Origin of the sequence: Pseudomonas helleri (genome assembly GCF_001043025.1) — a bacterium.
Classification (GTDB): Bacteria; Pseudomonadota; Gammaproteobacteria; order Pseudomonadales; family Pseudomonadaceae; genus Aquipseudomonas; species Aquipseudomonas helleri.
Map to the genome: position 1 here is coordinate 461,373 of NZ_JYLD01000001.1, position 114,278 is coordinate 575,650.

A 114,278-nucleotide genomic window follows, 5' to 3' on the forward strand; every position below is an offset into this window, starting at 1 on the left:
CCCAGGCCAGCGGCGTGGCCATTCTTGAAGACAACGTGCTGCACCGTTATGGCCAGTGCCCCAAGCCCGAGCAGATTCGTGAGCTGTACCAGTGGTTCAAGCAAAACGATGCGCCCGTGTTCTCCACCCATAACCTGTCCACGCTGTTCGCCCCGGCAGCAGACTACAAGGACATTGCCAGCGGCCTGTTGGCCATGAGCCTGCCCAAGCCCGTGGACAATGGCGTGCTGTGGTTTCGCACCGAGGTCAAAGAGAGCATTCCCTGGAGCGGCGACCCGAGAAAGCCGCTCAACCTGGAGTCGAGCGAGACCGGTTTGCGCCTGAGCCCGCGGACTTCGTTCGAGCTGTGGAAAGTCGAAATGGACGGCATTTCGACCAAATGGAGCCATGGCGACCTGTTCGCCGCCAATGACCTGAGGCGCTCGGCGCTGGAAAACGACCTGGCCCGCCAGGTGCGTCGCGAGCAACAGGCGGTGCGGGCACGGGACGAGCTGGTGGCCGTGGTGTCCCACGACTTGCGCAACCCCATGACGATCATTTCGATGCTCTGCGGGATGATGCAAAAGACCTTCAGCAGCGACGGCTCGCACGCGTCCAGGCGCATCACCACGGCCATCGACACCATGCAGCAGGCCAGCAGCCGCATGAACATCCTGCTGGAAGACTTGCTCGACACCTCCAAGATCGAGGCGGGCCGCTACACGATCTCGGCGCAGTCTCTGGACGTGACGCAGATATTTGAAGAGGCCCTGTCGCTGCTGATGCCGCTGGCGAGCGAGAAGCAGGTAGAGCTGACCTTTCACGCCGAGCCCGACCTGCAGATTCACGCCGACCCTGAGCGCTTGTTCCAGGTGTTGTCCAACCTGATCAGCAACGCGATCAAGTTCACCCCGGCCGACGGCAAAATCGTGGTGGCGGCCATGTCCAACGGCGACGACATCGTGTTCAGCGTGCGTGACTCCGGCAAAGGCATCCCCGCCGAACAACTGCCGCATATCTTCGACCGTTACTGGACGGCCAAAGAAGGCAACGCCACGGGCACAGGCCTTGGGCTGTACATCTCACAGGGCATCATCAAGGCCCACGGTGGCCAGTTGCTGGCCGAGAGTACGCCGGGCGAAGGCAGCGAGTTCCGCTTTACGGTGCCTAAAATCAGCTGACCGCACACGGTTGTAACGCCCACAAAAAAGGCCGCCATCGAGAACGATGGCGGCCTTTTTCTGGACTCAACGTTGAGGGCCGTCCTGGCCTCAGTTAAGTACCGATGCCCCCGCTTTCTCTGCACTGCGACGACGTGTGACCAACAGGCCCGCCGCCACCACCAAAATGCTCAACAGGCCAGTGGCCATGATTTCAGCCTGATGCTCTGGCTGGAACAGCATGATGGTCAAAATGGCCACGATAAACACGATCACCGCCCAGGTCAGGCCCGGGAACAGCCACATTTTGAACTCGATTTTCTCGCCCTTTTCGGTGCGCTTTTTGCGCATGCGCAGTTGCGATACCGCGATCACCAAGTACACCAGCAACGCGATGGCGCCGGAGCTGGCGAGCAGGAATTCAAACACCGCAGCAGGCGCCACGTAGTTGGCAAACACGGCCACGAAGGCTGCGCCGGTGGACATCATGACGGCCCAGTAAGGTGTGCCGCTGGCGTTGGTGCGCTTGGCCGCGGCCGGTGCATCACCGCGTTTGCTCAGGGAGAAGAGCATGCGCGAAGCGGTGTAGAGCGCCGAGTTCAGGCAGCTGGTGACCGCGATCAGAACCACGATATCAACGATCAGCTTGGCATTCGGGATGCCCATGCTGACCAGCGCAGTCTGATAAGAGCCAACGCTGGCCAGGCTTGGGTCGTTCCATGGCACCAGGGCCACAACGATGAAGATCGACACCAGGTAGAACAAGCCAATCCGCCAGATCACCGAGTTGGTGGCCTTGGTGATTTGCTTGCTCGGGTCTTTGGATTCCGCCGCCGCGATGGTGACGATTTCGGTGCCCATGAACGAGAACATGGTGGTCAGCATGGCGGCCAATACAGCGCCCATGCCGTTAGGCATAAAGCCGATGGTGTCGACCAGGTGCGACACACCGCTGACGCCGCTGGTGGGCAGCAGGCCGAAGATGGCCGCAAGGCCCAAGCCGATGAAGCCCACGATCGCCAGCACTTTGACCAGCGCAAACCAGAACTCGAACTCGCCGTAGTTCTTGACGCTGAACAGGTTGGTGATGGTCAGCAACAAGGTGATGACCAGTGTAAACACCCAGATCTCCACGCCCGGGAACCAGGCATGCAGGATGGTGCCGGCCGCCACCGCTTCCAGCGGGATAACCAACACCCAGAACCACCAGTACAGCCAGCCGATGGTGAAACCGGCCCAGTGCCCGATTGCACGGTCGGCGTAGGTGGAGAATGAACCGGTGTCCGGCGAGGCGACGGCCATTTCGGCCAGCATGCGCATCACCAACACCACTAACGTGCCTGCTGCGGCGTAGGCCAGCAGCACGGCAGGGCCCGCCTGGGCAATCGCGTGTCCGGAGCCGACGAACAAGCCGGCACCGATGACCCCCGCGATAGACAGCATGGTCACATGCCGTGGCTTGAGCCCTTGCTCCAGGCCGTTAGAGGTTTGTGTATTGCTCATTGGGACTACCTTTGCAGTGAAAGCCATTCCGAGCGCCGCGCTTGATTACCTTCTCGTAAAAAGTAACCAACGGAGCGTTTAGAATTATTTACGCAATAAATGAGCCAAAATGTGACAGGTGCACGGTTTGTGCGGCCTGTAAGGCATTTGCGATGTGTTTGTAACCTGTTGAGCGTAATGGCTTTTTGCCTATTTGTTACCGTAACACTCAGTTACAGGGAAACTCGCGCACCAAAAAAAAGCAAATCTACCCATCTGGCCCTAAACCGGTGCGCATCTTTGACCTTTAGTAGGTTCGTGCTTCCAACACAGGGCCAAAACTGGCAACATCGCGACCTTTTTTACGCGACACCTCTCTGGCCGAACGGCAAAATACGGGGCTTGGTTGTTGTCGGCGCGACAGTCTTCTATCGCGATGCGACAAACGACCACACTCGTGCCTTTTGGGCTGGTGGTGCGGCTGGTTGCCTTGGCGACCCTATGCTAGCTTGGCCCTCGCCAGGAAGGCCGCCCAATAGCAGGATCGCACCCGAACACAATGAGGACCGCACATGGCTTTGGCCACGCCCGCGCTTGAAATCCGCAATTTGCATAAACGCTACGGCGAGCTTGAGGTACTTAAAGGTATCTCGCTGACCGCACGCGACGGCGACGTGATCTCGATCCTGGGTTCTTCCGGTTCCGGCAAGTCCACTCTGCTGCGCTGTATCAACCTGTTGGAAAACCCGCACGAGGGCCAGATCCTCGTTGCCGGTGAAGAGCTCAAACTCAAAAAAGCCAAATCGGGCGAGCTGGTTGCTGCCGATGGCAAACAAATCAACCGCATGCGCAGCGAACTGGGTTTTGTGTTTCAAAACTTTAACCTGTGGCCGCACATGACCATCCTCGACAACATCATCGAGGCGCCACGCCGCGTGCTGGGCCAGAGCAAGGCCGAAGCCATCGAAGTGGCCGAAGCGCTGCTGGCCAAGGTAGGCATCGCTGATAAACGCCATGCCTACCCGTCGGAACTGTCCGGTGGTCAGCAGCAACGTGCCGCTATCGCTCGCACGCTGGCCATGCAACCTAAAGTGATCCTGTTCGATGAGCCCACATCAGCCCTTGACCCGGAAATGGTCCAGGAAGTACTTAGTGTGATCCGCGCGCTCGCCGAAGAAGGTCGCACTATGCTCATGGTCACCCACGAAATGGGCTTTGCCCGTCAGGTGTCCAGCGAAGTCGTGTTTTTGCACCAAGGCCTGATCGAAGAGCAAGGATCGCCTGACCAGGTGTTTGATAACCCGGTCTCAGCGCGCTGCAAACAATTCATGTCCAGCAATCGCTAACGGAGCAATACGAATGCAGAACTATAAAAAACTTCTCCTGGCTGCTGCCGCCACCTTGGTGTTCAGTGCTAATGCCTTGGCTGTTGATAAGTACAAAGTCGGTATCGAGGGCGCTTACCCTCCGTTCAACAACAAGAACGCCAGTGGTGAGGTGGTGGGTTTTGACCCGGACATCGCCATGGCACTGTGCGCAAAAATGAAAGCCGAGTGCGAGATCGTCACGTCCGATTGGGACGGCATCATCCCGGCGCTAAATGCCAAAAAGTACGATTTCATCGTGTCGTCTCTGTCGATCACTGACGAGCGCAAGCAAGCGGTCGATTTCACCGACCCGTACTACTCCAACAAACAGCAGTTCATTGCTCCAAAAAAAGTTGATTTCAAAACCGACATCGCTTCACTCAAGGGCAAAGCACTAGGCACCCAGCGTTCTACCCAGGCCGCAACCTGGCTCGATGAAAAAGTGGGTTCAGATGCGACAATTTCTTTGTATGACACCCAGGAAAACGCCTACCTTGACCTGACCTCGGGCCGTGTCGATGCATTGCTGGCTGACAAATACGCTAACTACGACTGGCTCAAAAGCGAGGCAGGCCAGGCTTATGAGTTCAAGGGTGAGCCGGTCAATGAAGACGACAAGGTTGGCATTGCTCTGCGCAAAGGCGACAACGAACTGCGCGCCAAGCTGAACCTCGCCCTCAAGGAAATCGTTGAAGACGGCACCTACAAGAAAATCAACGACAAGTACTTCCCGTTCAGCATCTACTGACCTGCCTGACCGGTGCTGCCTTGCGCAGCACCGGTCCCTAGCAAAGCCTGCCTAACCCATGACTATCGATTTATACGGATTCGGCCCGGCGCTTGCCGCTGGCGCACTGATGACCGTCAAACTGGCACTCACTGCGCTGTGTCTGGGCCTGGTGCTCGGTCTGCTCGGTGCATTGGCCAAAACTTCGCCGTACAAGCCGCTTAAATGGCTCGGTGGCACTTATTCAACGCTGGTTCGCGGCGTGCCGGAACTGCTCTGGGTGTTGCTGATTTACTTCGGCAGCGTCAATGCGGTACGCGGCCTCGGCGAACTGATCGGCATGCCCGACCTCACCCTCAGCGCCTTCGCTGCCGGTGTTATCGCGCTGGGCCTGTGCTTTGGCGCGTATGCGACCGAAGTGTTTCGTGGCGCCATTTTGGCCATCCCCAAAGGCCACCGCGAAGCGGGCATGGCATTGGGTCTGTCCAAGCCGCGCATTTTCACCAAACTGGTGCTGCCACAAATGTGGCGTATCGCCCTGCCCGGCCTGGGCAACCTGTTCATGATCCTGATGAAAGACACCGCGCTGGTCTCGGTCATCGGCCTGGAAGAAATCATGCGTCAGGCGCAAAACGCCGTGACCTTCGCCAAACACCCCTTCACCTTCTACATGGTGGCTGCCGTGATGTACCTGGGCCTGACCATCTTGGCCATGGGCACCCTGCACGTGCTTGAGAAACGCGCCGCACGCGGCTTCGTGAGGAGAACGTAATGCAGGTGTGGGAACTCTTCATCAAATGGCTGCCCAAGCTGATCCAGGGCGCGACCCTGACGCTGGAGCTGACGGCACTGTCGGTCATCGCCGGTTTGATCGTGGCCATTCCGCTGGGCATCGCCCGCTCCTCCAAGCTGTGGTACGTGCGCTCGCTACCGTACGGCTATATCTTTTTCTTTCGCGGCACACCGCTGCTGATCCAGCTGTTTCTGGTGTATTACGGGCTGGGGCAATTTGAAGCGGTGCGTGAAAGCGTGTTGTGGCCATACCTGCGCGACCCGTTCTGGTGTGCGGTACTCACCATGACCCTGCACACGGCCGCCTACATCGCCGAGATTCTGCGCGGTGCGATCCAGGCCATCCCGCCGGGTGAAATCGAAGCGGCCCGTGCCCTGGGCATGTCACGCGGTAAAACCCTGCTGCACATCGTGCTGCCGCGTGCTGCACGCATCGGCCTGCCGGCGTACAGCAACGAGGTGATCCTGATGCTCAAGGCCAGTTCGCTGGCGAGTACCGTGACCTTGCTGGAACTGACCGGCATGACCCGTACCATCATTGCCCGCAACTACCAGACGGTGGACATGTTCCTGATCGCCGGGGTGATCTACCTGGTCATGTCGTTCGTACTGATCCAGGGCTTCAAACTGCTGGAGCGCTGGTTGCGCGTCGATGCCTGCCAAGGCCGTTAACCTTGAGGGCGAGCAACTGCTCGCCCGCTTTGAGGCGCTGGACGCGTTTTTACGTGAGCACCAGTCGCTGTGGCGCCCACGGCCATTCACGCAGCTGAATATGCCGTGGGAAGCCCACCATCCTGAACTGTCCCGGTGGTTACGCCAGCGCTCGTTGCACGACGCTGAAGCCAGCCATAACCAGCCTCATCAGCTAGGCGCCCCCGCCCCGTTCGCGACACTGGCAGCCACCGCCCTTGCACTGAGCAGCCTTGAGCGTTTACCCGTTCAGGCCCTGGCGCCAGCCGCGCCGCGCTTGCAAGTAGATGTGCCGGGGCGCAAATGGCAGCAAATCGAAGCCTTCGCACAAAGCCTGACCTTTAAGAAAACCCCCACGCATTGGCTGGACTGGTGCTCAGGCAAAGGCCATTTGGGCCGGCGCTTGATAACCGCAGAGCAACAACTGACGTGCCTGGAATACGACCCGGCGCTGGTCGAGGCCGGTTTGGCGCTCAGCCAGCGGCATGGGCTCAATGCCCGGCATGTGCAACAGGACGTGATGGCGACGCTTGAACTGCAACCCGGCATGACCCCCGTGGCCCTGCATGCCTGTGGTGATTTGCACGTGCGCCTGCTGCAACTGGCCAGCGCGGCGGGCTGTGCACAACTTGCCCTTTCGCCGTGCTGCTACAACCGCATCAGCGCGCCGCACTACACGGCGTTATCCACAGCCGCCAAGGCATCGGCTTTGCAGTTATCGCTGGAAGACCTGAGCTTGCCGATGAGCGAAACCGTGACCGCCGGCAGCCGCGTGCGGCGTCAGCGCGATGAGTCAATGGCACGGCGTTTGGGGTTTGATGGGTTGCAACGCCAATTGCGCCAGTGCGATGAATACTTATCCACACCCTCGCTGCCCAGCGCCTGGTTGAACAAGCCGTTCGCCCAGTACTGCGAAGATCTCGCGGCGTTGAAAAACTTATCCACAACCGGGACAGAAGACTGGGCAGCGCTTGAAGCGGCGGGTTGGAAGCGGTTGGCGCACGAGCTCAATCTGGAGTTGGTACGCGGCCTGTTCCGTCGCCCGCTGGAACTGTGGCTGGTACTGGATCGGGCGTTGTACCTGCAAGAGCACGGCTATGACGTGCACGTGGGCGAGTTTTGCGACAGCAGCCTGACGCCGCGCAATATGATGGTGATTGCGCAGCGCACACAGCCTCTGTAGGAGCGAGCTTGCCTCGCGATCTTTTAAAAAGATCAAAAGATCGCGAGGCAAGCTCGCTCCTACAGGGTTAGTCACTGAACCTACGACCCGCGATACGTCGAGAAGCCGTAAGGGCTGAGCAGCAGCGGGATGTGGTAATGCTGGTCGGCGTTTTTCACTTCGAAGATCACCGGGATCTCCGGGAAGAAGGTGTCACGCCCGGCCTTTTTGAAGTATTCGCCGGTTTTGAACACCACGCGGTATTCGCCCGCTTTAAGCGTCTGCTGGGCCGGGAACAATTCGCCAATGCGACCTTGTTCGTTAGTCACACCTTGGCTCAGCATCTGCCAGTTCTGCCCCACCTGCTGCTCCAGAGTGACGTGAACGCCCGGGGACGGTAAGCCGTTTTCCAGGTTCAGTACGTGCACGCTCAGCGGGTTGCCCGCCGCCCATGCGACGCTCGAAACAGCGCTCAGGCCCAAGGCCGCCAAAGTGATTTTCAACCGTTTCATGTGTGATCCTCCGGGTTAATTGCGTTGTGTGGTCAAGCCGATCTGTTGGGCAGCGCTCACCGCGCAGGCTTCGTCCTGCTCGGCGCCGCCCGCCCCGGCCACGCCCATGGCGCCGACCAGTTCACTGCCGGCAAACAGCGGCACGCCACCGCCTAACAACAGCAGTTCAGGGATGGAGTTGAGGTTGGCGGCTTCCGGGTTGTTGCGTGCACGTTCGGCAAACAGCCGGGTTGGCGTTTTGGTCGACAGCGCGGTGTAGGCTTTGCGCTGGCTGGCCAGCAGGTTGTGCGGCCCGATGTCCTCGGGGCGCAGCGCCAGCAACACGTTGCCACCGCGGTCCAGCACGTTCAGCGCCCCGCTGCAGTGCTTGAGCGCAGCAGCGGCCAGTTGCTGGGCCGTGGCCAGATCGAGGTCGGCATTGCGCGGCAAATCCGGCGCAGCCTGGGCGGCGCCAGCGGTGCCCAAGGCAGCCCACAACAGCACATTTTTCAGCTTCATCAGCAAGCTCCTGTTCGAATGGCGCCACCTTAACCAGCGCCCCCCGTCAGAACCCCGTCAGTTGGATTACAAGTTTGTAATAGGCAATACCGGCGAACACGCCTAGCCTGTTCAGACGATTGATCGAGGTGTGCGATGCGCTTGTTAGTGGTGGAAGACGAAGCCAAGACAGCTGAGTTCCTGGCCAAGGGCCTTAAGGAGTCAGGTTTTGTCGTGGATGTGGCCTTGAACGGGCTGGACGGGCGCTACCTGATTGAGCAGCAGGAATACGACCTGGTCATTCTGGACGTGATGCTGCCGGGGCTTAATGGCTGGCAACTGCTGCAGTTGATTCGCCAACGCGGCGCCACGCCGGTGCTGTTTTTAACCGCCAAAGACGCCATCGAAGACCGCGTGCGCGGCCTTGAACTGGGCGCGGACGACTACCTGCTCAAGCCGTTTGCCTTTGCCGAACTGCTGGCCCGGGTGCGCACGCTGCTGCGTCGTGGCCCGATGCGTGAAGCCGAGTCGTACAGCATTGCTGACCTTGAGATCGACGTACTGCGCCGCCGCGTCAGCCGGGGCGGTCAGCGCATCAACCTGACCAACAAGGAGTTCGCGCTGTTGCAGTTGCTGGCCAGCCGTCAGGGCGAAGTGTTGTCGCGCACCTTGATTGCCTCGCAGGTGTGGAACCTGAACTTCGACAGCGACACCAACATGGTCGAGGTCGCCGTGCGCCGGTTGCGCGCCAAGGTCGACGATCCGTACATGCCAAAACTTATCCACACCGTGCGCGGCGTCGGCTATCAGCTGGAAGCGCCCGATGAATAGATCCATCGCCTGGCGACTGGCCCTGGCCATTGCCTTGACCTGCGCGCTGGTGCTCAGCGTGATCGGTGTGTTCCTATATCGCTCACTGGCCTCGGAGCTGAGCTTTCGCGATGACATGGCGCTGCTCGGTCGCCTTGAGCGCATGCGCGCCCTGCTGCACGACAGCGACAGCCTCGAAGCCCTGCAAGAGCGCCCCCGGCTGTATCAAAACATGCTGGGCAATCGTGACAGCCTGCTGCTGGTGACCCACAGCGACGGCCGCCCGGTGATCACGATCAACCCGCATCAGCAAGCGCTGCCGCCTGTGCAGCCCCTCCCACAGGAGCGCATGCCACAGCGCAGCGATATCCAGACAGTGGACAACCTCGTCTTATTGAGCGGCGTGGCCGACGGCCCGGCGGACGAGCGCTTGAACGTGACCGTGGGCATGCATCTGCAAGAGCGTGAGCAGATGCTCGCCAGTTACCGGCTACGTCTGTACATGGCGGTCGGGCTGGGCGCCCTGCTCGCGTTTGGCCTGGGCTTGCTGCTGTTGCGCCGTGGCCTGAAACCGCTGCGCGAACTGGCCCAGGCCATGCGCGGCATTAACCCGCGCAGCCTTGACCAACGCATGCCGGTCGACCACGTCCCCACAGAATTGAAAGAACCGGTGCTGGCGCTCAACGCCATGCTCGCGCGCCTTGAGGACAACTTTGCGCGGCTGTCGCAGTTCTCGGCGGATCTGGCCCATGAAATCCGCACGCCGCTGCACAACCTGCTGGGCAGCAACAGCCTGGCCCTGAACCAGACGCGCAGCCCGGCGGAGTATCAGGACGTGCTGGCGTCCAACATTGAAGAGTACGAACGCCTGAACCGCATGGCCGAGAACCTGATGTTCCTGGCCCGCGCCGAGCACGGGCAACGGCCGTTGCACCTGCAAAACGAGGACCTGCGCGCGGTGGGCGACGAGCTGTGTGATTACTTTGACGCGCTGGCTGAAGACCGTGGCGTGCGCTTGGGCAATTCGCTCAGCGGCACGCTGACCGCAGACCTGCATCTGTTGCAGCGGGCCCTGAGCAACCTGCTGGCCAATGCCGTGCGGCATGCCGAGCCCGATTCGGTGATCAGGCTGGTGCAGCGTGAAGACGCCGAGTATTGCTGGATCGGCGTGCACAACATCGGCCCCGCCATCGAGCCGCAGCATGTGGGCAAAGTGTTCGATCGTTTTTACCGGGTTGACCCTTCGCGCTCGCAGCCTGGTGATTCAGGCGGGCTGGGCTTGGCGATTGTGGGGTCGATCATGCAACTGCATGGCGGCGAAGTGCGCGTGCAAAGCGACGACAGCGGGACGCTGTTTGAGCTGGGGTTCCACCACAGATAGTTAATCGAAAACGGCCTGTTGTAGGAGCGAGCTTGTCTCGCGATCTTTTGATCTTTTAAAAGATCGCGAGGCAAGCTCGCTCCTACAGTGGGTGTGTGCAGCGTTTGAGGGTTAGAGCTGGCCTTCAAGCTCAGCAATGCGGTCCAGCAGCGCTTGGCGTTCGGCGCGTTCCTGGGTGATGTCGTCGATCACGCTGATCAAGTGCTCGGGGCTGTCGTCCTGGGAGTTGCGCTGCAATGAGGTGCGCACGTGGGCCCAGATGTAATGGCCGTCTTTGCACAGCAGGCGTTTTTCGAGGTCGTAGTTGCTGATTTCGCCATCCAGCAGGCGCTGCAACTGCTCAAGGTTGATTTGCAGGTCGTCGGGGTGGGTGATGGCCTGAAAGGTCAGCGCCCGCAGCTCTTGTTCGCTGTAACCCAACAACTGGCACAAGCTGTCGTTAACCCGCCGCCAGCGGCCGTCGAGGTCGACGTAAGCCATGGCGCCGCACGCCAGTTCAAACAAGGCCCGAAAGGCTTCTTCGCTTTTACGCAGCGATTGCTCGGCAGTTTTGCGGGCGGTGTTGTCCATGCTGATGCCGATCATTTTCACCGGGCGCCCGGCGCTGTCGTTCAGCGGCATGGCCCGCGATGAGATCCAGCGCATCTCGCCATCCGGGCGGAAGATGCGGAAGTCATATTCGTACGGGGTGTTGTTGGCGAAGCATTCGCGGTACAGCTCGTTCATCACCACTTCGTCTTCGGGCAGTACGTGCGGCCAGAAGTCTTCGTTGCGGTTGACCTGCCAGCCGTAGACCCGCTCGACGTTGGCCGAATAAAACACCTCGTCGGTGATGAGGTTCCATTCCCAGGTCACGATCCCGGCGTTTTCCTGGGCCAGGGTCATGCGCGCTTCACTTTCCATGATGTCGGCAATGTACTTGCGCCGCACATCGGTCATCGGCAGTTCAACCGACGTGGTGCCCTGAAGGTCTTGCACCGCCTGTTCGCCATAGCGCAGCCACACCCAGTTGACCTTGAGCAGGTCCGCCAGTTTGCGCAAATTGCTGTAGTCGATTTCGCCACCACGGGTCCACTTGTGCACCGCCGTGCGGGAAATACCCAAGGCCGTACCGACCGCTTGCAGGGTCATTTTGTGGTGTTCGAGCAGCTCCTTCAGACGAAAGGCAAAGCTATCTTCGGTCATGACATATCCGTGATCACGTGAGGCGCAGGGCGCTGCGATTATACACACACGCCTGCGGCCCTCGACCCGATCACGGAAGTGAGGCTTATAAGTCCAGTACCAGGCGTTCGCCACGGGCCCGCGACACGCAAATCATCATGGTCTGCTGGGCGGCTTTTTCGTCGTCGCTCAGGTATTGGTCGTTGTGCTCGGCTTGCCCCTCAAGGATGCGCGTCTCGCAGGTGCCGCACACGCCTTCGCGGCACAGGCATTCGACGTCGACATTGGCTTTTTCAATGGCCTTGAGGATGCTCATGCCTTCTTCGACGCGCAATTCCTGACCGGATTTGGCCAGCACCAGGGTGAACGCACCGCCGGTGATCGGCGCGGCGGCGAACTGTTCCCAATGCACGCGCTCGTCAGCCAGGCCCAGTTGTTTGCCGGTGGCGATCACCGCATCGATCAGCGGTTTAGGGCCGCACACATACACGTGCGCGTCGCTGTCCAGGTTGCCCATCAGCTCGGCCAGATTCAGCGATTGGCCCAGGCTGTCGGCGTAGGTGCGCGTGCGTTCGGCATGCGGACCCGCGCTGAGCTCGTCGTGAAACGCGCCGTGTTCCGGGCTGCGGAAGGCGTAATGCAGTTGGTAATCGGCGCCCGCGTCACGCAGTTCGTGCACTTGCGAGAGGAACGGGGTGATGCCGATCCCGCCCGCGATGAGGATGTGTTTGCCCGCCTTCGGGTCGATGGCGAACAGGTTGTTGGGGGTCGAAATCATCAGCTCGGTGCCGACCTCGACCTGTTGGTGCATAAACGCCGAGCCGCCTTTGGATTGCTCCTCAAGACGCACGCCAATCTGGTAGCTGGCGGTCTGGCGCGGGTCGCTCATCAACGAATAGGCGTTGCTGTGCTGACGGCCGTCGGCGTCTTTCATCTGCACGATGATGTGGCTACCGCCGGTGAAGTCGGGCAGCGGCTGGCCGTCCTGGCGTACCAGGGTAAAACGTTTGATCAGCGGCGTTACCTGCTCGACACCGATCACACGGGCGGCAAGCATTTGATAAGAGTTGGCCATCGCAAAACCTCTACTGCGGTAAAGGGCGGCACGCGCGTGCCGCCTGATTTAAAACCCGGTGCTGACGGCTCAGACCGCCAGGCACAGGTATTTCAGTTGCAGGTAATCGTCTATCCCGTACTTGGAACCTTCGCGCCCCAGGCCGGATTGCTTGACCCCGCCAAACGGCGCCACTTCGTTGGAGATCAGCCCGGTGTTGATGCCGACCATGCCGTACTCCAGTTGCTCGGCGATGTGCCACACGTGGCCGATATCGCGGCTGTAGAAGTACGCCGCGAGGCCGTACAACGTGTCGTTGGCCAGGGCCAGCACTTCGGCGTCGGAGTGGAAGCGCACCAGCGGCGCAACCGGGCCGAAGATTTCTTCGTCCAGCAGCAACATGCCTTTCTTGATGTCACCCAGCACGGTCGGCTCGAAGAACTGCTCACCCAGCGCATGCACCTGGCCGCCCAGCAGCAAGGTCGCGCCTTTGCTGACGGCGTCGTCGATCAGGGCGCGGACTTTGTCCACCGCCTTAACGGTGATCAGCGGGCCGATCTGGGTGTCTGCCGCGTTGCCATGGCCGACCTTCAGTTCAGCCACCTTGGCGGCGAACTTACTGGCGAACTGGTCATACACCGCGTCGTGCACGTAGAAGCGGTTAACGCAGACGCAGGTCTGGCCCGCGTTGCGGTATTTGGCCGCGATGGCGCCTTCGACGGCGGCATCAATGTCGGCGTCGGCAAACACAATAAACGGCGCGTTGCCGCCCAGTTCCAGCGAGACTTTTTTGATGGTTTCGGCGCACTGGCTCATCAGCAAACGGCCGATGGGGGTCGAGCCGGTGAAGCTGAATTTGCGCACCAGCGGGTGGCCGGTGAGTTGCGCGCCAATGGCCGGAGCGTCGCCGGTGACGATGTTCAACACGCCCGCCGGGATGCCTGCACGCTGCGCCAGTTCCGCCAGGGCCAGCGCCGAAAACGGCGTTTCGTTGGCCGGTTTGACCACGATGGTGCACCCGGCGGCCAGCGCAGGCGCGACCTTGCGGGTGATCATTGCGGCGGGGAAGTTCCACGGCGTGATCGCCGCGCACACGCCGATGCCTTGCTTGACCACAATCAGGCGTTTGTCGCTGGACGGGGAAGGGATCACGTCGCCATAAACGCGTTTGCCTTCCTCGGCAAACCACTCGATAAACGAGGCCGCGTAACGGATTTCACCCACCGCTTCGTGCAGTGGCTTGCCCTGTTCCAGGGTCATGATCCGGGCCAGATCGTCTTCGTGTTGCAGGATCAGTTCAAACCAGCGACGCAGGATCTGCGCGCGGTCTTTGGCCGTGCGTTCACGCCAGGCCGGCAGCGCGGCGTCGGCAGCCTGGATGGCGCGGATCGCTTCGGCGCCGCCCATCAACGGCACATTGCCCAGCAGCTGGCCTTGGGCCGGGTTGGTCACGTCGACCGTCTGACGGCTGTCGGCATCTGCCCAGGCGCCATCTATAAACGCCTGTTGACGAAACAATTGGGGGTCTTTGAGCTGCACGCAGGACACTCCTCTAAATAGGGCCAGGGCGCCGCAGCATGGCTGCGGCGCCCGGCAGATCAGTCGTCCAGGTGGGCCACGGCGATCAGGTTGTGGAAGTGCGCGATGCCGTGTTCGCTCATGCCGCTGCGCTGACGGTCAGCCATGATCCGGCCTTGGCCGCGATAGCCGCGCGATTGCAGGCCGCGTTGCACGCTTTCGACCAGACGCAGGTCTTCTGGGCGGAACACGTCGCGGTACCACTCGATCAGCGATTGCTGCTCGGGGGTGATCTCTTTGTTGAGGAAGTAGATGTCGTAGTGCTGCATGGTCACGCCCGCACTGACCGGGAACTCGTAGATCACGGTCATGAAGTTGCCGCCGGGTGGCGCATTGAACATGGTGCACGGCCAGGCCCAGAAGCCGCTGAAGGACGGGTCTTTGAGCGATTCGTCGAACTTGAAGGACTTCTCTGACGACTTGGCATGGCCAAACTGCAACGACCAGTTGCCGTGCAGGGTGTGCCAGTACTCGTCCACGCTCACCGAATCGGCGAAGCCCGGGTGAGCCGGGGCGCAGTGGTAGCACTCCAGGTAGTTGTCGACGATGGACTTCCAGTTGGCCGGGGTGTCGCTGACAAAACGCGCCGCCAGATGCAGGTCATCGACCACCGGGCAGGCTTCGCGCAGGCGCGCTTCCAGGCCCGGCAGTTGTTCTTCAACGGTGCCCGCTTCGTTATTCATGTTGATGTAGATGAAACCGGCGTATTCCTCGACGCGCAGCGACACCAGGCTGGAGTTTTCTTTGTCGAAGTTGACCACGTTGTCGCAGTTGCGCGCGTGTGCCAGTTCGCCGTCGAGCTTGAAGGTCCAGGCGTGGTACGGGCAGGTGATGACGTTTTTGGCTTTGCCGCTGCCGCTGAGCAATTGGTGACCACGGTGCGGGCACACGTTGTAGAACGCACGCAGCACGTTGTCACGACCGCGTACGACGATGATGCTTTCGCCGATGACTTCACGGGTGATGTAGTCGTTGCTGTTGGCCACTTCGCTACGGTGACCGACACAGATCCAGGTATTGGCGAAAATCTTCTCTTTTTCGACCTCGAACACGTCCTGGTTGGTGTAGTACGACGCCGGAATAGTGTGTGCTACGTCAGCATTGGTGCAGAAGTCAGCAGGCAATTTCACGATTGTGTTCATTCTTTTTCTCTCTCAAGCGCTTAAGAGGGTTGTGCTCGACACCCTGTTTCGGGTTGTTTTTGTGTAACCCATGAATAACAAGAAACCCATGGTTAACACGACACGCAAAAAAAATCGCTCAGGTCCCGGCACCGTGGTGCCGGAGCCTGCGCGTGGTTCAGTCAGCAACACTTAACTCAGGGCTGCGGGTACCGCCTTGGCTTTGGTTGCAGCACCCGGTGCGGGCGTCACGTTTTCAAACGGGGCGACGTAATCCAGGTTCTGCTCGCGCTCCACCGACTCTTCCTCGATCAAGTAAGCCGGCATCGCGCCGTAGTCCTTGAACATCCAGGTAAGGAAGCCGTAGATCTTGGTCATCAGGATCACCAGGAACGGAATCGCCGTCAGCACCACCGCGGTTTTCATGGTCGACAACGACACCTTGGCAAACAACATCGCCAGCGGGATCAGGGTCAAGGCGATGCACCAGAACAGACGGTGCGTCGGCGATGGGTCCTGGCCTTCCTGCATATTGCGGGTGCTGGTGGCTGCTACGGCGTAGGCCGCTGCGTCCATGTGCGAGGCACAGAACACCGCCATGATGAACAGGTAAACCCCGAGGAAGATCTGACCGAACGGCAAGGCGTTCAGCAACATCTCGACCGCTGTTTCACCGCCCTGCTCCGTGAGGATGCGCGGTACGTCGATAGCGCCGGTGATGAACTGATGCATGCTGTAGCTTTCGAGCGTGCCGAAGAAGAACCAGCAGCCAAAACTGCCGCCCATCAACATCGCCGCGACCACTTCTTTCATCTTGCGGCCCTTGGACACACGGGTCACAAACATCGCAACACCCGGCGCGTAGGACACCCACCACAACCAGTAGAAAACCGTCCAGTTGCGGGTGAAGGCACCGTCACCTTGCGGGTCGGTAAACAGGCTCATGTGCACGTAGTTCTGCATCATCAGACCAATGGAGTTGGCCGTGTTGTTGATGATGAACTGCGTTGGGCCCACGACCAGTACCACGGCCGCAAACACCAGCGCACCGATGCACACCATCTTCGACAGACGCTGCATGCCACTGGCAATACCGATGTAGGAGCTGAGCGAGAACACCACCGCCACCACACCAATGACTGACAACTGCGTGACGAAGGTGTCCGGCATGCCGGTGAGTGCCGACAGGCCACGGGTCAAGGTGGACGCGGTGAGCACCAGCGATACGGTCAAGGCGCCGAACATGGTCAACAGGAACACCAGATCGACGAGCCGACCCACTGGGCCGTGCGCTTTGAAGCCGGTCACTGCCTCGACGATCGAAGACAGGCTCAGGCCGCTCTTCTTACGCACGTGGAAGTGATAAGCCATCGCCAACGACGACAAGGCATACAGCGACCAGGCACTGATACCCCAATGGAAGAACGAGTAGCTGACGCTGTAATCCAGCGCTTCACGCGAACCTGCGGCAATGTTCAGACCAGGCGTCTGGTAGTAATACGCCCACTCCATCACGCCCCAGTAAAGCGTCGACGAGCCCATACCGGCGCAAATGAACATGAACACCCACGTCACGGTCGGGTATTCAGCTTTACCATTGCCCAGGCGAATGTTGCCGTACTTGCTGAACGCGATGTACAGCACCACCAGGGCGCAGCAGAACACAAACACTTGCACCGAGGTGCCAAACGTCCGAGACGACAGCTCAAACAGCATATTGGCGGTGACTTCGGCTTGTTGCGGATAAACGGCAAGACCTACAACGGTAATCAGTACAGCAATCAGGCTAGTTGATATCAAAAAGACATCTTTTTTATTGTTATTGGACATTTAAGTCTCCAGATAGAGAGTTTTTCTCTTACTGCGTGGCTCTAGATCAGCGTTTACAGCTGTTAGGGACTCCTTCCATATCGTTGAACCCTGAGCGTTAACCACTGGTTAACGCATACCTTTCGGTTAACAATATGCCCCGAGATTTAAGCTTTTGCAACTGGAATTGTTGAAATTTCACACGTCTAAAACGGCTGTTTCAACACGCCAAAGAGCCCGCGAAAGTCCCCGTATCTCGGGGGGTTTCGCAGGCTTGTGAAGCGTCTATTTCGCGGCGCTGATCAGCGCCGTTTGGTCAACTCACGCCAGGGCGGCGGCGATGGCTGCACCGACTTCTTGAGTCGAGGCCTTGCCACCCAGATCCGGGGTTTTCGGACCACTGGCAATCACGTCCTCGATGGCGCGCAAAATGCCATCGTGTGCCGCCTGATAACGCTCATCGCCTTTGCCCAAAAATTCCAGCATCAGCGCGCCCGACCAGATCATCGCAATTGGGTTGGAAATGTTTTGCCCGTAGATATCCGGCGCTGAGCCATGAACCGGTTCGAACAGCGACGGGAAATTACGCTCGGGGTTGAGGTTGGCCGACGGCGCGATGCCGATGGTGCCGGCGCAGGCAGGGCCGAGGTCGGACAGAATGTCGCCAAACAGGTTGGACGCCACCACCACGTCAAAACGGTTGGGTTGCAGCACGAAGCGCGCACACAGAATGTCGATGTGCTGCTTGTCCCACGTCACCTGCGGGTAGTTCGCCGCCATGGCTTCGGTGCGCTCGTCCCAGTACGGCATGCTGATGGAGATACCGTTGGACTTGGTCGCCGAGGTCACGTGTTTGCGCGGACGCTCTTTGGCCACGTCGAAGGCGTACTTCAGAATGCGGTCCACACCGCGTCGGGTGAATACCGACTCTTGCAGGACAAATTCGTTTTCGGTGCCTTCAAACATGCGCCCGCCCACCGAGGAATATTCACCTTCGGTGTTTTCGCGGATCACCACAAAGTCGATATCGCCCGGCTCGCGGCCTGCCAACGGGCACGGCACACCCGGGAACAGACGCACAGGGCGGATGTTCACGTACTGGTCAAAGTCGCGGCGGAACTTGAGCAGCGAACCCCACAGCGAGATGTGATCCGGCACCTTGTCCGGCCAGCCCACAGCGCCGAAATAGATCGCGTCAAAGCCCTTGAGCGTCTCAAACCAGTCGTCCGGCATCATCTGCCCGTGGCGCTCGTAGTAGTCGCAGCTGGCCCACTCGATGACCTCGATCGACAGATCAAGGTTCCACTTTTTAGCCGCCGCCTCCACAACGCGCAGGCCTTCTGGCAGTACTTCGTTACCAATACCGTCACCGGCGATGGCGGCAATTTTGAATGTCTTGCTCATGGGGGGCACTCTTGAAAATGGACAGTGGGCCCATGGTATAAAGCGCCAAAAGAAAGATAATCAGGCGAAGTGAAGATGGATAAGACACGGTTCGTGAATAATCTGCCCAACCTCGAAGACCTGCGCGTGTTCGTGATCGTGGCCCGCCGCTCCAGCTTTGCCGCCGCCGCCAGCGAATTGGGCGTGTCGCCGGCGTATGTCAGCAAGCGCATCCAGTTGCTGGAGCACAACATCGGCGTGCGCCTGCTGCACCGCACCACCCGGCGCGTGGCCGTGACCGATGACGGCGAACGCGTCTACCGCTGGGCGCTGCATATATTTGATGCAGTCGAACAGATGAGCGACGAAGTCTCGGCCCTGCACCAAGAGCCGCGCGGCCAGTTGCAAATCATCAGCAGCTTCGGCCTGGGCCGTCGCCACGTTGGCCCCGCACTCTCCGAACTGTCCCAGCGCTACCCGGCCCTGGACATCCGCTTTGACATGTTCGACCGCCTGGTGGACCTGATCGAAGAAGGCTTCGACCTCGACATCCGCATTGGTGACAACATCGCCCCCAACCTCATCGCCAAACTGCTGGCCAACAACGCCCGCGTTTTATGCGCCAGCCCCGAGTACCTGCAACGCCACGGCGAACCGCGCACCCTGGCCGAACTGGCGGGCCACGAATGTTTGGTGATCAAAGAGCGCGACCACCCGTTCGGCCTGTGGCGCCTGCAAGGCCCGGAAGGCGAAGAAAGCGTCAAAGTCACCGGCGCCCTGTCCGCCAACCACGGCGAAGTCGTCCACCAATGGGCGATAGATGGACGAGGCATCCTGCTGCGCTCCCACTGGGACGTGCGCGAGAGCCTCGAAAGCGGCAAATTGGTGCACATCCTCCAGGACTACCGACAACAAGCCAACATCTGGGCCGTCTACACCGCCCCCCTCGCCAACTCCGCCAAAATCCGCGTCACCGTCGAGTTTCTGCGCCAGTACTTCAGCGAACGCCACCCCGCCACACCCCAGCGGCAAAAAGAATCGTGAAAATAGTCTGTAATCAGGGGTTTACAAGCCACGCCATCCGCGTATACTCCTCGCCCATAACGCCGGTATAGCTCAGTTGGTAGAGCAACTGACTTGTAATCAGTAGGTCCCGAGTTCGACTCTTGGTGCCGGCACCATACGCAATACCGAAAAAGGCTCACCGCAAGGTGGGCCTTTTTTGTTTCTGGGGTTTAAGTCTTGGTTGGCGGCGGTTATGTTGTCGGTACGGCCTGTATCTAAGCAACATCACGATGTAACGCGGGTTTTTATCTCGGGGAAATTATGCTGAAGCAGCTAGACATCAAAGAATTCACGGTATTTGAAGAAGCGAACCTACGCTTCGGCAAACAACTCAACGTGATTGTTGGTGAAAACGGTGCAGGCAAAACGCATCTGCTGAAGCTGGCTTACTCGGGCCTCGCGACATGCTGGGAAGAAGGCAGTAAGCCCCACTTGGCATCTTCCCAACCGACAAAAACCATCCTGCAGAAAAGTCTCGCTGATAAATTAATAGGCGTTTTTCGCCCTGAGACCCTGGGTCGATTGGTTAGGCGCAGACCTGGCCGCGGGCGCTGCGATATCAAACTCACCTTTACTGACTCGGCTTACGACTTGGCATTTGGCTTTGCAACCAACAGCAAAACCGAAGTTGGCATCGAGCAGTTGCCCGAGCAATGGCTGAAAACAGCCCCAGCCTATTTGCCTACACGCGAACTGCTTACCATCTATCCAAACTTCTTGGCCGTGTATGAAAACCACTACCTGGAATTTGAAGAGACATGGCGCGACACCTGCCGCCTGCTCGGCGGGCTGATGCGTAAAGGGCCAAAATTACAGCGTATTCGTGAGCTACTGGCTCCACTCGAAGACGCTATGCAAGGCAGCATCGAACTCGATAAAAGCGGGCGCTTTTACCTGCGCAACGCCAACGGCTTGATGGAAATGCCATTGGTTGCAGAAGGCTTGCGCAAACTGGGCATGCTCGCACGCCTGATCAGCACCGGCGCTTTGTTGGATCAAGGCTACTTATTCTGGGATGAGCCCGAGGCCAACCTTAATCCTCACCTGATCAAACAAGTGGCCAAGACCATCGTTGAACTGAGCAACAGCGGCATCCAGGTATTCATCGCCACTCACAGCCTGTTTCTGCTGCGCGAACTGGAAATCTTGCTGGCACAGAAAAAACTCGACACCGCCTTCTTTGGTCTTCAAGCCACCGACAACGGCATCACCGTTCAACAAGGGCCCAGTCTGTACGACATTGGTGACATCACCGCTCTTGAGGAAAGTCTTCAGCAGTCAGATCGTTATTTAGCGCTGGAGGATTGAGCATGGCGGCGCTCGATGTCGATGGCCTGATATTCACCTTCCCAGACACGTGGCAAGCCAGCAAATTTGATGAGTGGTCCTTTTACAGGCGTCACTTCATGACATTGCGCAACAACCTGCAAGCAGTCGACATTCTGGTGTTGTCACCTGAAAAAGTAGCCTTCTTGGTTGAAGTCAAAGACTATCGACACCCCGATGCCGGAAAGCCCTCAGAGCTGGCAGAAACCATCGTAAACAAAGTGCTGTGCACTTTGGCTGCGTTACTGCCAGCCCGTCTTCATGCCAGCACTCCGCTTGACGAGAAAACCCTCAGCAAAGCGGTACTCGGTTGCGAAAGGCTTCAAGTCATCGTGCATATTGAACAACCCGCCACCCACCAGCCCCGCGTCGATTTGGCAGACCTGAAACAGAAACTCAAATCCAAACTGCGGGCGATCGATGCACATCCGAAGATAGTCAGCATGGCCAAGCCGCTGGGGATGGGGTGGGTTGTTAGTAACCCGTGAAGTGGGCTGCCCGGCGGCAATACTTGGCTGAACGCTGATCGCTCTCAACCTGATTCAGTACGGGAGATGGGGCTAGTTTTGGAGCGTTTATCGCCTGCATCAGGCCTACCTACCCCTCTTAACTGCGTCCATGCCTGAGGTATTCCTCCTCGTGAAAATCGAGTGACTGGCACCGAAGTCACCAGTAGCAGGGATGTAGATGATTGTGCCGCAGCGCAGGGGGGAATGAACTGTGCCTGACTGACAGGCATGCCCCGGTTATCGTATTGCTGCTTTAACCCGGTTCAAGATCTCGGAGCATTGGTCTCGTTAGACAATGCAACCTCTATCCGCCTGCCTCCTCTGAAGTGCTCAAGAGACCGGAGCATCAGATGCCCAAGCTCCCGGCGCTAAAGAGCCATCAATCCTGCGTTAGTGGACATCCCCCATGGATCGCAGGGCCTTGTTCCCTGATAACACTCAGCATTCTTGGCGGAATGACAAGGGGAAAGTTTCAAAGATTTGGCTTCGACAGGAGTTTGATCATGGCATTGGTAGGTAGACGGGATGGGCGGAATTTTGGATATGGACGGCAACTGAGTTATGCCGGGCCCCAGGCGTTGCGCGATCTGTTTGGCGGGGGCATTACGGTACGGTCAACGCGCACAATGAACGCTGGCAGGCGTTTGTTCGTTGGTGTCCGGAGGATGGGCCGGGGTTTAACGAAGCGCGGCAGATTAAATGGCAGACCTTACTGGAATACGCCGAATATCTGCGTCAGCAAGTTGAACAAAGCGCTGTAGGCATCGCCACCGCGCAAAACCGATTGTCCAGCGTGAACCGGACTATGGCTGCGCTTCGCGGTGATCAGCCCGTGAAAGTACCGAGCCAAGCAAGGCGTTGAGAATGCAGAGGGCCAGTGTTCGTCACTCAGTGCCGCAAGGCCAAGACCGCGAACAGGTGAGGCGAATCGTCGAAGTGCTCTGCGAACACGAAATGCCACGTGTCGCGGCCATCGCGCAGTTGGCGCCAGCCACCGGCAGGCGCTTACGCGAGGCTATTTTGGCCCACCTACCGCGTTTAAACATGAGGCAGAGCAATACGGCAAGATCAAAATCCAGGAAGGCACCAAAGGTTGCCGATCTGGTTCCTCGCAGGATTAAGGCAGATGATCATATTCGTGACGCACTTAGGTTTGCCGAACAGATCTCACCCGACGTTAGCCACAACCTGCTTGCACCGGGTTTAATGGTGGACTCCCATCACAGCAAGATACGCAAGCGACCTCTTAAGTAAAAGAGAGCTCTCTCCTCAGCTCCGTAAACAAAGTCACAGAAGTGGCGTATCGCCATCAAAAATGACTTAGTATAGATCGTGCGTAAGGAGACGCGGTCAGGAATGAATTCGATACCCAGCTCCTTACGGTGGCTTCAACCATAAGTCTAAGCTGGAGTTTTCTGATGGCTCATGATGCATCTCCATCGTGGAGCGGGTTTAATTATCAGGGGAAAGTTGCCCTTTACTACGCTCTGCGTTTAATAAATGAAAAGGCCGCAGACTTTGATTTTACTGACTATAGTCTAGTTTTAGAAAACACCGAAGATTTCGAAGTAAGATTAAAAAATACTCCTATATCGCTTCACCAAGTTAAAGCTTACCAAAATTCCAGCTTCAGCTCCTATAGCAAGGCACTCGTAGGAATAACTCTCGAGCTTTATAACAAAAAAAGTGCACAAGGGTACATACACACATGGAATCCAATTAACCCTAAAAAGAATAAAACCTTCACGGAATCTATCGCCAGCGATTTTAGCGATATTGTAAACGAATATAGTAACTGCCAAAAAAAAGATGGGAGCACTATAATTGAACAGGCTGCTAGCACCAAAGTTTCTATAAAAAAATTAGCAGCAATAATACGACTAGCGCTTCCAAGTACAAACGAAAAAAACTTGGTTACATTGCTAGAGAGCATTGGAAACATAACTGATGATGCCGTAAAAAGAATTCAACCCTACGGATACCCTGACGGAAAAAATTTCTGCGACCTTGATGATATAAATAAAAAAGTTGAAGAAGAACTCTCCTTAAGCTTTTCCAATCGCGGTATAACCAACACACCGCAACAGCTTAAAAATGCTTTTCACTACTTGCTTGGGTATACGGACAAACACATCATAGAGCGACACAAAAACACTGGCGGCTCTCCGATTCCGATATCATTTAATGAAATATTATCGATTCTGAGCCATGACTTCGAAGATGTCAGTTCTGAATACCTTGCCTACGAATTCAAAAATCAATTTTTAAGTAAATTTGACGAATTCATGACATACCCTGAGCTTTACATTGAGCCAGAGCTCGATAACGGTGCTGTATGCAACTTGAGATCTATTTACACTTTACTTTCCAATCTGAGCGCAATTGATCTCTGGGACTACCACAGAAATTTTTCGCCCCACGAATATATTGACACATCAAACAATTTATCAAATGCATTCAACACCGATCTCCAAGGTGTCTTTCTGGTTCTTATAAAAATATTCAACGAGATTGACTACGAAAAGTCTAAACACGACAAAGCTAGTAAAAAAATAACTTACAGCACAACATTAAAGCCTACTGAGTACTACTTACCAACCACGATTCAGTCAGGATTTCCAGCGAGCATTATTGCTCGAAAAGTGATTAACAACCCAAACATGATAGAAACGTTGTTTGAGATAAGCACGCTAATCTATGATGGAGCACTTATAACAAAACTTCCATCCCAACTCGGAAGTCACACAACAGCTCCAGATCAAGTTGGTGCTGACATGCGTCAGCGAAGAGAAAGCATCCTTGAGAATATACGACTCATACCCATTCAGATGGCTAAGGATGAGCTAAATGTTAAGTGAGCATATCTATAATATTTTTTTAAACAATGGTTACTGCAAAGTCCCTAACAACCATAGCCTTGATGGATATATACACTCCCTATTTGAACCAAAAGAGGCGCCTCACAGAGAAGAGTATTTTGTTGTTATTGAAGCAATAACACAGTCTGCGCAAGCGACAGAGTATCTGCTTAATGAAGGTGCCGACCTACTTTTCAACAAATTTTGCTCCATGGAAAACCTTAAAAAATCATTTGCCAAAAACTGCACAATGATTATTTGCTGTGAAGCCGCGAATACAACACGCAAGCTAACGTTTCAACTTGAGGAGGATCATTACAACTTCAAGAAAAACGTTATCATCTACACCAAAGGTGAAATTACCGGTCTAGAACAGTTCTGCGGCAGCGACCACTCCTTTCAAAAACTTTCAAATGAACTTATAAACACCATAATAAACTCCGACTCAGGAAATGAGTTTCGCGCATTCAAAGAACAAACCAAGAACCGCAATAATCACTATTCGCTGCTCATAAAAATAATCATGAAACTACCGTTTATTTCTTATCAACCAAAAGCAAAAAGCCTTATCGATTTAGAAATCAGCATCGAAAAAGCACTAACACTTGAACAGCGAACCATTTACAACAAACTGCTACTGTTAGACTTGAATGCATCTGAAGAAGACACTGAGAAACTGATCTTTGAAGCATGGAATAACATATCATGATTAAACTAAAAGGAATTACATTCAAAAACTTCAAGGTATTTGGCCCGATCCCATACAGAATAAACTTTGAAGACAACAAACTTATTCTTATGGATGGCCCAAATGGATATGGAAAAACCTCAGTATTCGACGCCATTGAACTAGCATTAACAGGCAACATTTCGCGCCTAATCGCATTAGAAAACCGTCAAAATCCGACAGATATTGTGGTCGCTCACGATGGAGCACAAGAAGTCGAGGTAATTCTTGAGTTCAAGGATGACAACTCAAAAGAGCATGCAATACTTAGAAAACTTAAAGACCCTATCCCCAGAGACGCCAGAAAAATTTCAAAATTTCAGGAGCTCTGGCAAAGTTATGAAATGATTGACGAACAGTGGCAAGCGGTTGACTCGACACAAATCGGAAACTACCTTGACAGCAAAAACTTCACTCGAGATTTCAGTTTATTCCATTATATACAACAGGAAGAAACTGCTATTTTTCTTAAATCCAAAAACGAAGCACAACGTGCGGAGGAGCTATCTCAGCTTTTCGGTGACACAAAGAAGGCTGAAGACAAGCTATCCCACTTAAATTCCATACAGAAAAAAATTGACGCATTAAAAAAAGGCACCTGGCAAAAAATATCGCACATAAAATCAACATACAATATTTCAAACATTACCGACTTAACCAACACCTCAAAGTCCCTGCATTTTTTTTTACTACCTCACCTTGTAGAAAAAAAATCGACACCTGAATGGGATAAGGCAGACCTAGGGATTTTATCTCAAGAAAAGCTGAGTCATTTCCTTGAGGAAGTTAGCCATATAAAATATTTTATAAATCATAAAGCTGATTATTTAAGACTGAGATCTTACTCAAGAGCATCACAACGAATAGAGCCGATACGATATTTTATACAATCATTCAATTTTTTGAGCAAAATAACCGACCTTCAAAAACTTGGTGCAAGAAACAGCTTTCTTCGTCAGACTTTAAGTACATTGAACTCCGGCAACCTCCAACGGATAAAAGACATATCAACGACTGAAGATCTTTTTGGAGTTCTACAATCTGCACCTCCTTTAGAATTCAACAAAAAACTTGACGAACTGATCCTAGAGGAACAAAAGAGTTCAGGTTTAGACAAACTCTATAGCGACATAATAAAACATCATAATTACCTTAGCGGGGCTCTATCCGTCTTACCTGATGAGAGAAACTGTCTATTATGTGGGCATCCATATGAAACCCACAATCTACTAACTGCAGCAGTCTCTGATCATGAAAATCTAATTAAAACTCTTCTTAATGATCAGGCGACGTTATTAGTAACAATGAGGGAATATTTTTACAAGAAACACTTAGCGCCTCTGATAGAGAAAATAAAAAGCCTTCTAGAGAAAGCTCCCTCTCCTTCTGAAAACGACCTAAATAATCTAGCCCGAGCAAGAGACAATCAAGATACACTAAAAAAACTACACGCATGGCTGCTACGTGAAAACATAGAATTTGAAGATCTTTTAACTGTAGACCTTCCATCACTTCGAACTGATGCCGATATTCAGCACGCTGTCGGCGAGTTATCAGAACGTATTCGAAATGCTTCTGGCGCACCAGCAGAAAATTATCACGATGCAAACAGTGGCAATGTATTTGATAGGATTTTTCGAGACTATTTTTCTAGCGACCCCAAAAATATATTGAGCGAAATCGCAGAATGGGCCGATCAGAAGACGCAGTATATCCAAGAAAATTATTTCAACTCACTCCAAAATATTGTAATAGAACTTACTGCGCTCGACAAAAAATTTTTAACCCTAAAGCAATTAGGGGAAGAACTAACTGAAATAATGATAACTCTACGCACTCAAATTAGACAATACAGGAAAAAACTTATAACCGACATCGAAATACCATTTTATATTTACTCCGGAAAAATACTTCAAGCCCATCAGGCAGGATTAGGCCTAGGTGTTCTTATTAAAGACCCAACTGGAGGAGATGAGCTAAAAAATGTTCGACTTGTTTCTAATTGGAGAAGTGACCATGACATCCTAAACACTATGAGTTCCGGACAAATATCAGCCGTTGTGATATCCCTAGCTCTTGCGCTGAACAAAGTTTATGCAAAATCTTTTTCCACCATTCTTATTGACGACCCAGTGCAGACGATGGATGACATAAATATGTCTTCCCTAGTCGAGCTACTCAGAAATGAATTCTCAGAAAAACAAATAATTCTTTCTACGCACGAAGAGAAAGTCTCTAGGTATTTCGTCTACAAATTCTTAAAACATGGACACTCGGTCAAAAAAGTAAACCTCATGGAAAGAAAAGAATACACCCCGAACAACAATTATATTTACTAAACTCATCGCGCAAAATCTTGCACTGCTCTAGTTTTCTGACTTAATAAATAACACAAATAAAAAGTCAGAAAACTATTTGCACCATCCGATCCTACTTTAAATTACCCCATATATCCTAGATGCATCCGTTTGACTACTTTTTGGCCGATTACTACTAATTACCCATGGAAATAATAGTCTGCAACATTCATCCTTAGCAGGTTTCCTGGGCCATATGCCACTGCACAGGATGATTTACGTGCGGGCCAACAGCACACTAATGCCTTAAAAATCCCAGATTCGATTCCACCGAACTCCAGAACCGTAGAAAACCTAGCCCCGCCGACAGCTACCGTTCGTCTGATCCCTCCCCCTACAAAAAAACCCGCCTCCAAGCGGGTTTTCTCGTCTTCACCTTCTAAACCACCCTCCCCAACACACTGCCCTCTCCCCCTCTAAAAGTTGTAACTAACCTCCAACCGGTTCTGGAAGAAGCGGGTGTCTCGTGCCGGGGAGGTTTGCACGCCTACCCATTCGGCCACGCTCAGGCCTTTGAGGGCGCCTGCGAAGTTATAGATCCCGTAGAGCAGGTATTCAGACTGGTTGAGGCTGGCAGTACCGGCGACGGCGGTCAGGTCCATGAATGAATAGCGGGCGCCCAGGAACAGGTTTTGAACGGCGCCTGTGCTGACGTCCAGCGAGTAGGCATTACCAGCTCCCAGGTCTTGGGTGCTGGTGAAGTAGGGCTGGGCAAAGTAAGGGCCGGATGACATGTTGTGGGCATAGGGCGTTACCAGGCTTCCGTTGTTGTACGCACCCGGGGCCGCTTTGATGTGGTCGTAGCCGAGGGCTACTTTGTAGGCTTTGTAATCGAACCCCGCCTGGAACCCCAAGGTTGTGTTGTCGACTGTGCCTGCCAGTTCACGTCCGTCGCCCGTGCCGCGTATGTATTGAAGACCGGCATTGGGTCGAAAATCGCCTGACACCGCTGAAACGTGGCCTTCGCCGTAGCTCACGTTGGTGTAGTCGTAATAATGCTGGCGCCATAATTGGCCGGAGTATTTAAGGCCGTTGACTGTCACTGAGCGGCCACCGCCCAAGCTCCACATTCCGGCTGTTTTTTCATCCGTTGAGTACATGCTGTTTCGGGAAAAGCCGTCATCGGCCCAGCCTTTCCAGCGGTACAAGCGCGCCAGTGAGAGGAAGTCATCGTCGTTGCCATAGTGCACATTAATGCCCTGGAACAGGACGGGCACTACGCGCCAGTCGTAGTCACTGGTCCACGGCAGTTGAACGCGCTGATTACCGGCCGTTATCTTGAACGCGTCATGCTCCCAACTAACGTAGGCCTCGCCGATGTTGGTGACGTTGGTGCCGATATCGGGAATTACGCTGCCCTTGTCGTCAGGCCGGTTGAAGGTTCTTTGGTAGATCAGGCTGCCGCCCAACTTAAAGCCATTCAGCGCGGCGGTTTCATATTTGACGAAGCCGCCATAGCCAGCTGTGTCTTGATTCAGGTCTTTGACGAAGTAAGCGTTCTTGTCGGTGTAGTAACGCATTCTCAGCGATCCGGACACTGTGCCCTCGGACAGCATGTCCACCACACTTTCAGCTTCAGGGGCGGTGCCAGCCACGTCGGCCATTGCGGTGTTACCCATGACACTGAGCAGCACCAGGCCACTCATACCCAACACTTTATTTACAGCCGAAAAACTGCGAGGCGCCATTATCGTGCTCCTGACTATTAAAATTTTTTAAAGCGCCTGCTCAAGCAAGCATTTGAATCGGCAGTTTTGCGGTGCTTATTAAAAAGATTTACGCGCTACGCTCTTCAGTTGTTTCCAGATGACAGCCACCTGCGCACGCCCACTTTCCAATCGTTGAAAAGTGGCCTGTCAAAGTGCAATTAATCCAGAAGTTACCTTGGCTTTATTATTTAACCGCTGTGACGCTTTCAGCGGGTTTCTGAATTACTGAGGACGCGTGGGCGTCGTCACATCAGCTTTTTTCTTGTAGTTCAAAATAATATTCAGCAATAAGGCGGCAAAGGCTGCGCTGCCCAGGCCATCCAGTTCAAAGCCTCCAAAGTGCAGCGTGAACTGCCCGGTGCCCAAAATGAGCGGGATGGAAGCAATCATCAGGTTGCGGTTGTCACTAAAGTCGACGTTGTTTTCAACCCAGATCTTCGCCCCTGAGACGGCGATGAGGCCGAACACGACAATGGTCATCCCGCCCATCACCGAGGTGGGAATGGTCTGCACGAGCGCACCAAATTTAGGGGACAAGCCCAGCAGTATGGCCATCAACCCGGCCACGACGAACAAGGCGGTGGAATACACTTTGGTGGCGGCCATTACGCCGATGTTCTGTGCATAGGTGGTGACACCTGTGCCGCCCACACCGGCGCTTATCACGGTGGCGATCCCGTCCCCAATAAACGCTCGGCCAAAATGCTTCTCCATCGGGCTGTTGCTGATGGAGCCGATGGCTTTTAAATGGCCAACGTTTTCAGCAATCAGAATGATGACGACCGGCGCGATCAGCAGGCAGGCGTTTGACGAAAACGCGGGTGCCGTGAAGGTGGGCAAGCCAAACCAGGCCGCCTGTTGAATAAGGCTGAAGTCGATCGGCGTGCTTAGCCCAAAGAGGTTGGTCAGCACGTAGTAAATGGCTGTGGACGCAATCAAGCTGGTCAACAGCAGCATCCTTTTGATCATGCCTTTGGTGAAGACCGCAATCAGCGCGACACAGGTGAACGTGATCACTTGCATCCAAATATCAAAATGATTGGCCGCCATGGTTTTGATGGGGATCGCCGCCAGGTTTAAACCAATGACCGCGACGACGGTTCCGGTGACAATGGGCGGCGTCAGTTTTTCGATCCATTGATACCCGATCGCCTGTACCGCGAGCCCGGCCAATATGTACAGGATGCCGCAGACAATAATGCCGCCCAGCGCCAGGTCGATATGGGTATTGGGCCCTGAGCCGGTATAGCCGGTGACGGCTGCCGTCACACCGATAAAGGCGAAGCTTGATCCCAGATAGCTGGGAACCTTGCCTTTGGTAATGACAAAAAACACTAACGTCCCGAACCCGCTCATGAGCACGGTCACGTTCGGATCGAACCCCATGAGCAACGGCGCCAGCACTGTCGCGCCAAACATGGCGAAGACATGCTGCAGCCCCATCAATAACGTTTGAGACCAGGGGAGCCGCTCATTCGGAGCGACCACTTCACCGCCATCCAGCTTTACCGTCCACTTGAAGAGGTTTCTCATTGCATTGCATCTCATATCGGGTGGGGGCAGGTGTGCAAAAGTTATAGACGGGCCGCTGTAGCCGCAGGCCTCGTGATAGAGGGCGCATGCAGGTGGCATGCGCATGGGGGCGTCTTTAGCCCATCACACTCACATGGGCCGATACCACCCGCCAGCCTTGGTCTGTGCGTAACCACGTCTGGCTCTGACGGCCTATGGACGTAGAGCCGGTGCGTTGAAACTCGATGTTGGTGGTCGCCATGTCATGACCGTAAGTCGTGACTTCTGTTCTAAGCACTTTACGGGCCAGACCTATAGACGGCCGGTTCGCCCGGAATGCCTTGATCGCCTCGTAGCCATAGAGGTTTTCAGTGGCGCCATACCTCAATGTGAAGGGCGAATTAAAAAACAGTTCGTCGAGCACACTGACGTCATTACTGACGAGGGCGGCTTCATAGGCTTCGAACGCAATCATGACGTCTGCATGGACGTGCGGAAGGTTGATGTCCAGACCTGAGATATTCATTTCACAGTTGTCCTGCGTAATGGGCTTTAACGGTGGCATACCCGCTGTCTTCAAGGACGGCGGCGGCCCTGAGTGCAAGATCCTCACGCCAGGGTGCGGCGATAATCTGTACGCCCAGAGGCAGCCCCCCGGTGTTGTCGGGCCACATAGGCGCCGCGACCACCGGGCAGCCCGCGAAAGAAATCGGCTGGGTCAACAAGCCCAATGCAGGCCGACACGGATGGCGCAGACCATTGATATCAATCCACTCGGCGCCGATCTGGGGCGCGGGCACGGGGGTCGCGGGGGCGATCAATACATCCCAATTGGCAAACAGTTCATTGACCTGGTCGCGGTACATTCTTCTGAAACGCTGGGCCTGGACGTACCACGTAGCCGGTTGCATAAGACCGGACAAAAAGCGATCGACCGAGACGGGCTCGAAGTCCTGAGGGCGAGTCTTCAAGTTGTGCGCATGCAGGTTACTGCCCTCGCTGGCCGTGATGATGAAAGCAGCGGCTCGCGCTTGGGCAGGGCTCGGCCAGTGGACTTCATCCGTCGCCCCCAGCAGTTTGGCAGCCAACTGGGCCGCCGCACGCGCAGGCGGGCTGGCATAGGTGTCAAAGTAATCGGTGAGAATACCGACCCGTAACCCGGCGACGCCTTGCTGCAGGCTTGGCAGGCAGGGCTGGACGCGTAATGCGTGGCAGGCCGGATCGTGTGGGTCCGGGCTTTGCAAAGCGTCATACGTGTACGCGAGGGATAACACGTCACTCGCAAACGGCCCAAGGTGGTCAATGCTGTGGACAAAGGGGTAGGAGCCTCTGCGAGAGAGCCGTCCAAAGGTTGGCTTGAGCCCCCACACCCCGCACAGGGATGACGGCACCCGAATCGACCCGTTGGTATCTGAGCCCAATGCAACCGGTACCTGGTCCGCAGCCACAGCGGCGCCGCTCCCCCCTGATGAGCCGCCCGCCGAGCGCGCGGTGTCGTGGGGGTTGCGTGCAGGCCCGTAGTGCGAGTTTTCAGTGGTAAACCCGTAGGCGTACTCGTCCATGTTGAGGGCCCCCAACAGGACGCCGCCAGCAGCTTTCATGCGCTCTACAAGAAACGCATCAGCGGCTGCCGGGGCATTGTCACGATTGATTTTGGAGCCTGCGAGCGTGACCACGCCTTCTATATCGAACAGATTTTTTACCGCATAAGGCACGCCAGCCAGGGGCGGCAATGGCTCCCCGGCTTTACGCAGCGCGTCAATGCTCTTGGCCTCAGCCAAAGCCCGGTCTCGCGTGACCTCAGTGAACGCATTGAACGACGCGTTTGTGCTCTGGATATGATCCAGTTTGTCTTGCACCACTTCCAAGGCACTCAACTCGCCTTTTACGATGGCGTCACGGATGTTCATGGCGGTGACAGTCATGACGGATTGGCCTCAGATGGAAAGGGGCAAGGCTGGTAGAGTTCGGCAGGTTCATCCCATGGGGTCATGGGCACAGCGCCCAACAACCCGGCCAACTGCTTCGTCCTGGCAAAGTGCTCGGCCACGCGCTCAAGCTGCTCCTCGCTGAGGTTGAGGTCCAACAGGACGGACATGGCCGTGACGTAGTTTTTTTCAGGGCTCATTCGCCACCTCCCGCACCCGACGACACATAAGGGCGCCAGCCGCCGTATGAGCTGATGTCCAGCGCCCCCTCCAGCGCGAATGGCTCACACACAAACCCCTGCACCGACCTGCCATCCTCGAGCGTGATCGTCCCTATCCCTAAGGGGCCAGGAATCATCGCAACAAACGATCCATAGTCCGAAATGGGCATCTGCCACACTTCTACTTCGATAGAGCTGCCCTTCCCGGGGGCCACCCGGATCATTCCAGGCTTGCGAGGCGAGGTATTGGCAAGCGCGTAGAGCTGGTAATCGGCGGCTGTGCGGGTGGTGGACACGAGCGTCGCATTGCGTTCTGTAAGCTGGTAATTGAGCGGCATACCACTGAGGTGCGCGCCCACCACCGCGACCAGCACCGACGACTGGGCTGACGATTTCAGAATGCGATCCAGCGCAGGAAGAGGCTGCCTGGTGGCACCTTGAGTCAAGCCGGTCGCATGGTGAAAACACTGCGCCAGTTCAGCCAATTGCAGGTCGCTACCGCTTGGCGCGATGAACGTGACACCAAAAGGCTGACCATCAGAACGAAAACTACTGGGCACTGAGATGGCCGCGTAGTCCAGCAAATTCACGAAGTTGGTGTAGGTGCCCAGGTTTCGATTGAGGACTACCGGATTGTCTTGCATCTCGCGCAGGGTGTAGCTCGTGGGGGCCGTAGGCACCAGCAATACATCGATGTCACGCCACATCACGGCCGCTATCTGGCCCAGGCGTCGCAGCTCGGTTTGTGCTTCGAGCAAATCCGCGGCGCTGTATTGCTTGCCTTGAGCAATGATGCTTCGAACGGGTTCGATCACCGCGTGCGATGTGGTGTCGAAAAAGTCTCGAATGGCCTCATATCGCTCAGCCACAAGTGCACTTTCGTAAAGCAAAGCGGCAGCTTGTTTAAGCGGTGCATAACTGATGATCCGTTTTTTACCGCCCAACGCTTCAAGCTGATCAATACTTTGCTTGAAAGCCTCCTCGCTAAGGGTGTCACCAAAGAATTCAAGCTCATCAGGCACGCCAAAGACAAAGCGGTTGCCAAAGGGTTCGGTGTTCAAGTGAAGGTCTTTTGAATAGGGGTCGAGCGGATCATGACCCGCGGCCACTAACAGGACCTGAACAGCCGTCGATACCGTACGGGCGAAGATCGAAACGCAATCCGCGCTGCGGGCAGCAGGTACCACCCCCCGATTGCTGAGAAGCCCCTTTGAAGGCTTCAACCCCACGATGTTGTTCAACCCTGCGGGCACTCGGCCAGACCCGGCGGTGTCTGTGCCCAGAGCAAAATCGACCTGCCCGGTTGCCACCACATACGCCGACCCTGCACTCGATCCCCCACAAATCATGTCTGGGTTGATGGCATTTGGAACAGCGCCGTATGGGGATCGGGTGCCATTGAGGCCGCACGCGAACTGATCCAGATTGGTTTTGCCTTCCAGTGATGCACCGGCGCCGAGAATTCGCTCGACCACACCGGCATGGGTATCGGCCATATAAGCAAACGCCGGGCACCCTGCGGTGGTGGGTACGCCTGCAACATCAATGTTGTCTTTAACCGCAAAGGTAAGGCCGCTCAGGGGGCCGATGATTTTGTCGTGTGGCTGCTGGCTCAGGCGATACAGCCACTCAACGGCGGCGCCGGTTGAATCAGGGTTCGAACGGTTCAGAGTCATGATGGTGTCCGGCTTGTTTTCTGGAGTGCCCTCAGCACATTCTCTGGCTCAGGGCAGGTGCAAGAGCCCGCAGTAAGCGTTTTAGCTGACCGTCATGGGCGTTTGAGGCGCGCGATCGCCGCCACCGGGCCACCGCCATCCGGCCCCTGATGCTCGGCGCCACCCGAAACGAAGAGCCGGGTGTCACCCACCATGGCAGCCAGAACGCCACCCACCAGCGCTCTGGCATGGCGGGTCGCCGGGATATCACTGTCGTCCAGCATGGTGTGTCGAGCCCCTCTGATGGTGCCGGTCTGAGACGGCTCGGCCTTGGCCAGCACCGCAATCAAGCGGTCACGGTCATCCGCTGAGAGTTGCTTGCTTGACTCGAAGCCAAGGTCGCCAAGGACCCCTTGCACCGCATCCAGATCAATCGCGTCCTTCATGACGCGGTGTCCGATGACCAGATCACCGCCCCACGCCCTGGAGTTACCTAACACCAGAATTTCATGGTGCATGAGCTCCACCCCGGCCGAAGTGCTGGCGCGGCTGGAATACAGGTCGAAGTCCTGGCAGATGCCCGGGCCAAGCTCGCCCGGTGTTTTGCCGTCCAGCTCATCAAGGGCGACGCCAACCCCCAGCGCAGAGGCGGCGCGAGAATAGGACATCGACTTGTAGGTATCGGTGGTCGAGGTGCTGGCCCCTCTGGCGTTTGCTTCGGCGATACGCTGGCGGGTCAGCAGCGGGCATTTGACCTGCACGTAATGCACGTCATCGGCACTGTCGATGCTCGCCATTTTCATCGCGGCCCTGACGGCATCCGCCACCAGTTGAATTTGCACTGAAGTACCGATTTCTTCTGGCATCAGAGCCCGGGTGACGGCTTGGGCCATGGCCAACCGAGGTTCTGTCTGCTCAGGCGCGTCATCCGGGAGTTTTTCAAAGACGATCCAATGGGGAGAAAGGCAACCCTCGGTGCCACCCGACATGACCACCACCGCCCGTTCCTCAGCCGGGGCATCGTGCGCAGCCCCATGACGCTCAAGGCACTGGATAACCGACTCGGTCGCGTAGCCACGCGTGAAGTCATTGACGCAGCCATTCCCTTCGGTTTTACCCAACACCCCAATAACCCGCTTGGCATCCAGCAGGCCCGTGGCTGCGGCCTGGTCGACAGCGGACAAATCGCTCGGCGACTGGGCTTCAAATCTTTGAACTCTGGCTTTCCAACGCATTTGATCGCACCCCAAACAGATAGTGATCAAAGTGTAGGAATCGATGGAGTGAGCCGGGAAGCGGTGTTTTTCTCTCGCTGTGAGCTAAAAAAAGCAGCACTCAAATTGCCGGTCAAAGGCAGCGAACGCCAGAAGGCCTGTGCGGTGCGAGTACGCTCGCCGCGTCTGTGGCTTACTGCTACCATCGCAGAGCTCGCAGCCGTATCCCAAGCGGCGAGTCTTTACCTGTATCCAGCAGGACTCAGCCATGCGTTTCAGGCATTCAGGTGGTCCCACGTCATGAAGCACGTAAAGCTCCTGAGCTACTTTGTCGCTGTCGCTCACCATCGTTCCATCAGAGAAGCTGCCAACTTTCTTCACCTGACTTCGTCGGCATTAAACCGGCACATTCTCGATCTTGAAGAAGAGTTGAGCGCCCCGCTGTTCGAGCGCCACGCACGGGGTGTGCGTTTAAGCGCTGCGGGTGAGACCTACCTTGCCTACGCCAAAAAAGCCTTGTGCGACGCTGAGGACGCTCATTCAAGCATTAGAGAGCTTGAAGGGCTCAAGCGCGGTCACATCAAAATCGCTGCAGTGGCGGCGATTGCAGATGTTCATTTGATTGACCTGATTGCAACGTTCCAGACCCAGTATCCGAAGGTCAGCTTTGCTGTGAAGGTCGCCGGCGCAGATAAAGTGGTCGATGCCGTCGTCGACAATGACTGCGACCTGGGGTTGGCTTTCAACCCCTCGCAGAATGCTGATTTTCATGAACTTGCCCAGGCCCCCTACTCCATCCACGCGCTGGTGAAACGCGATCACGTCCTGGCGAGCGCTGAGTCCATTTCGATTTCATCAACAGCAGACTATCCATTGGCGCTGGCCGACACCTCCTGGGGTGGCAGACGCCTGTTGGATGAATACCTGAAACGTAATGGCACCCGCATTTACCCACAAATGGAGTCGAATTCCTTTCAGGTTCTAACGGACTTTGTCAGGCGTACCGGGGGGATTTGTTTCCAGGTCAGGAAAGAGGGAGGTGAACGCCTTGTGGACGACGACCTTGTCGCCCTCCCTGTATCAGAATTGAGGAGGTACCAGCGCAGGATGATACTGGGCGTGCTTCGAGGCCGCGTGCTGCCCGTTGCGGCTGCGCGATTTAGCGAATTGCTCAAAAAGTCGCTATTCAGTGAACTGAACGACAACTCACCAGGGGTATAAGTCAGGCCCCGTGGGCCACTCCTGCCTCGGGAACGTGACGCGAAACAATCCTCGGGTATGTGTGTGCATTCTTTAGGCTGGGTATGTAGTGATTTGTGAGCAACCCGAAGCGAGACCATTGCAGCCGATTCCGCTGGCTACGTCGCATGAATGGGCATGATCCGTATGCTTATCTCAAAGATGTGCTGACGCGACTGCCGACGCAGCGAGCGAGATTGACCAACTGCTGCCGCATCAGTGGGTATCTGCCGGGATCATGCAAGGTGACTTTGGCAGACGCTTACGATGCGGGTCCCCAGCGCCACCTCAAGGCGACTACCGTTTCATGCTGCGCTCGTAAGCGGCCAGGACAGTTCGCTCGGATTGCACCAGGTAGGCATCCAGCATGGTCGTAGCGTCGCCTGCTCGGCCCTCTTCAACGCAGGTCAGTATCGATGCGTTCATATCGAGGAACGGCAAGTGCAGAAATTGGGGGTCGTTGAGTACCCCGAAAGCGAGCCGCAACTCAGCCGAGATCTGCCCGTAAAACACCTGCAGACGCGGGCTATCCGCCAGTTCGACAATTGATTTGTGAAACATCATGTTGGCAGTGCCGACCGCTACCCAGTCTTTCGATTCCCGCGCTCGCTCGCCTAATTCAACCGCCTCACGCATGTGCAGGGTGCCTGGGTGCTGGGGGTAGGCCTGGGCGATGGCCTTGCACTCGATGAAGCGGCGCACTCGGTAGATGTCGATGATCGAGGCCATGTCAGGTTCTGCAACCGTAACGCCGCGGTTGGGTTCGTGTTTGAGCAGGCCCTCGCGCGTCAGAACCCGGAATGCCTCTCTCAATGTGTTGCGCGAAATATCGAGGTTTTCTGCCAGTGCGGCTTCTGAAAGACGTTGGCCGGGCACGAGCTCACCCTCGACCAGCATTCTGCGTATTTCTTGAGTGATGGTTTCTCCCAGGGTTCGGGGAAGGATGGGAGAGGCGTCGTTCATAAGAGGTCCAGGATGAGGAAAACCGCAGGGTTATTCCATCAGAGCTTAATGCACGGCACAAGGATGAAGCGTGCACCGTGCTTCATTAAGTAGCACTGCAAGCGTTTAAGGTAACAATTTTGTGCTTTTGCATCAGCCATCAATTGTGGATTGTTCAACAAGAAACCCTTTATCAACCTACATAACAGGGGTGATCTTTGAGTCTTGGCATGTTCATTGCTCAGTCGAGGTATCTCTCACCGTAGGAATGATGCCGTGACAACGACAACAAAAGAGTTCACAAAGGCGCGGCGGGCGTCTTTAGTCGCCGCCATCTTCATGATGGCCACGTCTGCTATCGGGCCAGGCTTCCTGACCCAGACAGCTACGTTCACGGCAACATTGGGTGCTGCGTTTGCCTTCGGCATTCTGGCGTCAATCCTGATTGATTTCGTCGTTCAACTGAACGTCTGGCGCATCGTGTCGCTGACTAAAATGCGCGCGGCCGATCTGGCCAATGCGGCTATTCCGGGCAGTGGCTACTTGCTGACCGTGTTGGTGCTGTGCGGTGGCCTGGTGTTCATGCTGGGTAACATTGCCGGTGCAGGTCTGGGCTTGAATGCGCTGACCGGCCTTGATCCTAAATGGGGCGGTGTTTTGAGTGCGCTGCTCGCCATTGCGATCTTCTCGTCTCATCGCGCAGGCGTAGCGATGGACCGGATAATGATGGGGCTGGGCATCCTGAAAATATGCCTGATCGTGTTCGCATGCTTCGCGACCCATCCTCCGCTGGGCGAAGCCCTGCGCCAGTCGGTATGGCCTGACTTCATCGACTTTGCCTCCATCACCACCATCGTCGGCGGCACGGTAGGCGGTTACATCACCTATGCAGGCGCTCATCGTCTGCTTGATCGCGGCACCGTTGGCGTAGAAAACATTCAGGCCGTATCCCGTGCGGCACTGACCGGTATCTTGGTCACTGGCATCGCTCGTTACGTATTGTTTCTGGCTATTCTGGGTGTGGTGGCAAGCGGAGTGGTTATAGACGTGTCTGGCAAGGGTGCAAACCCTGCTGGTCAGGCATTCCAGGCAGCAGCAGGCGACATCGGCATGATGATGTTCGGTCTGGTGCTATGGGCGGCGGGTATCAGCAGTGTCATCGGCGCGTCTTATACATCGATGTCCTTTATCACGGTGTTTTCCAAGAAGATCACTGAGCGCATTCGTAACCTCGCCACCGTGGTTTTCATCGTCATCTGCATGACGGTGTATATGGTGCTGGGCAAGCCACCGGCCGCGTTGCTGGTGTTTGCGGGCGGTTTCAATGGTTTGATCCTGCCGCTGGGCCTGAGCATCTTCATGTACGTGGGCTGGGCTCGGTCTGACCTGATGGATGGCTACCACTATCCACGTTGGTTGTTGGTGCTGGGCATTCTGACCTGCCTGCTGTCGTGGTACATGGCGTACAAGTCGGCCGGTGCCATCTTTTCGTTCATTGGCGCAGCCTGATTACAGGAGGTAGTTTCAAATGCATTCGATTGATCTTAATAGCGACCTGGGAGAGAGCTTCGGCGCCTGGCGTATGGGCGACGATGCAGCGATGCTCGACATCGTGACCAGCGCCAATGTCGCCTGTGGTTTTCACGCTGGCGACCCGGCGGGCATCCTGCAGACACTCAAAGCCGCTGCCGAAAAGAACGTCACGATTGGCGCTCACGTGTCCTACCCGGACAAGGTTGGCTTTGGCCGCCGCAACATGGACGTGGCCAGCGACGAACTGACCGCCGACGTGATTTATCAGATCGGTGCGCTGCAGGCCCTGGCCAAGGCTGCTGGCACCTCGGTGCGCTACGTCAAGCCCCACGGAGCCTTGTACAACACTATCGCTCACGACCGCAGACAAGCTATGGCGGTGATTGAGGCGATCCGCGCCATTGATCCTGCGCTGGTGCTTGTCGCTCTGGCGGGCTCCCCCCTGATTGAGCTGGCCCGTAGCGAAGGTTTGCAGTGCGTCGCCGAAGCCTTCGCTGATAGGGCGTATACGCCAGAGGGAACGCTGGTTTCGCGGCGCGAGCCCGGGGCCGTTCTTCACGATCCCGTGCTCGTGGCCCAGCGCATGTTGCGTCTGGTTCAGTCAGGCTTCATCGAAGCCATCGACGGTAGCCTCGTCAGGATAGAGGCCGACTCAATTTGTGTGCATGGCGACAGCCCCGCCGCCGTAGAGATGGCCCGCGAGCTGCGCCGCGTACTGGAACACGCCAATACCTCTTTGCAACCCTTTGCCGGAGAACGCCGATGAATGCCTTTGATCGGGCCCGTCAGACCGCCATCGCCGCAGCCCGCGAGGCGCGAGGCACTTACCGCAACGGTCTGGTTACCCCCACGGCAGGTGTTGCACCCGGCATGACCCAAGCCAACCTGATCGCCTTGCCCCGCGACTGGGCCTACGACTTTTTGCTCTACGCGCAGCGCAATCCCAAAGCCTGCCCGGTTTTAGATGTCAGCGACGTCGGCAGCCCGACCACCTTCCTGGCTGAAGGCGCGGACCTGCGAACCGACATCCCGAAGTACCGCATCTGGCGCGACGGCGCATTGGCGCAAGAAGTCAGCGACGCAACCCAAGCCTGGGCTGAACACGACGACATGGTCGCGTTTCTGATCGGTTGCAGCTTTACCTTTGAAACCCCGCTGCAAGAAGCGGGCATCGAAGTGCGACACATCACCGATGGCTGCAATGTGCCGATGTACCGCACCAACCGCGCCTGCCGTCCTGCCGGGCGGTTACAGGGCGAAATGGTGGTTTCCATGCGTCCGATTCCGGCTGATCGCGTGGCCGAGGCCAGCAGTATCTCCGGGCGCTACCCCTCAGTGCACGGCGCACCAGTCCATATCGGCGAGCCTGGGCGACTGGGCATCAACGATCTGAGTCGACCCGATTTCGGCGATGCCGTCAGCATCAAGCCTGGCGAAGTTCCGGTGTTCTGGGCCTGCGGTGTCACCCCTCAGGCCGCAGTCATGGCCTCTGGCGTACCCTTCGCCATCACCCACTCGCCGGGCTATATGTTTATCACCGACGTGCCTGACAGCACTTACCACGTCTAGGAGTTCCCTGTGCGCTTTCTACCGGTCAACCTGGACGTCCTGCTCGTCGAATTGAAAGATCTGGACGAAACCCTGGCCTTGTTCGACGCCCTGACGGCGGAGCCAATTGCGGGTGTGGAGGAGATCGTTCCTGCCGCACGCACGTTGATGATCCAGTTCCGCCCCAGCACCCTCGAGCGTCAGACGCTGGTCAACCGCATCGCTGGCCAAGACCTCAGCCAGCGCCGCGAGGTCGAACACCGCCGGGTAGAAATCCCGGTGCATTACAACGGCGAAGACCTCGACGAAGTCGCAACTCTGCTGAACATCAACCGCGCAGAGGTCATCCAGCGTCACACCGCTCATGACTACAGCGTGGCGTTCTGCGGTTTCGCACCGGGCTTCGCGTACCTGACGGGCGGCGCCGGGTTCCAGGTGCCTCGTCGGCAAACGCCGCGCACTCGCATCCCTGCCGGTGCCGTGGCGTTGGCGGGCGACTTCAGCGGCGTCTATCCCAAAGCCAGCCCGGGTGGATGGCAGATCATCGGCGTCACGCCGTTGCAGATGTGGGACCTGAACCGCGCCGAGCCTGCCCTGCTGCGCCCTGGCTATAAAGTACGCTTCACCGATGCCGGCCCATTGCCTGCCAGTGGCCTGCCGCTGCCTTCGACGCCAGCACGCACCGACGCCACTACAGGGACGTTTCTGGAGATCATTAGCCCAGGCCTGCATAGCGTATTGCAGGACATGGGCCGCCCCGGCCAAACCGGCCAGGGCGTGTCCCGCTCCGGCGCACTGGACCTTGGTGCTCTGCGCTCGGCCAACCGTGCCGTCGGCAACCCTTCGGACATGGCCTGCGTGGAATCGGTACTGGGAGGCCTGAGCTTCATTTGCCATGGCAGTGCTTTGATCGCCATTACCGGCGCACACACCCCGGTCACCATCACCAACGCCAGCGGCCTGCAATGGCAAGCCAGCAACTATCAGCCTATCGAGCTGGAAGCGGGCGACCGCGTGAGCCTGGGCTCACCCAAGGCCGGGTTGCGCAGTTATCTGGCAATCCGTGGGGGTTTCGATGTCACGCCGGTGCTCGGCAGCCTGTCCACCGATACCCTGGCGCAGCTCGGGCCTGAAGCTCTGGCAGTGGGCGACCGACTGGGCTTTACCGCACCGGTCACCGGCACCAGCGTATCCCTGACCGAAGCCCCTGCCTTTGAACTGCCGACCACCGACAACATTGTCACCCTCGATGTGGTGATGGGGCCGCGAACCGACTGGTTTACCCAAGACGCCATCCAGCGTCTGAGCAGCCAGTTGTGGCGCGTCACCTCGCAATCAAACCGGGTCGGTATCCGTCTGTCTGGTGATACACCCCTGGAGCGCTTCAATCATCAGGAGTTGCCCAGCGAAGGCACTTCTGTAGGCGCAATCCAGGTTCCCGCCAGCGGCCAACCGGTGCTGTTCCTGGCCGACCACCCACTGACGGGGGGTTATCCGGTGATTGCCTCGGTTGCCACCCACCATCTGGATTTGGCAGGACAGATACCGGTCAATGCACAGATTCGCTTCAACCCGCTGGATCCGTTTGAAGAAATGCATCTCAGCCCCGAAGCCTCTTTTTCAACTGCCGATGCGAAGAACCCTTCATGAAAAAATTATTGATCGCCAACCGTGGTGAAATCGCCGTCCGCATCGCTCGCGCTTGCCGCGACTACGGTGTGCAGTCGGTGGCCGTCTATGCCGACGCAGACATTGACGCGCTGCACGTGCGCCAGGCCGACGAAGCTTATTCTCTGGATGGCCAACGCCCTGCCGAGACCTACCTGGACATCGAAAAGCTACTGGCTGTCGCCAAACGCAGCGCAGCTGACGCCGTGCATCCAGGCTATGGCTTTCTGTCTGAGCGGGCCGACTTCGCCCGCGCGGTGATCAACGCCGGGCTGATCTGGGTTGGCCCCAACCCCGAGACCATTGATGTGTTGGGCGATAAGGTTGAGGCGCGCAAGCTCGCTCAGCAGGTCGGTGCTCCCCTGGTGGCCGGTACGCCTGGGCCGGTCGAAAACGCCGCCCAAGTGGTGGCCTTTGCCGAGCAGCACGGCCTGCCGATTGCCATCAAGGCGGCCTTCGGGGGCGGCGGACGCGGCATGAAAGTAGCCTGGCGCCTGGACGAAGTCGCCGAGTTGTTTGCCTCGGCGGTGCGCGAAGCCGAAGCAGCGTTTGGCCGTGGCGAATGTTTCGTTGAGCAATTCCTCGACCGCCCTCGGCACATTGAAGCGCAAATAATGGCCGACAAACACGGCAAGGTGGTGGTGGTCGGCACACGTGATTGCTCGCTGCAACGACGCAACCAAAAGCTGGTGGAAGAAGCGCCCGCGCCGTTTATCAGCGACGCACAGCGCCAGCGTATCCATCAATCGGCCCAGGATATTTGCGCCAAGGCCGGCTACGTCGGCGCCGGCACCGTGGAGTTCCTGCTCAGCCAGGACGGCACCCTTTCGTTCCTCGAGGTCAACACACGCTTGCAGGTCGAGCACCCGGTGACCGAAGAAACTACCGGCGTCGACCTAGTGATTGAGCAACTGCGTATTGCCGACGGCTTGCCGTTGTCGTTCAGTGAAACGCCGACCCCGCGCGGCCACAGTTTTGAATTTCGCATCAACGCCGAAGACGCAGGCAAAGGCTTTTTGCCCACCCCCGGGCAGATCACAGAATTCCTGCCGCCCTCTGGCCCCGGCGTACGACTGGACAGCGGCGTGGTCAGCGGTTCCAGCGTGCCGAGCACCTTCGACTCGATGATGGCCAAGCTGATTGTCACCGGTGCCACTCGTGAGCAAGCGATAGCCCGCGCCCGTCGCGCCCTGGCGGAATTCAACATCGAAGGCATCGCCTCAGTGCTGCCGTTCCACCGGGCCGTGATGGACCATGCCGACTTCACCAGCGCTGAGCGATTTGACGTGCACACTCGCTGGATCGAGACCGACTTCGCCGAACAAATCACCATCGCCCCCCGCAACGCCCAGTCGGGGACCCCAGAAGTACTGCGCACCTTCGTCGAAATTGATGGTAAGCGCCACGAACTGGGTCTGCCCGCAGCCTTGTTGCGCGGCATGAGCCTGAACGCAGTTGGCCCTGCCAGCGAAAGCGCAAGCCCAAGCGAGACAGTTGATCCGCAGGCGATACTGACGCCGGTAGCAGGCAACCTGCATACCTGGGTCGTCGAGGACGGTGAGACGGTGAGTGCCGGCCAAGTTATCGCCGTATTAGAAGCGATGAAAATGGAAACTTCGGTTCTGGCCCCCTGTGCTGGCGACGTTCAAGTTATCCAACTACCGGGGGCTTACTTTGAAGCCGGCTCGCTGATTGGCCGTATCAAAACAGCTCATTGATTTAAACGCGTCTTGTAGCGAGCTTGAACTAGTCAAGTAATCTGCCCCCTTAATGGATCCGGCCCCTAAAGAAAACCCGCCATACAGACGTAATGCTGTTCACTTATGAGATGCGTACGAGTAACTGTAGGAGCGAGCTTGTCTCGCGAGCTTTTAAAAGATCAAAAGATCGCGAGACAAGCTCGCTCCTACAGGGTTCGCTTTCGCTTATGTGAACAGCATTGCGCCATACAGATGGGTCAATTTCTTCTCAGGTATCCATTCCAACCTAGGTGTGGGGCGCATAACTCTCTGTCAGCCTAAGCTTCCTGCAAGACCTTCAAGGCTGCTGATGCCAGAAACCCAGAACGACTTTTTTCTTCCGGGTATTTCCAGATGCCCCTCGATGGCTTCTCGGGCCATGGCCATTGCATCATCGAGATCATCCCCCGCAGAGAAGCAGCCCGGTATATCAGGCACTTCTACCCCCAAGCATGCCGCTCATCACCAGGGCTAATTGCGATTGGATATAACATTCTTTCAGCACTCCGAAGGATGTAGGGTTGCGCCCACCGAGCCAAACTAATCAACACTACAACCACCAATCCGGCGAACCGTGCTTTAGTTTTTACTTCTCCGAAAACACCTTGAACGCCACCGCCTTGTCCCTGAAACAAACATCGTGTTAACTGTGCCATCACCCGCGCCTACAGGCGCAAACACCCTATTCCCGCTGCTCCCTGCCGATTTTTTGCCTTTTGATCAGGTATGAACGCGATGACGAATGCTGCGCCCTCGATAAAGCTCAGTACGCTTCGGCAAATTGCTCCTTATCTGGGGATGCGCGGGGTGTCGCCGCTGGAGTTTTTTCGGCGTTATGGGATTTCTCCGCAGGTGTTTCAGAACCCTGAGGCGTGGATTCCACGGGCGGCGTGTTTTCATATTGCCAATGAGATGGCGGCGGTCGCTCAGGACCCGTTTGCCGGGGCGTCGGTGGGGCATTTGATTGAGGTGCGTTCGCTCGGCGTGTGGGGCGAATGGGTGTTGGGCTCGACCAATCTGGCTCAGGCGTGTGCACTGGCGGCGGTGCACACGGATTTGCTGCATCAAGGCAGTGACGTGAAGATCATCACCGAAGGCCGGATGACGAAGCTGGTTCATCACTTTAACGGGCACCACGGGGCCGACCCCAAGCAGGTGATTTTGGGCACGCTGGCGCTGTTGAGAAAGATCCCGCTGATGTCCGGCGAGCCCGGCGCCATTCGTGTGCATCTGAAAAACCCGCGAGAGCGCGGCGACGAGGCGCTTGAGGAGTATCTGGGGCCGAATCTGGTGATGAATGCGGAGCACAACATGATCGAGTTTGATCGTGATTTGCTCGAGACACCTCTGCAGCCTGTTCGGGACAGTGCCTGGAAAACCACCCTGGCCTTGAAGTCGACCTCCGACGCCGCGGACGCGCTCGTGCAGCAGATCGCGGATCAGGAGTTGTCCAAACTTGTGACTGTTTCACGAAAGATCGGGCTGTCTGCCCGCACGCTCCAACGGCGCCTGGAACATTGCGGTATCGACTTCGATGCATTGCGTGACGAGACACGCCGCAGTGAAGCCATGCAGTTGATTGCCAGCGCCAGATACAGCGCCACCGAAATTGCCTACATGGTCGGCTACAGCGACCCCGCGCACTTTACTCGCGCCTTCAAACGCTGGACGGGCAGCCCGCCGTCGCACTATCGCAGCCTCTTGAAACAAGACCGTTAATACCCCCGCCTAACCCCTCTCCATTGCGCGCGGCCCCTTTACGGGGCGGCCTTCGCGTGCGCGCTCACATTGCTTTTGGCACCAAATGGCAAGTTTGCGCTAGGGCGTTCTTATACAGTCAAAAAACTAACGCCAATCAATAAACCCAGAGGTTTAAATGCCCCCTTTACATGCGATCTACATCCTTGCCATGGCGCTGGCAGTAGTTGGAAGTGCGAACGCTCAATCCTCCCCTGAGGCGGCGATACCGGTGGGTGTGGATAACTTTGTCCGTGCCGAGTCCGACCTTTACTTGGGCAAGATGGTGGCAACGGGCAGTTTGGGCCGCTTTGTTCATAGCCGCGAAGCCGTGCCCATCGACGCCCAGAATGTGGTGCGAATGAACCGGGACACGCTCTATTCGTCAGCGGTGTTCGATCTTGATGCAGGCCCCGTCACCATTACCTTGCCTGAGGCCGATGGGCGTTTCATGTCGATGGCGGTGATCAATGAAGATCACTACGTGCCCCTCGTCACTTACGGCGCCGGTCGCCAGACACTGACCAAAGAATCCGTCGGCACCCGCTATGTCTTTGTGGCGGTGCGCACCTTCTTCGATCCCGCAGATCGCAAAGACCTCGAGAAGGTCCATGCACTGCAGGATGCAATGACGGTCAGCCAGGCCAAGGTTGGCGAATTTGTGGTGCCTAAGTGGGACCCGGCCAGCCAGGCCAAAGTGCGTGCAGCGTTGGAGGTGTTGGGCTCGACGATCCCTGACTACAACCAGTCCTTTGGCCCCAAGGGTGCGGTCAACCCGATCCATCACTTGATCGGCACTGCCACGGGATGGGGCGGCAACCCGGCCAAGGACGCTATCTACCTGGGCGGCGTGATGCCGCAGAACGATGGGCACGCCGTTTACCGCCTGAAAGTAGGCGAAGTCCCGGTCAAAGGTTTTTGGTCGGTCAGTGTTTATAACGCCGACGGTTACTTCCAGAAGAACCCCCAAGACGCCTATTCGTTGAACAACCTCACCGCCAAGAAAAGTGAGGATGGCTCGATTGTCATTCAGTTCGGCGGTTGCAACGCGACGATCGCCAATTGCCTGCCTACCACGCCCGGCTGGAACTACACGGTCAGGCTTTATCAGCCGAGCGAACAACTACTCAATGGCCAATGGAGCTTCCCCAAGCCAGAGCTTGTCGCCCGCTAATCCATACCACCCGACTTCTTTAACCCGGCACACACGCTCACACGTTTGGTTTTACAACCAAGGAAACAAGCAATGACAACCATCGGCGGTTCAAACTTTCTAAAGCATCCCGTGGCCCTCATGACAGGTGCGACGCTCGCATTGGCGTTGGCGCTGCCGGCACACGCAGACAACGCAAATGAGCCATCCGTGACGGTGGGTGGCGGCCTTGGTGTCGGCCCGTTGTACGAAGGTTCTTCGCACTACGCAGCCTTCCCGTCGCTGAAATTGAAGGCCGTGTTGCCGACCCAAGAGTGGGGCACGTTCAGCGCGGCGTTCCCGGAGGGCCTGCGTTGGGACTTGCCGGGCTTGTCGCCTTTCGGCTTTGCGCTGCTGATCGGTTATGACCAGGGCCGCAAAGAACGAATCCACACCCTGGACGGCCGCGATGACTATCTGCGGGGCATGGGCAACCTGGACAGCACCGCGCTGGTGGGGGCTGAGGCGTACTGGACGCTGCCGGCCGGTCGCCTGTTTGTGCGCGGCCTGCGCTCGAGCGACAACCGCAATTACGGCGGCGAACGCCTGGGCAAAACCGCCTACCTTGAAGCCGGTTTTGCCACGGCTTACGCGCTGTCGTCGACATTGACCCTGGACTCGACGCTGTACGGCACCTGGAGCAATGAGAACGACATGATGGCGCGCTTTGGCGTCACGGCTCAGCAAGCGGCCCGCACCCAGTTCGAGGAATACCACCCAGGCGGCGGGATGCGTGACGTGACTTTGAAGCTGGGCCTCACCTGGCAATGGCAGCCACAGATCGCCCTTGAAGGCGGGGTCAAAACCTACGCGCTGGTCTCCGATGCCCGCAACAGCCCGCTCACGGGTGAAAAGGTCGGCGCTGGCGCTTATCTGAACGCGCTGTACTCGTTTTGATTAACCACTCACACCGCTGCCATCCGCCACAGAACAAACAAGGGAACACGCGATGAAACAACGACATAAGCAGTTGGGGCTGACCGTGTCCCTGACTGGCCTGCTGTGGTCGGGGCTGGTGCTGGCCGAAGAGGCGGCCACCAAGATCACGGACCCTCATTTCAAGCTGGCTCCGGGCTACCTCAACCCGGCCGACCTGCCGCTGCGCCTGGCATTGCTCGGCGCGCCGCCCAAGCCCGACTCCGCGGCGCTGGCGCGAGATGAAGAAGCTCGGCGGGCGGCGCTGGCACTGCGTGGCACGGCCCGGGAGGCACTCGCCGCAACAGATGCAGAGTTGTCGTTCCCAGGCCCCGCGAACACGTTCTCGTGCGCGATGGGGACACAGATCAGCGAGAAGACCACGCCGCACCTGTACACCTTGATGCAGCGCACGCTGACGGATGCCGGTGGCTCCACGTATGCCGGGAAAAACGCCTACAACCGCACCCGTCCGTTTGTGGTGCATGACGAAGGCACCTGCCGCAAAGACATGGAACCGCTGCTGCGCACCGACGGTTCCTGGCCTTCCGGGCACTCGGCGGCGGGCTGGGCCTGGGGCTTGATCCTCGCAGAAGTGAACCCGGCACGCGCCACTGAACTGATGACCCGTGGCCTGGCGTACGGCCAAAGCCGCGTCATCTGCAACGCCCACTGGCAAAGCGATGTAGACGCCGGGCGCATCATGGGCGCTGCCACCGTGGCCAGTCTGCACAGCAATCCGGCGTTCCTGAAGGACCTGGCAGCAGCGAAGGAAGAAATTCAGGCGGCACAAAAAGCAGGCAACACGCCGACAGAAAACTGCGCCGCCGAGGGCGTCGCGCTCTCGTTGACGCAGCACTGAGCGGGGATGCGCCATGAGGCTCAGTAACACTTCGTTGCGGCGTAAACACGTGCATCTGGCCCTGTTGTTCGGGGCCTTGGCGAGCGCTGCAAGCGGCCTGCCGACGGTTGCCAACGCGGCAGACAGCGATGAATGGCAGTTCAACGGCGGGCCTTATCTGTGGGGCGCCGGTATTCGTGGGCACGTCGGCCACAAAAGCACCGGGACGGCCTCTGTGAAGTCCGACTTTTCGGACATCGCACGCACCGTCGACATGTCGTTGATGTTCATGGGTGAAGCGCGGCGCGGGCCTTACAGCGTGCTTGCCGACCTGATGTACATCGACACCGACACCCGCAGCCGCCTGCCAACCGGGTCCAAGCTTGAGGTTGAAGGCAAAACGGCGTCAGGCTTTTTGGGCGGCGGCTATACGGTGCTCGGCGATGACGATTATCGGGTCGACGTCGCGGGCGGCGTGCGCGTCTGGTACAGCAGCACCACCCTCACCCTGCATGGTGGGCAGGCTTCAGGGCATTCCGGCTCTGACAACGCCACGTGGGCAGACGCCATGGTCGGGCTGCGGGGGCGCTATGCCGTGAGTGAGCGGTTCTGGTTGTCCTCCTGGGGCATGGTGGGTGCCGGGCAATCCCGTGAAGACTGGGACCTGGCAGCGCTGGCCGGCTGGGAGTTCACCCCCGGATTTTCGGCGGTGGCCGGCTACCGGGCCATGGGCGTGAACTATCGCAACGACGGGTTTGTGTACGACATCGTGCAAAAAGGCCCGTTGCTGGGCATTAGCGGACGGTTTTAGGAATTTACAGCCCGTAGCAGTTGCCGAGCCTGCGAGGCTACGTCCGATTGCGCAGCGATCGTAAACCCTCACAGCACGGTTTAACTCAAAGACCGCGACAGTCTGATTGACGACTGTTTCACAGTCGGACGTAGCCTCGCAAGGCTCGTCAACTGCTACGAAGCCTCGGGGCTATCTCAGTGCCATTGCCCGCTCGCTGCTGATCTCAACCGATACCCTGCTCGACGAACTGGGGCTACGACAACCGTGCGGGACGCTATGAAAAATTCACCCAAGACCCGTACTGGCTGGTGGACTTGATGGCGCGCTACCAGTTCACCGACAACCTGTCGGCCACCGTCAACGTCAACAACCTGTTCGACAAGGCGTACTTCACCAACATCGGTTTTTATGACTCCGCCTACTACGGCGACCCACGCAACGTGATGGTGACCACTCGCTGGGATTTCTAAGGCGGTAGGGGCACCACCTAAAAAGTGGGGAGAGCCGGGTATCGACCGGCTCTTGTGCTGTTTTAGCTCACCGCTTCCGGATCCGAAAAATTCTCAATTTTCACCTGCCCATCCGGGAAGGTCGCAATAATTTCCAGCTCCCCTCCCATGGCACGGATGTAATTACGCAACGTGCTGATGTACATGTCTGTGCGCCGCTCCATTTTCGATACAGCGGCCTGATTGATATTCAAGGCCTTAGCCAATGTCTCCTGGCTCAGCTCCTGAGCTTTGCGCAGCTCATGCAAAGGCATCTCTTTAAGGTGCTGTTGATACAACGCCTGAGCACCGGCTTGAGCCTCTGGTGTCATGCGCGCTTCAAGTTCAGCAAATGATTTAGCCATGCTCTCGCCCCTCTTTGAGCAGTGTTTCAAGGTGTTCATCGTAGAGCCTCTCAGCTTGAGGAATGTGCTCCTCGTACCATCGCCCTCGACCGGTTTTATCGCCACCGAGCAACAACAAGGCGAATCGACGCGGATCAAACACATACAAAACCCGATACGGCCTGCCCGCGTGCTGGATACGCAGCTCCCTGAGATTGCCATGCCGCGAGCCTTTGATATCGCTGCTGTGGGGATAACGCAGGCCCGGACCTAGCTGGCCCAGCAACTTGACGCTAGCGGCTACAGAGACTTGCTCCTTTTCCTCAAGCCCCTCCCACCAGCACCCAAACTCATCGGTATATTCGACTTCCCAGTTAGAGACCAAAATATGCCACCCAAGGAATATAAACTCAAGGGAATAATCCTAAGAGCTTCAACCTCTTCCTGCTACACGCAAAACTCGCTCAATTGTTAGTTTTTGTTCGGCGCACGCAACTCAAAAAAAAACGCCCCGAACCAACCGGTTCGGGGCGTTTTTTATTCAGATGTCAGACCTGACTGGCAGGCCCGTGGCATCAGAAAATGCTGATTGGGTAATCAACAAATACACGGACTTCGTTACCGCCGACGTTGTAGTCGCTGGCGTTGTTGGAAACGCGCAACCACGAACCGCGCAGACGCACGCTCAGGTCTTTAACCGGGCCGCTTTGTACAACGTACTTGGCCTGGTTGTAGATTTCGCGCTCGGTACCACGACCACGGCCTGAACCGTCGTCGATGTTGGTGCCGCGTACGTAGGCGATGTTGTAGGTCAGGCCTGGAATGCCAACGGCGCCGAAGTCGAAGCCGTAACCAAGCTGCCACGAACGCTCGTCTTTGGCGTTGAAGTCAGACCAGTAGGAGTTGGCCAGCAAGATGGTGTTGCCGCCGTCGCCCACGCCGCCCGCATTGCGGTAGCCGCCGTATGGGTAGCCGATTTCACCGGTGCTGCTCTGGTAAGCCAGAACCAGCGAGTGCGCGCCGAACGCGTAGGTGGTTGCCAGGCTCCAGATCTTGTTGTCGGTGCCGTCAACCTTCAGCACGTCACGCGCGTAGCCAGAGTCTACGTGGGTGCGGTAGCCGTTGAAGTCAAACGTCAGGGACTGTTTGTCATCCAGTGGCAGGGCGTAGGTCATGCCCAGGTATTGCTTGCGCAGCTCGTCTTTCATCTCGGAGCCGTACAACGAGGCCGAGAAGCGCTCGGTGAACTTGTAGCTACCGCCGAACACGTTGATGCTCTTCAGGCCGCCGCTGTTACGCGCTTCAGCACTTTTACGCGACTCTTCGGTGAAACGACCCACGTTCAGTTCCAGGCCGTCGATCTCTTTGGAGGTCAACAGGGTACCGGTGAAGCTTTCTGGCATCAGACGGGAGTTGTCGTACATCAGTACCGGCAGAGCAGGCATTTGGTCACCGTATTTCAGCACGGTGTTGGAAATGCGGAATTTCACGGCAGCGCCAGCCTTGGCGATGTCGTGAGCGGCTTTGCCGTTATGGTCTTGCTTGAAGAAGTCGATGCCGCCTGCGCCGCTGCTGCCCTTGCCGCCGTCCAGACGCAGTGCGTAGATGCCGAAAGCATCCACACCCACGCCCACGGTGCCTTGGGTGAAGCCGGAGGTGAATGTGCCGAGGAAGCCTTGGCCCCATTCAGCTTTGTCTTGTTGGTGGTGTTTGTAGTCGCGGCTGATGTAGGCGTTGCGCGCCAATACGTTCAGGTGGCTGTCTTCTACAAAACCTTTTGCGTCAGCTTGATCGTTAGCCATGGCCTGGGTAGCACCGAGTACGCCCAGAGCGAGTAGACCTATCCGTGTTTTTAACATTTTATTTTCCTTATTTCAGAATAGAGGCGCGCTGTGGGTTTCAAGCTGAAACATTGAGTGGTGGTTGCTTCACATAACAAAAAAGACCCACACGAGACACCGCGCGGGTCATTTAGAAAGTTGGTGCATGGCTTATCGCCACAGGCGTAGGCAGGGATCCTATCCGTCGTTAAGGCAAAGTGTCAATTTCGTGAAAAATTTGTTAATTGCCAGCAATTCAAAGACCGTTGATCGCGCTTTAACCTTTTACTCGTCGCAGCCATTCAGGCCGCAGGCGGGCGCTGAATCGTTTGGGCTTTGGGCGGGTGCTCGCAACCATTGCGCAAAGGCATCTGGCTTACCGATAAACGCCCCAAAATCGACCACTTGGTAGCGCCCGTCGAGTTCCAGAACCAGGGTAGGAAAGCCTTGGCCCCCAACCTGCCCGAGCAGTTTGCGGCTGTCTTTGATATGAGTGTGGGTCGGTTCGCCACGGGCCGCCTGGTAGGCCGTAACAAAGGCCTCGGTGGGCAGGCCGATTTCAGTGGCCAGTTCCTCCAGCACATCCTTGTCGCTAATCCGCCGCCCTTCGACATAGTGCGCCGTCTGTAAACGCCCCAGCAGTTCAAGGCCACGCCCGGCCAGTTGCTCGGCGGCCAACACGGCAGTGATGGGCGGCGCCGAATCAAAAACCGCTGTGGTGTCGCGCAGCAGCCCTTCAAAGTAAGCCTCGCCAAACGGCTGGCCGGTGTATTCAGCAATCCGCTGGTCATGGGGCATGACGTAGTCACGCAGTTGCGCAGACACAGGGCGGCGCTGGGCGCCGGTCATCATCCCGCCGCCATGAGCCACCACCGGCACAAGGCCGCGGGCAGCGTCGATCAGCGGCTTGGCGCCATAGCACCAACCGCACAACGGGTCATAGATGTAATGCAGAACGGGGGTGGTCATGGAGCGCTCCGAAGGTTCAATCAATCAGAGCGTCAGACTAGCGGTAAGGCAGGAACAGAAAAACGCTGCCAGCGCTTTTAGTGTGTTGCGTTAACCGGGCAAATAAAGGACTTGTAGGAGCCGAGCTTTTTAGAAGATCAAAAGATCGCGAGGCGAGCTCGCTCCTACAGTTTTGGGTGGGGTCAAGCTTTGCGTGGGGCGGGTTGTTGCTGGGTCAGGCAGTGGATGTTGCCACCGCCCAGCAGCAATTCACGACCCGGCACCATCACCACTTCGTGCTGCGGAAACAGGTTTTGCAGGATGTCTTTGGCCTCTGCGTCCATCGGGTCGTCGAAGCTTGGGGCGATGATGCCGCCGTTGACGATCAGGAAGTTCACGTAAGACCCGGCCAAACGCTCCGACGGATTACGGTCCTGGCTGCCAGCGACTTTATCCACACCGTCGCACTCTTCCTGGGTGGCGTACATCGGCCCCGGAATAGGCATTTTGTGCACAACAAACGAACGGCCCTGGGCATCGGTGCTGGTGGCCAGCACTTTCATCGCTTCGTGGCAACGCACGTAGTTGGGGTCGCGCTCGTCGTCGGTCCAGGCCAGCAGCACTTCACCCGGCGCCACGTAGCAGCAGAAGTTATCCACATGGCCGTCGGTTTCATCGTTGTAAAGGCCATCGGGCAGCCAGATGATCTTATCCACAGCCAGTTGCGCGCGCAGCACGCTTTCAATCTCTTCACGGGACAGATGCGGGTTACGGTTACGGTTCAGCAGGCATTCGCCGGTGGTGATCAATGTGCCTTCACCATCAACGTGGATCGAACCGCCTTCCAGCACAAAACCTTCGGTGTAGTAGCGCGCCGAGCGCTCGATTTCGAGGATCTTGCTGCCCACTTGCTGATCGCGGTTCCACGGGAAGTACAACCCGCCGTCAAACCCGCCCCAGGCGTTGAAGTCCCAGTTCACGCCGCGCACTTCGCCGGTGTCGTTGATCACGAACGTCGGCCCGCTGTCGCGCACCCAGGCGTCATCGTTGGAAAGCTCGACCACACGGATGTTCGGCACATCGAGCTGAGCGCGAGCGTTTTCGTACTGTGCGGCCGACACCCCGACGGTCACCGGCTCGAAGCGGGCAATGGCCTTGGCCACAGCAGCGTGCGCGGCTTGCGCAGGCTTGCCGCCCAAACGCCAGTTGTCCGGGCGCTCAGGCCAGATCATCCAGACTTGAGTTTGAGGAGCCCATTCGGCCGGCATGTGAAAGCCGTCAGCGCGGGGCGTGCTGTGCAAAGTAGTCATAACCGTCAGGACTCCAGGGAATCAAAAAAGAGGGGGATGGGCGCATCAATCAGGCTGGCCGGAAACAGTGGACGCCTGCCTGCCTTTCGTCAAGAAAGGCCCCCTTTATAGCCGATAAATATCCACAATAAAAACCATTTATCGGATTTAACCCAGACAAAAGCATTTTTAATACAGATATAAATCGAGATTAAAAATAGCGTTAGTAGCCTCACTCCTACGGGGTTTAAGCGTAGGTATACTGCGCCCTATGAACTCGACTCCTACAACTCCTCGCCGCCCCCGCTGGCGCAGCCTGGCCTTACTGGCGCTGTGCCTGGCGCCTTTGTTGTGGCCACTGCAGCACTTGGCCGAGCGCTATTACCGCAGCGAACTGGCCGGGCAGAACCGCCAGACCCTCGACCTGTACGTGGCCAACTTGCTGGGCACGCTGCACCGCTATGAGGTGCTGCCACAAATTCTGGGCGAGCTGCCCGCGCTGCGTAATTCGCTGGCCGACCCGGAAGACCCGCAAACCCTGAGCACGGCCAATAAGTTGCTCGCTGAGATCAACAGCCAGACCGGCGCCGAGGTCATGTACCTGATTGATGCCGATGGCAACACGGTGGCGACGTCGAACTGGGACAAGCCCGACAGCTTTATCCGACGCAACTTTGCTTTCCGTCCGTACTTCAGCGAAGCAATGGACGGCAAGCTGGGGCGCTTTTTCGGCTTGGGCACTACGTCCGGCAAACGCGGCTATTACTTTGCCGCCCCGGTGACCGAAGGCGATAAAAAGCTCGGCGTGCTGGTGGTCAAGGTGGACCTGGATCACACCGAGCGTTTGTGGGGCAACACCCCGGAGCAATTGCTGACAACCGACGACAACGGCGTGGTGATTCTCACGTCCCGCCCGGATTGGCGCTTCAAGGCCACACGCAAACTGTCGCCGCAAGAGCAACAGGACATTTTCGCCATCCTGCCCTACCCGACGCGCAACCTGCAGCCGCTGAACATCAACCCGGATTCGTGGGTGGTACAAACGCAAAAAATCGACGAGACCGGCTGGAGCGTGAACATTCTTGCGCCGCGTACCTTGATCGATCGCCCGGTGCGGACTGTGCTGGCCATTGGCGCGGCTACCTTGCTGGTGGTCATGCTGCTGATCAGCTTGATGATGCAACGTCGCCGCCATTACCTGGAGCGCATCGCCTTCGAAGCCAAGGCCCGGCGTGAACTCGAAGGCCGGGTGGCCGAGCGTACCAGCGACCTTGAAGGCCTCAACCAGCGCCTGCGTAAAGAAGTGCTGGAGCGCGAGCATGCGCAGCAAGAACTGGTGCGCGCCCAGGATGACCTGGTGCAGGCGGGCAAGCTATCCGCGCTGGGCACCATGTCGGCCAGCATCAGCCACGAACTCAACCAGCCGCTGGCGGCCATCCGCAGCTATGCCGAAAACGCCGAAGTGTTGCTCGACCATCAACGCACTGAAGACGCGCGCAGCAACCTCAAGCTGATCAACGAACTGACCGGGCGCATGTCTTCGATCATTGCGCACCTGCGCGCGTTCGCCCGGCGCGATCGCCATGCGCCTGAAAGCGTGGCGCTGCAACCGGCGCTGGACGATGCCCTGGCCTTGCTGGCCAAACGTCGGCGCAGCATGGAAGTCGAACTGATCCGCGATTTACCCGCCGCCACGCTGTGGGTCGAAGCCGGTGAAACCCGTTTGCGCCAAGTGCTGGGCAACCTGCTGGCCAACGCCCTCGATGCGCTCACCGAAAAAGGCCCGCCCCGGCGGTTGTGGCTAAGTGCCCAATCCACGCCCGAGGGCGTCACTGTGTACATTCGCGACAACGGCCCGGGCTTTTGCATGGAAGCGTTGGGCCGCGCGGGTGAGCCGTTTTACACCACCAAAACCCGCACCCAGGGGTTGGGGTTGGGGCTGGCCATCTGCGACACGCTGATCCGTGCGTTTGGCGGCGAATTGCTGTTCGCCAACCATAAAGAAGGCGGCGCCTTAATTACCCTACGACTGCGCGCCGGTGCACCGGGCGTGAGCTTGCAAGCTTCAGAGGACTCCAGGTCATGAGCCAACCCATTGATCCGCGCGTACAGGTCATCTTGATCGATGATGATCCGCACCTGCGCCAGGCGCTCTGCCAAACCCTGGACCTGGCCGGGCTTAAAGTGTTGCCGCTGGCCGAAGCCAACGGCCTGGCCGAGCGCATCTCGCGGGACTGGGCCGGCGTGGTGGTCAGTGACATCCGCATGCCAGGCATGGACGGGCTGGAGCTGCTCACCCATCTGCACGCGCAAGACCCTGAGCTGCCGGTGCTGTTGATTACCGGCCATGGTGATGTGCCCTTGGCGGTGCAGGCCATGCGCACGGGCGCTTACGACTTTCTGGAAAAACCGTTTGCCAGCGACGCCCTGCTCGACAGCGTGCGCCGGGCGCTGGCCCTTCGCGCACTGGTGCTGGACAACCGCAGCCTGCGCCTGGCGCTCAGCGATCGTCAGCAACTGAGCGCACGGCTGGTGGGGCAATCTTCGGCCATGCTGCGCTTGCGCGAGCAAATTGGCGCCCTTGCCGGGACCAAGGCCGACGTGTTGATTCTGGGCGAAACCGGCTCCGGCAAAGAAGTCGTCGCACGGGCGCTGCATGACCTGTCGAGCCGCCGCAACGGCCCGTTCGTGGCGATCAACGCCGGGGCGCTGGCCGAGTCGGTGGTCGAGAGTGAACTGTTCGGCCATGAACCCGGTGCCTTTACCGGCGCGCAAAAACGCCGTATCGGCAAATTCGAATTCGCCAATGGCGGGACGTTGTTCCTCGACGAAATCGAAAGCATGAGCCTGGACGTGCAGGTCAAGTTGCTGCGTTTGCTGCAAGAGCGCGTGGTTGAGCGTTTAGGCGGCAACCAGCTGATCCCGCTGGATATCCGGGTGATCGCCGCCACCAAGGAAGACCTGCGTCAGGCCGCCGACCAAGGGCGTTTTCGCGCCGACTTGTACTACCGGCTCAACGTCGCGCCGCTGCGTATTTCGCCATTGCGCGAGCGCGGTGAAGACGTGCTGGTGCTGTTCCAGCACTTTGCCGACGAGGCCAGCGCCCGCCATGGCCTGGCGCTCAACGTGTTGCAACCGGGCCAGCGGGCGCAGTTATTGCGCCACACCTGGCCGGGCAATGTGCGCGAACTGCAAAACGTCGCTGAGCGCTTTGCCCTGGGTCTGGAATTGGCCCTGGACGAAGGCTCCAGCGACGGCACAACGTCGTCTGAACATGAAGTATCTGGCAACTTGAGCGAACAGGTCGAACACTTCGAAAAGAGCCTGATTGCTGCCGAGCTTGAGCGCTCACACAGCTCGATGCGCAGCCTCGCCGAAGCGCTGGGCGTGCCGCGCAAAACCCTGCACGACAAATTGCGCAAGCACGGCCTGCACTTTGAGAGCGGCAGCCACCCTCACACCGACGAACTTGATTGACCTGAACAGGATCCGCGCATGAACCGCGACAGTCGTTATCTGGAATCCATCCTTCATCACGACATTCCGCTGACCCGTGAAATGGGCCTCAAAGTGGTTGGCTGGCAAGATCGGCAATTGCGTTTGCACCTGCCGCTGGACGCCAACATCAACCACAAAAGCACCATGTTTGGCGGCAGCTTGTATTGCGGCGCGGTGCTGGCCGGTTGGGGCTGGTTGCATTTGAGCCTGCGTGAGGCCGGGATTGAAGACGGGCACATCGTGATTCAAGAAGGCCACATCAGCTACCCGCTGCCCGTGACCCAAGACGCCATCGCGCTGTGCGATGCGCCATCAGACGCCGCGTGGAACAAGTTCCTGACCATGTACAAACGCCACGGCCGCGCACGTTTAACCCTTGAAACGCGGATGATCAACGCCGACGGCGGGGACGATGCGGTGCGGTTTAGCGGGCAGTATGTATTGCATCGCTAGCCAGCTGTTCGCCAAAACCTTGTAGGAGCGAGCTTGTCTCGCGATCTTTTGATCGTTTAAAAGATCGCGAGGCGAGCTCGCTCCTACAGAGGGGTGGCTTTTAAGCTTGCGCCAACGCCAACAACTGCTCACGCCACGGCGCCTTCGCGGGCAACGCCAAAAAATAGCCATTGAGCAGCGATTCCCGCGCCGGATACGTGAACGGCTGGCCATCGAGCTGCAACACCACCCCGCCCGCCCCTTCAAGCACGCCTTGTGCGGCGGCTGTGTCCCATTGCGAGGTCGGCGCCAGACGCGGGTAACAATCTGCCGCGCCTTCGGCCAGCAAACAGAACTTCAATGAGCTGCCAATGTTGGCGGTTTCCAACTTCCCGACGGCCGTCTCCAGCCCGGCCAGCAAGCGCTCTTGCTCGGGGCTTGAATGCCGACGGCTGGCCACCACGATCAGCGGTTCACCGGCGGGCGGCACGTCGCGCACATTGATCGGTACGATCACGTCCGCGTCCGCCCGCCAGGCGCCCAGGCCCGCGCCACCGTAGTAGCAACGACCACTGGTGGGCATTGAAACCACGCCGAACACCACGCGACCGTTCTCGATCAGAGCAATGTTGACGGTGAATTCTTCGCTGCCGGAGATGAACTCCTTGGTGCCGTCCAACGGATCAACCAGCCACCAGCGGGTCCAGCCAGCGCGCACGCTCTGCGCGATGTTGGCGTCTTCTTCCGACAACACCGGGATGCTCGGGTCCAACGCGGTCAGGCCATCGAACAAAATGTGGTGCGCCGCGAGGTCAGCTGCGGTGACCGGAGAGTTATCGTCTTTGGCGGTGACAGCAACATCCGCGCGCCAAAACGGCAAAATGGCCTCGCCCGCACGGTGCGCCAGTTCAATCACCGGGGCCAACAAGGGATGCGCCAGGCTCACGGTTTGAACACTCCGCGCTGGGTCAACAGATCACGCGCCAGGTACAGCGCGGCCAAGGCACGGCCTTCGCTGAACTGCGGGTTTTGCACCAGGGTCGACAGCTCTCGCAAGTTGACCCGGTCAACCCGCATCGGCTCCGGCTCGTCGCCTTCGAGGTGGGCTTCGTACAGGTCAGATGCCAGCACCACCTGAATTTTCTGGCTCATGTACCCCGGCGACAACGACAGCTCAGTCAAATGCTCAAGCTGGCGGGCACCAAAGCCTGCTTCTTCTTTCAATTCACGCTCAGCGGCCGCCAGCACGTCTTCGCCCGGCTCGATCAAGCCTTTGGGCAACGAGACTTCATATTCGTCGGTGCCGACACAATATTCTTCGACCAGGATGGCGTGTTCGGCATCAATCATTGCCACGATCATGACCGCGCCATAGCCGTTACCGCGCCCCACCAGCCGCTCGTAAGTGCGCTCAACGCCATTGGAAAAGCGCAGTTGCACTTCTTCGACCCGAAACAATCGGCTACTGGCAACAATTTCACGGGCAAGTACGGTGGGTTTTTGGCGCATAGCGGCTCCTCAATATGAACGGGTTACTATACCCCGGCTTTTCCGATTGTCTGTGTCGGATGTTTTTCTACTGTGGGAGAAGTTTTGCATGACAGCGTTACCTTGGCGCGACATTGATACCGTTCTGCTGGACATGGACGGCACACTGCTCGACCTGCACTACGACAACCACTTTTGGCTCGAACACCTGCCGCAGCGCTATGCCGAGCTGCATGGCATCAGCCGCGCCATGGCCGATCTGGAACTGACGCCGCTGTTTGAAAACAACGCAGGCCAGTTGAAGTGGTACTGCCTGGATTTCTGGAGCCGCGAGCTGAAGATCCCGGTGCGTGAACTCAAGCTCGAAACCGCCCACCTGATTGCCCTGCGCCCGGATGCAGACACCTTTTTAGCGGCGATCAAACAGGCTGGCAAGCGGGTGATTCTGATCACCAACGCGCACCGCGATTCGTTGTCATTGAAGCTGGAGCGCATCGAACTGGCGCCGTATTTCGAGCGCCTGATCAGCTCCCACGATTACGGCTTCCCCAAGGAAAGCCCGGCGTTTTGGGATGCCCTGCAAGCTGATATCGGCTTTGAACCGAGCCGCAGCCTGTTTATCGACGACACCTTGCCAATTTTGCGCAGCGCCCGTGCGTTCGGCATCGGCCACTTGCTGGCGGTCAAACAGCCAGACAGCAAAAAAGGCCCGAAAGACACCGAAGAGTTCGCAGCACCGGGGGATTATCGCGAGTTGCTGGAAGGGCTTTGAGCACACGGCCACCACCAATCGTGGGAGCGGGCTTGCTCGCGATAGCATCGACGCGGTTATTCTGACAAACCGCATCGCCTACATCGCGAGCAAGCCCGCTCCCACAAGAGGGTGTGAGGTTACTCAGGAATACGCAGTGTCTGGCCTGGGTAGATTTTGTTCACGTCTTTGAGCAGCGGTTTGTTGGCTTCAAAGATTTTGTTGTACTGGTTGGCGTTGCCATACACCCGCAGCGAAATCGCGCTCAGGGTGTCGCCTTTTTGCACCACGACAAAACGCGAAGCCACAACAGCCGGACCGGTCACGGTGATCTGGTCGTCAACACTGGCCACGCCTTCAATGTTGCCAGCGGCCAAGACGATTTTTTCTTTCTCTTCTTGCGACGCGGCTTCGCCGGTGAGGGTTATCTTGTCGCCCTCAACCTCAGCTTTGATATTAGGATTGCCCAAGCCCACGTCCGCTACGTGCTTTTTGAGTTCGTCCGAGGCATTGGCATTACCCGGTGTAAACAGGTGGGCTAGCTTTTCACCTGCTTCTTTCACAAAGCTTAAAAGGCTCATCGGTCACGCTCCTAAAGGTTGAAATATCCAGAGACCTAAGCGTAGACCATCATTGCGGGAGCAACGATGGACATCAAACAGCTCAAATTCCTCATTGCCCTGGATGAAACCCGGCATTTCGGCCAGGCCGCTGCCCGTTGCCACATCACCCAGCCCACGCTGTCGATGCGCCTGCGCAGCCTTGAACAAGAGCTCGACCTGCAACTGGTCAACCGTGGCCAGCGTTTCGAAAGCTTTACCGCACCGGGTGAGCGCGTGCTCGCCTGGGCGCGTACGGTGCTGGCGGCTTACGACGGCTTGCAGGCCGAAGCGGCGGCCTGTCGCGGCAACTTGATCGGTACGTTGCGCCTGGGCGTGGTGCCGCTTTCAAGCTTCGATCCGCTGCCTTTATTGCAGCGCCTGCACCAGCAACACCCGGAGCTGCGCTTTGAACTGTCGGCCCTGAGTTCGGAACATATCCTTGAGCAACTGGCCAGCAACCAGCTCGATATTGGTGTGTCGTATCTGGACCGCCTCGACCACGAACGCTTTGACTCTCTGGCCCTGGGCATCACCCGGATGGGCTTACTTTACGACCAACGGCATTTCAACTTTGGCGAACAGCCACTGAGCTGGGAGGCGCTGATTGAGTTGCCGCTGGGGCTGCTAAGCGGCGGCATGCACTTTCGCCAATCCATCGATCACAACTTCCACAGCCGTGGCCTCACGCCCCGCCCTTTGTTACAAACTGATGCCGTGCATCAGTTGCTGCAAGCGGTCCACGCAGGGCTCTGCTGCGCGGTCATGCCGCTGGAAGGCGGGCTTGAAGCGCTGACGGACACCTTGCGCCTGCACCCCATTGAAGACGCCCAAACCCTGGCCCAGTTGGGGTTGATCATGCGCCGGGAAGCCCCGCGTTCGGCATTGGCAGAAGCCTGTTTTGCGCTGTTTCAGAAATCACTCAACCCGTCTTGATCGACGCCATCTATCAGCAGATCAACGCTAGCGATTAGACGCGACTTAGTGTCGCGCCTACGCTTAGGGTCATAGACCACGTTGGTAAAGCCCTATGAACGCCAAGCGCCCTTTGTGCGCGGCGCCCGCTCTCAGTACGCCCGCGCCTGCTGCCAGCCAGACTTATCAGTACGTCACGCTCGACCACGAGAGTGGCGCAGAAACGGCGCTGGCTGAAGAAGTAGCCCTGGCGATTGCCTACAACGGCATCAGCCAGGCCGTGATGCTGGTGACGCCGACCGACCTTGAAGACTTTATCGTCGGCTTTAGCCTGGGCAGCGGCATCATCCATGACGCCAGTGAAATCTACGACCTCAAGCTCAGCGGCTCAGGCTCGGCGCAGTACGCGCAGGTCGAGATCGCCAGCCGGGCGTTCTGGAACCTCAAGCAGCAACGCCGCCAACTGGCCGGTACCAGCGGCTGCGGGTTGTGTGGCGTGGAAGCGGTAGAGCAAGCGTTGCCGGACCTCAAGGTGCTGCCCGGTGCGCCATTGCCGCCCGCTCAGTGGCTGGACGGTTTGCGCCAGCGCATCAGCGAATTCCAGCCCTTGGGCCAACACTGCGGCGCGGTGCATGCGGCGGTGTATATGGATGCCAAGGGCGAACTGCTGATGGGCCGCGAAGACATCGGCCGGCACAACGCCCTGGACAAACTGATCGGTGCGCTGGTGCGCCAACACATCGACCTGAGCGGTGGCGCAGCGATTGTCACCAGCCGCTGCAGCCTTGAGCTGATTCAAAAAGTGTTGCGCGCCGGGATTCAAACCCTCATCAGCCTGTCCTCGCCCACGGGCCTGGCGCTGCAATGGGCCCGGCGTCACAACCTCAACCTTATTCATCTGCCACAAAAAAGCGCGCCACGGGTGTACAGCCCTGCGCAGGAGATTCAATCGTGAGCCTTCATCATCAAGCCGACCAAACCCCGACTCCGCGCTACAAGCCTTACAAAGGCCCGGCCGGCGGCTGGGGCGCACTGATCAGTGTGGCGCAGGCCTGGTTGACCAGCGACAACGCACTGAAAAACCTGCGCATGATGCTCAAGACCAACCAGAACGGCGGTTTCGACTGCCCGGGCTGCGCTTGGGGCGACTCGCCGGAAAGCGGCATGGTCAAGTTCTGTGAGAACGGCGCCAAGGCGGTGAACTGGGAAGCGACCAAGCGCCGGGTGGATGCGGCCTTCTTCGCTAAATACAGCGTCAGCGCGTTGCTGGAGCAAAGTGACTACTGGCTGGAATATCAGGGCCGCCTGACCGAGCCAATGCGCTACAACGCCGAAACCGATCATTACGAGCCCATCAGTTGGGACGCGGCCAACAGCGTGATCGCCCGTCATCTGCTGAACCTGTCGAGCCCCAACGAGGCCGAGTTCTACACCTCGGGCCGCGCCAGCAATGAAGCGGCTTATCTGTATCAACTGTTTGTGCGGGCGTTCGGCACCAACAACTTTCCGGACTGCTCCAACATGTGCCACGAGGCCAGCGGCGTGGCGCTGGCGCAAAGCATCGGGGTCGGTAAAGGCACCGTGACGTTCGACGACTTTGAACACGCCGACGCGATTTTCGTGCTGGGGCAGAACCCCGGCACCAACCACCCGCGCATGCTTGAACCGCTGCGTGAGGCGGTTAAACGCGGCGCTCAAGTGGTGTGCGTCAACCCGTTGAAAGAGCGCGGCCTGGAACGCTTCCAGCACCCGCAACATCCACTGGAAATGCTCACCAACGGCGACCGCCCGACCAACACCGCCTACCTGCGCCCGGCGCTGGGCGGCGACATGGCCTTGCTGCGCGGCATGGCCAAGTTCCTGCTGCAATGGGAGCGCGATGCACAGGCGGCGGGCGAACCGGCGGTGTTCGATCACGCGTTTTTGAATGAACACACCTCGGGCATCCTCGATTACATCTCCAGCCTGGACGACACGTCCTGGGAGCACATCGTCGAGCAGTCGGGGCTCACCCTGGTGGACATCGAGCGCGCCGCGCGCATGTACCTCAAGGGCAAGAACGTGATCATGTGCTGGGCGATGGGCATCACCCAGCACCGCCATTCGGTGCAGACCATTCAGGAAATCGCCAACCTGATGCTCCTGCGCGGCAACATCGGCCGCCCCGGCGCAGGCCTGTGCCCGGTGCGTGGCCACAGTAACGTGCAGGGCGACCGCACCATGGGCATCAACGAACGCCCACCGGTGGCCTTCCTTGATGCGCTGGAGCGCCGCTTCAATTTCAAGGTGCCGCGTGAAAATGGCCACAACGTGGTCGAAGCTATTCACGCCATGCTCGAAGGCCGGGCCAAGGTGTTTATCGGCCTGGGCGGCAACTTTGCTCAAGCCACGCCCGACAGCCCGCGCACGGCCGAAGCGCTGCGCAATTGCGACCTCACGGTACAGATCAGCACCAAGCTCAACCGCAGCCATTTAATGCATGGCAAAGAGGCGCTGATTTTGCCGTGCCTGGGCCGTACCGACATCGACCATCAGGCCGAAGGCCCGCAAGCGGTCACCGTTGAAGACTCGTTCAGCATGGTCCACGCCTCCAATGGCCAGCTCAAGGCACTGTCGAATCAAATGCGTTCGGAGCCTGCCATCATCGCCGGGATCGCCGCTGCCACATTGGGCACGCACCCCATCGACTGGAACTGGATCGTGGCCGACTACGGCCGTATTCGCGAGCTGATTGCCGACACCATTCCAGGGTTCAAAGACTTCAACACGCGCATCCAGAACCCTGGCGGTTTCTACCTCGGCAACTCGGCCGGGGCGCGCCAGTGGAACACCCCGACCCAGCGCGCCAACTTCCGCATCAATGCGTTGCCGCAAGACCTGATCGACGCCCGCACCCGCGCCACGGGCAAACTGCCGGACCTGATCCTGCAATCCATGCGCTCCCACGATCAGTACAACACCACCATCTACGGCCTCGATGACCGTTATCGTGGGGTCAAGGGCCAGCGCGACGTGCTGTTCGTCAACGAAGCCGACATCATCCGCCTGGGCTTCAAGCCGGGGCAAAAGGTCGACATCGTTTCGATTTGGGATGATCAGCATGAACGTCGAGTGAAGAACTTCACCTTGCTGGCGTTTGATATTCCGGCCGGGCAAGCTGCGGCTTACTACCCGGAGGTCAACCCGCTGGTGCCGTTGGAAAGCACCGGTGATGGCAGCCACACGCCAACGTCAAAATTCGTCGCGATCTGCCTGGAAGCAGCCAGCCCGTCGAGATTGATCATGGCGAAGGCGAGCTAAACCCGACATGTGTAGCCGCTGACGAGGCACGAGGCTGCGATGCGGGCCGCAGGACCGCTGTCCAGGGTCGCTTCGCAACCCATCGCAGTCTCGTACCTCGTCAGCGGCTACAGGGGTTTCAAACTATTTTCTTCAGGCACAAAAAAGGCTGCTTTGGTCGAAAGCAGCCTGCCTGAACGAGAGATAGACTCTCAAAAAGTTATTAAGTTCCCCATCAAAAACAATAACTTAGGTAATTGTGTACAACTCGTGCTACTGGTCGGATTCCGATTGTAACCAACCCTTTTGAGCCTCAGGATCGCCCCGTCATTCTTTTGAGGCTCATCCATGAAGCTCACCTCCATTCTCTTGTTGTCCCTTGGCCTGGTCAGTGGCGTTGCCTCGGCCGGTGGCACCACCGAAGCCGGTGTAGGCGGCGCATTGGGCGGGGTGCTGGGCGCCGTGGTCGGCCAGCAACTGGGCGGCTCTACCGGTTCAACCATTGGTGCTGGTGTAGGCGGCGCAGCAGGCAGCGCGGTGGGGGCCGACAAGCGCAGCCGTGGCGAAGCAGCCATTGGCGGTGCTCTGGGCGCAGCCGGCGGTAACGTGTTGGGCCGTGGAGTGGGCGGCAGCACGGGCGCTCTGGTCGGTTCTGCCGCAGGCGGCGGCGCGGGCGGCGCACTGGGCAATTACATGGGCAACAAAAGCGATGCCGATGATCGCCGCGCCCGTGACCGTGACGACCACCGGGGTCGTGGCCATGCCTACGGTCATCACCAGAAAAGAAAGCACCGTCATCATTGATACCCCACAAACGGGAGGCCAAGGCCTCCCGTTTTGTTTGGCTCACCGCGTACCCCGGCTAATTGTTTCAATGCATTACGCCCGTCTTTATTTGCCCGAATCATGCAGGCTGCATGATTGTCCGTTTTACTCAAAAACCTATCCTGTTGATAAACCTCAAGTTATCGGCAAAACCCGGCTTGGCATGGCCCCTGCAATTCCCTGAATGAAGGCTGCACCTCATTTCATTTCAGGAGCACAACAATAATGATCGGGACGACAGAGCACTATCCTCCTGCCCCGCAGGATTCCTCCAACCAGTCAGGCGTGTCCTGGGCCGCTATTTTTGCGGGCGCCGCGGCCGCGGCTTCACTCTCTTTGCTGCTGATTTTGCTGGGTGCCGGATTGGGTTTTTCGGCCGTTTCACCGTGGGCAGATGAAGGCGTTGGCGCCAAGGCGCTGGGCTTTACTGCGATTATCTGGCTGGCCGTGACGCAAATCATTGCCTCAGGCATGGGCGGTTACCTGGCCGGTCGCCTGCGGGTCAAATGGTCCAGCATGCACGGCGATGAAGTGTACTTTCGCGACACCGCGCACGGCTTCTTGTCGTGGGCAGTGGCCACGCTGGTGTCTGCGGTACTGATCGCAAGCTCCTTGAGCAGTGTTGTCGGCAGCGGCGTTCAGGCGACGGCTAACGTGGCTTCCGGTGCGGCCTCAGCTGTCACCAGTGCAGCCGGTGAGCACATGCGCAAAGGCGGCGGCGATAAAGGCCCGGAATATTTCATCGACAGCCTGTTTCGCAATGACCAAGGCACAGCCCTCAGCGAGCAAGATGTGCGCAGCGTCGTAAGCCGCATCCTGGTGCGCGGCCTGCATGACGGCGAGCTGAACGCCGAGGACCGCAGCTACCTGGCGCAGATCGTCGCCCAGCGTACCAACCTGACTCAGCCAGAGGCCGAGCAACGGGTTGACCAAGTCTACGCCAAAGCCCATCAAGCCATTGAAGACGCCAAGGTCAAAGCCAAAGAAGCCGCTGACATGGCTGCCAAAGCCGCTGCCTGGAGCACCTTGTGGGCCTTCATCACACTGCTGCTCGGCGCGTTCTTTGCCAGCCTGTGTGCAACCTTTGGTGGTCGCCGTCGTGATGCCGTGACCTACCTCACCACCACCATTGACCGTTAATTCTGGAGAATAAAAATGCGCTCGATTCTGTTGTTTTTTCTCGGCATCCCAATCCCGATCATCATCCTGATTGCGCTGTTTGTTCACTGACAGCCTGAACAATGGCCTTCCTCGCGAAGGCCATTTTTTTGCTTTGATTTAAACCGGCAGGCACGTGGTGGATTTGATCTCAGACAGCGCAACGATTGAGTTCACCTCTTGGATACCCGGCACCATTGACAGCTTTTCGAAGAAGAAGCGCTCATACGCCTCAATGTCAGCCGTGACGATACGCAGCAAAAAGTCCACCGCCCCCATCAGCACATAACACTCCAGCACTTCAGGAAACCCGCGAATGGCGTCGGTGAATTCGGTGAAGTTGGAGCGCCCGTGCGCGTTGAGTTTGATCTCGGCAAAAATCTGCGTGTTGAGGCCGATTTTCTTGCGGTCCAGCAAGGTCACTTGCCCGCGAATAATGCCCTCGTCTTTCATCCGCTGAATGCGCCGCCAGCACGGTGATTGCGACAACCCCACCTGTTCGGCGATCTGTGCGCTGGACAGCGAAGCGTCTTCTTGCAGCAGCGCGAGGATGCGCCGGTCGTAAGCGTCGAGTTCGCCTTGCATAAAAATACCTTTGGATAAGTTATTGACGACCTGAGTAAGTCTTTCTTTCGCGTAATCGCTGCATCTTAGATAAAAAAAACCGCGCCCGACGTGTAAATATTTCTCCAGCCTAATCAGGAGTCATCCCATGCCGCCGCTGGAAGCCGTCCACCCCTCAACCCGCCCCGATGTCTGGGCCAACAATGCAGCGCCGTGTGCGGTGCGGTTTTGTATTCAGGCAGAGGCCGAAGCGGATGTGTTGTGCCGGGTGCTCAACCTGTTCGCCTTGCAGCAGCTCGTGCCCCGGCACGTTGAGGTGCTCCGCGATGACGACAGTTTCAGCATCAACATCGTCAGTGACGAGCAAAGCTGGCACCGCGCCCAAGTGATTGGCGAAAAATTGCGCAATCTGGTCAGTGTCTTCGCCATGACGCTCGAACTCGACCAGCCTGCCAGGGCTGCATTGACCGGGTAATAGCTGGCAACCATTGCGCAAGCCTTCATCAGCTCCAGATGACTAGGCTTCAAACACGCAGACAAGGAACCGTCTGCGCAGTGTTTGAAGTCGCCCCAGGAGCTGTATATGCGCAATGCCCCGCCTCATGACCAATGGCTTACCCTCAAACAGCTGCTGCCCGTGCTGCTCGCTCAAGGTCGCCTGAGACAAAGCTGCGCCGAACACGCCTTAATCAGCAGCCGCGAGCCACTCAATGCCCCGTTGCATCCGCTGGTCTTTCTGGCCAATCAACAGCTTGCAGACCCCACCCGCCCCGGTAAACGCCTGGACCTCGAAACCCTGACCGCGTGGCTCGCTGATGAATTCGCCCAACCGTACCTGCGCCTCGACCCGCTCAAAATCGATGTGGCGACGGTCACCGGGCTGATGTCATTTGCCTTCGCCCAGCGTCATCAAATCCTCGCCGTGGCCGCCGATGAACACACCATCACCATTGCCAGCGCCCAGCCTTGGGTCAGCAGTTGGGAGGCCGACCTCAAACAGGTGCTCAAGCGCCCCATCCGGCGGGTGATTGCCAACCCCCAGGAGATCCAGCGCCTGAGTGTGGAGTTTTTCAACGTGGCCAAGTCGGTGACGGGGGCGGTGCTCAATGATCAAAAAACCAGCAATACGGCCAACCTTGAGCAACTTTTAACGCTGGGCAGCGCCAGCCAGGAGCCCGACGCCAACGACGCGCACATTGTGAATATCGTCGACTGGCTGTTTCAGTACGCCTTTGAACAGCGGGCCAGCGATATCCATATCGAGCCGCGCCGCGAACAGGGTGGCGTGCGTTTTCGCATCGACGGCGTGCTGCACACCGTTTACCAATTCCCGCCGCACGTCACCATGGCCATTGTCAGCCGCCTCAAGAGCTTGGGCCGGATGAACGTCGCCGAAAAGCGCAAACCCCAGGACGGCCGCCTCAAAACCAAAACCCCGGCCGGGGCTGAAGTCGAGCTGCGTCTGGCCACCTTGCCGACGGCCTTCGGCGAAAAGATGGTCATGCGTATTTTCGACCCGCAGGTCTTGCTCAAAAGCTTCGACCAACTGGGCTTTGACGGCGAAGATCTGCAGCGTTGGGAACACATGATCCGCCAGCCCAACGGCATCATCCTGATCACCGGCCCCACCGGTTCAGGTAAAACCAGCACCCTGTACGCCACCCTCAAGCAATTGGCCACCCCGCAGATCAACCTGTGCACCCTCGAAGACCCGATCGAAATGATTGAGCCCGCATTCAACCAGATGCAGGTGCAAACCAATATCGACCTGACCTTCGCCAACGGCGTACGCGCCCTGATGCGCCAGGACCCGGACATCATCATGTTCGGCGAAATACGGGACCTCGAAACCGCCGAAGTGGCCATTCAGGCAGCGCTGACCGGCCACTTGGTGCTGTCCACTCTGCACACCAACGACGCGCCCAGCGCCATCAGCCGCCTACAAGAACTGGGGGTTGCGCCTTACTTGATCAAAGCCACGCTGCTGGGCGTGATGGCCCAACGACTGGTGCGCACCCTGTGCCCCGAGTGCAAGACCGAGCAGCCCGTGCAGGCGCACGACTGGCAGCACTTCGCCCCCGGTTGGGGCCACCCGCCTCCCGCTCATACCTACAAGGCCAATGGCTGCATGGCGTGCCGGGACACGGGCTATTGCGGGCGCTCCGGGGTGTACGAAATCATGCTGATGAACGACCGCCTGAGTGCGCTGATCAACCCGCAAACCGACATCAACGCCCTGCGCCGCGACGCCTGCATTGAAGGAATGCGGCCACTAAGAATCGCAGCTGCACAAAAAGTGACCAGCGGCATGACCACGCTGGAAGAAGCCTTGCGTGTAACACCGGCGTGATGGACTTATCTTGACTAAAATTTAAACAGTTAAGCCGTTTACAAGCAGGTTACCCTGCGCTCGGGCTGAGTTTTTCTCGGTCGATCCATCACAGACAAGGAAGGGTTATGCAAGTAGGTTCAGTGGTTCTGTTGTTTGTCGTACTGGCTATCGCCGTGCTCTTCATGGGCTTCAAGGTTGTCCCACAGGGTTATCAGTGGACAGTGGAGCGTTTTGGCCGATACACCAACACCCTTAAACCCGGCCTGAACATCATCATCCCGGTGATGGACCGCATCGGACGCAAGATCAACGTGATGGAAAGCGTGCTGGATATTCCGCCGCAGGAGGTCATTACCGCCGACAACGCCACCGTTCAAATTGATGCCGTGTGTTTTTTCCAGGTGGTTAATACGGCTCAGGCAGCGTACGAGGTTAACAACCTTGAGCACGCCATTCGCAACCTGCTGCAGACCAACATCCGCACAGTGCTCGGCTCGATGGAGCTAGACGCCATGCTCAGCCAGCGTGACGGGATCAACGAAAAGCTGTTGCGCACGGTCGATGAAGCAACTGCACCCTGGGGCATCAAAATCACCCGGATCGAGATCAAAGACATCAGCCCGCCCGCAGACCTGATGGCGGCAATGTCAGGGCAGATGAAAGCAGAGCGCATCAAGCGTGCACAGATCCTTGAGGCCGAAGGCCTGCGAGCCTCTGCGATCTTGACCGCCGAAGGTAAAAAACAGGCACAGATCCTCGAAGCCGAAGGCGGTCGTCAGGCAGCGTTCCTGGAATCTGAAGCCCGCGAACGTCAGGCCGAAGCAGAAGCCCGCGCGACACAAGTGGTTTCCGAAGCCATTGCCAACGGCAACGTACAAGCGATCAATTACTTTGTGGCGCAAAAGTACATTGATGCACTGGGCAAGCTCGCCTCTGCTGACAACAGTAAAGTTATCCTCATGCCACTGGAAGCCAGCCAGGTGATCGGCGCTGTAGGCGGCATCGGCGAGATCGTCAAAGCCACTTTCGACAACAAAAAGGCCTGAGGTATGTGGGAGTTCATGCAAAACCTCAGCTATTGGGACTGGTTGGCACTGGGCACCGTCCTGCTGATTCTGGAAGTGTTCGGCGCAGGCGGTTATCTGCTGTGGGTGGGCATTGCCGGGATTATTGTCGGTGTGGTGACCTTCCTGATACCCGCATTGTCTTGGGCGTTGCAACTCCCACTGTTTGGCATACTGGCGATCCTGACGGCGGTGTTCTGGTGGAAACGCCAGCGCAACATCGTCGCCCGCAGCGATCAACCTGAACTCAACAGTCGCGGCCACGAATTGATCGGCCGCACATTTGTTGTTCAACAAGCCATTGTGGAAGGTCGGGGCAAAATCAAGGTGGGTGACAGCGTGTGGATGGCGGTCGGCCCGGATGCTGAGGTAGGCACGCCGGTACGCGTTACGGCTCAACATGGAACCGTGTTAAGCGTTGAAATTGTGACGTGAGGTAACGGAACTCCCTGTCGGTTACTACAATCAAACAGGTAGCTAACCTTTTTGGAGTTCCTCTCATGCGCCTCAAATATGCTGTCGCCGCTGCTGCACTGTTGTCCCTTCCTGTTTCAGCCATGGCCGACGGCTTTTGGCGTGATGTCTTGTCTTCTGGGGCGACGACCGGTTCGACGTACCTGACCTTCAAAAAAGACCGCAAAGTGATTGCCGCTCAAGACGACGCGGGCAGCTTTGTCGCCAGCAACGGCGAAATTCGTGGGCCTTATCTGGAGTCGGCGATGCAGCAAGTGCGCTCAGACAACCCGAACTTGAAGGTCAGCGATATGGACCTGGCGAACGCGATTCTGGTCAAGAACGCTACAGCTGAGTAATCCCGATGTGTAGTCGCTGCCGCAGGCTGCGTTGAGGATCGCGCAGGCTTAGAAAACCGCGCGGGCTTTGAGAAAACGGATTGCTCCGCAATCCTTCGCAGCCTGCGGCAGCGACTACGGGCTATTTCATTCAGCTTTCATACAGAATTTTCACCGGCTGTGAACAACGCGCTGGGTATGCTTTACTCACCCAAATTCACATCGGACGTCTAGCCTCTATGAGTTCCCTGCCTTTCCTGCCGTTTTCCAAACCCACCATTGATGAAGCCACTATTGCTGCCGTCGGCGACGTGTTGCGCTCGGGCTGGATCACCAGCGGGCCAAAGGTTCAGGCGTTCGAGGCGCAGTTGTCCGAGTACTTTGGCGGGCGCCCGGTGCGCACGTTCAACTCCGGCACGTGCACCATGGAAATCGCCCTGCGCATCGCCGGTATCGGTGCGGGCGACGAGGTGATCACCACGCCTATTTCGTGGGTAGCCACCGCTAACGTGATCATCGAAGTCGGCGCCACCCCGGTGTTTGCAGACATCGACCCGGTGACCCGCAACATCGACCTGGCCAAGGTTGAAGCGGCCATCACGCCACGTACCAAAGCCATTATTCCGGTGTACCTGTCGGGCTTGCCTGTCGACATGGATGCGCTCTACGCACTGGCGAAAAAACACAACCTGCGCGTTGTCGAAGACGCCGCTCAAGCCCTGGGTTCGAGCTGGCAAGGTCAGCGCATTGGCGCTCGCGGTGATTTCGTGTCGTTCAGCTTCCAGGCCAACAAGAACATCACCTCGTCCGAGGGCGGTTGTCTGGTTCTGAACAACGAAGAAGAGGCCCGTCTGGCCGAGAAATATCGCCTGCAAGGCGTTACTCGCACCGGTTTTGACGGCCTGGATGTGGACGTGCTGGGTGGCAAGTTCAACATGACCGACATCGCAGCGGCGATCGGCCTGGGCCAATTTGCCCACATCGAAGCCATCACGGCGCATCGCCGTGAGCTGGCCAAGCATTACTTCGACTGCTTCGGCGCGGATTTTGAAGCCGAGTATGGCGCACAACTGCCGGTGGCTGACTTCACCAACACCAACTGGCACTTGTTCCAACTGGTCTTGCCCGAGCGCAAAGACGGCCAGCCAGCACGTGCGACCTTTATGAAAGAAATGCAGGCGTTGGGCGTCGGTATCGGTTACCACTACCCGCCGATTCACTTGCTGAGCTTGTACCGCGAGCGCGGGTTCAAGGAAGGGATGTTGCCGGTGGCCGAACGTGTAGGACGTTTAATCGTGTCCCTGCCGATGTTTACCGCCATGACCAAGGCCGATGTCGAGCGTTCAGTAGCGGCGGTTAAAGCCGTACTCAAAGACGCTTAACAGCCCATATCTGTAGGAGCGAGCTTGCCTCGCGATCTTTTAAAAGATCAAAAGATCGCGAGGCAAGCTCGCTCCTACAGGGTTTGGTTTACTCGCCGATAGCGGCTTTGTAGCCTGCAGCGTCCAGCAGTTTTTCCAGCTCAGCGGTGTTGGCTGGCTTGAGCTTGAAGATCCAGTTGGCGTACGAATCGTCGTTCAGCCCTTCTGGGGCATCCGCCAGACCTTCATTGACTGCAATCACTTCGCCCGACACTGGCGAGTAAATGTCCGAAGCGGCTTTTACCGACTCAACCACGCCCGCTGTATCAGCTGCGGCGAACACTGTGCCCACTTCCGGCAGCTCAACAAACACCACATCCCCCAGCGATTCTTGAGCGTGGTCGCTGATACCGACGGTAATCGAGCCATCAGCTTCCAGACGTGCCCACTCGTGACTTTCAGCAAAGCGCAGGTCCGCAGGGATATTGCTCATATTCAGTGTCCTCAAGAAGAAATGTCAGCGGCTCACACGGTTGGTGAGCCTGCCAGTAAACGTTAGATCAAGGCTTTGCCAAGACGAACAAAAGTCGGTTTAACCACGCGAACCGGGTACCACTTGCCACGAATTTCTACCTCGGCACGGTCAGCCGTTGCCATCGGAACTCGCGCCAATGCAATCGATTTGCTTAGCGTAGGAGAGAAGCTACCACTGGTGATCTCTCCTTCGCCAACATCTGCGATGCGAACGACCTGATGTGCACGCAGGACACCGCGCTCTTCCAGCACCAAACCCACCAGTTTGAGCCGCGAACCGCTGGCCTTTTCTGCCTCCAGCGCTTCGCGTCCGATGAAGTTACGCGAGGCGGGTTCCCAGGCGACAGTCCACGCCATATTGGCTGAAAGGGGCGAGACAGACAGGTGAATATCCTGCCCATACAGGTTCATGCCAGCCTCAAGACGCAAGGTGTCGCGCGCGCCCAAGCCTATCGGAGAAATGCCGGCGCCGACCAGATCGTTAAAGAACGCGGGCGCTTGATCGGCCGGGAGCACAATTTCCAGGCCGTCTTCACCGGTGTAGCCGGTGCGGGCGATAAACCAGTCGCCGCTGACCTGCCCTTCAAAGGGCTTGAGCTGCTGAATAAGCTGGCTACGAGACTGGCTCACCAGCTCGGCCACTTTGTGCCGGGCCTGTGGGCCTTGAATGGCCAGCAGCGCCAACTCGGGGCGCTCATGCAACTGCACGGCGTAGCCGCCCAGGTGGCTGTTCATCCAGGCCAGGTCCTGATCGCGGGTGGCGGCGTTGACGATAAGCCGATACCCCGTCGGCATCAGGTAGACGATCATGTCGTCCACCACTCCGCCGTTTTCGTTGAGCATGGCGCTATAAAGTGCGCGGCCGGGTGTGTTCAGACGTTCGACATCGTTTGCCAACAAATGCTGTAGCCATTCCTTGGCCTGATCCCCGGTGACGTCAATCACGGTCATATGCGAGACATCAAAAACCCCACAGTCGCGGCGCACCTCATGGTGCTCCTCAACTTGCGAGCCGTAATGCAAGGGCATATCCCAACCGCCAAAATCGACCATTTTCGCGCCTAAGGCGAGATGCAGGTCATACAGAGGCGTACGCTGTCCCATGGGTTTCTCCTTCCGGGCTTGGCGAAGGTGCGGACAGGCTTGTAGAACGTTTGAGGCTGTTGAAACAGGCCTTTGCGCGTTTAACAAACGACCTGGCCTGACAGACAGACCGCACCGAATGCCGCGCATTGTAGCCGTATGCAGGAGGACTGGCACCTAACCGTTGCGATGGGCCGAGCGGCGAATCAGGCCGATCACCGGTAGCAAACCCACCAGCACCAAGGTCAATGCTGGCAGGGACGCCCGCGCCCACTCGCCCTCACTGGTCATCTCAAAGATCCGTACCGCCAGCGTGTCCCAGCCGAATGGGCGCATCAGCAAGGTGGCAGGCATCTCTTTGAGTACATCGACAAACACCAGCAGCGCAGCGCTCAGAGTGCCCGGCAGGAGTAACGGCAGATACACTTTGAAAAACAGTCGCGGGCCACTTACACCCAGGCTGCGGGCCGCCTCGGGCAAAGACGGTCGAATCCGCGCCAGGCTATTTTCCAGCGGGCCATAGGCCACTGCGATAAAACGCACCAGATACGCCAGCAGCAACGCCGACAAACTGCCCAGCAACAGCGGCTTGCCCGCCCCGCCCAACCAGCCCGACACCGGCACCACCAGCTCGCGGTCCAGGTAGCTGAAGGCCAACATGATCGACACCGCCAACACCGAGCCCGGCAAGGCATACCCGAGATTCGCCAGGCTGACCCCGGCGCGAATCGCCGGGGTCGGCGCCTGACGCCGGGCAAACGCCAGCACCAGCGCCACGCAGACGGTAATCAGCGCGGCCATGCTGCCCAGATACAGGGTGTGCAGGATCAGCCCGGTGTAGCGCTCATCCAGGTCAAAGCGCCCGCGCTGCCAGAACCACACCATCAATTGCAGCAGCGGGATGACAAAGGCGCAGGCAAACACCAGCAGGCACCAGCCGCTGGCCAGCCAGGCTTTGGGGCCGCGCAAGTGATACAGGGCCTTGATCCGTGGCCGCTCGTTGCTGGCCCGGCTGGCACCCCGCGCCCGGCGTTCACCGTAAAGCACGACCATCACTACCAGCAGCAACAGGCTGGCCAGTTGGGCGGCGGTCGACAGGCTGAAAAAGCCATACCAGGTTTTGTAGATCGCGGTGGTAAAGGTGTCGAAGTTGAACACCGAGACGGCGCCAAAATCGGCCAAGGTTTCCATCAGCGCCAACGCCACACCGGCGCCAATGGCCGGGCGCGCCATGGGCAAGGCGACCCGCCAGAACGCCTGCCACGGGCTTTGCCCCAGAATGCGGGCGGCTTCCATCAGGCCTTTGCCCTGGGCCAAAAAGGCGGTGCGCGCCAGCAGGTACACGTAGGGGTAGAACACCAGAATCAACACGATGATCACACCGCCCGTGGAGCGTACCCGAGGCAGCCGCAGGCCCATGCCAAACCATTCTCGCAACAGGGTTTGCACCGGCCCGGCGAAGTCCAGCAGGCCGACAAAGACAAACGCCAGCACATAAGCCGGAATCGCAAACGGCAGCATCAGCGCCCAGTCCAGCCAGCGCCTGCCGGGGAACTCGCAGAGGCTGGTCAGCCACGCCAGACTGACCCCGAGCAAGGTCACCCCAATGCCTACGCCGACAATCAGCGTCAGCGTGTTGCCCAGCAGGCGCGGCATCTGTGTGTCCCACAAATGGCTCCAGATCTGGCCGTCAATGTTTTGCCAGGACAGCAGCAAAACGCTCAGCGGCAGCAACACCAGAGCGGCAATGGTAAAGACCAGCGGATACCAGCGACGTTGGGCAGGATGGGCCACGAAAAACTCTCGGAAGGGTGTGGAAGTATCAGAAAACAATGTGGGAGCGGGCTTGCTCGCGATGCAGGCACCTCGGTCTCATCAGAAACCACGGTGATGCTATCGCGAGCAAGCCCGCTCCCACAGGTTTATGCGCTAAAACTAACTCAATTCCAGCCAGCGCGGTCCATCATGCGGATCGCTTCAGCCTGGCGCTTGCCCGCCACTTCAACCGGCAGTACGTCAGCCTTGAACTTGCCCCAGCTGGCCACTTCGGCCGAGGGCTCAACGCTCGGGTTGGCCGGGAATTCCTGGTTGGTGTCGGCAAAAATCGTTTGGGCTTCAGGGGTGGTCATCCACTCCACCAGCGCTTTGGCGGCGTCAGGGTGCGGCGCGTACTTGGTCAGGCCAATACCCGACAGGTTGACGTGAACCCCGCGGTCAGACTGGTTCGGCCAGAACAGTTTTACCGCCAGGTCAGGCTTTTGCTTGTGCAGGCGGCCGTAGTAGTAGGTGTTGACGATGCCGACGTCGCATTGCCCGGCGTTGATCGCTTCCAGCACCGCGATGTCATCGGAGAACACGTCGGTAGACAGGTTGTTGACCCAGCCTTTGAGGATCTCTTCAGTTTTTTGCGGGCCATTCACTTCGATCATGGTCGCGGTCAATGACTGGTTGTAGACCTTCTTCGCGGTGCGCAGGCACAGGCGCCCTTCCCACTTTTTGTCTGCCAGCGCTTCGTAGGTCGACAGCTCGTCTGGCTTGACCCGGTCGGAGGCGTAAGCGATGGTCCGCGCGCGCAGGCTCAAGCCCGTCCACTCGTGGCTCGAGGAGCGGTATTGAGGCGGGATGTTTTTATCGATGATCTCGGACTTGATCGGCTGCAAGATGCCCATTTGCTCGGCTTGCCACAGGTTACCGGCGTCTACGGTGAGCAACAGGTCAGCCGTGGCGTTTTGGCCTTCAGCCTTGATGCGCTGCATAAGCGGCGCTTCCTTGTCGGTAATGAACTTGACCTTGACCCCGGTTTTCGCGGTGTAGGCGTCAAATACCGGCTTGATCAGCTCGTCGATGCGCGAGGAATAAACCACCACTTCATCGGCAGCAAAAACGCTGCTCCCGAACACGGTAAGGGCCAGGGCAGTCAGTAGACGCTTGGGTGCCAGCATGGAGGGCGGTCTCTCTAATGCGAATCGGGCGTAAATGGTAGTGAATCACATTTGCCAGCTCAACCGAACTCGCCCCCGAGGCGTTACCAGATGTTGCAGATAACCAAAATCCCCCTGTAGGAGCGAGCTTGCTCGCGATCTTTTGGTCTTTAAAAGATCGCGAGCAAGCTCGCTCCTACAGGGTCCGCGTTCGATTAGATGTATTCCTACAAAGCCTTGGCCAGCGGCGGCAGGTCGCCGGTGAGGCCCAGCGCCTGGCGCACGAACAGGGCTTTGGCTTCGGGCATTTGGTTGACCCATTTCAAGCCGGTGTTGCGCACCAGCCGTGCTGTCAGCGAGTCCGACTGGAACAAGCGTTCAAAGCCTTCCATGGCCGCCATCAGCGCCAGGTTGTGGGGCATGCGACGCCGCTCGTAGCGGCTCAGTACCCGCACATCGGCCAGGCGCTCACCACGGTCCGCCGCGTGCAGCAGTACATCGGCCAGCACGGCGGCATCCAGAAAGCCCAAATTCACGCCCTGCCCGGCCAGCGGGTGAATGGTGTGCGCCGCATCACCGATCAGCGCCAGACCTTCGGCCACGTAGCGTTTGGCATGGCGTTGGCGCAGCGGCACGCACACTCGCGGGTCGGCACTGAGCACCGTGCCCAAGCGGCCTTCAAAGGCAAATTCCAGTTCGCGGCAAAACCCCTCGTCGTCCAGCGCCATCAACGCCTGCGCTTGTTCCGGGGTGGTCGACCAGACGATTGAACACCAGTCTTGCTGCCCTTCGCGCTCCAGCGGCAAAAACGCCAGCGGGCCATGGTCGGTGAAGCGCTGCCAGGCAGTCTGCTGATGCGCCTGTGCGCAACGCACGCTGGTGACGATGGCATGATGCTGATAATCCCACTCACGGGTCTCACAGCCGGTCAGGCGGCGTACAGCCGAGTTAGCGCCATCGGCGGCGATCACCAGCGGCGCGCGCAAGGTGCGGCCATCGGCCAGGGTCAGCAGCCAGTCATCAGCCGAACGGCGCATTTGTTCAAGACGTGCATTGGCCAGCATCTGGATGCCGGAGTCTTGCAGACGCTCCAGCAACGCGTCCTGCACCACACGGTTTTCAACGATATGGCCCAGCACGTCGGCGTGCACACTGGCCGCCGAAAAGTGGATGTGCCCGGTGCCGCTGCCGTCCCACACGTGCATGTGCGAGTACGGGCTGGTGCGCCGTGCGCGAATACCGTCCCAGGCGCCAAGGCGTTGCAGGATGCGCTGGCTGGCCGCCGACAAGGCGCTGACCCGGGGTTCAAAGGTGTCTTGAGCGGTGAAGGGTTTGACGCTGAGCGGGCTGCCGTCGAGCAGCACCACGTTCAGCCCGCTGTCTTTGAGCGCCAGCGCCAAAGCGCTTCCGACCATTCCGGCCCCGACAATCAGCACATCTGCGCGCATTTCCATGCTTTAAGCCTGTCTCGCTAGCGGCTTGCGCCGCATCTAAAAAGGGTCGACACAGGGCGCGGTAAACGCCCCGGCCGCTATCAGCTGTCTGCGCGCGTGCCCAGGCCCATGGCCTGACGGGCAAACCAGCGCTTGGCAGGCGGCAGTACATCGAGGCCCAGCAACCCCAGATTGCGGCCAAACGAAATCAGCGTCTGGTCACTGCCAAAAAGCCGCGTCACTTGATCGGAGAAGCCAATGGTCAATTGCTGGTCCAACTGTTGACGCTGTTGATAACTCAGCAAGGTGGCCAGCTCGCCGGGCTTTTGCTCGCTGGTCAGCAAGGCATCGGCCAACGCCTGGGCGTCACGCAACGACAGGTTGAAACCCTGGCCGGCAATCGGGTGCAGGCTGTGCGCCGCGTTGCCCAACACCACCAGGTGCGGGCGTACCTGCTCTTCGGCTTCAACCAGCACCAGCGGGTACAAGTGGCGTGCACCGACTTGTTCAAGGGTGCCCAGGCGATAGCCAAATACAGCCTGCAACTCGCTGAGGAAACTGCGCTCATCAAGTGCCGCCAGACGCTGAGCGTCCATGCCCAGGCGGGTCCAGACCAGCGCGCAGCGGTTGTCTGGCAACGGCAGCAAGGCCATCGGCCCTTCGTCGGTAAAACGCTCAAACGCCATTCCGTCATGGGGCTGGCTAGTGGTGATGTTGGCGATGAGCGCGCTCTGGTCATAAGGCCGCTTGCGCACATGAATGCCCAACTGCTCGCGCAGGCCGGAACGCCCGCCATCGGCCAGCACCGCCAAGTCGCAATCGAGGGTGGTTTCATCATTGAGGGTCAGGCGATAGCCATCCTCAAGCGGCTGCATGTGGATAACTTCAGCCGAGCAACGCCAACTAATAACGTCCGGGTCCAGACTTTTCCACAGGCATTGGCCGAGCCAGGCGTTTTCGACCACGTACCCGAGTGCGGGCACGCCTTCATCGCTGGCCGACAAGCGCGCGGTAGAGAAACGCCCGCGATCGGACACGTGAATGTCTTTGATCGGCTCGCCCCGCTCAACAATCGATTCCCACACGCCCAAGCGCTCATAAATAAGCCGGGCGCCATAGCTCAGCGCCGATGAACGGGCGTCGTAGCTAGGCTGGTAGGTGTTGCCGGGGGCGAAGGGTTCGATCAGCACGATCTTCCAGCCGCGCGCCTTGGCGCCGGCCTGCAACGCCAAAGCCAGGCTGGCGCCAACCAGACCGCCACCAATAATTGCCAGATGGACGCGACTCATGCCGCGTTCGCTCGTGCGGCCGCCATCAAGGCTTCAATCTCGGCGACGGTTTTGGGCACGTCAGCGGTCAGGATTTCACAGCCATTTTTGGTGACCACAACGTCATCCTCGATGCGCACGCCGATCCCGCGCCATTTTTTGGCGACGTGCAGGTTGTTCGGGCTGATGTAGATGCCGGGTTCAACGGTCAGGGTCATGCCGGGTTCCAGCACGCGCCACTCACCGCCCACTTTGTATTCGCCAACGTCATGCACATCGAGCCCCAGCCAATGGCCAGCCCGGTGCATGTAAAACGCTTTGTAGGCTTCGCTGGCAATCAGTTCGTCAACGTCACCTTGCAACAGACCCAGTTCAACCAGCCCGGCGGTGATCACCTGAACGGTTATTTCGTGGGCCTGGTTCCAGTGTTTATTCGGCGCAATTTCGCTGAACGCGGCTTCTTGCGCAGCCAGCACCAGCTCATAGATGGCTTTTTGCTCGGGGGAGAACTGACCGCTCACGGGGAACGTACGGCTGATGTCACTGGCGTAGCAGTCAATCTCGCAGCCCGCATCGATCAGCACCAGGTCGCCGTCCTTGAGCAGGGCGTCGTTTTCCTGGTAGTGCAGGATGCAGCTGTTATCACCCGATGCGACGATCGAGCCATAAGCCGGCATTTTCGCGCCACTTTTACGGAATTCGTAATCCAGTTCGGCCTCCAGGCTGTATTCGTGCAGCCCGGCGCGGCTGGCCTGCATCGCACGGATGTGCGCGCGGGCCGATATTTGCGCCGCGTGGCGCATGACCTTGATCTCTGCCGCCGATTTATACAGGCGCATGTCATGCAGCAGATGATCCAGCGCAACGAATTCGTTGGGCGGCTGAGCACCGAGGCTGGCCTTGGAGCGAATGGTGTTGATCCACTCCATGAGGTGGCGGTCGAACTCGGGGTTGTTGCCCATCGCCGAATACACCCGGTCGCGGCCTTCAATCAGCCCCGGCAAAATGTCGTCAATATCGGCGATCGGGAAGGCATCGTCTGCGCCATAGTCACGCATGGCGCCTTCTTGCCCGGCGCGCAAACCGTCCCACAATTCGCGCTCGGCATTGCGTTCACGGCAAAAAAGCACGTACTCGCCGTGGGCACGACCAGGGATCAGGACGATCACCGCCTGCGGCTCGGGGAAGCCGCTCAGGTACTGGAAGTTGCTGTCCTGGCGGTACACATATTCAACGTCGCGATTGCGCACCGCCACTGCGGCAGCGGGCAGAATCGCAATGCTGTTGGGCTCCATCTGCGCCATGAGCGCCTTGCGGCGGCGGGTGTATTCCGATTTCGGGATATGGATCATGGGCAGACGGATTCCTTCTTGAAGATCAATCAGTGCAGCGAAGGTTTCGCAGCGACAGCCTCAGCAGGCTTTTTAGTCTCGGTGAACAGCAGCAGCGGCGCGACGCGCAGGTATTCCATGACTTCCATGTAGTCGCTTTCGCCGTCGTCCGACTCTTCCAGGGCGTCTTGCACCTGGGCAATGGCGGCCAGGTCCTGCAGCACTTCCTTGCCTTCTTCGCTCAAGGCATTGTCACGGTAGTTCAGGCCAAAACCGGCCAGGAAACCCTGGCACCATTCGCCCAGCGCAGCCGCGCGCTCGGCCAGTGGCACGTCATCGGACGGCAACAGCAGCACGACGGTCATGTCGTCACCGGTCAGTTCACCCTTGACCATCTCTTGCAAACCGATCAAGGCATTGCGTACGTTGTCACTGATTTCATTTTCGCTTTGGAACAGTTCGGTCGCGTCAGCCAGCCAGCCGTCGTGATCGAAGCCGGCGCCAGCCGCACTGCGACCAAGCAACAGGCCGTGCAGTTCTGCAGGCGAAACAGTGTGGCCGCTGGTAGACAGCAGGTTGGCAAAGGCGTGATACGGGGAGTTCTGAATAGGCATGGTCAGCTAGGCGCCAAGCGGCGCTATGTCTAGAATGGAGGCCTTGTATCCTAGCATCGGCAGACGGGCTAGACCATCGAGGCGTCAACTGGCTTGGCAGTCCCCCTCCATCAGAAAATACACAGTAGGACACAATGGAAGACAGCGACCTGCATGCACTGATGGCTAGACTCGAGTTGCTGATTACACGAGTCGAGCAACTTAAACGCCAAAACGGACTCTTAGTAGCTCAGGAAAAGACTTGGCGCGAAGAACGCGCGCACCTCATTGAAAAAAACGAAATCGCCCGGAACAAGGTGGAATCGATGATTTCGCGTCTCAAAGCCCTGGAGCAAGACTCATGAGTACAAGCAGTAGCGTCACCGTACACATCCTCGATAAAGAGTATTCGATCATGTGCCCCCAGGAAGAGCGCGCCAATCTGGTGAGTGCTGCACGTTACCTGGACGGCAAGATGCGCGAAATCCGCAGCAGCGGCAAAGTCATCGGGGCTGACCGTATCGCCGTGATGGCCGCACTGAACATCACCCACGACCTGCTGCACAAGCAGGAAACACCCGAAGTACAGACCAGCAGCGCAACGCGTGAACACGTCCGCGACCTGCTCGATCGCGTCGACCTGGTGTTGGCCACTGATCCGAACGAACGTCAGAGCTGATTCAAAACGTTTCTTTGGGGTATACTCTCGCCACTCCCTGGAGTATTCGCCAGTTAGCGATGTCCCTGAGCCGATTCGCAATACCCTGGAGCTTGCACGTTGGGCCGGTGTGCATGTCCGCTAGACGGAAAGCCTTAAGGTCTACTGCAACTTCCACCTTGAACTTTCGGGTTCAAGGGCCAAGCCGACAGCGGTACGTCGGGGAGCCTGATTTCCAAGTGCAATGCCAGCCTGCTGCTGGCATTGGCTGACTACGAGCCAACCGCCCGGTGGGCTCGATCTCAAACAGCACGCCATCATGACCGAACCTGCGACGCCCTCCCGCCCGCAACTTCGCCGACTGCTGCGTAAAGCCCGCCGCGAATTGTCGCCCTGCGAGCAACGTCAGGCAGCCCGTGGCCTGTATCGCCAATTGGCGCAGCATCCGCTGTTTCGCCGCGCCAAACACATCTCGCTGTACCTGCCCACCGACGGTGAAATAGACCCGCGCCTGTTGCTGCGTGAAGCACAGCGCCGGGGCAAGATCACCTACCTGCCGGTGCTCAGCGCCTGGCCCAAAACCAAGATGGTGTTCCAGCGTTATGCGCCGGGCGAAAAGCTGATCCCCAACCGCTTCCGGATCCTGGAGCCGCGCATCAATCGCGCACGCCAACGCAAAGTCTGGGCTCTGGACCTGGTGTTGTTGCCATTGGTGGGGTTTGATGCGAAGGGTGGCCGACTGGGCATGGGCGGCGGTTTTTATGACCGCAGCCTCGCGTACCTGGCGCGCCGCCAAAGCTGGCGCAAACCGACGCTGCTGGGCCTGGCCCATGAATGTCAAAAAGTCGGGAGTCTGGCTCAAGCCAGCTGGGATGTACCGTTACACGGCACGGTCTCGGACACGCAGTGGTACGTCGCGCACTGACCCTCAAGGCATCACGTTGCTGCGATGCCTTCGTTCATGAGTGGTTAGCGTTTGAAAGGTTGTACTTGCTGTTGCGCCAGTTCAATCGGTGAATCGTTTGAAGTTGACCAGAGGCTTTGCGCATAACCGGTTGTCACCACGCCCAGACCGAACAAAATAACCAGCACCCACAGTAAATCCGGTTTGCGTTTCATCGATTGCCCCCCTTCAGGCACATCAACACGATGACAGCAACGGTTTTTGTTATAGGCCGTGCAGCAACGTCAAGCTTAAAATGGCGGCATTCTGAGGCAACACGAACAGACACGCAAACGCTGGTGTCAACCGATTGTCGGTTTATCCAAATGTTGCCCGGCTAAATAACTACGCCATGTTTCAGGAGCCCAAAAAATGGCCTATTGGTTGATGAAATCCGAGCCTGACGAGTTTTCAATCAAGGACTTGCAGAAGATCGGCGAAGCTCGCTGGGACGGTGTGCGCAACTATCAGGCGCGCAATTTCATGCGTGCCATGGCCGTGGGCGACGAGTTTTTCTTTTATCACTCAAGCTGCCCGGAGCCGGGTATTGCTGGAGTCGGCCGAATCGCCCAGGCCGCTTACCCGGATCCGACAGCCCTCGATCCCGAAAGCCATTATTTCGACCCCAAGGCCAGCCCCGAGAAAAACCCGTGGAGCGCACTGCAAGTCGCCCACGTGCACACCTTCCCCAGGGTGATCAAGCTCGACTACCTCAAACAGCAAAGTGCACTGGCTGAAATGCCACTGGTACAAAAAGGCAGTCGCTTATCGGTGATGCCGGTGACGGCCGAGGAGTGGGCGGTGGTGATGGGGTTGCTGTAGCCCCACCTGCAACTCCACCTGTAGTCGCTGCCGCAGGCTGCGATTTGGGTCGCAGCGACGTTGAGAAAACGGGTTGCTCCGCAACCCTTGTCAGCTCTTCGCAGCCTTCGGCAGCGACTACAGGCAACTTTCGGCTTTAGCGTCTACGCTCTGATCTTCCTTTGACTGGCATCAAGAGCCCTGCGCCTTGAAACCGTCAAACTAGAGCGCTCTGTGACCAGGATGTCGGCATGTCGAAGAATCACCGCATTTCCCATTATTTCGTTATCCCTTTGGCGATTCTGCTGGTGGCAGCAGGCGGGTTTGGTTACTGGAAATCCCAGCATGACCGGCTCCCCGAAGGCATCAGCATGGGCAATGGCCGACTTGAATCCACAGAAGTCCAGATCGCCGCCAAGATCCCCGGCCGCCTGGCCGAGGTGCTGGTCGATGAAGGTGACCGCGTGACCAAGGGCCAATTGTTGGCCCGCATGGACACCCGCACGCTGGAAGCCAGCCGCGTCCAGGCCCAGGCCGAAGTGCAGCGCGCCCGCCAGGCCATGGCCGCCAACGAGGCCAACGTGCAATTGCGCCAGAGCGAAAAACTGCTGGCCAGCCAGGAACTCAAGCGCACCCGCCAACTGTCGCAACGCGGCTTTGCCAGCGGCCAGCAAGTCGACCAGCAGCAAGCCCAATTCGACACCAGCAACGCCGCCGTGACTGCCGCCCAGGCCCAGGTCGCCGCAGCCAAAGCGGCCATCGCGTCCAGCGAAGCCCAAGTGGCGCAACTCACCAGCGAAATCGAAGACAGCAGCCTGCGCGCGCCCATCAACGGCGTGATCCAGCTGCGTCTGGCCGAGCCCGGTGAAGTGTTGGGTTCGGGTGGCCGGGTGTTCATGATGATCGACCCGAGCGACCAGTACATGAACCTGTACCTGCCCGCCGCCGTGGTCGGCAAACTGACCGTGGGCGCCGAGGCGCGTATCGTGCTCGATGCCCTGCCCGATCAGGCGTTGCCCGCCAAAATTTCCTTTGTCGCGGCCAAGTCGCAGTTCACCCCCAAAGAAGTTGAAACCCGCGATGAGCGCCAAAAACTGGTGTTCCGCGTCAAATTGCGCCTGACCGATCCTGAGGCCGTGCCCCAGGCCAAGCCAGGCATGCCGGGCGCAGGCTATGTGCGAACCGCCGATGTGGACTGGCCGGCTAATCTGCAATGAGCGACCTGGCGCTCAACGCCAGTGGCATCAACCACTGGTATGGCAAACAACAGGCGCTGATCGACGTTGCGTTCAGCCTGCCCAAAGGCACACGCTGCGGCCTGATTGGCCCGGATGGTGCGGGTAAATCGAGCCTTCTCGGGCTGATTGCCGGGGTCAAAAAACTCCAGCAAGGCACCCTTGAGGTACTGGGCGGCCCGATTGATGACCGCCATCACCGCAACACGCTGTACCCGCTGATTGCCTTTATGCCCCAAGGGCTGGGCGGCAACCTTTACCCCGAATTGTCCATCAGTGAAAACATCCGCTTTTTCGGCACGCTGTTCGGCCTGTCTAAAAAAGAATGCGAAGAACGCATGGAGCAGTTGCTCAAGGCGACTGACCTGGAGCGCTTTGCCGATCGCCCGGCGGGTAAGCTCTCGGGCGGCATGAAACAAAAGCTCGGCCTGTGCTGCGCACTGATACACGAGCCTGACTTGCTAATTCTCGATGAGCCCACCACCGGCGTTGACCCGCTGTCGCGGCGGCGCTTTTGGGAGTTGGTCGAAGACGTACGCAGCCAGCGCCCGCAACTGACGCTGCTGGTGGCCACGGCGTACATGGAAGAGGCCGAGCAATTTGAACACTGCCTGATGCTCGACCGGGGCAAGCTGATTGCCGCAGGCTTGAGCGAAGAGCTGGCCGCCGCATCGCCCAACGGCAAGCTGGATGAAGCCTTTACCCACTACCAGGGCGACAGTGGTCACAGCAATGAGCCGCTGGTGATTCCACCCCGGGTCGGCGACAACAGCGACATCGCCATTGAAGCCCATGACCTGACGCTTAAGTTCGGCGATTTCACCGCTGTAAACAAAGTCAGCTTTGCCATTGGCCGAGGCGAGATTTTCGGCTTTTTGGGCTCCAACGGCTGCGGCAAAACCACCACCATGAAAGTGCTGACCGGCTTGATGCCGGCCACCGAAGGCAGCGCCAAACTGCTGGGCAACCCGGTGAACGCCAAAGACCTGGCCACCCGCAAGCGCGTCGGCTTTATGTCGCAAAGCTTCTCGCTGTACGGCGAGTTGAGCGTGCGCCAGAACCTGGTGCTGCACGCGCAGTTATTCGACCTGCCCAAAGATGAAAGCCAGGCACGCATTGAAGAGCTGATCGAGCGGTTTGACCTGGGCGACGTCGCCGATCAACAGTCCGGCGAATTGCCGCTGGGCCTGCGTCAGCGTTTGTCTTTAGCGGTTGCCGTGCTGCACCGCCCCGAAGTGCTGATCCTCGATGAACCGACCTCCGGCGTTGACCCCGCCGCTCGCGATGACTTCTGGCGGCTGTTGATCGAGCTGTCGCGGGACCAGGGGGTGACGATCTTTTTGTCGACCCACTTTATGAACGAAGCCCAGCGCTGTGACCGCATCTCGTTGATGCACGCGGGCAAGGTACTGGCCTGCGATACGCCCGATGCGCTGCAACAGCAGTTCAAGGGTGAAACCCTGGAAGCCGCGTTTGTGACGTGCCTTGAGCAGGCGCAAAACGATCAGGGTGCCACCGCCCCGCCGCCCGACACCGAGGCCATCGCCGCACCAGCCGCCCATGCGCCGCCCCCGCCGAGCAAGAGCGGGTTCAGCCTGACGCGGTTGATTGCCGTAGCCAGCCGTGAATCCAAAGAACTGTTGCGCGACAAGGTGCGCATGGCCTTCGCCTTGCTGGGCGCCGTGTTCATGATGGTGATCTTTGGCTATGGCATTTCGCTGGACGTGGAAAACCTCGCGTTCGCCGTCTACGACCAGGACCAGACACCCCAAAGCAGGGCCTACCTTGAGGCATTCCGCAGTTCACGGTATTTCGAAGAGCACGCACCCATCCAGAGCCCCGAAGAACTGCACAAACGCTTGCAACGCTCCGAGATCAAAATCGCCCTGGAGATACCGCCGGGCTTTGGCCGCGACCTGTATGCCGGGCGCCAGCCCACGGTGGCGGCCTGGATTGATGGCGGCATGCCGTTTCGTGCAGAAACCAGCCGCAGCTACGTCCAGGCGGTGCACCAGGGCAACCTCGAACAGTTGAGCACCCTGAGCAGCCTGGCGCAAAACAAACAGTCTGCGGCCAAACTCGAAGTGCGTTTTCGTTACAACCAAGACGTTATCAGCGTGAACGCCATCGGCCCCGGCGTGATGGCGCTGATTCTCGCGTTTATCCCGGCCATGCTCACCGCGCTTGGGATCGTGCGTGAAAAGGAGCTGGGCTCCATTACCAACTTCTACGCCACGCCGTTGACCCGCCTGGAGTTTTTGCTGGGCAAACAGGCGCCGTATCTGGCGGTCAGTCTGGTCAACCTGGCGTTGCTGGTGGCCATGAACCGCTGGCTGTTTGGCGTTCCGTTTAAAGGTAGCGGCCTTACCCTGGCGTTGGGCGGCGTGCTGTATGTGCTGTCGACCACCAGCATGGGGCTACTGATTTCGGCGTTCACCCGCACCCAGATTGCCGCCATCCTGGGCACCATGATCATCACCAGCCTGCCGACCATTCAGTTCTCCGGGCTGATCGTGCCGCGCTCTTCGCTGGACGGTTCAGCGGCGCTGATGGGCATGTTGTTCCCCGCCGGGCACTTCCTTGATATTGCCGTGGGCACCTTCACCAAAGCGCTGGACCTTCGCCAGCTATGGCCGCAATGCCTGGCGCTGTTCGGGTTCTTCGTCGCCTTTACCGGCCTGAGCCTGATCATGCTCAAGAAGCAGGAGGTCTGATGCATAAGCTCTCGCACATCCTGCGCCTTGGCCTCAAAGAACTCACCAGCTTGCGTCACGACAGCGTGTTGCTGCTGTTCTTGCTGTACGCCTTTACGGTGGCGATTTACATGCCAGCGGCGGGCTCCATCATTGGCGTGCATAACGCCAGCGTGGCGATCATCGACGAAGACCACAGCGCGCTGTCACGCAAGCTCAGTGAATCGCTGCTGCCCCCGGAATTCAAAACCCCGCAAGCCCTGCCCTATGACCAACTCGATGAAGCGTTGGACAAAGGCGAATACACCTTCGTGATCAACGTACCCGCCAACTTCCAGGCCGATTTACTGGCCGGCCGCGAGCCCGCTGTACAGCTCAACGTGGATGCCACCGCCATGAGCCAGGCGTTTATGGGCGCGGGGTATATCGGGCAGATCTTCCAGCGCGAATTGCTCGATTACGCGGGGCAAGCCAACGCGGGCGCGAAAGCCCCGGCACTGATCAGCAGCCGCCCATTGTTCAACCCGAACCTGGAAGGCGGCTGGTTTTTGGCGGTGATTCAAATCGTCAACAACATCACCATTTTGGCCATCGTACTGACCGGGACCGCGCTGCTGCGTGAGCGTGAACACGGCACCCTGGACCACTTGCTGGTGTTGCCGCTGACCGCACTGGAAATCATGCTCGCGAAGATCTGGAGCAACATGCTGGTCGTGGTGGTGTGCACCTGGCTGTCACTGGAGATCATCGTTAAATGGGCGCTGGGCGTGCCGCTGTCGGGTTCGCTGGCGTTGTTTTTGATGGTCACCGCGCTGTACCTGTTTGCCAGTACCGCGCTGGGGATCTTCCTCGCCACGTTGGCCCGCTCAACACCGCAGTTTGGTCTGTTGGCGATCCCGGTGATCATCCCCATGCTGCTGCTCTCGGGCGGCAGCACACCGCTGGACAGCATGCCCGAATGGCTGCAATGGGTCATGCAATGCTCGCCCTCCACCCACTTTGTGAGCTTGAGCGCGGCTATCTTGTTCCGGGGTGCGGGGGTTGATGTGGTGTGGCCGGACCTGCTGGCCCTGACGGCGATTGGCCTGGTGTTCTTTGCTGTCGCGCTGGCGCGGTTCCGCAAGAGTTTGGCGTCGTAAGGCCCTCTACTCTTGTAGGAGCGAGCTTGTCTCGCGATCTTTTGAGCTTTTAAAAAGATCGCGAGACAAGCTCGCTCCTACAGTTTGTAATTCAGCGCGAATCGTTTACTGAACAATCAAATTATTGAACAGCAGGTCTTCCACCATTGGCTTGCCGGTCTCGTCCGTCATGACTTGTTGCACTTGTTTCAGTGCTTCCTGGCGCACTTTCTCTTTGGCTTCGACACTGCCCAAACTCTCGCTGGTTTGCTGGGTAAACAAGCCCACCAACTGGTTACGGATCAACGCGTCATTGGCCTTGACCGCCTTCGCCGCTTCGTCACTCGATACGCGCAGCGAGATATCGGCCTTGTACACCTTAAGCTTCGGGCTGCCGTCCAGCCCGTAATTGCCCACAAACGGTGGGCTCATGGTGATGTAGCTAACCTTCGCGGCGCCTTCTGTCGCTTCTTCGGCAAGCGCCGTCATCGGCAAGGTCAGAGCCAGCAGCAATACAATCCACGCTTTCACAATTCGCTCCTTTGTTCGAGATGGCGGTAAGCATACCGGGGCAGCTTACAAACCTGTCTACCGTTATCGGCCAGCGCTGCAAAAGCCGTAGGTTTACTCGCGTTTAATCACCATGCCCCCGGACTCCAACAAGGCTTTGACGCTGGGCGGTAGCAGGTCGACAAATTTGCGGCTGATTCTGCGCTGACAGATATTCGTCACGTTGAGCATGCTTTGGGAAAGGTCGAACAAGCCCAGCGTTAGCGATTCATTGTCGTACTTGCCCGCAAAAAACCCGTCCATCAAGTGCTTTTGGGTGAGTTCAAACAATGTAAGTTCCGCCAGCGGCATATACAGATCCCTGCGAAGGTAGTGACTCATCTCCCGATTGAGCTGAAGGCAGGTGGCGGTGGCAATATTTTGCAGCGCCTCCGTGCGCTTAGCTCGGCGCTCACGTTCGATCTCAAACATCAATGGCACAGAGACGACTAACTGTTGCGGGTTATCGCCGGTCAACGGCCGACTCGCGAACCGCCACTCACCCATGACCTTAAGGGCTGCGCCGGCAAAGAGGGGGTGGGTGCTGTAAACGATTTTCGGATTGGCCACCGTGCCATCGGCGTTGACGTCAACCTTGACCTGCACCATCCCGGTCAAGCCCATGCGCCGAAGTTCCATGGGGTATTCAGGCTTGACCATGTGCTTAACGTCAGGGAGCCACGTCTGCGCCCACGCACTCAGTGTCATGAACATCACCACAAACCCGACTAAGCTTTTCATCACCTTCCCCCCGGACGCTGCGCTCACATGAGCACAGAGGGGAAGCATGATAGGAGTGTGTCGCCAGGTTTCTCAGCCCATGGGCTCTGATCCTGTTGTGGGATGGCTCCGATTAAATGGACAGACCCCTCAAACTAACCCCTACGGCTTGGCCAACACACAGCGCTTGAGGCGCGCCTCCAGGTTACGGTCTGGCATGGCGTGGCTACGCAAGGCGCTGATGGTCTGTTCGACGTAGTCACGGGTGGTGCCGTAGCGACCGCTGGCGTTGGCCAGCACCTGGCTGAGTACGCCGTCCGGAAGGTTGCCCGCGTAGCTGGGCAAATGCCGTTCCAGCACAAACCCCAACGCCTGGACCTGGTTACCGTCTTCAAGCCGGCAGTTCAGCCAGTGCGGCCGATAGGAAGGCACGGGCATTTCACGCCGCCACAAGGCGTTGAGCGCCGCTTCAAGGTTGTCTTCAGGCAGGCGATAGGCAAAGCCACTGCACGAGCCGCCACGGTCCAGACCAAAGACCAGGCCGGGCAGTTGCGGCGTGCCACGATGCTCGTGGGACCACAAATACAAGCCGCGATGGTAGCCATGCACCCGGCCCCGCACCCGCTCGACAGCTGTGCATTCAGGGCGCCAGATAAGCGAGCCGTAGGCGAACAGCCAGACCGGGCCGCCTTGATGGCACGCCATGGTGGCCTGCAAGGATTGCTGAAGTTGTTCTGGGGTCAGGGGCGCCCCAAGATCGAGTCGCGGAGGGTAAATCACGTTTGTACACGCTGATTCAGAAACAGTTATCACAGAAGGCATGGAGTCCTACAGGCATTGCATGCGGCGTACTAGATAATAACGTTATGAATCTTATAGCAGTAAAAATGAAATAACCCGCGCGGCAAGACGTATGGCGGCCAGTAATCCGATTTCTTGTAAATCAAGAGCCCCTCACCACGCCTCTCCCGGAGGGAGAAGGAACTGATTGGGGGATGCTGACGATTATCGGTGGCCTGCTTGCTGCGCGACAGAGCGGCGTCGAAGACGGGGTTACGTCAAGGACGGGGCGCGTAGGCAAACACGTCAGCGCGCATTTGGTGCGCGTCCATGCCCGCTTCAACCAGCGCGTCGAGGGTGCCGTAGATCATGGCAGGCGAGCCGCTGGCATACACCGAGACAGCGCTAAGGTCGCTGATGTCTTCGCACACCGCTTCGTGCAACAACCCGCAACGCCCTTCCCAGCCGCACAAATCACTGACGACCTTGTGCAAGAACAGGTTGGGGATCTGCTGCCAGGCGTCCCACTCTTCCAACGCGTAAAAGTCTTCAGGGCGACGCACGCCCCAGTACAAATGCACCGGATGCTTGAACCCTTTGGCACGGCAATGCTCGATCAGGCTGTGCATTTGCGCCATGCCGGTGCCCGCGGCGATCAGCACCAGCGGCCCGTCCGGCAATTCAGACAAGTGTGTGTCGCCAAATGGCAGCTCCAGACGGATCATTTTGTTGCGTTGCAACTGCTCGATCAGGCTGCGGGCGCTGTCTTCGCGCACCAGTACGTGCAGTTCAAGGTCGCGCCCCGAGTGCGGTGCGCTGGCCAGTGAAAACGCCGACTTCTCGCCGTTTTCACGCTCCAGCATCACGTATTGCCCGGCGTGATAACGCGGCAGTTTGCCCGCCGGTGCACGCAAGCGCACCCGCCACACATCACCACCCAATTCGACACATTCGGTCAACTGACAGGCCAAGCTACGCACCGGTAATTCTCCCAACGCAAGGACGCCATCCCACAACACCACGCAGTCTTCCAGCGGCTCCGCCAGGCAGGTGTAAACCTCGCCATGGTCACGGACTTCACCCGCCTGCTGCACCTGCCCTTCAACCAGCAAGGCTGCGCACACGTGGCAATTACCATTGCGGCAGCTTTGCGGGCATTCATAGCCCAGGCGCTGCGCCGCATCCAGAATCCGCTCGCCAGGCAAGGTGTCCAATACGGCGCCTGAAGGCTGCAAGGTTACACGCATCAATCTATTCCTAATTGATTCCAGATGTCATCGATCCGGCGAGTCACGGCCTCATCCTTGACGATGACCCGACCCCATTCGCGGGAGGTTTCGCCTGGCCATTTGTTGGTTGCATCCAGCCCCATCTTCGACCCCAGGCCCGAAATCGGCGAGGCAAAGTCGAGGTAGTCGATTGGCGTGTTGTCGATCATCACCGTGTCGCGCTTGGGGTCCATGCGTGTGGTGATGGCCCAGATCACGTCGTTCCAGTCGCGCGCGTTGATGTCGTCGTCGGTGACGATAACGAATTTGGTGTACATGAACTGGCGCAAAAACGACCACACACCGAGCATTACGCGCTTGGCGTGCCCCGGGTACTGCTTTTTCATGGTCACAATGGCCATGCGGTACGAGCAGCCTTCAGGCGGCAGGTAGAAGTCAGTGATTTCCGGGAACTGCTTTTGCAGAATCGGCACGAACACTTCGTTGAGTGCCACGCCCAGAATCGCCGGCTCATCCGGTGGACGGCCAGTGTAGGTGCTGTGGTAAATCGGTTTGATCCGGTGGGTGATGCGCTCAACGGTGAACACCGGGAAGCTGTCGACCTCGTTGTAGTAACCGGTGTGGTCGCCGTACGGGCCTTCCGGGGCCATTTCGCCGGGGTGGATCACGCCTTCGAGGATGATCTCAGCCGTGGCCGGCACTTGCAGGTCGTTGCCACGGCACTTCACCAGCTCGGTGCGGTTGCCGCGTAGCAGCCCGGCGAAGGCATATTCGGACAAGCTGTCTGGCACGGGGGTGACGGCGCCCAAAATGGTGGCCGGGTCAGCACCCAGCGCCACAGACACCGGGAACGGCGTACCGGGGTGTTTTTCGCACCACTCACGGTAGTCCAGCGCACCGCCACGGTGGCTCAACCAGCGCATGATGACTTTATTGCGGCCAATCACCTGCTGGCGATAAATGCCCAGGTTCTGGCGGTCCTTGTTCGGACCTTTGGTGACGGTCAGGCCCCAGGTAATCAGCGGCGCCACGTCTCCCGGCCAGCAATGCTGAACCGGCAACAGGGCGAGGTCGACATCGTCGCCCTCAATGACCACTTCCTGGCACACCGCGTCTTTGACGACTTTCGGGGCCATGGAAATAATCTTGCGGAAGATCGGCAACTTGGACCACGCGTCTTTCAGACCTTTAGGCGGCTCGGGCTCCTTCAGAAACGCCAGCAGCTTGCCGATTTCACGCAGCTCATTCACCGAGTCAGCGCCCATGCCCAGGGCCACGCGCTCAGGCGTGCCGAACAGGTTGCCGAGCACAGGGATATCGTGACCCACCGGGTTTTCAAACAGTAAGGCCGGACCTTTGGCGCGCAATGTGCGGTCGCAGATTTCGGTCATTTCCAGTTTGGGTGACACCGGAACCTGGATGCGCTTGAGTTCGCCGCGCTGTTCCAGGCCGCTGATAAAGTCACGTAAGTCGCGGTACTGCATGCTTGAGCCTCATGTTGGCCGTGGCGTTGGGGCACCGAGTGTAGCGCCCAAGCCGCGTGATCTGAAGGGAGAGCTGCCCAAAATCAAGAAAGGTTAGACAGCAAAAAGCCGGGTTTCCCCGGCTCTTGCTTAACTTCCGGCGATTTACTTGCGCTTCATCGACAGGAAGAACTCATCGTTGGTCTTGGTCTGCTTCAGCTTGTCGATCAAGAACTCGATGGCGGCTACTTCGTCCATCGGGTGCAACAGCTTGCGCAGGATCCACATGCGTTGCAACTCGTCGTCAGCGGTCAGCAACTCTTCACGGCGGGTGCCGGAACGGTTGATGTTGATCGCCGGGAAGACGCGTTTTTCAGCGATTTTGCGGTCCAGAGGCAGTTCCATGTTGCCGGTGCCTTTGAACTCTTCGTAGATCACTTCGTCCATCTTCGAACCGGTTTCAACCAGTGCGGTGGCGATAATGGTCAGCGAGCCGCCTTCTTCGATGTTTCGCGCAGCACCGAAGAAACGCTTTGGTTTCTCAAGGGCGTGGGCATCAACACCACCGGTCAAGACCTTGCCGGAGCTCGGGATCACAGTGTTGTAGGCACGGGCCAGACGGGTGATGGAGTCGAGCAGGATCACCACGTCTTTTTTGTGTTCGACCAGGCGCTTGGCCTTCTCGATCACCATTTCGGCAACCTGCACGTGGCGGGTTGGCGGCTCGTCGAAGGTGGAGGCAACCACTTCGCCGCGCACGGTACGCTGCATTTCGGTCACTTCTTCCGGGCGCTCGTCGATCAACAGAACGATCAAGTGCACTTCCGGGTTGTTACGCGAAATGTTCGACGCAATGTTCTGCAGCATGATGGTCTTGCCCGCTTTTGGCGGAGCAACGATCAGACCGCGCTGACCTTTACCGATCGGGGCGCAGAGGTCGATTACACGACCGGTCAAATCTTCGGTGGAACCGTTACCGATTTCCATCTTCATGCGCACGTTCGGGAACAGCGGGGTCAAGTTCTCGAAGAGAATCTTGTTTTTCGCGTTCTCTGGACGATCGAAGTTGATCGTGTCGACTTTCAACAGTGCGAAATAACGCTCGCCTTCTTTTGGCGGGCGAATTTTACCGACGATGGTGTCGCCGGTGCGCAGGTTGAAACGTCGAATCTGGCTAGGCGAGACGTAGATATCGTCCGGGCCGGCCAGGTAAGAGGCGTCAGCAGAGCGGAGGAAGCCGAAGCCGTCCTGGAGGATCTCCAGCACGCCATCACCGGAGATTTCCTCGCCGCTTTTCGCGTGCTTTTTCAGCAGGGAGAAAATCACGTCCTGCTTGCGCGAACGGGCCATATTTTCTATGCCCATCTGTTCGGCCAATTCGAGCAGTTCGGTAATCGGCTTTTGCTTGAGTTCAGTCAGGTTCATATAGGAATGACGTAATCATTTATGGAGGGGGAAATTAAGCTTTTGGCTTAATGAGGCCGCGCCGCAGAGAAGGCGACAGGATCGCGTACTAATTCGATAAGGAGTGCGTCGGCGACGGCTTGCAGGGGGCAGTGGAGAAACCAGTGCGGGGCCGAATGTACCACTTGAGTTTCATAGCGTCTAGTCCTTGAGCCATGAAAAAGCCCCGCAATTTGCGGGGCTTTTAACAACGCTTAGATATTAGCGTCGAGGAATGCAGCCAGCTGCGACTTCGACAGCGCACCGACCTTGGTGGCTTCAACGTTGCCGTTCTTGAACAGCATCAACGTTGGAATACCACGAACGCCGTGCTTGGCAGGGGTTTCCTGGTTTTCGTCAATGTTCAGCTTGGCAACAGTCAGCTTGCCTTTGTAAGTCTCGGCGATCTCATCCAGAACTGGCGCGATCATTTTGCAAGGGCCACACCATTCAGCCCAGTAATCGACCAATACAGCGCCTTCAGCCTTGAGAACATCGGCCTCAAAGCTAGCGTCGCTAACGTGTTTAATAAGATCGCTGCTCATGGAAGTCTCCGTGGTTGTAAGCAAAAACGTAGCACATCATAGCCGTCATCACCGCGTTCAGGAAGCTGACGGATGATTGTCTATTACTATGGCCGCACATGAGCCTGAGTATGAGCTCTTTCAAAACACGCCGGACGTGACAAAAGCGATCCCGGTGCGCGAAGCCGCATGGCGTATGTGCTCGCTCATGGCTTTGTGCGCTGGCCCGCTGGCGTGGCGCGCCAATGCGCGAAGGATTTTGCGGTGTTCTTGCCAGGTTTCCATCGCCCGTTCGGGGCGAATAAAGGGCAATTTCTGGCTTTCAAGAAAGATATCGGCCCGGGTTATCAGAATATTCGCCATGGTCTGGTTGCCACTGGCGCGCAAAATAATCTGATGAAACTCAAAGTCCAGTTGCGCCGCCCGGGCGAAGTCCTCGGCGCGCAACTCCAGGCGCATGGCCTCGACATTGTCTTGCAGCACGTCGAGTTCATCACGGGTCAGCCTCACGGCGGCCAACCCTGCCGCCAACCCCTCAAGCGCGTAACGCAATTGAAAGATGTCCTCAGGGCAGGCCTGCGCCGCAAAAGGCCAGTCAGACGCAGAGGCGATCGCTGCGGGCTCGCCCACCGTTTGCACGTAAACGCCTTTGCCGGGCTGGACGCTGACCACGCCCAACGCACTCAATGACGACAGCGCCTCGCGCAATGACGCCCGGCTGACCCCCAGCTGCACCGCCAGATCGCGCTGCGAAGGCAATGCATCACCCGGCGCAAAGCCGCGCTCATCGATCAGTTTACGAATGGCCAACAGCGCCACTTCGGGTACCGCGCGTGCGCTTGAATTCATCACAAATCGACTTGATCGGCTGAGGTTGGAACGTAGTTGTAAAGCTATTGCAGGCGCTCGGCAAGTCACGCCCCACGGCGGTTCAAGCCGTGTACGCAACGCCCGATAGAGGTGCAAAAAGCTCGGCAACTGTTCAGACCAGTCTGACCGCTGCAAGCCTTCTGAACCCTGCCTCCCAGCCCTGAAACCGCTGTTGGCATGGCCTGTGCTCTGTCCAATAGCAGACATCACCGTCCACCCGATTTGGAGAGTTGCCATGACCCAGCGCTACAGCGCCCTGATATGTGCCTTGTTCGCCAGCCTGGTGTTGTTTCAGACACCGGCCCGCGCCAATCAACTTGATGACGTGATGGCTCGCGGCACCTTGAAGGTTGCCGTCCCGCAAGACTTTCCGCCGTTTGGCTCGGTAGGCCCTGACATGAAACCGCGCGGCCTGGACATTGATACGGCAAAGCTGTTGGCCGACCAGCTCAAGGTCAAACTGGAACTCACCCCGGTCAACAGCACCAACCGCGTGCCGTATCTGACCACGGGTAAAGTCGACCTGGTGATTTCCAGCCTGGGTAAAAACCCGGATCGCGAGAAAGTCATCGACTTCTCCCACGCCTACGCGCCCTTCTACCTCGGCGTGTTTGGTCCGCCAGACGCAGAAATCAAGACGCTGGATGACCTCAAAGGTAAAACCATCAGCGTCACCCGTGGCGCCATCGAAGACATCGAGCTGACCAACGTGGCGCCTGCCGGTGTCACGATCAAACGCTTTGAAGACAACAACTCGACGATCGCCGCCTACCTGGCCGGGCAAGTAGACCTGATCGCCAGCGGCAACGTGGTGATGGTGACCATCAGCGAACGTAACCCCAAACGCATCCCGGCCATGAAGCTAAAACTCAAGGACTCGCCGGTGTATGTCGGGGTCAACAAGGGCCAGCCTGAGCTGCTGGACAAGGTGAACCAGATTCTGAGCGCCGCCAAAGCCGACGGCAGCCTGGAAAAGAATGCGCTGCAATGGCTTAAAGAGCCGCTGCCAGCCGACCTCTGATCACCCGCAACGAGGTCATCATGGCTTATCAGTTCGACTTTTTACCGGTCCTGCAAAACACTGACCTGTTGCTGCGCGGCGCCTTGTTCACCCTGGAACTGACCGCCATCGGCACGCTGTTTGGCGTCAGCCTGGGGATTGTCGGGGCGGTGGTCCGGGCCTGGAACATCCGCCCTTTCGCCGCCCTGTTTGGTCTGTACGTTGAAGTGATTCGCAACACACCGTTTTTGGTGCAGTTGTTTTTTATCTTCTTCGGCTTACCGGGCCTTGGCGTGCACATCAGCGAATGGCAAGCCTCGGCACTGGCCATGGTGATTAACCTCGGCGCTTACTCCACCGAGATTATTCGCGCTGGCATTCAGGCCATCCCCAAAGGCCAACTGGAAGCCGCCGCCGCGCTGGCCATGTCGCGTTTTGAGGCGTTTCGCTATGTGGTCTTGCAGCCCGCGCTGGCCAAAGTGTGGCCGGCACTGAGCAGCCAAATCATCATCGTGATGCTCGGCTCGGCGGTGTGTTCGCAAATTGCCACCGAAGAGCTGAGCTTTTTCGCCAACTTCATTCAGTCGCGCAACTTCCGGGCCTTTGAAACCTACGCCCTGACCACCCTGATCTACCTGTGCATGGCGCTGTTGATTCGCCAGTTACTGAATGCCTTCGGCCGCCGCTACCTGAGCAGGAGTCGCTGATGGACTTTACCTTCTGGGACATCGTGCGCAATTTGCTGGCGGGCCTGCAATGGACCGTCGCGCTGTCCGTCGTGGCCTTTATCGGTGGCGGTCTGATCGGCCTGCTGGTGTTGCTGATGCGCATCTCCAAGAGCCGCTTCGCCCGCACGCTGGCACGCGGCTATATAGAGCTGTTTCAGGGCACGCCCTTGCTGATGCAACTGTTTCTGATCTTTTTTGGCATCGCCTTGCTCGGCATCGACATTTCGCCGTGGATGGCCGCCGCCCTGGCGCTGACGCTGTTTACCAGCGCTTACCTGGCAGAGATCTGGCGCGGCAGCGTCGAATCCATCGCCAATGGCCAGTGGGAAGCGTCAGCCAGCCTGGCGCTAAGCCCGCTGGAACAACTGCGTTACGTGATTTTGCCGCAAGCCTTACGGGTGGCCATCGCGCCCACTGTAGGGTTTTCGGTGCAGGTGATTAAAGGCACCGCCGTCACCTCGATCATTGGTTTCACCGAGCTGACCAAGACCGGCAGCATGCTGGCCAACGCCACTTTTGAGCCTTTTATGGTCTACGGCTTGGTGGCGCTCGGTTACTTCCTCTTGTGCTACCCCTTGTCGCTCAGTGCGCGCTATCTGGAAAGGAGACTGCATGCCTCTGCTTAGAGTTACCGCCCTGCATAAATACTACGGCGACCATCACGTGCTGAAAGGCATCGACCTGAGCGTTGAACAAGGCCAGGTGGTCGCGATCATTGGCCGCAGCGGCTCGGGCAAAAGCACGCTGCTGAGAACCTTGAACGGCCTGGAGTCGATCAACGACGGGGTTATAGAAGTCGATGATGAATACATGGACGCGGCCCGCGCCGACTTGCGCATCCTGCGCCAGAAAGTCGGGATGGTGTTTCAGCAGTTCAATTTGTTCCCGCACTTGAGCGTCGGCGAAAACGTCATGCTGGCCCCGCAAGTGGTGCAAAAAGTGCCCAAGGCCAAGGCCGCGCAACTGGCCCGCGAGATGCTGGAGCGTGTGGGCCTGGGCGACAAGTTTGATGCCTTCCCCGAACGCCTGTCGGGCGGGCAGCAACAGCGCGTGGCCATTGCCCGGGCGCTGGCTATGTCGCCCAAAGTGCTGCTGTGTGACGAAATTACCTCGGCGCTCGACCCCGAACTGGTCAACGAGGTGCTCAACGTGGTGCGCCAACTGGCCCGCGAAGGCATGACGCTGATTATGGTGACCCACGAAATGCGCTTCGCTCGCGAAGTCGGCGACAAACTGGTGTTTATGCACCAGGGCAAGGTGCATGAGGTGGGCGACCCCAAAGTGCTGTTCGCCAACCCGAAAACCCCTGAGCTGGCGAATTTTATCGGTTCGGTTGAGGTTTAACCCCTGTAGGAGCGAGCTTGTCTCGCGATCTTTTCAACCCTTAAAAGATCGCGAGGCAAGCTCGCTCCTACCGTTAGCGGGGGCTTTTACAGGGGATGTGTGACAAAAATTAGATCGTTTAAAAAATACGAGTTGTCAGGAACAAGCTAACGTCATCTCTTACGTGCTCCATATCAATGCATCGCACATCACGCGTTGGCGCGAGCGTTTGATCGTGGCACGATGGCGAAGTTATCGACCGAGACTCCTCAAACATGCCCCAATCCAAAAGCAAGAATCCGTCCCTGATCGCCGCTATAGACTTGGGTTCTAACAGCTTTCACATGGTGGTGGCCAAGGCTCAGAACGGTGAAATCCGCATTCTTGAACGTCTTGGCGATAAGGTGCAGCTGGCTGCCGGTATCGACGAAGAACGCCACCTCAACGAAGAGTCCATGCAGCGTGGCCTCGATTGCTTGAAGCGTTTTGCGCAATTGATCAAAGGCATGCCCTTGGGCGCCGTGCGCATCGTGGGCACCAACGCCTTGCGTGAAGCCCGCAACCGCAATGAATTTATCGTGCGCGCAGAACAAATCCTGGGCCACACCGTAGAAGTCATTTCTGGACGTGAAGAAGCGCGCCTGATTTATCTGGGCGTTTCGCACACCCTCGCCGACACACCGGGCAAGCGCCTGGTGGCCGACATCGGCGGTGGCAGTACCGAATTCATCATCGGCCAACGTTTTGAGCCCCTGCTGCGTGAAAGCCTGCAGATGGGCTGCGTGAGCTTCACCCAACGCTATTTCCGCGACGGCAAGATCACCCCGGCACGTTATGCCCAGGCATACACCGCGGCGCGCCTTGAGCTCATGAGCATTGAGCACGCGCTGCACCGCCTGACGTGGGATGAAGCCATCGGCTCCTCCGGCACCATCCGCGCCATTGGCCTTGCCCTCAAAGCCGGCGGCCACGGTGCAGGCGAAGTGAATGCCGAGGGCCTTGCCTGGCTCAAGCGCAAACTGTTCAAGCTGGGTGAAGTGGACAAAATCGACTTCGAAGGCATCAAGCCAGACCGTCGGGCGATTTTCCCGGCCGGGCTGGCGATTCTTGAGGCGATTTTTGACGCCCTTGAATTGCAACGCATGGACCACTGCGACGGCGCCCTGCGTGAAGGCGTGCTCTACGACCTGTTAGGTCGCCATCATCACGAAGACGTGCGCGAGCGCACCCTGAGTTCGCTGATGGAGCGCTACCACGTTGATCTGGAACAAGCCGCACGGGTTGAACGCAAAGCCTTGCGCGCGTTTGACCAGGTGGCCAAGTCGTGGGAACTCGAAGACGGGGTCTGGCGCGAGCTGCTGAGCTGGGCGGCCAAGGTGCATGAAGTCGGCCTGGACATTGCCCACTACCACTACCACAAGCACGGTGCTTACCTGATCGAGCACTCTGACCTTGCCGGTTTCTCACGCGAAGACCAGCAAATGCTCGCGCTGCTGGTGCGCGGTCATCGCCGTAACATTCCAAAAGACAAGTTCGCCGAGTTTGGCGCCGAAGGCATCAAGCTGATTCGCCTGTGCGTGCTGCTGCGTTTTGCGATTTTGTTCTACCACATCCGTGGCAACCAGGAAGCGTCGCAAGTGAAGCTGCGCGCCGATGGCGATCACCTGGAAGTGATCTTCGCTGAAGGCTGGCTGGAACAGAACCCGCTGACCAAAGCCGACTTCGAACAAGAAGCCCAATGGCTGACGCGCGTCGGGATAGTGCTGACTATTTCGTAAGGTTTACCGCATTGTAGGAGCGAGCTTGCCTCGCGATCTTTTCAGCTTCAAAAAGATCGCGAGGCAAGCTCGCTCCTACAGGGTCGACTTACACCGACGGGCCGGTGCTGACGGTCAGTACCGGCAGGCTCAGGCGCTCCAGCAGGGTCGCTTGGGCGCTGCGCGGGTTCTGGTTGCCGGTCGGCGTGTTGCGCACGTAACGGCCGTCAGACTGCAGGCTCCAGCTGTGGGTGTTGTCCGTCAGGTAGCATTCCAGCTCCTTCTTGACCCGCAGAATCAGCTTTTTGCCCTCTACCGGGAAGCACGTCTCGACACGTTTATCGAGGTTGCGCTCCATCCAGTCAGCACTCGACAGGAACATCTGCTCTTCGCCGCCATTGAGGAAGTAGAACACCCGTGTGTGTTCCAGGAAGCGGCCAATGATCGAGCGCACGTGAATGTTGTGCGAGACGCCCGGAATGCCCGGACGCAAGCAGCACATGCCACGCACCACCAGATCAATGCGCACGCCGGACTGGCTGGCCTTGTACAGCGCGCGGATGATTTTCGGGTCGGTCAGCGAGTTGAACTTGGCGATGATGTGCGCAGGCTTGCCCTCTAACGCAAACTGCGTTTCGCGGGCAATCATGTCGAGCATGCCTTTTTTCAGGGTAAACGGCGCATGCAGGAGTTTTTTCATGCGCAGGGTCTTACCCATGCCGATCAGTTGGCTGAACAACTTGCCGACGTCTTCGCACAGCGCATCATCCGACGTCAGCAAGCTGTAGTCGGTGTACAGGCGCGCGTTACCGGCGTGGTAGTTGCCCGTACCCAAGTGCGCGTAACGCACGATCTCGCCCGCTTCACGGCGCAGAATCAGCATCATCTTGGCGTGGGTCTTAAAGCCCACCACCCCGTAGATCACCACCGCACCGGCGGCTTGCAGACGGCTGGCCAGTTGCAGGTTGGACTCTTCGTCAAACCGCGCACGCAATTCGATCACCGCGGTCACTTCTTTACCGTTACGCGCGGCATCCACCAGCGCATCGACGATTTCAGAGTTGGCACCGCTGCGGTACAGGGTCTGGCGTACAGCCAGTACATGCGGGTCTTTGGCCGCCTGACGCAGCAAGTCGACCACCGGGGTGAAGGACTCAAACGGGTGCAGCAGCAAGATGTCCTGCTTGCTGACCACGCTGAAAATGTTCTCGCTGTTCTGCAACAGCTTCGGAATCGCCGGGGTGAACGGCGTGTATTGCAGCTCCGGGTGGCTGTCCAGACCGGTGATGCTGAACAGGCGCGTGAGGTTCACCGGGCCGTTGACCTGGTACAGCTCGGTCTCTTGCAGGTTGAACTGCTTGAGCAGGTAGTCCGACAGGTGTTTAGGGCAGGTGTCGGCCACTTCCAGACGCACCGCATCGCCGTAGCGACGCGAGAACAGCTCGCCGCGCAGGGCACGGGCCAAGTCTTCTACATCTTCGGTGTCCACGGCCAGGTCGGCGTTACGGGTCAGACGGAACTGGTAGCACCCCTTTACCTTCATGCCCTGGAACAGGTCATCGGCGTGGGCGTGAATCATCGACGACAGGAACACATAGTTGTCGCCTGGCCCACCGACCTCTTCAGGCACTTTGATCACACGTGGCAACAAGCGCGGCGCCGGGATGATCGCCAGGCCGGAATCGCGGCCAAAGGCGTCGATGCCTTCAAGCTCAACGATAAAGTTGAGGCTCTTGTTCACCAGCAGCGGGAACGGGTGCGTCGGGTCGAGACCGATCGGGGTAATGATCGGCGCGATTTCGTCGCGGAAGAACTTGCGCACCCAGACCTTGATCTTGGTGTTCCAGTAACGGCGACGGATAAAGCGCACCTGATGCTTTTCAAGCTCGGGCAGCAAAATGTCGTTGAGGATCGCATATTGGCGATCAACGTGGCCGTGTACCAGCTCGCTGATCCGGGCCAGCGCCTGGTGCGGCTGCAAGCCATCGGCGCCCGCTTGTTCGCGGGCGAAGGTAATTTGTTTCTTCAGGCCCGCCACACGAATTTCGAAGAATTCGTCCAGGTTGCTGGAGAAAATCAACAGGAACTTCAACCGCTCAAGCAGCGGATAGGACTCATCCAGCGCCTGCTCAAGCACCCGGATGTTGAATTGCAACTGCGAGAGTTCACGGTGGATATACAGGCTGCTGTCATCCAGACCCGGAATGGCAATGGCTGGTTGCGCCGCCGCTGGCGCTTCAGGCGCAGCAGGTGCGTGAGCTTCCGGCACGGGCGGTGTCTCAGTGGCCTGCTCCACAATGGGCTCAGCCTCAGTAGCAACGAGTTCTGTCTGTCCTTCGGTATTCATTGAATGTTCCTGTAAGAGCGGGTTTGACTCTCGTGACCGTTTAGCGGCGCGTGCAATCAAGCTGCCAGAATGCCACCAACGCCAATGGGTTTAAACCGCTCATAGGCGCTTTATGCGGGCTGGAGCCGATTAGAGGGCTTTTTGTCAATTTTGTTCTGCAACGATGCTTATTGTGGGAGCGGGCTTGCTCGCGATGGCATCGCCGCGGCGATCCTGGAGAACCGCAGCGGCTGAATCGCGAGCAAGCCCGCTCCCACAGATGTTGAGCACTGTCCATCTACGCGCGACCGTTATAGCAACGTGTCATGAATCCTAGATGACAACCCTTATGATGTAGGTCAAATACTTACGATTTGTAGGAATTGTTCATGAGAAGACACAGTTCGATACTTTCCTGAACGTCCCTTAAGGCGTAGGCTGCGCGTTCATTTCTCCAGCATCCAGACAATGCTCCAACAATTTCTTCAAGAATTCGGTTACTTCGCCCTGTTTCTAGGGACGTTCTTTGAAGGTGAGACCATCCTGGTTCTCGCAGGCTTCTTGGCGTTCCGCGGATACATGGACCTTAAACTGGTCATGATCGTGGCGTTCCTCGGCAGTTATGCCGGCGACCAGCTGTGGTACTTCCTGGGGCGCAAACACGGCCGCAAATTGTTGGCGCGCAAACCGCGCTGGCAACTCATGGGCGACAAGGCGCTGGAGCATATCCGCAAGCACCCGGACATCTGGGTCTTGAGCTTCCGCTTTGTGTACGGTCTGCGCACCGTCATGCCCGTGGCCATTGGCCTTTCGGGCTACCCGCCGGGCCGCTACCTGCTGCTCAACGGGATTGGTGCCGCCATTTGGGCCGTTGCCCTGGCCACCGCCGCCTACCACTTTGGCGCCGTGCTGGAAGGCCTGCTAGGCAGCGTCAAAAAGTACGAGCTGTGGGTACTGGGCGCCTTGCTGGTGCTGGGCGGCTGCCTGTGGCTGCGCCGGCGCTTCAAGAACGCGCGCCTGGCCAAACAGACCGCGCTGGAAGAAAAAAACAAAGCCGCTGAAGTTAACACCCCACCAGCGGAATAAGCCGGTGTGTGCGCTCGCACACACCCTCTCCCTGGGCGCTGCACCGCAGCGCCTGCGTGATCGCGGAACCTCCCACTGGCATCAGTTGCCAAATAAAGAGACAGTAACGCCACGAACAAGGAGACCCACCATGACCACCAAAAATATTGCCGTTGTTCTTTCCGGCTGTGGCGTCTATGACGGCACCGAAATCCACGAAAGCGTGATCACCCTGCTGCGCCTCAGTCAGCGCGGCGCCCACGTGCAATGCTTCGCGCCGAACATTGCGCAACTGCACGTCATCAACCACCTGACCGGCGAAGAAATGCCCGAGTCGCGCAATGTGCTGGTCGAGTCGGCGCGTATCGCCCGTGGCGAGATCAAGGACATACGTGAAGCCAAGGTGGACGACTTTGACGCACTGATCGTACCCGGCGGGTTTGGCGCCGCCAAAAACCTTTCTAGCTTCGCCACTGAAGGCGCCGCCTGCAGCGTTCAACCCGATGTTCTGGCCCTGGCTGAAGCCTTTGCCGAGGCGGGCAAGCCGATCGGTTTGATGTGCATCTCACCGGCCATTGCCGCCAAAATCTACGGCCCTGGCGTGATCTGTACTATCGGCAAAGACGCAGACACCGCTGCAGCGGTAGAAAAAATGGGCGGTACTCACCAAGAATGTGAAGTCTCTGACATCGTCGAAGACAAAGCCCGCAAGCTGGTTAGCACCCCGGCCTACATGCTGGCCCAGTCCATCAGCGAAGCCGCTTCTGGCATCAACAAAATGGTCGACCGCGTCCTGGAACTGACCCAGCACGCGTAATCAGCCCCGCGCGAGCCGGGTCAGAATCCGGTCCAGTGCATTGGCGAACGCCTGCTTGTCGCGTTCGCCATAAGCACCCTGCCCGCCGCCGACCTGGCCTTGCTCACGCAGATCGGTAAACAAATTACGCACCGCCAGCCGCTCACCCATGTTCTGCGCGTCAAACTCTTTACCGCGCGGGTCCAGCGCTGCCACGCCCTTCTTCACCAGCCGGTCGGCCAGCGGCACATCGCTGCAAATCACCAACTCGCCGGGCACGGCATGCTCGACCAAATAGTCATCCGCCGCATCCGGGCCACTGGGCACCACAATCAGCTTGACCAACGTATACGTCGGCTTGACCTGACTCTGCCCGGCCACCAGCACCACCTCAAACTGACGCTTGAGCGCGAATTTGATGACCTGATCCTTCGCAGCCTTGGGGCAAGCGTCTGCGTCGATCCAGACACGCATGGGGGTAGCTCCTGATAATAAGAAACAAAAAACGGTGGGAGCGGGCAAGCCTCGCTCCCATCCGTATTTAAGAAGCCTGTTCCCGACGCTTTTCAGCCAGTCTGCTGCGGCTGTAGAGCACGATGATCGCCAGGATGGCGATGGCTTGTGCGCTGAGCGAGTAGGCGTCTGCGTGGATGCCGAGCCAGTCGAACTCGAAGAACGGCACAGGTCGTGTGCCAAAGATTCCGGCTTCCTGCAGGGCTTTGACGCCATGGCCGGCGAAGACGACGGACAAGGCGCACAGCAGCGCGGCGTTGATGCCGAAGAATACGCCCAGTGGCAATTTGGCTGAGCCGCGCAGGATGATCCACGCCAGGCCGATCAGCAGCACCAGCGCCGTGGCACCGCCCGCCAGTACGGCGTCATGCCCGGCCGGGCCCGCTTGCAGCCACAGGGTTTCGTAGAACAGGATCACTTCGAACAGTTCGCGGTACACCGAGAAGAACGCCAGCACCGCAAAGCCAAACCGCCCGCCGCCGCTGACCAGGCTGCTTTTGATGTAATCCTGCCAGGCATCGGCATGGCGGCGGTCGTGCATCCACACGCCCAGCCACAGCACCATGACGCTGGCAAACAGCGCGGTGCAGCCTTCGAGCAGTTCGCGTTGGGCGCCGCTGACGTCAATCACGTAGGCGGCCAGCGCCCACGTGGCCAAGCCCGCGACCAAAGCCAGGCCCCAGCCGATGTTGACGCTGCGTACCGCCGATTGCTGGCCGGTGTTGCGTAAGAAGGCGAGGATAGCCGCCAGCACCAGAATTGCTTCAAGGCCTTCACGCAGCAGAATCAACAAGCCCGAAATGTAGCTCAAGGACCAGCTCAAGCCATCGCTGCCCAGCAGCCCGGCCGACTCTTTGAGCAAGGCTTTGGCGGCGTCCAGACGCTGCTCGACCTGTTCGATTGGCAAGCCGTCCTGCAGCGATTGCCGATACGCCATCAAGGCTTTTTCGGTGGTTTTACGCACGCTGCTGTCGACGTTGTCCAGCGAGCTTTCCACCAGCTCAAAGCCTTCCAGGTAGGCGGCTACAGACAAGTCGTAGGCTTGTTCACGATCACCCTCGCGATAGGCCGCCAGGCTTTTGTCCAGAGTTTGGCTGGTGTAGTCGAGCAACTGCGCCGGGCCACGCTTGACCTGCGGCGGCTGTGCCCGTTGTGCGCGGAACGTGGCTGCGGCTTGCGGACCTTCTGCGGCCAGCACTTCGCCCGGGGTCTGACGGGCCAATTCAGCGAGGTCGTAGGTTTTGTCTGCTTTAGCCGCCGCTGGGTCTGCACTCAGGCCCGCCACATAGGTGGCCAGGTCCCAGCGCTGACGGTCGTCCAGTTGGTCGGCAAAAGCAGGCATGTCGGTGCCTTCAACGCCCAGCGCCAGGGTGTTGAAAATGGCGTAGAGGCTCAGGCGGTCAAGACGCGCAGCATCGCGCAGGTTGGCCGGTGGCGGGGTCATGCCCATGCTGGCCGGGCCGTCCCCGGCGCCGGTGGCACCATGGCACACCGAGCAATGCAGGGCGTACAGCGGCTCACCGCGCGCAGGATCCGGGGTAATCACCGGCGCTTGGCTGACTTCGTAGGCGACGGCCAGCTTGGCCCCTAACTGGCGCGCCTCACGGGCGACCTTGGCGCCGTCTTCGCGCTGTTCAATGGCCGATTGCAAGGCCTCAACACCTTGTGCCAGCTCCGCACGCTCAGGGCGTTCAGGCAAGTCAGCAATCAGGCCCTTGAGGACGGTGAGGAATTCTAACTGTTCGTGATACTCGGTTTCGTCGATGACTTTGCCGTCTTCGACCGTAGGCGGATAGTCCGCTCCGATGTAGTCAATAAGGTGCAACGCTTGGGAAGCACCTTCTGGGGAATTGGCTGAAACAGCGAGGCTGCACAACGCGAGCACTGGCACCATCAGCCAGGCCAAACAGCGCGATCGGGCGGTCATTGAAAGATCCGGGTGGAAATGAGAAGTAACACATTGTTCACTTCCAATGACCGCGACTCAAGATTTTTAGGTGGTGGCGCGGTGCAACGTCGCCAGAAACCCTGCGGCACCCACGAACAAACCGGCAAAGGTGCGGTTCAGGCGGCGCTGCTGTTTGGGCGTGCGCAGCAGACGCAAGACCTTGGACGCCAAGCCGGTGTAACCGGCCATGACGATCAAATCGACGGCGATCATGGTCACACCCAGGGTCAGGTACTGGCTCACCAAGGGTTCGTTCGGGTTCACAAACTGCGGCAGCACCGCGAGCATGAACACCAGCGCTTTGGGGTTGCTGACATTCACCAGAAAGCCACGAAACACCAGCGCCAGCGGTTTGCCGATGGGGCGGATGGCCGAGTCGTCGCTGAGGTCGGACGGCAAGGCACGCCATTGTTTAACGGCGAGGTAAACGAGGTAGGCCACACCAAACCATTTGATCGCGTAGAAAGCGGTGGACGACGCGGCGAGGATGGCACCGACACCGGCGGCGACAATGAAGATTTGCAGGGCCAGACCCAGTTGCAGGCCCAGCGCATTCCAGTAGCCGCGCCAGAAGCCGTATTGCAGGCCGCATGACATCGACGCAATGGCACCGGCGCCAGGCGACAGGCTGATGACCCAGCAAGCAGCGAAAAAGGCCAACCACGTTTCCAGCGACATCGCACACCTCGGACAAAAACTGTAACAAGTCCTTAAGCTAATGCGCGAGCTGAAAATTAACCAGATGTTTTTGCGGATAGTGCGTGTAGGAGCGAGCTTGTCTCGCGATCTTTTTTAAGATCAAAAGATCGCGAGGCAAGCTCGCTCCTACAGAGGGAAGGGTGTTTACAGATCGCCTTCGCGCCAGCGGCGCACGGAGCGCTGGAAGAACAAGCTGTTGGGGACTTGCACCATGCTGCTGCCACTGCCGGTTTCGGCAGGCTCAACCAGGGTGGTGTACAGCAGGTTGATGGCCACAACGCGCCCTTTGACCCCCGGCTTGTCGAGGGTGTCGAGCAACTCCACCACATCGCCAATGCGAAACGGCCCCACGGTGAAGATCAATACCGCGCACAGCAGGTTGGACAACACGCTCCACATGGCGAAGAAGGCAATCGCCGCCACCGCCACAAAGCCTGACAGCGCGGTCCATAACACCGTCGCCGAGACGCCCAGGCGTTCGAGAACGAAGATGACCGCGCTGCCCATGATGAACCAGCGCAGCCCGCCTCGCAGCGGCAACAGCAACTGCGACGGCAAAGGGTAACGCTCGCCCAGGCGGGTCAGAAAACGCGCAACCACGCGTTGCAGGAAGTACCCCGCCAGCAGGATCAGCAAGATCTGCACGCCAATCCACAGGGGCGCGATCAACTCGGCCGGTACGGGTAAGTTGAGCGACTCCATCAGGACAGGGCTTCCAGTTCGGCTTGCAAGGTCTCAAGCACTTCCAGGGCTTCCATCCAGCGCTCTTCGAGCTGGCCTTCGAGCACTTTGAGCTTGGCCTGATCGGCCAGCAACTCACGCAGCTCATCTTTGCGCGCCGCCTCGTAGACGCCGCTGTCACCGAGGCTGGTCTCGATCCGGGCGAGCTTTTCAGTGACTTTGCCCAACTCGCTTTCGAGCTTGTCGGCTTCACGCTTGTGCGGTGCCAATTGCTGACGCAACGCAGCCGCCGCCTGACGTTGGGCCTTTTTATCGGTCTTGTCCGGGTTGATTACGGTGTTGCTCACCGGCGCATTGCGCAGGCGGTAATCAGCCAGCCAACGGGCGTAGTCGTCGAGGTCGCCGTCGAACTCCTGGACTTTGCCATCGGCTACCAGCAAGAACTCGTCGGTGGTGCTTTTGAGCAAGTGACGATCGTGAGACACCACCAGCACCGCACCACTGAACTCTTGCAAGGCCATGGTCAGGGCCAGGCGCATTTCCAAGTCAAGGTGGTTGGTCGGTTCGTCGAGCAGCAACAGGTTCGGGCGTTCCCACGCGATCAGCGCGAGGGCCAGACGGGCTTTTTCACCGCCCGAGAAGTTCAGCACCGGCTCGTCGATGCGCGCCCCGCGAAAGTCGAACCCGCCGAGGAAGTCACGCAACACTTGCTCACGCTCGGTCGGCGCCAGACGCTGCAAGTGCAGCAACGGGCTGGCCTTGGAGTCCAGTGAGTCGAGCTGATGCTGGGCAAAGTAACCGACCGACAGGTTTTCGCCGCGGGCCAGACGGCCCGCCAGCGGAACCAGCTCACCCGCCAGGTTTTTGATCAGGGTCGACTTACCGGCACCGTTAGGGCCGAGCAGGCCGATGCGGGCACCCGGCACCAGTTGCAGCTTGACCTTCTCAAGGATGGTTTTGTCGCCGTACCCCAGGCGCGCGTCAGACAAGTCGAGCAACGGGCTGGAGAGTTTGACCGCTTCACGGAACACGAAGTTGAACGGTGAGTCGACGTGGGCCGCGCTCAATTCTTCCATGCGCTCAAGGGCCTTGATCCGGCTCTGCGCCTGACGGGCCTTGGTGGCCTGGGCCTTGAAACGGGCGATGTAGCTTTCCATGTGCGCACGTTGCGCCTGCTGCTTCTCGTAGGCCTGTTGTTGCTGGGCCAGACGCTCGGCGCGGGCACGTTCAAAGGCGCTGTAACCCCCGCGATAGAGGGTGATTTTGCGCTGTTCGACGTGAGCGATGTTATCGACCACGGCGTCGAGGAAGTCCCGGTCGTGGGAGATCAGCAGCATGGTGCCGGGGTAGCTTTTGAGGAAGTCTTCGAGCCACAGAATGGCGTCGAGGTCCAAGTGGTTGGTCGGTTCGTCGAGCAACAACAGATCGGACGGGCACATCAGGGCCTGGGCCAGGTTAAGGCGCATCCGCCAGCCGCCGGAGAAGTCGGCGACCGGGCGGTCCATTTGTTCGTTGGTAAACCCCAGCCCGGCGAGCATTTTGCGCGCCCTGGCATCAGCGGTGTAACCGTCGGCGCTGTCCAGTTCGGCATGCCAGCGCGCCTGCGCGGCACCATCTTGGGCGGCCTCAGCCTGGGCAAGATTGGCTTGAACCTCGCGCAAGCGCTGGTCGCCATCGAGCACGTAGTCGATCGCAATGCGATCGAGGGTGTCGATTTCTTGCCGCATGTGGGCAATCCGCCAGTCGGCCGGTAGCAGACAATCCCCGGAATCAGGCGTCAACTCACCCAGCAGCAAGGCGAACAAAGTGGATTTACCGGCGCCATTGGCGCCGACCAAACCGGCTTTGTGGCCGGCGTGCAGGGTCAGCTCGGCGTCTTCTAGCAGACGCTGAGGGCCACGCTGTAAAGTCAGGTTCTGAAGTCGGATCATAATGGCCGCGGAGTCTACCAGCTTCCCTCTCAACTGGCGCGAATTGCACTATGCAGACCGATCTGTGGAATTACTGTTTGAAGGTCTATGCCCTGCCCGGCATTGAGCACGCCTGTTTAAGCCTGCAACGTCAGGGCCTGGATGTGTGCCTGCTGCTGTGCGCAGCCTGGCTGGAACACCAGCGTATCGCCTGCGATGAGGCGCGTTTTGAGTGCTTGCGGGCCTGCGCCGAGCCTTGGCAACGCGACGTCGTGCAGCCCTTGCGCCAATTACGCACGCAATGGCGCGAAGCGGCCACGCACGATGACGAATTGTCTGCGTTACGCGGGCTGATCAAAGGCTTGGAGCTGGAGGCAGAAAGGACGTTATTGCGACGGCTGGAGGCGGCAACCCTGGGCTGGTTACCTGCGCAATCGCAAGACAACTGCGACTGGCTGCAAAGACTGGTCAGCGGGGTTGAACACCCTGATCACGGCGCGCTGCAAACGCTGCGCGCCGCAATCAACCACGCTTAAGAAGCGCTGGTAGGGGTTGTCGCCGGCGTTGCGGGTGTCGCCGCAGCGGGTGCAGCCGCCGGTGTTGGCGCTGCGGTTGCGGTGGTTGCAGGCGTAGTTGCAGGTTTTGCCGCAGGCTTGGCGGCTGGCTTGGCGGCAGCTGGCTTTCTCACGGCTGGCTTGGCAGCGGGTTTGGCCGCAGGTTTAACCGCTGGCTTGGCAGGTGCCTTGGCCGCTGTGGAAGCCGGTTTGGCCGCTGCAGGTTTAGCAGCAGGTTTTGCTGCGGGCTTGGCCGCCGAGGTTCTGGCCGCTGGTTTGGCGGCTGCGGATGCAGGAGCTTTGGCAGCAGCAGGTTTTGCAGCAGCGGTACGGGTTGTCGCCGGTTTGGCGGCTGGCGCTTTAGCAGCGGCCGGTTTGGCAGCGGGTTTTGCCGCCGCGGTTTTAGCCGCAGGCTTGGCCGCTGCTGTTGCTTTGGCCGGTGCTTTAGCAGCAGGTTTAGCAGGCACCTTGGCGGCAACCGGTGCTTTGGCCGCAGGCTTTTTAGCGCTGGCAGCAGGTTTGGCGGTGCGAGCCGTCAGGGCCTTGCCAACGGCCTCTTTAACCCGGCCAATGCCTTGGGCCAACTTGAGGCTTTCTTGAGCATCACGCTTGAGTTGCTGGATGTAAGCGCGCGTTTCGGTTTGACGGTCTTTGAGCGAGTCCAGCAGTTGCTCAAGTTCTTTCACGGAAGACTTGGCTTTAGCCTGTGCCTTGGACTTGCCAGCGTGAGCGGCTTCTTGCAGTTTTTCACGTGCCTTGTGCAGTTTTTCCTGAGCTTTGCCGCGTTGTTTTTCAAGCTTGGCGAGCAACTTCTCAGCATCAGCCAGCGCTTGGGAACAGGCGCTTTCCAAATGCTCAAGCAGGCTGCCTGAGAGTTGTTGGAGCAAGTGCAACGGCGTATTAACAGACTTCTTGTTGGCCGACATGGTTTACCTCCTGGCTGAAGTGAGTGCGGCTCATACTAGAC

105 protein-coding genes, 1 tRNA gene, 1 other RNA gene and 4 pseudogenes (1 of these 111 only partly in view) are annotated in these 114,278 nt (G+C 58.3%); 60 read left to right on the forward strand and 51 right to left on the reverse strand.

Annotation, left to right across the window (positions count from 1 at the left end; translation table 11 throughout):
• Positions 1–1,160 carry the 3' portion of an ATP-binding protein gene (locus tag TU84_RS01975; RefSeq protein WP_048366813.1) on the forward strand. It extends 1,078 nt beyond the left edge of the window, so the window shows 1,160 of its 2,238 coding nt (coding positions 1,079–2,238); its start codon lies off the left edge, out of view; the stop codon is at positions 1,158–1,160.
• Positions 1,161–1,250: 90 nt separating this feature from the next.
• Here TU84_RS01975 and gabP read toward each other — a convergent pair whose 3' ends face one another.
• Positions 1,251–2,642, reverse strand: coding sequence for a GABA permease (gene gabP, locus TU84_RS01980; protein ID WP_048366814.1), 1,392 nt, complete (start codon positions 2,640–2,642; stop codon positions 1,251–1,253).
• Positions 2,643–3,193: 551 nt separating this feature from the next.
• On the opposite strand from gabP, the gene TU84_RS01985 reads away from it, so the two are divergent.
• From TU84_RS01985 to TU84_RS02005, 5 genes are read left to right on the forward strand one after another with little or no spacing between them, the layout of a single operon-like run.
• Positions 3,194–3,967: an ABC transporter ATP-binding protein gene (locus tag TU84_RS01985; protein ID WP_048366815.1), complete on the forward strand. Its 774-nt coding sequence runs from the start codon at positions 3,194–3,196 to the stop codon at positions 3,965–3,967.
• 13 nt (positions 3,968–3,980) lie between these two features.
• Complete coding sequence (locus tag TU84_RS01990; RefSeq protein ID WP_048366816.1) at positions 3,981–4,736, forward strand: ABC transporter substrate-binding protein; 756 nt, start codon at positions 3,981–3,983, stop codon at positions 4,734–4,736.
• A gap of 58 nt (positions 4,737–4,794) precedes the next feature.
• Positions 4,795–5,487 carry an ABC transporter permease gene (locus tag TU84_RS01995; RefSeq protein ID WP_048366817.1) on the forward strand — a complete coding sequence of 231 codons (693 nt, stop codon included), beginning with the start codon at positions 4,795–4,797 and terminating at the stop codon, positions 5,485–5,487.
• The gene (locus tag TU84_RS02000; protein ID WP_048366818.1) at positions 5,487–6,179 is read left to right on the forward strand and encodes an ABC transporter permease; all 693 of its coding nucleotides are present in this window, start codon (positions 5,487–5,489) and stop codon (positions 6,177–6,179) included. The genes TU84_RS01995 and TU84_RS02000 overlap by 1 nt, the downstream gene beginning before the upstream one ends.
• The gene (locus tag TU84_RS02005; RefSeq protein ID WP_048366819.1) at positions 6,160–7,380 is read left to right on the forward strand and encodes a methyltransferase; all 1,221 of its coding nucleotides are present in this window, start codon (positions 6,160–6,162) and stop codon (positions 7,378–7,380) included. Before TU84_RS02000 ends, TU84_RS02005 begins: the two co-directional genes overlap by 20 nt.
• Before the next feature lie 80 nt (positions 7,381–7,460).
• On the opposite strand, the gene uraH is transcribed toward TU84_RS02005, so the two are convergent.
• Both uraH and TU84_RS02015 read right to left on the reverse strand, forming a co-directional pair.
• Positions 7,461–7,871 (reverse strand): hydroxyisourate hydrolase, encoded by a 411-nt coding sequence (gene uraH / locus TU84_RS02010; RefSeq protein WP_048366820.1) that lies wholly within the window; start codon positions 7,869–7,871, stop codon positions 7,461–7,463.
• Positions 7,872–7,886: 15 nt separating this feature from the next.
• Complete coding sequence (locus TU84_RS02015) at positions 7,887–8,369, reverse strand: GlcG/HbpS family heme-binding protein (RefSeq protein ID WP_048366821.1); 483 nt, start codon at positions 8,367–8,369, stop codon at positions 7,887–7,889.
• A gap of 135 nt (positions 8,370–8,504) precedes the next feature.
• On the opposite strand from TU84_RS02015, the gene TU84_RS02020 reads away from it, so the two are divergent.
• On the forward strand, positions 8,505–9,179 hold the full coding sequence (locus TU84_RS02020) for a heavy metal response regulator transcription factor (protein ID WP_048366822.1): 675 nt from the start codon (positions 8,505–8,507) through the stop codon (positions 9,177–9,179).
• On the forward strand, positions 9,172–10,539 hold the full coding sequence (locus TU84_RS02025; RefSeq protein ID WP_048366823.1) for a heavy metal sensor histidine kinase: 1,368 nt from the start codon (positions 9,172–9,174) through the stop codon (positions 10,537–10,539). Before TU84_RS02020 ends, TU84_RS02025 begins: the two co-directional genes overlap by 8 nt.
• A 111-nt stretch (positions 10,540–10,650) precedes the next feature.
• On the opposite strand, the gene TU84_RS02030 is transcribed toward TU84_RS02025, so the two are convergent.
• From TU84_RS02030 to TU84_RS02055, 6 genes are all read right to left on the reverse strand, one after another.
• On the reverse strand, positions 10,651–11,724 hold the full coding sequence (locus TU84_RS02030; RefSeq protein WP_048366824.1) for a PAS domain S-box protein: 1,074 nt from the start codon (positions 11,722–11,724) through the stop codon (positions 10,651–10,653).
• A gap of 85 nt (positions 11,725–11,809) precedes the next feature.
• Positions 11,810–12,778: a PDR/VanB family oxidoreductase gene (locus TU84_RS02035; RefSeq protein ID WP_048366825.1), complete on the reverse strand. Its 969-nt coding sequence runs from the start codon at positions 12,776–12,778 to the stop codon at positions 11,810–11,812.
• 69 nt (positions 12,779–12,847) lie between these two features.
• Complete coding sequence (locus TU84_RS02040) at positions 12,848–14,296, reverse strand: NAD-dependent succinate-semialdehyde dehydrogenase (RefSeq protein WP_088500359.1); 1,449 nt, start codon at positions 14,294–14,296, stop codon at positions 12,848–12,850.
• Between the two features lie 59 nt (positions 14,297–14,355).
• Positions 14,356–15,477 carry an aromatic ring-hydroxylating oxygenase subunit alpha gene (locus TU84_RS02045; RefSeq protein ID WP_048366827.1) on the reverse strand — a complete coding sequence of 374 codons (1,122 nt, stop codon included), beginning with the start codon at positions 15,475–15,477 and terminating at the stop codon, positions 14,356–14,358.
• Between the two features lie 171 nt (positions 15,478–15,648).
• Entirely contained in the window at positions 15,649–17,286 is a 1,638-nt protein-coding gene (locus TU84_RS02050; RefSeq protein ID WP_048366828.1) for a BCCT family transporter, read from the reverse strand.
• Positions 17,287–17,586: 300 nt separating this feature from the next.
• Positions 17,587–18,669 (reverse strand): tartrate dehydrogenase, encoded by a 1,083-nt coding sequence (locus tag TU84_RS02055; protein WP_048366829.1) that lies wholly within the window; start codon positions 18,667–18,669, stop codon positions 17,587–17,589.
• Between the two features lie 75 nt (positions 18,670–18,744).
• Between TU84_RS02055 and TU84_RS02060 the strand changes: the two genes are divergently transcribed.
• From TU84_RS02060 to TU84_RS02095, 8 genes and pseudogenes are all read left to right on the forward strand, one after another.
• Positions 18,745–19,692 (forward strand): LysR substrate-binding domain-containing protein, encoded by a 948-nt coding sequence (locus tag TU84_RS02060; RefSeq protein WP_088500274.1) that lies wholly within the window; start codon positions 18,745–18,747, stop codon positions 19,690–19,692.
• Between the two features lie 61 nt (positions 19,693–19,753).
• A tRNA-Thr gene (locus TU84_RS02065) sits at positions 19,754–19,829 on the forward strand.
• A gap of 145 nt (positions 19,830–19,974) precedes the next feature.
• Positions 19,975–21,021, forward strand: coding sequence for an AAA family ATPase (locus TU84_RS02070; RefSeq protein WP_048366830.1), 1,047 nt, complete (start codon positions 19,975–19,977; stop codon positions 21,019–21,021).
• 2 nt (positions 21,022–21,023) lie between these two features.
• Positions 21,024–21,527: a hypothetical protein gene (locus TU84_RS02075; RefSeq protein WP_048366831.1), complete on the forward strand. Its 504-nt coding sequence runs from the start codon at positions 21,024–21,026 to the stop codon at positions 21,525–21,527.
• Between the two features lie 524 nt (positions 21,528–22,051).
• Positions 22,052–22,748 (forward strand): annotated as a pseudogene (locus tag TU84_RS26405) (integrase domain-containing protein); the annotation flags it as partial.
• Positions 22,749–22,966: 218 nt separating this feature from the next.
• Positions 22,967–24,406 (forward strand): ABC-three component system protein, encoded by a 1,440-nt coding sequence (locus TU84_RS02085; RefSeq protein WP_048366832.1) that lies wholly within the window; start codon positions 22,967–22,969, stop codon positions 24,404–24,406.
• Positions 24,396–25,115, forward strand: coding sequence for an ABC-three component system middle component 1 (locus TU84_RS02090; protein ID WP_048366833.1), 720 nt, complete (start codon positions 24,396–24,398; stop codon positions 25,113–25,115). Before TU84_RS02085 ends, TU84_RS02090 begins: the two co-directional genes overlap by 11 nt.
• Positions 25,112–27,472, forward strand: a complete 2,361-nt coding sequence (locus TU84_RS02095) for an ATP-binding protein (protein WP_048366834.1) — start codon at positions 25,112–25,114, stop codon at positions 27,470–27,472. The genes TU84_RS02090 and TU84_RS02095 overlap by 4 nt, the downstream gene beginning before the upstream one ends.
• 434 nt (positions 27,473–27,906) lie before the next feature.
• On the opposite strand, the gene TU84_RS02100 is transcribed toward TU84_RS02095, so the two are convergent.
• The 7 genes from TU84_RS02100 to atzD all read right to left on the reverse strand — a co-directional run bounded on the left by TU84_RS02100 (position 27,907) and on the right by atzD (position 35,750).
• Positions 27,907–29,178: an OprD family outer membrane porin gene (locus TU84_RS02100; protein WP_023102364.1), complete on the reverse strand. Its 1,272-nt coding sequence runs from the start codon at positions 29,176–29,178 to the stop codon at positions 27,907–27,909.
• A 243-nt stretch (positions 29,179–29,421) separates the two neighbouring features.
• Positions 29,422–30,732: a solute carrier family 23 protein gene (locus tag TU84_RS02105; RefSeq protein ID WP_023102365.1), complete on the reverse strand. Its 1,311-nt coding sequence runs from the start codon at positions 30,730–30,732 to the stop codon at positions 29,422–29,424.
• 115 nt (positions 30,733–30,847) lie between these two features.
• Positions 30,848–31,237, reverse strand: coding sequence for an oxalurate catabolism protein HpxZ (hpxZ, locus tag TU84_RS02110; RefSeq protein ID WP_241486370.1), 390 nt, complete (start codon positions 31,235–31,237; stop codon positions 30,848–30,850).
• 1 nt (position 31,238) lies between these two features.
• Positions 31,239–32,636 carry an AtzE family amidohydrolase gene (locus TU84_RS02115; RefSeq protein ID WP_048366835.1) on the reverse strand — a complete coding sequence of 466 codons (1,398 nt, stop codon included), beginning with the start codon at positions 32,634–32,636 and terminating at the stop codon, positions 31,239–31,241.
• Positions 32,633–32,839 (reverse strand): DUF4089 domain-containing protein, encoded by a 207-nt coding sequence (locus tag TU84_RS02120; protein ID WP_023102368.1) that lies wholly within the window; start codon positions 32,837–32,839, stop codon positions 32,633–32,635. Before TU84_RS02120 ends, TU84_RS02115 begins: the two co-directional genes overlap by 4 nt.
• Positions 32,836–34,536 (reverse strand): allophanate hydrolase, encoded by a 1,701-nt coding sequence (gene atzF / locus TU84_RS02125; protein ID WP_082148606.1) that lies wholly within the window; start codon positions 34,534–34,536, stop codon positions 32,836–32,838. The genes TU84_RS02120 and atzF overlap by 4 nt, the downstream gene beginning before the upstream one ends.
• Positions 34,537–34,628: 92 nt before the next feature.
• Positions 34,629–35,750, reverse strand: coding sequence for a cyanuric acid amidohydrolase (gene atzD, locus TU84_RS02130; protein ID WP_048366836.1), 1,122 nt, complete (start codon positions 35,748–35,750; stop codon positions 34,629–34,631).
• A 48-nt stretch (positions 35,751–35,798) separates the two neighbouring features.
• Here atzD and TU84_RS02135 point away from each other — a divergent pair, with 48 nt between their 5' ends.
• Together TU84_RS02135 and TU84_RS25385 are read left to right on the forward strand one after the other, a co-directional pair.
• The gene (locus tag TU84_RS02135; RefSeq protein ID WP_048366837.1) at positions 35,799–36,950 is read left to right on the forward strand and encodes a LysR family transcriptional regulator; all 1,152 of its coding nucleotides are present in this window, start codon (positions 35,799–35,801) and stop codon (positions 36,948–36,950) included.
• A gap of 143 nt (positions 36,951–37,093) precedes the next feature.
• Positions 37,094–37,194 (forward strand): annotated as a pseudogene (locus tag TU84_RS25385) (transposase domain-containing protein); the annotation flags it as partial.
• Positions 37,195–37,265: 71 nt separating this feature from the next.
• Here the strand turns inward: TU84_RS25385 and TU84_RS02140 are convergent.
• A complete protein-coding gene (locus TU84_RS02140; protein ID WP_082148607.1) occupies positions 37,266–37,931 on the reverse strand; it encodes a GntR family transcriptional regulator in 666 nt (221 codons plus the stop codon).
• 255 nt (positions 37,932–38,186) lie between these two features.
• On the opposite strand from TU84_RS02140, the gene TU84_RS02145 reads away from it, so the two are divergent.
• The 5 genes from TU84_RS02145 to TU84_RS02165 are packed head-to-tail and all read left to right on the forward strand — an operon-like array spanning position 38,187 to position 44,377.
• Entirely contained in the window at positions 38,187–39,419 is a 1,233-nt protein-coding gene (locus TU84_RS02145; RefSeq protein WP_048366839.1) for an NRAMP family divalent metal transporter, read from the forward strand.
• Positions 39,420–39,438: 19 nt separating this feature from the next.
• A complete protein-coding gene (locus TU84_RS02150; protein WP_048366840.1) occupies positions 39,439–40,209 on the forward strand; it encodes a LamB/YcsF family protein in 771 nt (256 codons plus the stop codon).
• Positions 40,206–41,012 carry a putative hydro-lyase gene (locus TU84_RS02155; RefSeq protein WP_048366841.1) on the forward strand — a complete coding sequence of 269 codons (807 nt, stop codon included), beginning with the start codon at positions 40,206–40,208 and terminating at the stop codon, positions 41,010–41,012. Before TU84_RS02150 ends, TU84_RS02155 begins: the two co-directional genes overlap by 4 nt.
• Positions 41,013–41,021: 9 nt before the next feature.
• The gene (locus TU84_RS02160; protein ID WP_048366842.1) at positions 41,022–42,641 is read left to right on the forward strand and encodes a 5-oxoprolinase subunit B/C family protein; all 1,620 of its coding nucleotides are present in this window, start codon (positions 41,022–41,024) and stop codon (positions 42,639–42,641) included.
• A complete protein-coding gene (locus tag TU84_RS02165) occupies positions 42,638–44,377 on the forward strand; it encodes an acetyl/propionyl/methylcrotonyl-CoA carboxylase subunit alpha (protein WP_048366843.1) in 1,740 nt (579 codons plus the stop codon). The genes TU84_RS02160 and TU84_RS02165 overlap by 4 nt, the downstream gene beginning before the upstream one ends.
• 366 nt (positions 44,378–44,743) lie before the next feature.
• Here the strand turns inward: TU84_RS02165 and TU84_RS25390 are convergent.
• Positions 44,744–44,892 (reverse strand): annotated as a pseudogene (locus tag TU84_RS25390) (type II toxin-antitoxin system HicB family antitoxin); the annotation flags it as partial.
• 241 nt (positions 44,893–45,133) lie between these two features.
• Here TU84_RS25390 and TU84_RS02170 point away from each other — a divergent pair.
• From TU84_RS02170 to TU84_RS25395, 6 genes and pseudogenes are all read left to right on the forward strand, one after another.
• A complete protein-coding gene (locus tag TU84_RS02170) occupies positions 45,134–46,117 on the forward strand; it encodes a helix-turn-helix domain-containing protein (RefSeq protein WP_048366844.1) in 984 nt (327 codons plus the stop codon).
• Positions 46,118–46,274: 157 nt separating this feature from the next.
• Entirely contained in the window at positions 46,275–47,309 is a 1,035-nt protein-coding gene (locus TU84_RS02175; protein WP_048366845.1) for a DUF1254 domain-containing protein, read from the forward strand.
• Between the two features lie 72 nt (positions 47,310–47,381).
• Positions 47,382–48,224 carry a MipA/OmpV family protein gene (locus tag TU84_RS02180; protein WP_048366846.1) on the forward strand — a complete coding sequence of 281 codons (843 nt, stop codon included), beginning with the start codon at positions 47,382–47,384 and terminating at the stop codon, positions 48,222–48,224.
• 52 nt (positions 48,225–48,276) lie between these two features.
• Positions 48,277–49,104, forward strand: a complete 828-nt coding sequence (locus TU84_RS02185; protein ID WP_048366847.1) for an acid phosphatase — start codon at positions 48,277–48,279, stop codon at positions 49,102–49,104.
• Between the two features lie 13 nt (positions 49,105–49,117).
• Positions 49,118–49,894 (forward strand): hypothetical protein, encoded by a 777-nt coding sequence (locus TU84_RS02190; protein WP_023102376.1) that lies wholly within the window; start codon positions 49,118–49,120, stop codon positions 49,892–49,894.
• Positions 49,895–50,121: 227 nt separating this feature from the next.
• Positions 50,122–50,346: pseudogene (locus TU84_RS25395) on the forward strand (TonB-dependent receptor domain-containing protein); the annotation flags it as partial.
• Positions 50,347–50,408: 62 nt separating this feature from the next.
• Here TU84_RS25395 and TU84_RS02195 read toward each other — a convergent pair.
• The 5 genes from TU84_RS02195 to aguA all read right to left on the reverse strand — a co-directional run bounded on the left by TU84_RS02195 (position 50,409) and on the right by aguA (position 54,786).
• On the reverse strand, positions 50,409–50,729 hold the full coding sequence (locus TU84_RS02195; RefSeq protein WP_048366848.1) for an XRE family transcriptional regulator: 321 nt from the start codon (positions 50,727–50,729) through the stop codon (positions 50,409–50,411).
• On the reverse strand, positions 50,722–51,093 hold the full coding sequence (locus TU84_RS25400; protein ID WP_082148608.1) for a type II toxin-antitoxin system RelE/ParE family toxin: 372 nt from the start codon (positions 51,091–51,093) through the stop codon (positions 50,722–50,724). The genes TU84_RS02195 and TU84_RS25400 overlap by 8 nt, the downstream gene beginning before the upstream one ends.
• Positions 51,094–51,283: 190 nt before the next feature.
• The gene (locus tag TU84_RS02205; RefSeq protein ID WP_048366850.1) at positions 51,284–52,567 is read right to left on the reverse strand and encodes an OprD family porin; all 1,284 of its coding nucleotides are present in this window, start codon (positions 52,565–52,567) and stop codon (positions 51,284–51,286) included.
• 246 nt (positions 52,568–52,813) lie between these two features.
• A complete protein-coding gene (locus TU84_RS02210; RefSeq protein ID WP_048366851.1) occupies positions 52,814–53,497 on the reverse strand; it encodes a DsbA family protein in 684 nt (227 codons plus the stop codon).
• Between the two features lie 182 nt (positions 53,498–53,679).
• Positions 53,680–54,786, reverse strand: a complete 1,107-nt coding sequence (gene aguA / locus TU84_RS02215; RefSeq protein WP_048366852.1) for an agmatine deiminase — start codon at positions 54,784–54,786, stop codon at positions 53,680–53,682.
• Between the two features lie 250 nt (positions 54,787–55,036).
• On the opposite strand from aguA, the gene TU84_RS02220 reads away from it, so the two are divergent.
• From TU84_RS02220 to TU84_RS02230, 3 genes are read left to right on the forward strand one after another with little or no spacing between them, the layout of a single operon-like run.
• Positions 55,037–56,851, forward strand: a complete 1,815-nt coding sequence (locus TU84_RS02220; protein ID WP_048366853.1) for a sensor histidine kinase — start codon at positions 55,037–55,039, stop codon at positions 56,849–56,851.
• Complete coding sequence (locus tag TU84_RS02225; RefSeq protein ID WP_048366854.1) at positions 56,848–58,242, forward strand: sigma-54-dependent transcriptional regulator; 1,395 nt, start codon at positions 56,848–56,850, stop codon at positions 58,240–58,242. The genes TU84_RS02220 and TU84_RS02225 overlap by 4 nt, the downstream gene beginning before the upstream one ends.
• 18 nt (positions 58,243–58,260) lie before the next feature.
• On the forward strand, positions 58,261–58,716 hold the full coding sequence (locus TU84_RS02230) for a thioesterase domain-containing protein (RefSeq protein ID WP_048366855.1): 456 nt from the start codon (positions 58,261–58,263) through the stop codon (positions 58,714–58,716).
• A 100-nt stretch (positions 58,717–58,816) separates the two neighbouring features.
• On the opposite strand, the gene cysQ is transcribed toward TU84_RS02230, so the two are convergent.
• Complete coding sequence (gene cysQ, locus TU84_RS02235; protein WP_048366856.1) at positions 58,817–59,641, reverse strand: 3'(2'),5'-bisphosphate nucleotidase CysQ; 825 nt, start codon at positions 59,639–59,641, stop codon at positions 58,817–58,819.
• Positions 59,638–60,204 (reverse strand): ADP compounds hydrolase NudE, encoded by a 567-nt coding sequence (gene nudE / locus TU84_RS02240; protein WP_048366857.1) that lies wholly within the window; start codon positions 60,202–60,204, stop codon positions 59,638–59,640. Before nudE ends, cysQ begins: the two co-directional genes overlap by 4 nt.
• Positions 60,205–60,292: 88 nt before the next feature.
• On the opposite strand from nudE, the gene yrfG reads away from it, so the two are divergent.
• Positions 60,293–60,955 carry a GMP/IMP nucleotidase gene (gene yrfG, locus TU84_RS02245; RefSeq protein WP_048366858.1) on the forward strand — a complete coding sequence of 221 codons (663 nt, stop codon included), beginning with the start codon at positions 60,293–60,295 and terminating at the stop codon, positions 60,953–60,955.
• 119 nt (positions 60,956–61,074) lie between these two features.
• On the opposite strand, the gene lysM is transcribed toward yrfG, so the two are convergent.
• Positions 61,075–61,515 (reverse strand): peptidoglycan-binding protein LysM, encoded by a 441-nt coding sequence (lysM, locus tag TU84_RS02250; RefSeq protein WP_048366859.1) that lies wholly within the window; start codon positions 61,513–61,515, stop codon positions 61,075–61,077.
• A gap of 66 nt (positions 61,516–61,581) precedes the next feature.
• Here lysM and TU84_RS02255 point away from each other — a divergent pair, with 66 nt between their 5' ends.
• From TU84_RS02255 to TU84_RS02280, 5 genes are all read left to right on the forward strand, one after another.
• Positions 61,582–62,469 carry a LysR family transcriptional regulator gene (locus TU84_RS02255; RefSeq protein WP_048366860.1) on the forward strand — a complete coding sequence of 296 codons (888 nt, stop codon included), beginning with the start codon at positions 61,582–61,584 and terminating at the stop codon, positions 62,467–62,469.
• A gap of 94 nt (positions 62,470–62,563) precedes the next feature.
• Positions 62,564–63,403, forward strand: coding sequence for a formate dehydrogenase accessory sulfurtransferase FdhD (gene fdhD, locus TU84_RS02260; protein WP_048366861.1), 840 nt, complete (start codon positions 62,564–62,566; stop codon positions 63,401–63,403).
• Entirely contained in the window at positions 63,400–65,748 is a 2,349-nt protein-coding gene (locus tag TU84_RS02265; protein WP_048366862.1) for an FdhF/YdeP family oxidoreductase, read from the forward strand. The genes fdhD and TU84_RS02265 overlap by 4 nt, the downstream gene beginning before the upstream one ends.
• A gap of 327 nt (positions 65,749–66,075) precedes the next feature.
• On the forward strand, positions 66,076–66,531 hold the full coding sequence (locus TU84_RS02275; protein WP_048366864.1) for a glycine zipper domain-containing protein: 456 nt from the start codon (positions 66,076–66,078) through the stop codon (positions 66,529–66,531).
• A gap of 246 nt (positions 66,532–66,777) precedes the next feature.
• Positions 66,778–67,692 carry a hypothetical protein gene (locus TU84_RS02280; protein WP_048366865.1) on the forward strand — a complete coding sequence of 305 codons (915 nt, stop codon included), beginning with the start codon at positions 66,778–66,780 and terminating at the stop codon, positions 67,690–67,692.
• Positions 67,693–67,830: 138 nt separating this feature from the next.
• Here TU84_RS02280 and TU84_RS02285 read toward each other — a convergent pair whose 3' ends face one another.
• On the reverse strand, positions 67,831–68,295 hold the full coding sequence (locus TU84_RS02285) for an Lrp/AsnC family transcriptional regulator (protein WP_048366866.1): 465 nt from the start codon (positions 68,293–68,295) through the stop codon (positions 67,831–67,833).
• A gap of 127 nt (positions 68,296–68,422) precedes the next feature.
• On the opposite strand from TU84_RS02285, the gene TU84_RS02290 reads away from it, so the two are divergent.
• The 6 genes from TU84_RS02290 to TU84_RS02315 all read left to right on the forward strand — a co-directional run bounded on the left by TU84_RS02290 (position 68,423) and on the right by TU84_RS02315 (position 73,843).
• On the forward strand, positions 68,423–68,749 hold the full coding sequence (locus TU84_RS02290; protein ID WP_048366867.1) for a hypothetical protein: 327 nt from the start codon (positions 68,423–68,425) through the stop codon (positions 68,747–68,749).
• Between the two features lie 108 nt (positions 68,750–68,857).
• A complete protein-coding gene (locus TU84_RS02295; RefSeq protein ID WP_048366868.1) occupies positions 68,858–70,624 on the forward strand; it encodes a GspE/PulE family protein in 1,767 nt (588 codons plus the stop codon).
• 107 nt (positions 70,625–70,731) lie between these two features.
• Entirely contained in the window at positions 70,732–71,652 is a 921-nt protein-coding gene (locus tag TU84_RS02300) for an SPFH domain-containing protein (RefSeq protein ID WP_048366869.1), read from the forward strand.
• Positions 71,653–71,655: 3 nt separating this feature from the next.
• Positions 71,656–72,105 (forward strand): NfeD family protein, encoded by a 450-nt coding sequence (locus TU84_RS02305; protein ID WP_048366870.1) that lies wholly within the window; start codon positions 71,656–71,658, stop codon positions 72,103–72,105.
• Between the two features lie 65 nt (positions 72,106–72,170).
• Positions 72,171–72,482, forward strand: a complete 312-nt coding sequence (locus TU84_RS02310; protein ID WP_048366871.1) for a DUF2388 domain-containing protein — start codon at positions 72,171–72,173, stop codon at positions 72,480–72,482.
• Between the two features lie 218 nt (positions 72,483–72,700).
• Positions 72,701–73,843 (forward strand): DegT/DnrJ/EryC1/StrS family aminotransferase, encoded by a 1,143-nt coding sequence (locus tag TU84_RS02315; RefSeq protein ID WP_048366872.1) that lies wholly within the window; start codon positions 72,701–72,703, stop codon positions 73,841–73,843.
• An 88-nt stretch (positions 73,844–73,931) separates the two neighbouring features.
• Here the strand turns inward: TU84_RS02315 and gcvH are convergent, their stop codons facing one another.
• From gcvH to TU84_RS02355, 8 genes are all read right to left on the reverse strand, one after another.
• Positions 73,932–74,315, reverse strand: a complete 384-nt coding sequence (gene gcvH, locus TU84_RS02320) for a glycine cleavage system protein GcvH (RefSeq protein ID WP_048366873.1) — start codon at positions 74,313–74,315, stop codon at positions 73,932–73,934.
• Between the two features lie 62 nt (positions 74,316–74,377).
• Positions 74,378–75,460 carry a glycine cleavage system aminomethyltransferase GcvT gene (gene gcvT / locus TU84_RS02325; protein ID WP_048366874.1) on the reverse strand — a complete coding sequence of 361 codons (1,083 nt, stop codon included), beginning with the start codon at positions 75,458–75,460 and terminating at the stop codon, positions 74,378–74,380.
• A gap of 156 nt (positions 75,461–75,616) precedes the next feature.
• On the reverse strand, positions 75,617–77,233 hold the full coding sequence (locus TU84_RS02330; RefSeq protein ID WP_048366875.1) for an ABC transporter permease: 1,617 nt from the start codon (positions 77,231–77,233) through the stop codon (positions 75,617–75,619).
• 146 nt (positions 77,234–77,379) lie between these two features.
• Entirely contained in the window at positions 77,380–78,381 is a 1,002-nt protein-coding gene (locus TU84_RS02335; RefSeq protein WP_048366876.1) for an extracellular solute-binding protein, read from the reverse strand.
• Positions 78,382–78,587: 206 nt separating this feature from the next.
• A complete protein-coding gene (locus TU84_RS02340) occupies positions 78,588–79,808 on the reverse strand; it encodes a 2-octaprenyl-3-methyl-6-methoxy-1,4-benzoquinol hydroxylase (protein WP_164488134.1) in 1,221 nt (406 codons plus the stop codon).
• Between the two features lie 86 nt (positions 79,809–79,894).
• On the reverse strand, positions 79,895–81,082 hold the full coding sequence (ubiH, locus tag TU84_RS02345; RefSeq protein WP_048366878.1) for a 2-octaprenyl-6-methoxyphenyl hydroxylase: 1,188 nt from the start codon (positions 81,080–81,082) through the stop codon (positions 79,895–79,897).
• Positions 81,079–82,413, reverse strand: coding sequence for a Xaa-Pro aminopeptidase (gene pepP, locus TU84_RS02350; RefSeq protein ID WP_048366879.1), 1,335 nt, complete (start codon positions 82,411–82,413; stop codon positions 81,079–81,081). The genes ubiH and pepP overlap by 4 nt, the downstream gene beginning before the upstream one ends.
• A 29-nt stretch (positions 82,414–82,442) precedes the next feature.
• Positions 82,443–83,006, reverse strand: a complete 564-nt coding sequence (locus tag TU84_RS02355) for a YecA/YgfB family protein (protein ID WP_048366880.1) — start codon at positions 83,004–83,006, stop codon at positions 82,443–82,445.
• A gap of 134 nt (positions 83,007–83,140) precedes the next feature.
• Here TU84_RS02355 and TU84_RS02360 point away from each other — a divergent pair, with 134 nt between their 5' ends.
• The 4 genes from TU84_RS02360 to TU84_RS02370 all read left to right on the forward strand — a co-directional run bounded on the left by TU84_RS02360 (position 83,141) and on the right by TU84_RS02370 (position 84,568).
• Complete coding sequence (locus TU84_RS02360; protein WP_048366881.1) at positions 83,141–83,350, forward strand: TIGR02449 family protein; 210 nt, start codon at positions 83,141–83,143, stop codon at positions 83,348–83,350.
• On the forward strand, positions 83,347–83,664 hold the full coding sequence (locus tag TU84_RS02365; protein WP_048366882.1) for a cell division protein ZapA: 318 nt from the start codon (positions 83,347–83,349) through the stop codon (positions 83,662–83,664). The genes TU84_RS02360 and TU84_RS02365 overlap by 4 nt, the downstream gene beginning before the upstream one ends.
• A gap of 31 nt (positions 83,665–83,695) precedes the next feature.
• A non-coding RNA gene (ssrS, locus tag TU84_RS25405) (6S RNA) lies at positions 83,696–83,873 on the forward strand.
• A gap of 89 nt (positions 83,874–83,962) precedes the next feature.
• On the forward strand, positions 83,963–84,568 hold the full coding sequence (locus tag TU84_RS02370; protein ID WP_048366977.1) for a 5-formyltetrahydrofolate cyclo-ligase: 606 nt from the start codon (positions 83,963–83,965) through the stop codon (positions 84,566–84,568).
• 44 nt (positions 84,569–84,612) lie between these two features.
• Here TU84_RS02370 and TU84_RS26255 read toward each other — a convergent pair whose 3' ends face one another.
• Positions 84,613–84,762, reverse strand: a complete 150-nt coding sequence (locus TU84_RS26255; protein WP_088500273.1) for a hypothetical protein — start codon at positions 84,760–84,762, stop codon at positions 84,613–84,615.
• 196 nt (positions 84,763–84,958) lie between these two features.
• On the opposite strand from TU84_RS26255, the gene TU84_RS02375 reads away from it, so the two are divergent.
• From TU84_RS02375 to TU84_RS02390, 4 genes are all read left to right on the forward strand, one after another.
• Complete coding sequence (locus tag TU84_RS02375) at positions 84,959–85,408, forward strand: EVE domain-containing protein (protein ID WP_048366883.1); 450 nt, start codon at positions 84,959–84,961, stop codon at positions 85,406–85,408.
• Between the two features lie 230 nt (positions 85,409–85,638).
• Positions 85,639–86,604, forward strand: a complete 966-nt coding sequence (locus tag TU84_RS02380) for an HlyD family secretion protein (protein ID WP_048366884.1) — start codon at positions 85,639–85,641, stop codon at positions 86,602–86,604.
• A complete protein-coding gene (gene rbbA, locus TU84_RS02385; RefSeq protein ID WP_048366885.1) occupies positions 86,601–89,336 on the forward strand; it encodes a ribosome-associated ATPase/putative transporter RbbA in 2,736 nt (911 codons plus the stop codon). The genes TU84_RS02380 and rbbA overlap by 4 nt, the downstream gene beginning before the upstream one ends.
• On the forward strand, positions 89,336–90,454 hold the full coding sequence (locus tag TU84_RS02390) for an ABC transporter permease (protein ID WP_048366886.1): 1,119 nt from the start codon (positions 89,336–89,338) through the stop codon (positions 90,452–90,454). Before rbbA ends, TU84_RS02390 begins: the two co-directional genes overlap by 1 nt.
• 105 nt (positions 90,455–90,559) lie before the next feature.
• Here the strand turns inward: TU84_RS02390 and TU84_RS02395 are convergent, their stop codons facing one another.
• The 8 genes from TU84_RS02395 to TU84_RS02430 all read right to left on the reverse strand — a co-directional run bounded on the left by TU84_RS02395 (position 90,560) and on the right by TU84_RS02430 (position 97,990).
• A complete protein-coding gene (locus TU84_RS02395; RefSeq protein WP_048366887.1) occupies positions 90,560–90,964 on the reverse strand; it encodes a flagellar basal body-associated protein FliL in 405 nt (134 codons plus the stop codon).
• Between the two features lie 93 nt (positions 90,965–91,057).
• Complete coding sequence (locus TU84_RS25195; protein ID WP_157403782.1) at positions 91,058–91,723, reverse strand: energy transducer TonB; 666 nt, start codon at positions 91,721–91,723, stop codon at positions 91,058–91,060.
• Positions 91,724–91,864: 141 nt separating this feature from the next.
• Entirely contained in the window at positions 91,865–92,524 is a 660-nt protein-coding gene (locus tag TU84_RS02405) for a gamma-glutamylcyclotransferase (protein WP_153326046.1), read from the reverse strand.
• Between the two features lie 236 nt (positions 92,525–92,760).
• Complete coding sequence (locus TU84_RS02410; RefSeq protein WP_048366888.1) at positions 92,761–93,729, reverse strand: CDP-6-deoxy-delta-3,4-glucoseen reductase; 969 nt, start codon at positions 93,727–93,729, stop codon at positions 92,761–92,763.
• Positions 93,729–95,195, reverse strand: coding sequence for a 4-hydroxy-3-polyprenylbenzoate decarboxylase (gene ubiD / locus TU84_RS02415; protein ID WP_048366889.1), 1,467 nt, complete (start codon positions 95,193–95,195; stop codon positions 93,729–93,731). Before ubiD ends, TU84_RS02410 begins: the two co-directional genes overlap by 1 nt.
• Positions 95,196–95,339: 144 nt before the next feature.
• Positions 95,340–96,599, reverse strand: a complete 1,260-nt coding sequence (gene rho, locus TU84_RS02420; RefSeq protein WP_048366890.1) for a transcription termination factor Rho — start codon at positions 96,597–96,599, stop codon at positions 95,340–95,342.
• 233 nt (positions 96,600–96,832) lie between these two features.
• On the reverse strand, positions 96,833–97,162 hold the full coding sequence (gene trxA, locus TU84_RS02425; protein ID WP_003206727.1) for a thioredoxin TrxA: 330 nt from the start codon (positions 97,160–97,162) through the stop codon (positions 96,833–96,835).
• 120 nt (positions 97,163–97,282) lie between these two features.
• Positions 97,283–97,990: a FadR/GntR family transcriptional regulator gene (locus tag TU84_RS02430; protein WP_048366891.1), complete on the reverse strand. Its 708-nt coding sequence runs from the start codon at positions 97,988–97,990 to the stop codon at positions 97,283–97,285.
• 256 nt (positions 97,991–98,246) lie between these two features.
• Between TU84_RS02430 and TU84_RS02435 the strand changes: the two genes are divergently transcribed.
• The 5 genes from TU84_RS02435 (at position 98,247) to ppx (ending at position 102,840) form a co-directional block, all read left to right on the forward strand.
• Entirely contained in the window at positions 98,247–99,032 is a 786-nt protein-coding gene (locus TU84_RS02435) for a transporter substrate-binding domain-containing protein (protein WP_048366892.1), read from the forward strand.
• Between the two features lie 20 nt (positions 99,033–99,052).
• Positions 99,053–99,718, forward strand: a complete 666-nt coding sequence (locus tag TU84_RS02440; protein ID WP_048366893.1) for an amino acid ABC transporter permease — start codon at positions 99,053–99,055, stop codon at positions 99,716–99,718.
• A complete protein-coding gene (locus TU84_RS02445) occupies positions 99,715–100,365 on the forward strand; it encodes an amino acid ABC transporter permease (RefSeq protein WP_174479311.1) in 651 nt (216 codons plus the stop codon). The genes TU84_RS02440 and TU84_RS02445 overlap by 4 nt, the downstream gene beginning before the upstream one ends.
• Positions 100,352–101,083 carry an amino acid ABC transporter ATP-binding protein gene (locus TU84_RS02450; protein ID WP_048366895.1) on the forward strand — a complete coding sequence of 244 codons (732 nt, stop codon included), beginning with the start codon at positions 100,352–100,354 and terminating at the stop codon, positions 101,081–101,083. The genes TU84_RS02445 and TU84_RS02450 overlap by 14 nt, the downstream gene beginning before the upstream one ends.
• A 254-nt stretch (positions 101,084–101,337) precedes the next feature.
• On the forward strand, positions 101,338–102,840 hold the full coding sequence (gene ppx / locus TU84_RS02455; protein ID WP_048366896.1) for an exopolyphosphatase: 1,503 nt from the start codon (positions 101,338–101,340) through the stop codon (positions 102,838–102,840).
• A gap of 88 nt (positions 102,841–102,928) precedes the next feature.
• Here the strand turns inward: ppx and ppk1 are convergent, their stop codons facing one another.
• Complete coding sequence (gene ppk1 / locus TU84_RS02460) at positions 102,929–105,166, reverse strand: polyphosphate kinase 1 (RefSeq protein WP_048366897.1); 2,238 nt, start codon at positions 105,164–105,166, stop codon at positions 102,929–102,931.
• A 447-nt stretch (positions 105,167–105,613) separates the two neighbouring features.
• On the opposite strand from ppk1, the gene TU84_RS02465 reads away from it, so the two are divergent.
• The gene (locus TU84_RS02465; RefSeq protein WP_048366898.1) at positions 105,614–106,231 is read left to right on the forward strand and encodes a DedA family protein; all 618 of its coding nucleotides are present in this window, start codon (positions 105,614–105,616) and stop codon (positions 106,229–106,231) included.
• A gap of 130 nt (positions 106,232–106,361) precedes the next feature.
• The gene (gene elbB, locus TU84_RS02470; protein WP_048366899.1) at positions 106,362–107,027 is read left to right on the forward strand and encodes an isoprenoid biosynthesis glyoxalase ElbB; all 666 of its coding nucleotides are present in this window, start codon (positions 106,362–106,364) and stop codon (positions 107,025–107,027) included.
• On the opposite strand, the gene TU84_RS02475 is transcribed toward elbB, so the two are convergent.
• From TU84_RS02475 to TU84_RS02495, 5 genes are all read right to left on the reverse strand, one after another.
• Positions 107,028–107,480: a YaiI/YqxD family protein gene (locus TU84_RS02475; RefSeq protein WP_048366900.1), complete on the reverse strand. Its 453-nt coding sequence runs from the start codon at positions 107,478–107,480 to the stop codon at positions 107,028–107,030.
• Positions 107,481–107,547: 67 nt separating this feature from the next.
• Positions 107,548–109,446 (reverse strand): cytochrome c/FTR1 family iron permease, encoded by a 1,899-nt coding sequence (locus TU84_RS02480; protein ID WP_048366901.1) that lies wholly within the window; start codon positions 109,444–109,446, stop codon positions 107,548–107,550.
• Positions 109,447–109,512: 66 nt separating this feature from the next.
• Entirely contained in the window at positions 109,513–110,145 is a 633-nt protein-coding gene (locus tag TU84_RS02485; RefSeq protein WP_048366902.1) for a LysE family transporter, read from the reverse strand.
• Positions 110,146–110,310: 165 nt separating this feature from the next.
• Positions 110,311–110,868, reverse strand: a complete 558-nt coding sequence (locus TU84_RS02490) for a mechanosensitive ion channel family protein (RefSeq protein ID WP_048366903.1) — start codon at positions 110,866–110,868, stop codon at positions 110,311–110,313.
• Positions 110,868–112,778: an ATP-binding cassette domain-containing protein gene (locus tag TU84_RS02495; RefSeq protein WP_048366904.1), complete on the reverse strand. Its 1,911-nt coding sequence runs from the start codon at positions 112,776–112,778 to the stop codon at positions 110,868–110,870. The genes TU84_RS02490 and TU84_RS02495 overlap by 1 nt, the downstream gene beginning before the upstream one ends.
• Before the next feature lie 50 nt (positions 112,779–112,828).
• Between TU84_RS02495 and TU84_RS02500 the strand changes: the two genes are divergently transcribed.
• Positions 112,829–113,293 carry a TIGR02444 family protein gene (locus TU84_RS02500; RefSeq protein WP_048366905.1) on the forward strand — a complete coding sequence of 155 codons (465 nt, stop codon included), beginning with the start codon at positions 112,829–112,831 and terminating at the stop codon, positions 113,291–113,293.
• On the opposite strand, the gene TU84_RS02505 is transcribed toward TU84_RS02500, so the two are convergent.
• A complete protein-coding gene (locus TU84_RS02505; protein ID WP_048366906.1) occupies positions 113,290–114,237 on the reverse strand; it encodes an AlgP family protein in 948 nt (315 codons plus the stop codon). The two genes, TU84_RS02500 and TU84_RS02505, sit on opposite strands and share 4 nt — an antisense overlap.
• Positions 114,238–114,278: the final 41 nt, after the last annotated feature.

Excerpts from the sequence above, each read along its gene's own strand:
- gabP (WP_048366814.1), bottom strand. The coding sequence starts at position 2,642 with ATGAGCAATACACAAACCTCTAACGGCCTGGAGCAAGGGCTCAAGCCA.
- TU84_RS01985 (WP_048366815.1), top strand. The coding sequence starts at position 3,194 with ATGGCTTTGGCCACGCCCGCGCTTGAAATCCGCAATTTGCATAAACGC.
- TU84_RS01990 (WP_048366816.1), top strand. The coding sequence starts at position 3,981 with ATGCAGAACTATAAAAAACTTCTCCTGGCTGCTGCCGCCACCTTGGTG.
- TU84_RS01995 (WP_048366817.1), top strand. The coding sequence starts at position 4,795 with ATGACTATCGATTTATACGGATTCGGCCCGGCGCTTGCCGCTGGCGCA.
- TU84_RS02000 (WP_048366818.1), top strand. The coding sequence starts at position 5,487 with ATGCAGGTGTGGGAACTCTTCATCAAATGGCTGCCCAAGCTGATCCAG.
- TU84_RS02005 (WP_048366819.1), top strand. The coding sequence starts at position 6,160 with ATGCCTGCCAAGGCCGTTAACCTTGAGGGCGAGCAACTGCTCGCCCGC.
- uraH (WP_048366820.1), bottom strand. The coding sequence starts at position 7,871 with ATGAAACGGTTGAAAATCACTTTGGCGGCCTTGGGCCTGAGCGCTGTT.
- TU84_RS02015 (WP_048366821.1), bottom strand. The coding sequence starts at position 8,369 with ATGAAGCTGAAAAATGTGCTGTTGTGGGCTGCCTTGGGCACCGCTGGC.
- TU84_RS02020 (WP_048366822.1), top strand. The coding sequence starts at position 8,505 with ATGCGCTTGTTAGTGGTGGAAGACGAAGCCAAGACAGCTGAGTTCCTG.
- TU84_RS02025 (WP_048366823.1), top strand. The coding sequence starts at position 9,172 with ATGAATAGATCCATCGCCTGGCGACTGGCCCTGGCCATTGCCTTGACC.
- TU84_RS02030 (WP_048366824.1), bottom strand. The coding sequence starts at position 11,724 with ATGACCGAAGATAGCTTTGCCTTTCGTCTGAAGGAGCTGCTCGAACAC.
- TU84_RS02035 (WP_048366825.1), bottom strand. The coding sequence starts at position 12,778 with ATGGCCAACTCTTATCAAATGCTTGCCGCCCGTGTGATCGGTGTCGAG.
- TU84_RS02045 (WP_048366827.1), bottom strand. The coding sequence starts at position 15,477 with ATGAACACAATCGTGAAATTGCCTGCTGACTTCTGCACCAATGCTGAC.
- TU84_RS02050 (WP_048366828.1), bottom strand. The coding sequence starts at position 17,286 with ATGTCCAATAACAATAAAAAAGATGTCTTTTTGATATCAACTAGCCTG.
- TU84_RS02055 (WP_048366829.1), bottom strand. The coding sequence starts at position 18,669 with ATGAGCAAGACATTCAAAATTGCCGCCATCGCCGGTGACGGTATTGGT.
- TU84_RS02060 (WP_088500274.1), top strand. The coding sequence starts at position 18,745 with ATGGATAAGACACGGTTCGTGAATAATCTGCCCAACCTCGAAGACCTG.
- TU84_RS02070 (WP_048366830.1), top strand. The coding sequence starts at position 19,975 with ATGCTGAAGCAGCTAGACATCAAAGAATTCACGGTATTTGAAGAAGCG.
- TU84_RS02075 (WP_048366831.1), top strand. The coding sequence starts at position 21,024 with ATGGCGGCGCTCGATGTCGATGGCCTGATATTCACCTTCCCAGACACG.
- TU84_RS02085 (WP_048366832.1), top strand. The coding sequence starts at position 22,967 with ATGGCTCATGATGCATCTCCATCGTGGAGCGGGTTTAATTATCAGGGG.
- TU84_RS02090 (WP_048366833.1), top strand. The coding sequence starts at position 24,396 with ATGTTAAGTGAGCATATCTATAATATTTTTTTAAACAATGGTTACTGC.
- TU84_RS02095 (WP_048366834.1), top strand. The coding sequence starts at position 25,112 with ATGATTAAACTAAAAGGAATTACATTCAAAAACTTCAAGGTATTTGGC.
- TU84_RS02100 (WP_023102364.1), bottom strand. The coding sequence starts at position 29,178 with ATGGCGCCTCGCAGTTTTTCGGCTGTAAATAAAGTGTTGGGTATGAGT.
- TU84_RS02105 (WP_023102365.1), bottom strand. The coding sequence starts at position 30,732 with ATGAGAAACCTCTTCAAGTGGACGGTAAAGCTGGATGGCGGTGAAGTG.
- hpxZ (WP_241486370.1), bottom strand. The coding sequence starts at position 31,237 with ATGAATATCTCAGGTCTGGACATCAACCTTCCGCACGTCCATGCAGAC.
- TU84_RS02115 (WP_048366835.1), bottom strand. The coding sequence starts at position 32,636 with ATGACTGTCACCGCCATGAACATCCGTGACGCCATCGTAAAAGGCGAG.
- TU84_RS02120 (WP_023102368.1), bottom strand. The coding sequence starts at position 32,839 with ATGAGCCCTGAAAAAAACTACGTCACGGCCATGTCCGTCCTGTTGGAC.
- atzF (WP_082148606.1), bottom strand. The coding sequence starts at position 34,536 with ATGACTCTGAACCGTTCGAACCCTGATTCAACCGGCGCCGCCGTTGAG.
- atzD (WP_048366836.1), bottom strand. The coding sequence starts at position 35,750 with ATGCGTTGGAAAGCCAGAGTTCAAAGATTTGAAGCCCAGTCGCCGAGC.
- TU84_RS02140 (WP_082148607.1), bottom strand. The coding sequence starts at position 37,931 with ATGAACGACGCCTCTCCCATCCTTCCCCGAACCCTGGGAGAAACCATC.
- TU84_RS02150 (WP_048366840.1), top strand. The coding sequence starts at position 39,439 with ATGCATTCGATTGATCTTAATAGCGACCTGGGAGAGAGCTTCGGCGCC.
- TU84_RS02155 (WP_048366841.1), top strand. The coding sequence starts at position 40,206 with ATGAATGCCTTTGATCGGGCCCGTCAGACCGCCATCGCCGCAGCCCGC.
- TU84_RS02165 (WP_048366843.1), top strand. The coding sequence starts at position 42,638 with ATGAAAAAATTATTGATCGCCAACCGTGGTGAAATCGCCGTCCGCATC.
- TU84_RS02170 (WP_048366844.1), top strand. The coding sequence starts at position 45,134 with ATGACGAATGCTGCGCCCTCGATAAAGCTCAGTACGCTTCGGCAAATT.
- TU84_RS02175 (WP_048366845.1), top strand. The coding sequence starts at position 46,275 with ATGCCCCCTTTACATGCGATCTACATCCTTGCCATGGCGCTGGCAGTA.
- TU84_RS02180 (WP_048366846.1), top strand. The coding sequence starts at position 47,382 with ATGACAACCATCGGCGGTTCAAACTTTCTAAAGCATCCCGTGGCCCTC.
- TU84_RS02185 (WP_048366847.1), top strand. The coding sequence starts at position 48,277 with ATGAAACAACGACATAAGCAGTTGGGGCTGACCGTGTCCCTGACTGGC.
- TU84_RS02190 (WP_023102376.1), top strand. The coding sequence starts at position 49,118 with ATGAGGCTCAGTAACACTTCGTTGCGGCGTAAACACGTGCATCTGGCC.
- TU84_RS02195 (WP_048366848.1), bottom strand. The coding sequence starts at position 50,729 with ATGGCTAAATCATTTGCTGAACTTGAAGCGCGCATGACACCAGAGGCT.
- TU84_RS02205 (WP_048366850.1), bottom strand. The coding sequence starts at position 52,567 with ATGTTAAAAACACGGATAGGTCTACTCGCTCTGGGCGTACTCGGTGCT.
- TU84_RS02210 (WP_048366851.1), bottom strand. The coding sequence starts at position 53,497 with ATGACCACCCCCGTTCTGCATTACATCTATGACCCGTTGTGCGGTTGG.
- aguA (WP_048366852.1), bottom strand. The coding sequence starts at position 54,786 with ATGACTACTTTGCACAGCACGCCCCGCGCTGACGGCTTTCACATGCCG.
- TU84_RS02220 (WP_048366853.1), top strand. The coding sequence starts at position 55,037 with ATGAACTCGACTCCTACAACTCCTCGCCGCCCCCGCTGGCGCAGCCTG.
- TU84_RS02225 (WP_048366854.1), top strand. The coding sequence starts at position 56,848 with ATGAGCCAACCCATTGATCCGCGCGTACAGGTCATCTTGATCGATGAT.
- TU84_RS02230 (WP_048366855.1), top strand. The coding sequence starts at position 58,261 with ATGAACCGCGACAGTCGTTATCTGGAATCCATCCTTCATCACGACATT.
- nudE (WP_048366857.1), bottom strand. The coding sequence starts at position 60,204 with ATGCGCCAAAAACCCACCGTACTTGCCCGTGAAATTGTTGCCAGTAGC.
- yrfG (WP_048366858.1), top strand. The coding sequence starts at position 60,293 with ATGACAGCGTTACCTTGGCGCGACATTGATACCGTTCTGCTGGACATG.
- lysM (WP_048366859.1), bottom strand. The coding sequence starts at position 61,515 with ATGAGCCTTTTAAGCTTTGTGAAAGAAGCAGGTGAAAAGCTAGCCCAC.
- TU84_RS02255 (WP_048366860.1), top strand. The coding sequence starts at position 61,582 with ATGGACATCAAACAGCTCAAATTCCTCATTGCCCTGGATGAAACCCGG.
- fdhD (WP_048366861.1), top strand. The coding sequence starts at position 62,564 with ATGAACGCCAAGCGCCCTTTGTGCGCGGCGCCCGCTCTCAGTACGCCC.
- TU84_RS02275 (WP_048366864.1), top strand. The coding sequence starts at position 66,076 with ATGAAGCTCACCTCCATTCTCTTGTTGTCCCTTGGCCTGGTCAGTGGC.
- TU84_RS02280 (WP_048366865.1), top strand. The coding sequence starts at position 66,778 with ATGATCGGGACGACAGAGCACTATCCTCCTGCCCCGCAGGATTCCTCC.
- TU84_RS02285 (WP_048366866.1), bottom strand. The coding sequence starts at position 68,295 with ATGCAAGGCGAACTCGACGCTTACGACCGGCGCATCCTCGCGCTGCTG.
- TU84_RS02290 (WP_048366867.1), top strand. The coding sequence starts at position 68,423 with ATGCCGCCGCTGGAAGCCGTCCACCCCTCAACCCGCCCCGATGTCTGG.
- TU84_RS02295 (WP_048366868.1), top strand. The coding sequence starts at position 68,858 with ATGCGCAATGCCCCGCCTCATGACCAATGGCTTACCCTCAAACAGCTG.
- TU84_RS02300 (WP_048366869.1), top strand. The coding sequence starts at position 70,732 with ATGCAAGTAGGTTCAGTGGTTCTGTTGTTTGTCGTACTGGCTATCGCC.
- TU84_RS02305 (WP_048366870.1), top strand. The coding sequence starts at position 71,656 with ATGTGGGAGTTCATGCAAAACCTCAGCTATTGGGACTGGTTGGCACTG.
- TU84_RS02310 (WP_048366871.1), top strand. The coding sequence starts at position 72,171 with ATGCGCCTCAAATATGCTGTCGCCGCTGCTGCACTGTTGTCCCTTCCT.
- TU84_RS02315 (WP_048366872.1), top strand. The coding sequence starts at position 72,701 with ATGAGTTCCCTGCCTTTCCTGCCGTTTTCCAAACCCACCATTGATGAA.
- gcvH (WP_048366873.1), bottom strand. The coding sequence starts at position 74,315 with ATGAGCAATATCCCTGCGGACCTGCGCTTTGCTGAAAGTCACGAGTGG.
- gcvT (WP_048366874.1), bottom strand. The coding sequence starts at position 75,460 with ATGGGACAGCGTACGCCTCTGTATGACCTGCATCTCGCCTTAGGCGCG.
- TU84_RS02335 (WP_048366876.1), bottom strand. The coding sequence starts at position 78,381 with ATGCTGGCACCCAAGCGTCTACTGACTGCCCTGGCCCTTACCGTGTTC.
- TU84_RS02340 (WP_164488134.1), bottom strand. The coding sequence starts at position 79,808 with ATGCGCGCAGATGTGCTGATTGTCGGGGCCGGAATGGTCGGAAGCGCT.
- ubiH (WP_048366878.1), bottom strand. The coding sequence starts at position 81,082 with ATGAGTCGCGTCCATCTGGCAATTATTGGTGGCGGTCTGGTTGGCGCC.
- pepP (WP_048366879.1), bottom strand. The coding sequence starts at position 82,413 with ATGATCCATATCCCGAAATCGGAATACACCCGCCGCCGCAAGGCGCTC.
- TU84_RS02355 (WP_048366880.1), bottom strand. The coding sequence starts at position 83,006 with ATGCCTATTCAGAACTCCCCGTATCACGCCTTTGCCAACCTGCTGTCT.
- TU84_RS02360 (WP_048366881.1), top strand. The coding sequence starts at position 83,141 with ATGGAAGACAGCGACCTGCATGCACTGATGGCTAGACTCGAGTTGCTG.
- TU84_RS02365 (WP_048366882.1), top strand. The coding sequence starts at position 83,347 with ATGAGTACAAGCAGTAGCGTCACCGTACACATCCTCGATAAAGAGTAT.
- TU84_RS02370 (WP_048366977.1), top strand. The coding sequence starts at position 83,963 with ATGACCGAACCTGCGACGCCCTCCCGCCCGCAACTTCGCCGACTGCTG.
- TU84_RS26255 (WP_088500273.1), bottom strand. The coding sequence starts at position 84,762 with ATGAAACGCAAACCGGATTTACTGTGGGTGCTGGTTATTTTGTTCGGT.
- TU84_RS02375 (WP_048366883.1), top strand. The coding sequence starts at position 84,959 with ATGGCCTATTGGTTGATGAAATCCGAGCCTGACGAGTTTTCAATCAAG.
- TU84_RS02380 (WP_048366884.1), top strand. The coding sequence starts at position 85,639 with ATGTCGAAGAATCACCGCATTTCCCATTATTTCGTTATCCCTTTGGCG.
- rbbA (WP_048366885.1), top strand. The coding sequence starts at position 86,601 with ATGAGCGACCTGGCGCTCAACGCCAGTGGCATCAACCACTGGTATGGC.
- TU84_RS02390 (WP_048366886.1), top strand. The coding sequence starts at position 89,336 with ATGCATAAGCTCTCGCACATCCTGCGCCTTGGCCTCAAAGAACTCACC.
- TU84_RS25195 (WP_157403782.1), bottom strand. The coding sequence starts at position 91,723 with ATGAAAAGCTTAGTCGGGTTTGTGGTGATGTTCATGACACTGAGTGCG.
- TU84_RS02405 (WP_153326046.1), bottom strand. The coding sequence starts at position 92,524 with ATGCCTTCTGTGATAACTGTTTCTGAATCAGCGTGTACAAACGTGATT.
- TU84_RS02410 (WP_048366888.1), bottom strand. The coding sequence starts at position 93,729 with ATGCGTGTAACCTTGCAGCCTTCAGGCGCCGTATTGGACACCTTGCCT.
- ubiD (WP_048366889.1), bottom strand. The coding sequence starts at position 95,195 with ATGCAGTACCGCGACTTACGTGACTTTATCAGCGGCCTGGAACAGCGC.
- rho (WP_048366890.1), bottom strand. The coding sequence starts at position 96,599 with ATGAACCTGACTGAACTCAAGCAAAAGCCGATTACCGAACTGCTCGAA.
- trxA (WP_003206727.1), bottom strand. The coding sequence starts at position 97,162 with ATGAGCAGCGATCTTATTAAACACGTTAGCGACGCTAGCTTTGAGGCC.
- TU84_RS02430 (WP_048366891.1), bottom strand. The coding sequence starts at position 97,990 with ATGAATTCAAGCGCACGCGCGGTACCCGAAGTGGCGCTGTTGGCCATT.
- TU84_RS02435 (WP_048366892.1), top strand. The coding sequence starts at position 98,247 with ATGACCCAGCGCTACAGCGCCCTGATATGTGCCTTGTTCGCCAGCCTG.
- TU84_RS02440 (WP_048366893.1), top strand. The coding sequence starts at position 99,053 with ATGGCTTATCAGTTCGACTTTTTACCGGTCCTGCAAAACACTGACCTG.
- TU84_RS02450 (WP_048366895.1), top strand. The coding sequence starts at position 100,352 with ATGCCTCTGCTTAGAGTTACCGCCCTGCATAAATACTACGGCGACCAT.
- ppx (WP_048366896.1), top strand. The coding sequence starts at position 101,338 with ATGCCCCAATCCAAAAGCAAGAATCCGTCCCTGATCGCCGCTATAGAC.
- ppk1 (WP_048366897.1), bottom strand. The coding sequence starts at position 105,166 with ATGAATACCGAAGGACAGACAGAACTCGTTGCTACTGAGGCTGAGCCC.
- TU84_RS02465 (WP_048366898.1), top strand. The coding sequence starts at position 105,614 with ATGCTCCAACAATTTCTTCAAGAATTCGGTTACTTCGCCCTGTTTCTA.
- elbB (WP_048366899.1), top strand. The coding sequence starts at position 106,362 with ATGACCACCAAAAATATTGCCGTTGTTCTTTCCGGCTGTGGCGTCTAT.
- TU84_RS02475 (WP_048366900.1), bottom strand. The coding sequence starts at position 107,480 with ATGCGTGTCTGGATCGACGCAGACGCTTGCCCCAAGGCTGCGAAGGAT.
- TU84_RS02480 (WP_048366901.1), bottom strand. The coding sequence starts at position 109,446 with ATGACCGCCCGATCGCGCTGTTTGGCCTGGCTGATGGTGCCAGTGCTC.
- TU84_RS02485 (WP_048366902.1), bottom strand. The coding sequence starts at position 110,145 with ATGTCGCTGGAAACGTGGTTGGCCTTTTTCGCTGCTTGCTGGGTCATC.
- TU84_RS02490 (WP_048366903.1), bottom strand. The coding sequence starts at position 110,868 with ATGGAGTCGCTCAACTTACCCGTACCGGCCGAGTTGATCGCGCCCCTG.
- TU84_RS02495 (WP_048366904.1), bottom strand. The coding sequence starts at position 112,778 with ATGATCCGACTTCAGAACCTGACTTTACAGCGTGGCCCTCAGCGTCTG.
- TU84_RS02500 (WP_048366905.1), top strand. The coding sequence starts at position 112,829 with ATGCAGACCGATCTGTGGAATTACTGTTTGAAGGTCTATGCCCTGCCC.
- TU84_RS02505 (WP_048366906.1), bottom strand. The coding sequence starts at position 114,237 with ATGTCGGCCAACAAGAAGTCTGTTAATACGCCGTTGCACTTGCTCCAA.